The organism is Microvirga lotononidis (genome assembly GCF_034627025.1).
Lineage (GTDB): Bacteria > Pseudomonadota > Alphaproteobacteria > Rhizobiales > Beijerinckiaceae > Microvirga > Microvirga lotononidis.
Genome location: NZ_CP141050.1, coordinates 449,030 through 564,372, shown reverse-complemented (window position 1 = coordinate 564,372; position 115,343 = coordinate 449,030). Strand labels below are relative to the sequence as shown.

Sequence of the window (115,343 nt, the reverse complement as noted above, 5' to 3'; positions counted from 1 at the left end):
CCACCGCCGTTTCGAGCAGCGACTGAGCTCGTGTTGATGATGCTGCCCCGCCCAGCATCCCGCATGTGGCGCACCGCAGCCTGAGATGCGAATACGACCGAGCGAACGTTCAGGTCCATGATGGCGTCATACGTCGCGTCATTGACCTCAGCAAGCGGAGCACGCTTGAGCAACGCGCCGGCATTGTTGACGAGAACGTCAAGCCCCCCCATTGCAGAGGCGGCCTCGTCGACGATCCGGATTGCTTCAGTCGATTGGCTCACATCCCCCCCAACAAGGTGCCCCGTTCCACCCGCGGCGCGGATGGAGGCGACAACCGCCTCCGCCTGAGCACGACTTTGATTATAATGGACGGTGACCTCTGCGCCGGCTTGCGCATAGGCTTGAGCGACAGCCGCTCCGATGCCGGTGCTGGAGCCTGTCACGAGGATGCGGCGACCTTTCAGATCATGAGTCACTTTTTCTTTCTCCTGATGTGAGGTTTCTCGTGCGCCCAGCTCAGGCGGCCACGCTGGGATATTGCGAGGGGAAGTCCTGGCCGGCGTTCTTGAGGGTGATACCGCCAGAAAAAGCCGGCGCTTCGCCCCATGGGCGAGCCATCGAGTCGGTCATTGCATTGATCTCGGCTAGATAATTGGCGCCTTCGTTTGCGAGAAGAGCCTCCATCGCAGCAACATCAGGATAGGCCTTCAGGAAGGATTGCCACCAAATTGCACGTCCAGCAAGGAAGCCGTTGGCTCCTGCCTTAAAGGCGTAATGAAGAACGCGGCGGAACTCCTCCATACCGGCACCAGCGCTCAGCATCACCCATGGCTTGTCGATGAGCACGCCCATGTCGTCAAACCATTTCTGGGCTGCATCAACTTCAGGGCCCGAACCACGCGGGTCAGGCAGATCTCCCGCAGCAAGCGGGCTTTCGAGCTTGTAGATGTCGACACCGTACTCGCTGCCCGCAAAGTCGCGTACACTCTGGAGCACAAGTTCGGGGCGCTTGTCGCGGTGTTCGATGTAGTCGGTGGTATGATCCGCCGCACCCGCGAACGGGTAGACGAGGAGCTCGAGCAAGAAAGCGAGGTCGTGCGCCTTACAGGCGGCTCCGACCTCCCGCACCAGCCGGTGCTGGTGTTCACGAACGTCCAGCGCCACATCGGGGCGGTACCACAACAGCAACTTGACGCCGTCGGCCCCTGCCCGCCTGATCTTCTCGACGCTCCAACCTTTCATCAGATGGGTCTTCCGCCCTCCTGCGCTCTCCTCGAAAGCGAAATCTTCGAGCGTCAGCAGGAGACCCGCCGAGGACGGAACGATATCGTAGGACTGGCTGTATCCATAATCAGGATCGATCAGCACGGCACTGCTGGCTGGCGCAAGGCTCTTCACCAGAGCGCGCTTAACTGAGCCGACCCGGTCATAGGACGCAGAACCGGCACCCAGCTTCTGATCGATGGCTTTGATGATCGGGGGGCGCTGATCGGCTGCCATCATCTTGAAGCGCCCATTGGCGTCGGCGAGGCGACGCAGGGAGCGAAACTTTCCGGCTGAGAGCGAATAGGTCATCAGATATCCTGCGGTCTAGAGTTATATTCACGGGCAAAGGTTTCGACTTCGTCGGTCGTAGGTATAGTGGAGCCGCCGCCCCATTGAGTACATTTGACGGCAGCCACGAGATTGGCGAAGCGGACGGACTCAGCTTCAGGGAGCGCCCGCGCCGTAGCGAGCGCATAGGCCCCGTGGAACACATCTCCTGCGGCAAGGGTATCGATGGCCACGATCTGAACCCCTGGCTCCTCGTGATATCCGGAGCGGTCGAGCCAAGCGCATCCCTTTTCGCCGAGAGTGACCCCCACAACGGCATGAGCGCCTTTCGCATAGACGAACCCAAGTCTATCGCGGATGGAGCCATCAGAGCCCGCAACCTGCTCCAACGCCGGCTCGGAAAAAAGGACATGGGTTGCCAGTGGAATCAGCTCAGAGAGCGCGGTTTTATCGGACGTCAGGTCCGCGTCGAGAACGACCGGCTTTCCGAGTTCGCGAGCCTTCGCCATGACCAGGCGCGCCGCTGCGGGCCAGCGAACATCTGCGAGCACGGCATCGAAGCGCGCTACCTCGTCAAGGGGCAGCCATGAAGGATCGGCGTCGAGTGTCGGGTCGGCAAAAACGAGCAGCATTCGCTCACCGTCATTGCTGACCGCAACAGCAGAAGTTCCGGACCGGGCACCCTCTACTCTCCGAACGCAACTGACATCGACCCCGTTCGATGCGAGATCTGCAACAATGCGGTCCCCCTGCATATCGGCTCCGATGCGGGCCCAAAGGGTCGCCTGGCCACCCTGGCGCGAGACAGTGATCGCAGCATTTGCTGCTGGACCGCCCACTGTCGCGGCAAAATTGGATGCGAAGATCTTGGTAGGCCGCTGTGGGATCTCGTCCAACGCGAAGATCTGATCATAAACGGCAACACCGATACAAAGGACGGACTTTACCCTTTGGTCGGGCGCGGCGCTCGTTGACGGGTTGCTCGGAGCAACCATCGAGGCGGCTCGCACCTGGCTTGGCAATGACGCTTCTCCCATTGCGTCTTCCTCTTTATGGATTGCTGTTCCGCATATCGGTACAGATGGCTTAGCAATTCCGTATAGCGGATGTCAATTCCTGTTTGCAGTTTGTCTGATGGCTGTGGATTTGTTAGGGATGACGATCTTGAACCCAAGGAGACAGGTATTCATGGATGCACCCAAACGGCCTTCCGGCAGGGCGCTCGAACCCCGGTCGGAGCGGAACTCGCTCAAATCCATGCACAAGGCCATGGCCGTCCTGGACTGCTTCTCACGCTATGATCGCGCACTGAGCCTGAGCGAGATCTCCGAGCGATGCAAAATGCCGAAGACGACCGTGCATCGCCTGGTCACGAGCTTGCGCGAAGTGAAGCTCCTCGAGCAGGACAAGGAACGAGATCGGTACCGCATGGGGATCCGCCTGTTCGAACTCGGAAGCATCGTGCTCGCGAACCTAGACCTGCATCGGGAGGCTCGTGCCCTTGTGGATCGTCTCAGCAGCATCAGCGGTGAAGCCGCTCATCTCTGCATTTTCGACGGGTCAAACATGGTCATTGTCGAGCATCGTGAGCCTGGCGGTCACAGCGTTAACTGGACGACGACTCTGTCGATCTCGCCATCCTATTGCACAGGTGTCGGTAAAGCCGCGTTGGCGTTTCAGGACAATGTCACGATCGAGAGAGTGATACGCCAGGGCCTCGTACCCTACACGCCGAACACCATCACTGATCCGAATGTGCTTCGGAAGGAGCTGAAGCTCACAAGGGAACGGGGTTATTCGATCGATGAGGCGGAGCATCAGCCTGATGTACGTTGCGTTGCAGCTCCGATCTACAATGCTGCCGGTCGGGTCTTCGCGGCTCTGAGCGTAACAGGTCCCGCCGATCGGGTAACTAAAGATAGAGTTCCCGGCCTCGCCGAGCTCGTTGTCGCAACGGCGAACCAGCTGTCGCGCCAACTTGGCTTCGATGCATCAGAGTGAACCCATGTCACGTAAAGTCTTGTTACCAAGCTCGTATGGATTGAGCGGCGTCATCGTCCCCCTAACAACCCCTTTCGACCAGGCCGGCGAGATCGACTACGATGCTTTCCTGCAGCAGATCGAATGGGTGCTCGGAACAGGCGTTCACGGTATTGTAGTCGGCGGCAGCACCGGTGAGGGTTATACCCTCACCGAAGACGAACTTTTCGAGCTGACCCGGAAGGCGCTCGATACGGTCAACGGCCGTGTCCCGGTCATGGCAAGCATCATCTCTGACAGTACGCGTGGCGCCTGCAAGCGGGCTGAGATGCTGGCCAGCCTCCCGATCACGGCGCTGCAGGTCGCTCCACCACATTATATTTTCTCACCCTCAGCGGAGGGGCTGTGCGACTTTTATGCAGATGTCGGCAAGACGGGAGATCGGCCCGTCATCATCTATAACGTCATCTCATGGGCGAACGTCTCCCCGACGGTCGCCGCCGCGATCATGGACCGCTCTCATTACGTTATCGGCGTGAAGCAAAGCGATCGGGACCTTGGGTCATTTATTGATTTGACCCGCACCATCGGGCCTGAGCGGGTGTTCGGGGCAATCGATGGATCACTCATGAGTTGTTACGACCTGGGCATTGCGGGCTCGATTGCTGCAATCGCAACTGCTGTACCGGCGCCAAGTGTTGCTCTGTGGAACAATTGTATTGCGCGGGAGAGCGTAGCTCGTGACATCAACGGCTGGCTCGCGGACTTCTGGATGACGCTCTCGACGTCCAATCTGCCCGCTCAGGTCAAAGCCGCTCAATCGCTTCAAGGGCTGAAGTCAGGGTTTCCTCGCTCTCCCATGCAGATGGCCACAGGAAATGAGGTCTCCCGCATAGAAACTGCTCTCCAGAGGAAGCTTCCGACTTGAGCATGCTGCTGAGTACCTACTGCTGAATCTGTAGTGTCTGAACAATGACGATGCTATGTGTGTCGCCCATCCAAAACGCGCTATGATCCGGTAAGGGTCAATATTTCACCGTCCCTCCGCTCAACGAACGTCGGCTCCTAGGTGCTTAAGTGAACCAACCGCTCACGTCTCAGGAGTGCCAATATGGGACATTCTTGATTGCGACTTGAGTTTCGCTGAAGGTTGCTCGTGGAACTCGTGCCCTATCACCAACTCCGGGGATTGTTCTAAACTATAGTGTGGTTGTACCTCTGACACCCTTTTCAGGTATCGCATCGGGATGGATGGAGTTGGCAGATGGACAAACCCCTGCTCGACCGGGAGCACTGGACACGTGTCGCAGCGGAATGGACTGTCTGGGGGTTCCGTTGGAACCCCTGACATAGGTCACGCACGAGCCGGAATGGACCTCAGGTCAAGCAGCCGTGCCGAAGAGCGCGGCAATGAAGTCGCGCTGAGCGCCCATGTCACCCGCTGGTGCACAGACAACCTGTTCCTTGCGGATCATCGCCATGGCCTCATAGCCCGCAATCGTCCGTGAAGCCGTCGCAAAGCTCTTGAATCCCAGCTCAGGGCGAACCAACCGCTTGATACGTCGGTGATCCTGCTCGACGATGTTGTTCAGGAATTTCACCTGTCGCAGTTTGGCGAAACGCCAGAGTTCTCCAGCCCGTTTCATGTTTCTCGCTGCCGTCGGGTAGGCGGCGTTCTTATCGACCGTGATGGTCCGCGGATTTACGGTATGCGGCTGTCCCAAGGCCTTGCGGAAGAACCGCCGGGCGGCAGCCGCATGGCGCCTGCAGGAGAGCAGAAAGTCGATGGATTGCCCTGCTGCATCAACGGCGCGGTACAGATAGACCCATTTGCCCTCTACTCGAATGTATGTTTCGTCCACGCGCCAGGAGCTGTTCGTCATACGGAGATGCGGACGGATGCGCTTCTCGATCTCAGGTGCGTAAGCCTGGACCCAACGAAACAGGGTGGTGTGATCCACCTGAACACCACGGTCGGCGAGCATGCATTCGAGATCACGATAGCTGATCGGGAATTGCAGGTACCAGTGGACCGCCCATAGGATGATCTCCGCCGTGAACTGCCGACCCTTGAACAGGTTCTTCTTGGTCCCTCGCTTCACTGTCAGCCCCTCTCACCCCCTCCTGTCTTGGCTCAGGCCGAGCAAGCTTCAAAGCTGCAACAGAACCCCCCTCTTTGTCGCTCACCTGGGCAATCACGGCTGAGCCGATCTTGCTCTCAAGCATTGCTACGGCCGAAGTTGCTCTTCACCGGTGGATTGCCCAGCCATTCGCACAGTGCGTCCAAATTGGGAAAGCTGTGTTCGATCTCCCTGAATGGCGCTGGCCACTTGCCTTGGGGTCTGTCCTCGAGCAACTCAGCAGTCCAGAAGGTGTTCTTATTACCCGTGCCGGTTCGGACGACGCTCCCCATGATCTCTCCCTCAAGGAGAAGATCATAGGCGCCCGGCGCCAATTGGATCAGGCTGTAGGTCATTCTGTGGCCTTGGAGCGATCATAACGGCGGCGATGCTCAGCATTGAGGAATATTGTGTTAGATGCACCTGGTTCTAAAGAGAACACTCCGAACGAAGAGGCATCTGAGCCCTCGGCTGGGACGTGAAGCACGGCACTGCCATCAGGTCGTGCTCCAGCCATAATCAAAAAGCACCCGCCATTCGGCAGTGTCACTCGCAGACAATCTCCTACGGCGACTTCAGTCACGTGACTGTCGCCGATTGAATGGAAGGTCAGGCGGTGGGGAGGCTTGGATGACGACTTCAAAACGAAAGTTCTCGTCCTTGGCGATGGTTGGAGTATCGGTCACTCGTAAGATATTGCTATAGCGATCTCAGGATCCAGGTCTATTGGATCAGCGTTCTACTCCTAAAGCTTCGTCGAGCTTGGCGACAAGGTCTTGACGGCTGAACGGCTTCCTCAACATCAAGGTATCTTGGAAGCGCGAGGGCAGGATATTGCTGTCGTGGCCAGAGTAGAAGACAAAGGGGATATTACGAGATCGCAGCATGTCTGCGACAGGATAGATGGATGAGCCGCCAACGTTGATGTCGAGCAAAGCCACGTCGATTGCGGATTGAGTTGCCAACAGAAGAGCCTGATCAAGACTGGTTACAGGACCAACAATACCGCAGCCCTGCTCGTGAAGCATGTCGTGGATGAGCATCGAAATCATCACCTCATCTTCGACGATGAGCACGTTGCACGGCAAGCTGCTTCCCAAGCCCATCTCCTCCACGGTCTGTAATGCGAAGGCCTATAACAGTGGACTTCCAGACGCAATCCTGTGGGGGCGAAGGCTGCTCACGACCCGGTGAGTGACACGGCTGGTGCCTCTGCTACCGATCATTCGTTGAAGTCAGCTGAGCCGCAATCCACTCCTTTGCCTTGGCGGTGACGGCCTCACGGTCGGGCGCCATGATCAGGGTCGGGCGCTGCTTGGGCCGCGCCACGAAAGCCATCCATTCCGACCCGCTCTGAATTAGGCGAATCTGGTAGCCGCAGTGTTCCAGGGCTTCGCTTTGTTGCGTAAGTTTGGCATCAGACATCTAGCAGCTTCCTGCCTCTACCTGGGATCACGACAAGGTTGGGGCGTCTGTTCGTGCTCTTGTTGTCCAGCGGGGAGACAACGCGGTTACGGCCCTTGCTTTTTGCCTCGTAGAGGTTCTGATCAGCCTCGCGCAGAATGTCCGTGAGCTTTATCTCCGGCCGCACAGGAGCGGCCCCAATGCTGACAGTGAGCTGATGCCGATCTCGACCAATCGGCCTGAAGTCTACCTGTTCGATCCGCTTTCGATAATGCTCGGCAATTTCAACGCCGCTCTCCATTGAGGTCCTAGGCAAGTAGACCGCGAACGCTTCGCCGCCGATGCGGCCGAGCAGGCTGTCAGGGACAATTTCAGCTCTCAGCTGCTGCGAGATCGTCGCTAACGCAAGGTCGCCGGCGGCATGGCCATAGCGATCGTTAATCCCTTTGAAATGATCGGCATCAACCAGAAGTAAGACACCCTCGGGCGCCTTCTTCCGGATCTCCCACAGGTGCTCCATGAACGTGTCTCTGTTGAGCACGCCTGTCATACCATCTATGGCTGCTCGCCTGCTCAACTCGGCATGAAGGGCCTTCAGTTCATTGAGAGCCCGGCGCAATTTGGCATTCTGGCTGAAGATGTAGAAGCTCGTCGGGAATGCAGTGAGAACCGGCAGGATCGAGTTCATCACGAACACAAAGAACGTAAAAGGCTGGCCGGCAGAATAATGGATCGAGAAAGACACAATCTGGCTGATACTGATGACTAACAAAGTCATAGCACCCGATTTCCAGATGATGCCCAACATCGCTCCGCCTTTCTATGGTGGGTGTTGTACTGCGCTGGGGTCTAGGAATCTATGGCTTTGCGGCAACACTACCAGCATATGAAGCTGTTCTACTGATCCTGAGATCGCCGTTCCTTCTGGTTCTGTTGCAGCTTTGAAGCTTCCCACCACCCAGGCTATGACGGGATGGGGTGAGAGGGGCTCATAGTGACGGCAGGTAAGAAGAACCCGTTTAAGGGTCGGCAGTCCACGGCGGAGATCATCCTATGGGCGGTGCGCTGGTATCTGCAGTTCCCCATCAGCTATCGTGATCTCGAGCGCATGTTTGCGGACCGCGGCATTCAGGTGGACCACACGACCCTGTTTCGGCGAATCCAGGCCTATGCACCCGAACTGGACAAGCGCGTCCGTCCGCATCTGCGCATGACCAACGGCTCCTGGCGTGTGGATGAGACATATATTCGGGTGAAGGGTAAATGGGTGTATCTCTATCGAGCCGTCGATGCGACCGGGCAGACCATTGACTTTCTGCTCTCACCCAAGCGGGATGCTGCCGCCGCCCGACGCTTCTTCCGGAAGGCCTTAGGGCAGCCCCACACGGTCAATCCACGGACCATCACGGTCGACAAGAACGCCGCCTATCCTATCGCGGCGAAAGCTATGAAACGTGCCGGCGAGTTCTGGCGGTTTGCCAAACTCCGGCAGGTGAAATTTCTCAACAATATCGTCGAGCAGGATCACCGGCGCATCAAACGGCTCGTCAGGCCGGGGCTGGGCTTCAAGAGCTTCACGACGGCCTCACGGACGATTTCGGGCTACGAGGTCATGGCGATGATCCGCAAAGGACAGGTTGTCAGCGCACCAGCGAATGATATGGGCGCTCAGAACGACTTAATTGCTGCTCTGTTCAGCGCCGCTGCCTAACCTGAGCCCTCGTCCGGCGTTCGATTGTCCTACGTTCGGGTTTGCAACGGAACCTCGAGAAGTGCCGCAGGGCGCTGGCCGCTTCCACTGGGCCGCGAGGCGTTGCGCAGGCCGCCTTCTGGGCGATGCTTGGGGCCGCCGACGCCCTGTCCCATGCCGCCGTAACCGGCGAGATTACGGCTCGAGAGGCACAGGACGAGCTTTTCGAGACGATCATATCGATCGTCAGCCGAAGCGTCGGACGTTGAGGTTAGGGTCCGATCACCGAATGCCGGCCTCTGGTTAAATAGATCTTTGCCAAAGCACTTGGTGCTCTTCGCAACCGAATGCCGGTCATTTCAGTCCCACAATCCACTCCTCCAACGCCCGTCTGATTGCCTGGTCGGGAGGCTCCTCACGCGTGAAGGCCCACCATGTATGGGCACCCTGCCAGAGGCTGGCCATCTGCCAACCGAGACGCTTGCCCTGCGCCGAATCCTGCGAGAGGCGGCGGCCGAGAGCCTCGGCCAAGCGATGGCCCCAGACGGCACCGCGCCTGCGCAGGACGGGATCGCGGAGATCCTCCCGCAGGAGCAGAAGGCCATTGGTGGCATCGCGTTCCGCGGTCTCGTGCGGCATCAGGCGCATCAGCAGGTTGATCGCGCCGACGGGGGTCGGGGCTTCCTCCGCGTCGGCAGCGCCAGTTTCCGCGTCGAGCCGGTCCCATGCACGCATGAGAACGGCCTGAACCAATTTCTCACGGGTGCCGTAGCGCTGGACCAGCGTCGCTGGCGAGAGACCGCAGGCCTTCGCGGCGCGGGCGAAGGTGAGCCCGTCGGGCCCGCACTCCATGATCGCGTTGAGGAGGGTGTCGAGTACCTGCTCGTCGGGAATCGTCTTGGGTCTTGCCATGAAAGTATATAAACGTTTATTCGTTTATTAATCAACGGGGACCACCATGGCTAGGATTCTGGGTTATATCGCCGTCAGCCTCGACGGGCTGATCGCCACCGAGGACGACAATCTCGACTGGCTGTTCAAGTACGACGACATGGACTTGGGCGAGCACGATTACCGCATCTTTCTCAGCCGCGTCCGTACCGTGGTGATGGGGCGCGGTACGTACGACTTCATCGCAAGGGATCCTTCCCCGTGGGCCTATAGCGACAAGCGTGTTATCGTCGTCACGTCGCGGCCGATCGACGACTCGAAGGGTCCGCTGGAGGTCCGCGGCGATATCGATGCGCTGATCGGCGAACTTCGCGGGCTGGACGACGGCGACGTCTGGATGCTGGGCGGCGGTCAGTTGCAGATGGCCTTCCTCGAGCGCGGCGCACTGGATGAGATCGAGATCTACGTCGTCCCGGAAATGCTAGGCGGCGGTCGGCCGCTCTTTCCACCAACCAGCCTTCGCACGAGCCCGACGCTCATCAGCGCCCAGGCGATCGACAAGGGCTGCGTGCGGCTGCACTACCAGTTCCGGCGGAATCCAGCCGGCACGCCGGAAGGGATTTGAGATCCCTCGTGAAGCGGGAGCACGTCCTATGGTTCACAGCGAATGTCGGATGGGACTGCAGTCAAACTGCAGTCATTTGTGCCAATGCTGTGCGGAACGCATGAGCGGCAGGTCCAAGCGGCTCATCCAGCCGGTGGGCGATATACGCCTCGGCTGACACCTGCCCCTTCCGGCCGAGCGCCGTTGTGGCCACGCGCACTAAGCTCCCTTCACTCAGATCACGTTCCACCTGCCAGATCGGAAGGCGGCCCCAGCCCAAGCCCGCCAGGATCATGGCATGTTTGGCATCCTGGCTGCTGACACGACAGGTCTGGGGTGACAGAGCACCGAAACTACGCCCTTCCGACAGGGGCGTGGGATCGCCCAGAACAATCTGAAGATGGTCGGCAAGATCGGGCAAGCTGACATCCCCGCTCCTGGGACGCAGGGCTAGCGGGTGCTTCGGCGAGACCACAGCCACCTGTTCTATGGAGGCGATGGCCTCCAGTGCAATCCGAGGATCGCGGAAGTCCTCGCCAACCAGGATGGCAAGCGAACTGCGTTTCTCGATCAGTGCCGTAATCGGGCCGCCCAGCGGCTCGACGGCCAGCCGGATCGACACTGCGGGATAGGTCACGCGCATCTCCGCCAGCGCCGCTCCGACGGTTGCGATCGGGAACAGGGTATCGACCGTGAGCGCGAGTTCGAGTTCGACCCCCTCACCGAGGTCCCGGGCTCGGGCCCGCATGGCATCGACCCTGAGAAGAATGTCACGGGCGTTGGCCAGCAGCGCCTGCCCCTCAGGCGTCAGAGCCGGCCTATGCCCGCTCCGGTCGAACAAAGTGACCCTGAGTTCAGCCTCCGCAAGACCCGGACGGCGCGGGCGGATTGGGCCCGGAGTCTCCTGGCCAAGAAGCCGTTCAAGGTGGTCGCCGTCGCCTTGGCCAACAAGATCGCCCGGATCGCCTGGGCGGTGATGGCCAGGAGCACGGCTTATGAGCCGGGAGCAAGGGAGTTGCCGTGTTGGCGGCCTCATAGACGACCAGCTCGCAACCATTCGCCCCTCAGGGCAACTCAGTTGGCACGGTGATGATGAGATGATGTGAAGCCACAGCGGACATGGACCGCCGAAACTGGGAAACCCGTGGTGTTGTCTTGCGCCAGTCGAGCGCGATAACGTGAGAGGGACCAGCTTCCAGCGTAAAACATCAGGGCCAGCGGTCATGTAGCACCGCGCTTACAGGCCGGTGACATGCCTGCACCCGCCCCGCGAGGCCGAAACGTCAACAACAATCACATTGCCAAACGGGCGCCATCCAGACATGACGGTGCCTATTAGAGCCCAACCACTCGGCCTAGTGCGCCAACGCCGGATCTCACCGGTGATCCTGACCCGTAAGGATTAGCGCTTTCAGCCGAACTTTGATCGTGAGGCGTATCGGGAGCGCAACAAAGTTGAGCGCCTGATCAACCGCCTCAAGCAGTTCTGCCGTATCACCGCACGCTAAGAGAAGCGCGACGCCAACTATCTCAGGGTGGTCAATCTCGACATGATCATGCTCTGGCTATAGCCCTTTGCAGACACACCCTAGCTGATCGTAGGATCCCCCCAGCCGGACACGGATTTCACGATCATGAACTCCTCTAAGCCCCAAGCCCCACCCTCACGGCCGCCGCCGGAGTGGCGAACACCGCCAAAAGGAGCTCCTGCTCCACGTGGCTGCCCATTCATTTCGACCATGCCCGAGTGCAAGCGCCGCGCGACGCGATTGCGCTTCTCAGGATCCTGGCTTTGCACATAGTTCGTCAGGCCATAGAGGGTCGAGTTCGCGATCTCGACAGCTTCATCCTCACTGTCAAATGGGATGATCGACAGGACGGGTCCAAAAATCTCTTCCTGGGCGATGGTCATACTATTCGCAACGTCCGCGAATACAGTTGGTCTGACAAAATAACCTTTGTTGAACTCAGACGGCCGACCTAATCCGCCCGTTACGAGCCGAGCGCCTTCACGAATACCAGTCTCGATTAAAGACTGGACGCGCTCGAATTGCCGAGCCGACACTACGGGCCCGAGATGGGGACCAGACATGTCAGATGCCCCAACAAGTGTGGCTTCCGCCACTTGCCGAGCTGTTTCAATGGCGTGTTCGTAGATCGATCGCTCAACAAGCATTCGTGTTGGTGCGTTACAGCTCTGGCCGCTGTTGGAGAAGCACTGCTTTACTCCGCGCTCAATTGCTTGACCGTCTGCATCAGCAAACACTACGTTTGCACCCTTGCCACCGAGTTCCAGAGAAACGCGCTTAAAGGTATCCGCAGCACCCTTGAGCACCTTTCTCCCTGCTCCAGTGGATCCTGTAAAGCTGATCATCGCGATATCGGGATGCGAGACCAAGACACTCCCAGCTCCTTCACCATCACCATGAACGAGGTTGAACACTCCGGCCGGAGCCCCGGCATCGTGGATGATCTCGGCCAGCAGCGAAGACGATAAGGGGGCGAACTCTGACGGTTTCAGAACCATCGTGCATCCGGTCAGCAGCGCTGGAATAACCTTCAGCGCAACCTGATGCATCGGCCAATTCCAGGGGGTAATCAGCCCAACAACCCCGACCGGCTCCATGAGAATCCGGTCATGAGGTGCATGATCGCCGAGGGGACGAATGAACCGAAATCTCTTCACCGCCTCAAGAAAGTTCGCCATATGTCTTTGGGCTGCGGGCGCTTGCCGGGTTCGGGCGAAATCTATCGGGGCACCCATCTCTGTGGATATTGCTTGAGCGATTTCCTCAATACGCGCCGAGTAGATTGAATGAATCCGTTCAATGAGCCTTACGCGTTCCTGTAGCTCGGCAGTTGCCCAAGCAGGAAATGCAGCCTTGGCCGCGGCAACGGCTGCATTGACATCGTCTGAGTTGCCTAAGGAGACAATGCCGACAGTCTCTTCTGTGGATGGGCTGACCAGCACGTGTTCGGCGGCCGACTGTGTCGACACCCAGTGACCGCCAATGTAAAACCGTCTTAGTTCATGCATATCGTTCAACTCCCCGGGTGCTGGCGTGAATGCGGGGCGCCCCATTGTCATCGAAGATGTGGATGAGATCAGAGGGCACGGTGAGATGGATCACCTCACCAGGCCGCACGAAGGTCCGGCCCCGTACCAGAATTCGAACGATCTGGCCGCTCATGCGCGCTGTGATTTGGGTTTCGGATCCAGTCGGCTCGACGACTGAGACCGTGGCCGGCCAACCTGCGTTCGAAAGCTCAAAATGCTCGGGTCGAACGCCGATCGTCACTCGCGCTTGCCCCCCGAGGTCCGTCATCGGCACGTTAAGCGTTGTCCCATCATCCAGACGGACATTCGATGCATCAACAACGGTCCCCTCAATGAAGTTCATTGGGGGCGAACCGATAAACGCAGCGACAAAGCGACTGGCTGGACGATCATAGAGCTCAAGCGGGGACCCTTGCTGCTCAATAATTCCTCCATTCAAGACGACGACCCGGTCTGCAAGAGTCATGGCCTCGATCTGATCGTGCGTGACGTAGACAGTCGTGGTCTTCAAGCGCTGGTGAAGCTCTTTGATCTCAGAGCGCATCTGAACACGCAGCTTTGCGTCCAAATTCGACAGGGGCTCATCAAACAAGAACACGTTCGGCTCGCGTACGATGGCTCGGCCCATGGCAACTCTCTGGCGCTGGCCGCCAGAAAGCGCTCGTGGCTTGCGATCCAGCAGGTGCTCGAGGCCTAGGATCCGGGCTGCATTATCAACCCGGCTTTCGATCTCCGGCTTAGGCATGCGACGTTGGCGCAGAGCAAATCCCATGTTCTCCCGCACATTCATATGCGGATAGAGGGCATAGTTCTGAAACACCATTGCAATATTGCGATCCTTCGGTGCGACATGGTTTACAACCCGGTCACTGATCACAATGTCGCCCTCAGTGACATCCTCAAGGCCCGCGATCATTCGCAATAAGGTTGACTTGCCGCAGCCGGATGGCCCGACCAGGGCAACAAACTCGCCGTCTTTGATGTGGAGCGCCACGCCATGTAAGACCTCGACGTTGCCATACGATTTTCGGACATTCCGAATATCGACCGTCCCCATTGCAGATTTCTCCTGTTATAGTTACGACCGCTCGCCCGAATCCGACGCACTTGTCAGACGCTTTCTGAGGCTCAGTCATCAAACTTCTGGATCGGGTGCCCTTGTTGCCGACGCATCCTTCATCGCCCGGATAAGGAAATCGCCGGTAATCCTCTCGTGCTCTCGAGCCATTTCGGCTGCAGCCTTAAACTCTCCGGACCGGAGAAGATCCCGGATCCGACGGTGCTCCTTCTGAGCCTCCTCCAACCGTGCGCGTTGTGGAGGAAGACCATGGCGCTGGCTCGACATCAGCCCGAGCATGTTATTCAAGAGCCTGTAGCACAGAGGTGATTGAGGGTTGTCGCAAAGGAGTTCGTGGAACTCATAGTTCTTGGACGCAAAGTACTGAAAGTCATCTTTGTTCAGTGCTTCGTCCAATGCGTCGATGACGTCGTCAATCTTCTGCAAGCGAGCTTCGGTGAAGTTGGGCGCTCCTAGTTCAATTGCGAGCTCGCAGATCCGCCCGCGCAATGCGCTGATCTCACGGATCTGATCCGGGTGGAGACCCTTTACAACAGCTCCGACATGGCTTTGGACTTCCAGCCAGCCTTCGGACTCCAGGCTTCGGATCGCCTCGCGAATTGGCGTCTCGCTTATTCCCAACGCGGTCGAGACCTCGCGCGTCGTAATCCGATCTCCGGGCCGGACTGTGCCGGACAACACCATCTCCTTGATGTGCCGCCGGGCTATTTCGGTCTTGGTGACGTAGATGTTTGGGTGTTCCATGAATATTCCAGTCTTGGCCAGTGTGGTTGATGGCCTAACCCTTCGTGGCGCCGTCCGCTAAGCCTCGGATCAGCCACTTTTGCACCAGAAGGGCGAAGATGACGACGGGAACCACGGTGATGGTTCCAACAGCAGTCAAGGCTCCCCAGTTTGCGCCGTTGATGGTGTCTCCAGCAATGCCGGCGATGGCTACAGGGATTGTTGAGGCCACCCGGTTCGTCAGAACCAGAGCGAAGAGGAGCTCTTCCCAGGCCAAGATCATGCTGAAGATCAGTGTTGAGATAAGGCCAGGTAAGGAAATCGGCATGATAATCTTAAAGAACGCTCCATACCGCGAACAGCCATCGATCATCGCGGATTCCTCAAGCTCCCGTGGCAGGGAAAGAAAGAAGCTACGCATCAACCACATGACATATGGAACAAGGAAGGTGCTATAGGCCAGGATAAGCGTGATGTGCTTATCCGTCAGGCCAAGCTGCCGTGCCACCAGAAACATGGGTACGGCGAGGGCTATGGGCGGAACACCCCGGGACAGGAGAATGAGGACTCCAAAGGTTGCTGCTCCACGAAGCCGGATGCGGGCGAGTGCGTAGCCCGCCATCGTCCCGACCACGATCGACAGAAGGCCTGACCCTGCGGCTACGATGACGGTATTAATCAGGCGCCGCTCAATGTCGGCTCGCCGGAAGTACTCCACATAAGTGGAGACGGTTGGCGTGAAGAAGAACTTCGGCGGACTGGTAAAGATATCAACCTGCTGCTTGAAGGAGGTCAGAACCATCCAAAAGACCGGGAACAGGAAGAGCAGGGTTACTGCAACCCCAGAGACGATCCGGATCCGGTGACCGAGTTGTCCAGAAGGACGCGATGGAGCGGACGTGGCGACAGTGGTCAAAATCGTTCCTCCAGCTTCCGGCTGCCATAAAGAAAGATTGCGGTCAGAACCATCGTGAGCACGAGCACGATGACGGCCATGGCGGAGGATTCTGCGAACCGCAGGGATCGGAAGGCTTCTTCGTAGATAAACAGGTTGAGGACGTTCGTCGCCTTGCCTGGACCGCCGTAGGTTGCGGCCAGGACAATATCGAACATTTTCACAGCCCCAAGCCAGCGGATTACGAAGGTAGCGGTGATGATCGGGATGAGCAAGGGCAGCGCAATTGACCAAAGTGTCGACCACCAATTGGCTCCGTCGATCTTGGCTGCTTCAAAGACGTCCTTTGGCAGCGCCAGCAGCGCAGCCGTAGCGATGAGAACGATAAACGGAGTCCACCGCCAGGTGTCGATGATGATGACTGCAGCCATCGCCAGGTTTGGATCGCCAAACCAGTCCAAAGGCCCGACCCCGATACCCTGCAGCGCATAGTTCATCAGGCCCCAGAGCGGGTCGAGGATCATGCGCCAGATTCCACCGGCGACAACCGGAGCAACCACCATCGGGATAATGAACAACGCACGGATCAGTCCGCGCCCGCCCCACTCGGCGTTGATCAGAAACGCGATCGCAAAGCCGAGCGCGACCTGGAGCGGCAGCGCGATCACGAGGTACACCAAGGTCACTTTCAGAGCGTCCCAAAACCGATAGTCGTTCAGGACCTCTTCGTAGTTAGCCAAGCCGACCCATTCGCCCGCGCCAAACGTCGAGAGGTCGAATGTCGAAAAGCTGATGTCGATTGTATAGAAGATCGGGTACGCGAGAGTGACCAGCAGGAGAACGATCGAGGGCATCATGAATGACCACCTGGTCAGCAGATCGCCTGCTCTTCCCCGCATTTCCGTGCGTGTGCTGTGGGGTCTATGGTTCGCAGTCACGTCGTGCCTTCCGATCTAATACACGTCACGATAGATCTTGCCTCGCAGACGAACCGGCTCCAGCAATGACCAATCGCCCTGAGGAACGTCAAATCCAAGCGGGAATGGCGGTCGTCTTTCCATTCCCAAGGATGCCATCACTCGGTCGTCGCGGTAGTAGCATCGCACCGTCACAGCCCCTAGGACCGCCGCCAAGTCAGGATGAGTTGAGCGATAGCTGGTCACGAGCGTCGCCTGATGAGCAGGCGCGAGTGCATCCAGCCGCTGCCCAGCCATCTCATTGAGGACGTAAAGGGCGCGCCGGAGGGCAGGCAGGTCGCGACCGATAGACCGCAGAATGTCCGCGAAGATTTTCGCGTCGCTGGCTCCTGGTAGCCTCAGTTCTTCGCTCGGAGGAATCATATGGCTGACAACGCAGAGGAGGGTTTCCTGTTCGAGACCAGAGAGCTCACTGATGACGCCTGACTGAGAGAGCACATTCACCTCCGTTTAGTCGAATAGGTCATAGATGCGCGTTTTGATCTGGTCGGCGATGTACAAGGCAACGGCCTGGATCGTCGCGGTCGGATTGACGCCCCCCGACGTGACAAAAATACTGCCATCTACAATGAAGAGATTCTTTACATCGTGGGCGCGCCCCCACTCATTCACGACCGCTCGCTTAGGGTCCTTCCCCATGCGGGCCGTTCCCATCAGATGCCAACCGGCATAGGGCAAGGGCGACCTATGGGTGATGTCCCGTGCTCCGGCGGCCTTCAGGATCTCGATGCCGCGGGCGACGGAGTGATCCAGCATCCGTTGTGTATTTTCGCCGATCCTGTACGTGATCTTTGGCGCTGGAATCCCGTTGCTATCCTTCAGATTAGGATCAAGAGTGACCCTGTTGATCTCCTCTGGCAGGTCTTCACACACAGAGACCATCCCAGCGCTGCGGCAGAAAAGCCGGCGGAAGGCCGCGTGATGCTCTTCTCCCCACGGCACGAGACCATCAACCATCCCATTGATGGCCGTCCGGACAGGTCCCAGCCCGCGCGAGAATTGGTAGGAATAGCCCCGTTTGAAGCCTCGTTGCTCATCTGTTTCGTAAAACTCCATGCTCCAGATGCAGATCGGAGGTCCACGATAGCCGTCGAGGGGCTCATCGAAGTGACCACGAATCTGGGCGTAGGGATGAAACATCAGGTTTTTCCCGACCAGGCCGCTGGAGTTCGCGAGGCCATTGGGGAAACGTTCGGAGGCTGAGTTCAGGAGAATCCTGGGCGTTCCGATGCCGTTGCACGCCATGATGACGATCTCAGCGGGCTGAAATCGCTCCTGGCCGTCGGGGTCATAGTAGTAGGCGCCGGTTGCCATGCCATTATCATTGGTTTCGATCCGGCTTACGCGACACTGCGTACGCAGCTCGATCCGCGCCCGCATAGCCTCCGGCCAGTACGTGACATCCGTGCTCGCTTTTGCACCTTGCGCACAGCCCGCGCCGCATAGGCCGAGGTTGATGCATGGCGCACGCCCTTGATACTCCTGTGTTGCGATCGCGCTGTCGGATGGCCACCAGTGCCAGCCGAGATCGTTCATCGCCTTACCGAGCTTCTCACCGGTCCGCCCGAGGGGGATAGGAGGCATCACGGCCTCCTTCGACGGATAGGCCGGGTCGCCTTCCAGGCTTGCGACACCCATCATTCGGTCATTCAGGGCGTAGAATGGCTCGAGCGTCTGGTAGTCGATCGGCCAGTCGTCGGCGACGCCATCGAGAGAGCGGACCCGAAAGTCGGAGGGGTGTAGACGGGGAAAGTGGGCAGCGTAGAACACTGTTCCACCGCCGACGCCATTGTAGTTGGCGATCTTGATCGGCGAGTCGTCTTCGTTGATCGGATAGTCTGCCGCCAATCCCCTTCGGTTCGGACTGATGGAGTAGTCCTCCGACTGCTGGGCTTCCCAATCCCGACTTGCGCTCGGGAAGTCCGAGGACCGAGGCCAGTCGCCCTGTTCCAGGCACAGGATGCGCATCTTGGTATCGGCCAGGCTCCAGGCAACAGCTGCTCCAGAAGCACCTGCTCCGATAATTAGGACGTCTACGGGTTCGTTTCTCATGAGACTCGGCATCGGTTACTTCGATACAGCGTTAAGGCTGGATCAAATTGAAAGCCTCGGAACCGGTGTTTTTTTGGCTGGCCCAACCGTTTCCAAGGGCGGATAGGCGTGCAGCGCTGCCTCGTTGGGCTCGGTGCCCCACCCCGGCCGGTCCGGGATGATCAGATACCCATCCTTGTAGACTGGCACGTGGGTGAAGAGCTCAGCATCCCACGCGATGCGGTCGATATCTGTTTCCATGATCCGCAGGTTGGGAACGACAGCACTGAAGTGCGCATTCATCATCGTGCACAAGTGCCCATAAAAGTTATGGGGCGCTACGTTCGTCTCGTACGCTTCTGCGGCTGCGGCGATCTTGAGCGATTGCCAGACGCCGTTCCAAGGGGTGTCGATGATCGCGACGTCGACGGCTTGCTCTCGGAAAAAGGGCAGGAACTGCTGCAGTCCGATGAGTGTCTCGCATGATGAGATCGGATGCTTGGTGTGCGATCGAATGTATGCCAGAGCTTTTGGATCAAGAGTGTCGATTTCGACCCAAAAGAGATCCAGATCTTCGATTTCTCGCAGCAACTTCAAATAGCCTTCGGTTTTGCCATTGAAGTTGAGGTCGAGCAGAAGATCGATATCGGGCCCTGCAGCCTCTCGCATGACCTCGAGATGCTTACGTAAGTCCTTTACAGTCTTCCGCTCAACGTTACGGGCGGGATCATGGGGCCGTCCAAAACCAGGCGACCAACCACTGATCCGGTTTTGATCATCATAGTGAAAAATGTTCGTCTTGAGCGCGGTGAAGCCCTTCTCGCCAACTTCGCGACCAATCTGTCGGACCCCCTCGATATCCGTGATGCCTGGAGAGAAATGATCCGTCCGTGCGCGGTAGGACACGCAGTGCGACCAATATACCCTGACCTTATCACGGACTTTTCCTCCGAGAAGAGCATAACAAGGAACATCAAGAGTTTTCGCCTTTACGTCGAGGAGGGCGTTCTCGATCGCCCCAAGCGCTTGCCCGACCACGCCACCGGATCCAGGCCGTGTGCAATCACGGAGGTCTTCCCGAATGTGCTCATGATTCATGGCACTTTGACCAATCAGGCGGTGGCTGATTTGACTAATGACGTTAGTAACCCCCGGGGAGCCGAAGTTCTCATCGAACTCACTCCAGCCGACCGTTCCATCTTCGGTGACGATCCTGAGGAAATTGTAGTTTCGCCACGAGTTGCTGCAGGACAGCGTCTTGACCTCGCTTATGATTGCGTTCTTCGGCATTGTCTTCCTCAATTGATCACGGCGCGATGGAACTGATCCATTCGTGCACTTCCGATGACGTCAAACAGCCTCACCAGACGACGCGGCGTAGGCGTGTCAGTTCTTTCCAGATAATATGTGCGACCGGCTTCAGGGTTGGGATCCGCCTGGGTATCCTGAGTTCTGACCCGTCGCCGTCATAAGTGAAGCCGCAGGCGCGGTGGATGCCGACGGCTCCAGAACCCGATCACTTGAGCGTGGATTTGATCTTCGTTGCGGCCGCCTGGAGGGCTTCTTTCGAGCTGACTTGGCCAGCGATGGCGCGGGCGACCTCGTCGGCTAGCACCTGCTGTGCAGCATTAGACTTCGGGCTGCGGATGCGCCACATTTCGCCTTCAGCGGCAAGTTCGTAGGACTGCTGAAGCGTGCGATAGACGGGCTCGAGCCACTTCTCGTCAGGCTTGCTGCCGAGTGTGGATTTGCGTGCGGGGAAGGAACCTAGCAATGAGGCGCTGACCTTCTCGCCTTCTTTGGACGACAGCCACTGGAGGAAAGTCCACGACGCTTGCAGGTTCTTGCTTTTGCTGCTGATGCCAGCATTCCAGATTCCGCGATGAGTTCCCGCCCTTGCGGATCCGACCGGCATCACCTGAATCCCGACTTCATCCTCTTTCAACGTCGTTGTATTGGCGTCGATGGCAGTCGCCTTGTAGACGCTCCCCCAGTTGAACATGACGGCGACCTTCCCCTGCCGGAAGGCCTGAAGTGCTTCTGAGTACCCATGCCCCAGAGCGCCGGGTGGACCATACTTTGCGAGGTCCTTGTGCATATCGAGAGACTTCGTCCCGACCTCATTGTTGAAGGCCGGAAACCCTGACTCGTCGAGCAGCTTGCCGCCGTTCGCGTTGAGGATGGCTTGCCAGATGGTTGGGGTGAGGGCATCACGTACGAAGTAGGTGTCGATGGCCCAGGCGTCTTCCTTGCCATCGCCATTGGTATCCTGCACCAGGGCTTTGGCCTGTGCGAAAAACTCGTCCCAGGTGAGTTTCGGCGTTGGTTCAGGAACGCCGGCCTTCTTGTATAGCGTTCGATTATAGAACATGAGCAGCATATTGGAGCGGACGGGAACTGCATACTGCTTCCCCTTCCACTCGCCCGCCGCAAGCGGCGCCGCGTTGAAGTCATCCCAATGATAGTCAGGGCTGGTTATCGCCGCGACGTCCTTGCTTTTGAGATCAGCAAGGGCTCCGACTGTGGCAAGCTGCGGCACCCATGGATCGTCGATAACGAGAACGTCGTACTCTGGATCGGCATTCACCGCATCCAGCATCATCTTCGGCAGCAGTTCTGCGTAAGGAACGCCGTCGACGACAACCTTCACATTCGGGAACCGCTTGTTGAACTCAGGCACAAGCTGGGTTTGCCAGCTGTTGGCGAATGCTTCATTCGCCATGACCTTGATCTCGACTGGTGAGCTCGGACCACCGGCTCCTTGGGCATGCGCAGTACTGAGTGACGCGGCCATCACCACGACCGCGGTTGTGAGGTAGGCCAGCATGGACTGCTGGCCTTTCAGCTTACCAATTGGCGGCTTCACATTGTCCTCCCTTGAGCGCGCTCGGAATGGGCCAAGCGCTTTATATATTCTATAGAATATGGAATCGCATAGGAAAGCTTGTCAAGTCGCTCTTCCACGAGCGTTAACGACATGGTATAATATTGATATCCTGGAGAGGAGCAGCCCGATCACTTTCCGCGGCTAGGCTTATTGCTACGCTCTGAGGCTAAACGCCTAAGTGGTGTATCCGGTGGGTCGAGGGGAATAATGGCAGCCCATCTGACCTGCTGACGGATGCGACCTATGGCATCGATCTGCTTGCGGGGAATTGACGGCTGCTGGGCATGCGATAGCCCAAACGTTGGCCACCCCCACACGGTTCTGACCCCACGCGTTCTGCGTGCGCAAATCATCTGGCGCGCCAGTTTCGGCGAGGGCGCCGTGGCGATCGCAACTCGCGTTGGCAGGGCGAGACTGTGCGCAAGCGCATCTACCGTTTCAATGCGGAGGGATTGACACACTCAAGGACGGACACCGCTCAGGGCCGCCCGCCGACGCATTTGGCCGAATAGACTGGCACCGTGAATGCCATAGCCCTCCCCGATGTGCAGCTTGCGCCAAGACCGTGCTTCTCGGTCAGCCATCCGCCGGGGCCCGCACAGACGCAGGCCCGCGCTGTCGACCAGCAGGTGAACGGGTCCTCGCGAGTTTGGGCAGGATTCTGGCACCTGCAAGGTTTCGGCGCGGCGGCTCAGGGTCGAGTGATCGGGCCCTACCAGGTCCAAGCCCAGGAGTTGGAGGAGTGAGCCGAACTATCCTTCGGTTTGGCGCAGCGCCAACCGGAACACGGCTCGCAGCGGCAACGCCGTCTGGATCGCCAAAGCCGAATAGTGGGACTGACCACCGCGTGTCGTGCGGGGCTCGGCCTGCCAGGCGGCAATCGCCTCGTCAGAGAGCGAGACCGTCAGACTGCCTCGCTGGTGCAGACTGGCGTCGTACTCGGACCAGTTCATCACCCGGTATCGCTGCTTGGGGATGCGGCGCCGGCGAGCGGCATTGGCTTTGAACGGCACAGCAGATGTCCGATAGAGGGGCGTAGTTCCCCTATGTCACCCGGTTCCGGTTACCAACTCGCCTATTCGTGCAATAACGCACTTTCAGGCACCCGGTTTTCCGACCAGATCTGCAGTGATGCGCGGAAGGTAGGTGAGAAGAACTTCGCCGTAGTGGGTTATCGTGGCCGGGTCAAAGCGCGCGGCTGGGCCTGCAATACTTACGGCGGCGACAGCTTCGCTCGACGCTCCGAAAATCGGCGCGGCGATACAGGCACTACCGAGCTCGTTCTCCTCCATTTCCACTGTCCAGCCGTCGTTACGGCAGCGCTCTAGCACCTCCTCGAGCTTCTCCGGATCGGTGATAGTATGCCGCGTCGAGGGCGTCAGGGTGCTGTTGCCGTAGATGAACTGCCGAAAGCGCCTGGGTTGCCACGCCAGCAGGGCCCGCCCGCACGCGGTCGAGTGGTAGGGAGCGCGGGTTCCTGAATAGGAGGAGACGCGCAGCGTATGGCTGCCCTCGAGGCTGTCGACGATCACGGCGTCGGCCGGCCCCGGCAGTGCGAGGTTTACGGTCTCCCGCGTGAGCGTGCACACGGCGATGAGATGTGGGCGAGCCACTGCGCTGACGTCGAGCCGGCGCTCGACGGCGCGACCATAGACCAGATGCTGCAGACTGAGTCGATAGGCGCCGGCCTGCATGTTTCGCTCAGCAAGGCCAGTGTCGACTAGGGCCTTAACCAAGTTGAAGGCAGTTGTCTTCGCGAGCCCGGTGCGGGCCGCGAGATCGCGCAGCGAGACCCACCCTCCGTCCGCCATCACGTCGAGCAGGGCCTTCGCCCGTGCGATCGATTGGATGCGTGCTTCGCCGACAGCGCCCAGCCCGTCCGTAGAAGCGCTGTCGTTACCCGGAACCGCCTGCATGTGGTCCTCCTTCGTCTGTAGGCACATACCATATCGTTGAACGATGATCGACCCATCCGTTGGTGTGGAGATCAGAACGTGCCATCTTCCTCAAGAGTGTATTGACGCCTTCGCGCGTTTGAACCTAATCTTTCCGCAACGAGAACAACCTAACTTCGTTCTATAATATAGGACGAGCTGAGCAGAGGGTTCCGCGCATTAGTCGCGTCAGCCGGTGCGCGGAAAGACGACCACGACGGGGACGGGTTCTTCATGGATGCTCGGCCCGGCCACGAGCCGTGTGTCGTCATGTATCCGCGGCAGGGCTGTCGCCAAGCAGGAAGGGGAACTCGCGTGACGAAGGATGAGGATTTCTCGACGGTGCCGGGCACTGCGTTCGCGCTCGACCGCCGGCACTTCTTCCGCCTCTGGCTGGCCGGGGGCATGATGGCCGCCTGCCCGGCCGCGTTCGCGACAACTCCCGGAACCGAGGCGCCGAAACGCGGCGGCACGCTGCGCATCGGGGCCGACGCGGATCCGATCGGCCTCGACCCGACGACCGTCACGGCGTTCTCCTCCAACGACTTCACCGCCCTGCTCTATTCCGGGCTTTTGCGTTGGAACGCAAACATGCAGGTCGAACCGGACCTCGCCACCGGGTACGAGATGCCAGACGAGCGGACCTATGTGTTCAAGCTTCGCCAGGGCGTGAAATTCCACAATGGCAAGGACTTCACGGCCGAAGACGTCAAATATACCTTTGATCGCATCCTCGATCCGGCGACGGCAAGCCGCCTGCGGGCCCAGTATGCTGGGATCGAAAGCGTCACGATTGTCGATCCGTTCACGGTGCGCTTCGCCCTGAAGACGCGGGACGCCGCCTTCCTGAGCTATCTGGCGAGCAATCCGGACGGCGCCATCGTGCCGAAGGGCGTCGAGGACCTGGTCACCAAACCGGTGGGCACCGGCCCGTTCATCTTCGAATCCTACCAGCCCAACCAGCAGTTCATCCTGGCGCGCAATCCGCAGTATTTCGAGGAGGGACAGCCCTATCTCGATAATGTCGTGTTCAAGTTCTACAAAGACCAAGCGACGCTCTCGTCGGCGCTGCGGTCCAAGACCATCGACATGACGTGGCTGAAGGATCCCAAGGTGGCGTCCCTGATGGGGCGCGCCTCAAAGGATTTCGTCTCGACCCCGGGACAGACCTCCCGCACCTTCCCTGTCTGGCTTAACATGAAGGCGCCCCCGCTCAACGACGTCAGGGTGCGGCGGGCCCTGAGCCTCGCGACGGACAGGCAGGCCTGCCTTCAGACGGTTCTAGGCGGCTCCGGCAAGGTCGGTGCGATGATCCCCGAAAGCCAGGTGGGCGGCTATGACGGCGTCGGCGAGATGCCGTACTACAAGCCGGATCCCGCGGCCGCCAAGGCGTTGCTGGCGGAAGCGGGCTTTCCCGACGGCCTCGATCTCGGCGACTATATCGTCGTGGCCGCGAACCCGCTCGATGTGTCATGCGCGCAGATCCTCCAGCAGCAATGGCAGGCGGCTGGGATCAAGGTGAAGATCGTGCCGATGGAGACGGCACCGCTGCTCAACCACTGGAGCGCCGGAACCTGGCCGACGCTGCTGTCCGTGGCACTTTCTTGGACACCCGATTCCGACGCGATTCTCCAGTATGTCAACTCGCAGAGCAAGTTTGGCAAGGCGATGGGCATCGCCGACGAATCCCTCGACCAGATGATGGCCGAGGCCCGTGCCGAGACCGATCGCGCCAAGCGTGCTGAGAAGAATCTTGCTATTCAGAAGCACATCGCCAACCAAGCATATGTCCTGCAGATCTATCAATATCCGCTGCGCTGGGAGATTTGGTGGAACTACGTCGAGGGCTATGTCCCGCTGGCGGCGAACATCCGCTCCTACGTTCGCACCACCTGGCTGAAGAGCTGACTCTTGACCGGGGCAATCCTGCACGCTGGAGCGGCGCAATGAAGCGCGTCATCGTCATGCGATCGATGTGGATGGGGGCGATCCTTCTGGGCGTCTCCTTCGTGGCCTTCGTGCTCATGAGGGCTCTGCCGGGAGATTTCGTTCTCGCGGCGGCGGGTGCCCAGATGCTTCAGCCCGATGTGCTGGACGCGATGCGCCGGGAGCTCGGCCTCGATCGTCCGCTGATCGAGCAGTATCTCTCCTGGCTCAGCGAGGTACTGCACGGAGATTTCGGCACCTCCTTCGTCACACGGCAACCGGTTCTGCATGAATTGTGGCCGCGCTTCCTCGTGACCGTCGAACTGACGTTCATCGCGGCTGCCATCGCCCTCGTTATGGGTGTCGGCACCGGCCTTGCTTCGGCGCGGTTCCGAGGAGCGGCCGACTGGATCGTGAGGCTCTATAACGGATTTATTCTCGCTGTGCCGAACTTCGTCGTGGGCACGCTCATCGTCCTTCTCGTCGGGCTCTATTTTCCCGAACTCGCTGTGCTCAGCTACGTCCCCTTCCGCGACGATCCCCTCGGCAACGTCTTCGGTCTGTTCCTCCCAGCCTTCGCGCTCGCCCTCGCGATTTCGGTCACCATATCCGAGAACACTAGGGCGGCAGTGCTCGAGGTATCGAACCAGGACTTCGTGATGGTGGCGCGCGCTAAGGGCCTTCTGCCGCGAACGATCCTTTGGAACTACCTGATGCGAAACGCCTTGACGCCCATTATTACCGTTACGGGACTGCAGGTCGCGACACTCCTCGGAGGCAGCATCCTCGTCGAAACGATCTTCGCCATACCCGGGATGGGCCAGTACCTTTTCGATTCCATCACCAGCCGCGACTACCCGGCGATTCAGGCCATCGTGCTCGTCGCCGCCACCTGCGTCGTCTTCGTCAACACTCTGGCCGACATCGCCTATGTCCATGCGGATGCGAGGGTGGAGGCATGAGCGAGGCCGCAACGACGAACGAACCCGCTATTGCCGGCACCAGGTCCGCGGTTGCGCGCCGGGTAAGACCGAGCGGCGGACGTCTGCTGCTGGGTTTCGGGCTCGCGATGCTGGCGATCCTGGTGCTGGTGACGCTTCTCGCCCCCCTGATCTCGCCTTACGATCCCTCCGCCACGTCGCCGAATTCGCTCGAAGGATCGAGCCCGCAGCACTTGCTCGGGACCGACGCCATCGGCCGCGACGTGTTGAGCCGCATTCTCGTCGGCGGACGCACGACCCTCTTCGTCACCTTCACCTCCGTCGCGTTCGCTCTCGTCGCGGGGCTCGTGCTCGGCCTCGTCAGCGGCTATGTCGGGGGCTGGGTGGACGAGGCGATCATGCGCGTGCTCGACGTGGTCTTCGCCTTTCCGGTCTTCCTCCTCGCCATTGCCGTCGTCGCCGCTCTCGGCCCCACGGTCCCGAACCTCATCCTGACGATCGCCATCGTCTACACGCCGGCCATGTCACGCGTGGTGCGTGCGCCGGTGCTCAGCGTAAAGAAATGGGACCACGTGGAGGCGGCCCGAAGCGTCGGCATGAGCGAGTTTCGGATCGTCATCCGCCATGTCCTGCCGATGGTCGTCTCACCCATCGTGGTAGCAACGAGCCTCACCCTGGCGCAGACGATCTTCACCGTCACGGCCCTGTCCTTTCTCGGGCTTGGACCACCACCGCCAGATCCCAATTGGGGTGGCATGCTGGCCGATGCGCGTCAATTCATGGAACTTGCCCCGCTTACCGTCGTCGGCCCCGCCGTCGCCATCGTCTTCGCAACGCTCACCTTCATCGTCCTTGCGAATGGGCTGCGGGAAGTTCTCGATGTAGGAAGCGACCGATGAAAGCGGACGGACAGATCCTGAGTGTGCACGATTTGAAAGCGCACATTGTCTCGCGCCGTCAGACGGTCGAGGCCGTCAAGGGCGTCACCTTCGACATTAAGCGCGGCGAGGCCGTAGGTTTCGTGGGCGAATCCGGCTGCGGCAAGAGTATAACGGCCCGCGCTATCATGCGTCTCGCGCCGGAAGGAATGCGGGTCGATTTGGGTGGTTCTGTTCATTTTGGCGGCCGGAACCTTCTCACCGTGAGTGAGGCGGAGATGCGGGACATCCGCGGGCGACGCATCGCCATGGTATTTCAGGACCCGCTGACATCTCTCAACCCGGTGCTCACGGTCGGCGCGCAGATCGAGGACATCCTGCGCCGCCACGCCGGCCTGTCGGGACACGCCGCTCGGGAGCGGGCGATCGAGTTGCTTGATCAGGTCGGAATCCCCTTCCCCGCCCGGCGGATCGACGATTACCCCCATCAGTTCTCGGGCGGCATGCGCCAGCGGGCGCTCATTGCCATCGCAATCTCCTGCGATCCGGACCTTCTGATCGCGGATGAGCCGACCACTGCGCTCGACGTCACCGTTCAGGCGCAGATCCTGCGCCTGCTGCTGCGTCTGAGGGAAGAAAGAGGCATGTCGCTGATGCTGATTACGCATGATTTCGGCGTCGTCGCCGGGATGGTAGAAAGGGTAAACGTCATGTACGGCGGCAGAATCGTCGAAGCGGCTGGCATCGACGAAATTTTCCGGGCTCCCTCTCATGAGTACACCCGGGCTCTGTTCGATGCCGTTCCGCGCCTGCATCGCGAGGGAGCCGAGTCATGACCGTCGTGTCACCACTGGTTTCCGTACAGGATTTGTCGGTCTCGTTTCCCTCTCGGGGCCGACATCCGGCCTTCATAGCCGTCAACGGCGTATCGTTCGACATCGCGCAGGGCGAGACTCTCGGCCTCGTCGGTCAATCGGGTTCCGGAAAGACAACAACGGGGCGAGCAGTCCTCCAGCTCCAGAAGATTTCCTCTGGATCGGTCAAGCTACGCGGACGCGAGCTCACCACGATGCCGGCAGGAGAATTGCGGCGCACGCGTCGCCACATGCAGTTCGTCCAGCAGAACCCCTATTCGAGCCTGCATCCGCGCATGACGATTGCGCAGACGCTCATGGAGCCCCTGATTGTCCACCAAGCGGTGCCCAAAGCACGCTATCGGGAGCGCGTGGCGGAACTGTTGGAACTCGTCAGCATGGATCCGGCCGTGATGGACCGCTATCCACACGCATTCTCCGGCGGTCAGCGCCAGCGCATCGTCATCGCCAGGGCTCTTGCGGTCAATCCCAAGTTCGTGGTCTGTGACGAGCCCGTCTCGGCTCTCGACGTCCGCACACAGGCGCAGATCGTCGCCTTGCTGCACTCCCTCCAAGAGAGGCTCAAGCTGTCCTACCTCTTCATCGCGCATGACCTCGCCATTGTGCGCGAGGTCTGCCACAAGGTCGCCGTGATGTATCGGGGAGAAATCGTAGAGAAGGGGGATGTTTCGCAGGTCTACGACAACCCTTCCCATCCTTATACGCAGATATTGTTCGACTCCGCGCCGGTGCTCGATCCCGCCCTGCAGCGTCGGCAACTCCAGATGACACCGCCCGATCCGTCGGTCTTGGTGGCGGGCCGTCAGGACGAGGCATGCGCCTTCGGCGAGATCCATGCCGAAACCGGTACGGTCCCGTGGCATGAGATTTCGCCAGGCCACGGTGTCTCGTGTCGCTACCGGCCAGCCTGAGCATTACATATACTCGATGCGTGGATCGATATAGGCGTAGAACACGTCAACCGAGAGGTTGATGAGGATGTAGATCAGCATGATCACGATGATGCAACCCTGGATCAGAGGATAATCCCGTGTGCTGATGGCCTGGATGAGCAGCCGTCCGAGCCCTGGATAAGTGAACACGGCCTCGGTGACGACGGCGCCACCAATGAAGTTCGCCATCATCAGGCCAACGATGGTGACGAACGGCAGAAGCGCGTTGCGGAGGATATGAACGCTGACCACTTGCCATTCTGGCAGCCCCTTCGACCGCGCCGTGCGGATATAATCCGACCGCATCTCGGTGACGAGCGAGGCACGCAGGAACCGGGCCAACACGCCCGAAACATAAACGCCGAGGGTTACGGCCGGCAGGATGAGGTTACGCAAAGCCGCAAAAGGATCCTCCCACAACGGAACATAGGCGGAAGCGGACGGGAGCCAGCGCATCTTCACGGAGAACCACAGGATGAGCAGGATGCCGAGCCAGAAGGTCGGTACCCCTAGCGTCATCGCGTTCCAGAGGGACAGGATGCGGTCAACCCAGGATCCGGGCTTAAGGGCACTGATGATCGCGACCGGAATGCCGAGCACAAGGGAGACGAGAGTCGCCATAAAGGCGAGCTGGAATGTCGCCGGTAGGCGCTCTGCGACCAGTGCGAGCACCGGTGCGCTGGCGTGGATGGACGTGCCGAGATCGCCGCGAAGAGCGCGCCAGAGCCAATCCGCGTATTGCACGAGGATGGGCCGGTCGAGCCCGTATTGCGCAGTCGCGGCGGCGATCTGTTCCGGCGTCGCATTCTCGCCGACAAGCACCGAGACTGGATCACCAGGCACCGCATAGATGATCGCCCACACGGCGGCAGAGCCAAGAAGGAGGACGGGAACGAGTTGGAACAGCCGTCTGAGGACATATCCGATCATAGGATCACGCTGCTCCTTCTGAACCGGCTTTGCGCAGTTCGTAACGCTCGCCAAGCAGGTCTGCCATTGCGCGTCCGATGGCATCGAACGACAGGATGGTGAGGGTCAAGATCAGGCCCGGCAGGACTGCATAGTACGGGGCCTCGTGCAGATAGGATTTGCCGGATCGCAACATCTCTCCCCAACTCGGAGTGGGCGGCGCGACGCCGACCCCAAGGAAGGCCAACGCCGCCTCGAGGAGAATGGCAACCGAACACAGTACCACGACCTGCACCAGAATCGGGCTCCAGGAATTTGGCAGGATTGTCCGGAACATATTGTACCGGGCGCTGCCGCCGAAGGCCTCCACGGCCACAACGAAGTCTCGGCTCCGCAATGTCAGTGTCTGTGCGCGCGTGATGCGGGCAAAGCTCGGGATACCAGTAATCCCAACCGCGATGATCGCCGCAACCTGGCTGCGACCAAGGATTGCGATGAGCGCCATGGCGAAGAGAATGGCTGGTAGCGTCATCATCACGTCGACGAGGCGCATAAGAGTCGCATCGCGCCAGCCACCGAAGAACCCGCTGACCAACCCCATGGGCACACCAACGGTGGCCGCAATAACGACAGCGCCTGCGGCCGTGGTCAGGGAGGTTCGTGCGCCATAGACCACACGGGCGAAAATGTCCCGGCCGAGCTCATCGGTGCCGAACCAATTGGTGCTGGATGGACCTTTCAGGGCATCGACCAAGCGCTGGCGGAACGGATCGAAGGGCAGCAGATCAGCGAAAACTGCCATGAGCGAGACGAAAAGCAGGAAGGCAAGCGCCGCCGCTGCCCCCTTATGGCGCCACAGCGCGCGAATGAAAGTGCCGATACGGCTAGACGCAGCGCTCATTCTCCAAACTCCATCGAAGCCTTGCGGATTGTGGGACCCGCTTGAGCGACATCGGGATAGTGGCAGGCGACGAGGGTCGAGGCGCCCGGCAAGTGCAGCGCACCCGGCACTTCCCGACGGCAGCGGTCGTTTGTCCGGAAGCACCGGGGATGAAAGGTGCAGCCTGGCGGGGGAGCTGCGGGATTGGGAATCTCGCCCTCGAGAACGATGCGCCTTCGCGTCCGGCCAAAGGATGGATCGGCAACCGGCGCCGCTGACAGCAAGCTCTGCGTATAGGGATGGCTCGGCGCGTCGTATAGCTCATCCCGGGTCGCCTGCTCGATGATGCGGCCGAGATACATAACGGCGACACGATCCGAAATGTGCTGCACGACCGACAGGTTGTGGGAGATGAAGAGATAGGCGAGACGCAACTCCTTCTGCAAATCCTGAAGAAGGTTGAGAACCTGCGCCTGAATGGAGACATCGAGCGCGGAGACGGGCTCGTCGAGGATGAGCAGGCGTGGGTTGAGGGCAAGCGCCCGGGCGATTCCGATACGCTGGCGCTGCCCGCCCGAGAACTCGCTCGGATAGCGACCGAACATGGTCCGCGACAGGCCGACCATTTCGAACAGCTCGGCGATACGCCTTGCTCCCCCCGCTTCCTCATAAAGGCCGTGCAGGCGCAGGGGCTCAGCCACGATCTCCTCTACCGGCAGAACCGGATTAAGGGCCGCATAGGGATCCTGGAAGACATATTGCATCCACCGGCGTGCCTCGCGCATTCGTCCGGCGGACAGGTTGACAATCGAGCGCCCCGCGAAGCGTACGTCGCCCGCGGAGGCCCGGACCAGCCCCATGATCGTGCGGGCTGTGGTCGTCTTCCCGCAGCCGGACTCACCGACAAGGCTCACCGTCTCGCCCGCCCGCACCGTGAGACTGACCCCATCCACGGCGCGCACCCATCCGACGACGCGCTTGAGAATGCCCGCCCGCACCGGAAAGTGAACCTTCAGGGCATCAATTTCGAGAAGAGGCTGCCCGATTGAGCTGCTTGTGGGAGCGAGAAACTCTTCGCGGCGCAGGCTAACAGGCGCCCGTGTCTCATCGACGAAATGGCATGCCGCCTTGTGCCCGCTTCCGACGGTTCGCAGTGGAGGCTCCTCCGTCCGGCACGTGGCCCGGCCGCTGCCGAGGGCACAACGCGGATGGAAGGGGCAACCGCCTGGGAGTGTCTCCGCCGTGGCCGGCTGGCCCGGGATGGCATCAAGCCTCGCACCAACCGCCTCGCCCCGCGGAATGCTGCGGAGCAGAGCCCGGGTATAAGGATGGCGTGGCGAGGAGAAAATCTCGTCGACCGTGCCGGTTTCGACGATGCGCCCGGCATACATGACCGCAACGCGGTGAGCGACCTCGGCGACCACACCGAGATCATGGGTGATCAGGATGACGGCGGCGGACGTGTCCGCTTGTCGGCGCTGGAGGAGCGACAGAACCTGCGCCTGGACGGTCACGTCTAGGGCCGTGGTCGGCTCGTCCGCGATGATGAGCCTCGGCCGGCCCGCCATAGCCATGGCGATCACGGCCCGCTGGCGCATACCGCCCGAAAACTGGTGCGGATATTGCTGGACCCGGTTGACCGGATCGGCGATGTCCACCTCTCGCAGCAGCTCGGCAGCGCGCTCATTCGCGTCGGAGGGTTTGAGGCGGCCGTGAGTAACCTCGCCCTCCACAATCTGGCGCCCGACGCGCAGGACAGGGTTCAACGTTGTGGCCGGGTCCTGGAAGATGAACCCAAGGTCCCGGCCCCGAACCTGCCGTAGGGTTTCGGGGGCCGCGCCCACGATCTCCGTTCCCCCGAGGCGGATCGAGCCCGAGATCTTTGCGCCACCCGGCAGCAGTCCGGCGACTGCGAGCGAGGTAACACTCTTGCCGGAACCGGATTCGCCAACGATGCAGAACACCTCGTTCGCGAACACGTCGAAACTGATGCCGCGTACGACGGACACCGATTGCTCGGCGCCGAACGCGACGGTCAGATCACGCACGGACAGAATTGGCGTCGTCAACGGCGCGCCCTGTACTTGCGCGAGAACGTCACTGGCGACCACCTCATTTCTTCAATCCGATCGTGCGGGCCACGAACAGGTTGTCGATGTCCGGCGTAAACCCGTCGAGCTTGGGCGAGGATACGATGAGGCCCACATCATAGGAGTTGGTCGGGATAGCGAATGCGCTCTTCACCAGCACGCGGTTGAGATTGTCGTACGCTGCCTTGACCTCCTCCTGAGAGCCATAGGTGGTGTTGACCCGCTCGATCGCCGCCAGGTAATCCGGGAATGGATGCGGCTCCTTCAGGACCGGGTTGTCCTTGGTGCGATAAATGCTGTTGGTGGCGACGCGGGACGGAAACTTCTGCACGTTGCCCACGCCACCGAAGGTGGCCTGGTACTCACCGGCGAGCTGCGCCTTCACGTATTCGGAACCTTCCAGCACATCGAGCTTTACGTCGATCCCAACTTCGGCCAGCGTACTCTGCACGATTTGGCTGATCACCACCGTCGGCTGGTCAGTCCCATAGACGAGAAGTTTCCAGTTGCTCATCTGCTCCTTCGAGAGCCCCGATTCCGCGAGGAGCGCCTTGGCCTTCTCGGGGTTGTAGGCAAACTCCTTGAGGTAGGCCGCATCGAAGGCCGGGCTCGCGGGCGCCCAAGGAAGCGCGACCGGCTCGCCGAGACCGGCGTAGCCGACCCGCAGAATACCTTCGCGATCCATCAGGTAGTTGAAGGCTTGGCGGAATTTCTCGTTGTTGAACGGCGGGCGGGTAGTGTTGATGCGGAACACCTGCACCAAGGGTCCCGGTCCACGCGTGACGGTGAACCCGGAATCGCGCAGACGTACGGCGCTCCGGGCGCCACCACCATAGATGATATCGGCCGCGCCCGATTCCAGCGCGGCGCTCGCAGCTGCGTCGTCGCTGAAGACCGTGAAGCGGATCTCTTGGCTGATGGGCTCACCCTCGCGCCAATACTTGGGATTGGCCTTGAGCGTCACACTCTGGCCGACGGCACGTCCGGCCAGCATGTAGGCACCGGTGCCGGCTGGCTTGGTCTCCACCGTATCGATGCCGGCCGCCTCGATGGGCATCGTGAACTGGAGCAGATCGAGGATCTGGCGCTCCGGCACGGGAGCTTTGAAGTTGATGACGATGGTCTGCTCATCCGGCGTCGTCCAATCCTGGACGATCCCCATGGTTGCATAGACGTTTTTGCCCTTCGCCGGATCGGACGCCTTTTTCAGCGTTGCGGCCACATCCGCCGAGGTCAGCGGCGCCCCGCTATGGAAGAGAACCCCTTTCCGCAATGTGACGCGCACCGACTTGTTGTTCTCGCCGATGGACCATTCCGTCGCGAGGCTCGGCACGGCTTTTCCATCGGGCGTGTATTCGATGAGGCTGTCGTAGAGGTTCTTGATGAGATGGAAATTGACGAGCGAGAACTGCATCGGGTCGAAGTTGGTCATGTCGGCGACGACCGCGACCCGAAGCGTGGTTCCCTTGAGCTTCTGCGCATGAGCATGGTCCGGAGCAGCAATGGCCGCCATCGCGGTAAAAGCGAACGCTCCTAGAACTTTGGTGAATGGGATACGCCTGTTTCTCATGGCAACGCTCCTGATCCTCTGGTTTATGAACTTTTTCACGTCTTGGGCCTGCCAAGGTTCAACCCCGGCAAAGTCGAAATCCGGGTGCTCGGCGGCAGCCTTGCCCAACGTTTTGCTCCGCCTCCCCACGTCACGCCGGGTTTTTCTGGTCATGACGTCACGGAGTTGCATCGTTTAGGATGCACCACGGGCCGTGCGACTACGCTAGAAGCCGGTTGGCGCTAAGGTCAACGCCACCCGGTTTCGCCTTGAGAAACAACCTCAGGCAAGCGCAACCGCGTCGAAGCGCCTGTTTCCGTAGATCTTCTCAACGATCCGATCGGCGGACGCCCTCAAGGCAGCGGCGGCTTCAAGGCGTCGTGTTGGCGCAAGGCGCGGCTCCGGAGCAGACAGACTGATGGCAGCGACCGGCCGCCCGCAATCATCGAGAATGGGCACGCCGATGCACATGTGCCCGTCTTCATTCTCGCCCATGTCCAGCGCATATCCCTGTTGACGAATATGATCGACCTGCCGGCGCAGGAAGCGGCCGTCCGTCACGGTGTGGATTGTCCGTGCCGGGAGGAGCGGCATACAAAGTGCTTCAAACTCCTCGTCAGGCAGATGCGCCGCAATGGCTTTTCCCAGCGAGGTGGAGTGGACCGGGTGACGCTGCCCCACCCGCGCCTCCGTTCGCGGCGCGCGGCCTCGGTCGACGATATCGATGTAGACAATGGCCTTCTGCGCCAGAATGGCGAGATTAATCGTTTCACCGAACCGTTCGGAGAGATCGTGCATTTCCGGCTGCACAGCCGTACGGAGCCGTTGCAGGCTGCGGTCGACGTCGGCAAGGTGACGAAAGCGCGGCCCCGCGCGATAGCGGTCGCGATGCAGGTCGTATTCCAGGAAGGAGGCGGCGGAAAGCGTCTGGAGATAGCGGAAGACGGTGGTCTTAGGCAGCTTGAGCCGATTGACTGTCTCCGTCAGGGTCACGTCCCGCCCCTGTTTCGCCACGTAGTCGAGCACCTCCAGCGCCTTCATCACCGGCTGAACGATGTAGTCCTGGCCGTCCTTACGCATCGGTCTCCTCCACATCGGGCCGGAAGCGGCGCCGGCCCTCGCCATCTCCCCCGTCGGGGCTTCAGAAGAACGTCTTCACCGCCTTGAGAACGTTGTAGTCCTCGTCGACGGCCAGCAGCAGTGACCAACGATCGAAGGTCGTGCACGGGTGGCCGATGCCGAACCCCACGAGGTCACCGACCTGGAGTTCGCTGCCTTGCGGCAATTCCAGATGACAATGCTGGTCATTGAGAGCGGCGGTCTTGTACCCGGGCGGTATCGGCTGAGGCTCCTCCATCGCGCTGCCTGGACGGTACCAGTATTGAGGAATCGGCAGGCCCGCATCGAAACCGACATCGCGCTTGCCCATGGACAGGAGAGCCCGCCTCGCCTCAGGCACGGATTGAACCTGTGCCCAGACCTCAAGAGCCGGAACGAGGCCGCCCGGTGGCAGGGTAAGTCGGGTCTGCTGACAGATCCGCTCGAAGGCAGCCGCGTAACCCATGCAGTCATGCGTCAGATAGCAGCCGGACCGCAACACCCGTAGGACCGGCGCCGGGAAGTCGTGTGCATTGAAGCGTTCGCCGACCCGATCGAAGAAGGCTGATCCGCCGGCGCTGATGATGACCGGTCCGCTGCTTGGCAGCAGGCCCTCGGCAATGGCCTGACGTGTAAGGTCAGCGACCACGTCCAGAAGCTCGTCCACGGCCTCCGGGGCCGGCAACAGGCCCTCGAAGCACTCGAATCCTGCGAGTGCGAGCCCTTCCGTCGCGGCGATCTTTCGGGCGAGTGCCAGCGCCGTCTCCGGGGTGCGGGCACCGGTGCGTCCACCCGGGAACCCAACCTCTACGAGCACGCGCAGCGGATTGCCTGCGGGCGGCTGAGCACGGCCCGCCCCTTCGGCGAGCTGTCTCAGCCCCTCTTCCCCATCCACGAGACAATAGAGCTCGAATTCTCTGTCCGCGAGGGCGGCGAAGCAGGCGTTCACAGCTTGCTGACCGATTGGTTGATTGGCCATCAGGACACGGCATACGCCGAAGTGTCGGCATACCTGCATTTGCTGCACCGTAGCGACCGTGATCGCCCAGGCGCCGTCGGCAATCTGCAGGTCGAACAGGTAAGGCGCCATGGTGGTCTTGCCATGGGGAGCGATCACAAGACCGTTCCCCTGCGTGAACGCAGCCATCCAGGCGCTGTTGGCCTCCACGCGGGCCTGGCGGATCACCGCCACCGGCATCGGCACGTCGCCTTCCAGAACATTCCAACCTTGGGCACCGATATCTCCGAGCCGCAACGCGGGCGCGTTGAAGGGAAGACCCTTAGTGAGTGGGTCAACCAGTTGCGCATCAAGCGCCGCGATATCGAGACGGGGAATCAAAGCCATGGGTGGGGATCCAGAGGAGCTAGCGGGCGCCGCGCCTTACGATACTCGACCTTTGTCGCATCGTAAGGATAAGGGCCACCGGTATTGAGATAATGGACTTTCGCGGCAATCGGCGCGAAGGCCGCATAGAAGTGGTTGGACGACTTAACGACGACGATCTTCTTCCGCGCGAGATCGATGCCTAGCTTTGTAAAGGCAGGCGGGCTGAAAGTCTGGGCTCGCCCGCTCACGAGCACGACGTCAAGCTCGCCGATGGAGATGGCCGCAGCCGGTCCAAGCGAGACGATGCTCTCCTCAAACGGGATCGTGAGTTCGTCGCTCACTCCCTTCACGACGACTTCCGCGTCGATGGGCGAGCCCGATTGTGGGGTCGCCTTGCCGCAGAAGCGCAAGGGGATGCGGGCGCCGACCCCGGCAGCACGACAGAGGGATACGGCTACCGGGTCCCACAGCGCGCCGATAGCGGCCGGAATATCCGGATGTTTTAAGAGGGCCTCGATCATCACGGTCGAGTCCCCGGCAACCCCGCCGCCCGGATTGTCCCACCGGTCGGCGAAGACGATCGGCTGTCCCGGCTCAGCGAGCGCCTTCTCGATCGCTTCCTCAGGGGTATAATGATACGGTCCGGGCGCCGTGCGCTGCCATCCGAAGATCTCCCGTCCGAGCGACGCGGCCAGCGCGTCTGCCTTTGCGCGGTTCTCCTCACCATCGGCTATAACGAGAACCTTGGTGCCAACGTCGTAGACATCCGCGGCCTGAAAGCCATGCGCGACGGAAATGCTGAGAATACCGTCCCTACCCTCCATGGCCATGATACGGTCCACAAAACTGCGGCCAGGCTCGCTGCTCGTCATGAATCCCGACAGGGAGCGGCAATCGAAGACGGCGGGAACAGGCTTCACCTCCCGGCGGGCGGCCCGCAGGCAGAGGTCGACGAGATCCTCCGCCCTATCGAGAAAGTCGATGTGCGGGAATTCCTTGAAGGTCAGAAGTACATCGGCCGCCTCGACACGCTTCGGCGTGAGGTGGCAATGCATGTCGAGTTCAGCACCCATTACGCAATCGGGCCCGACGATCTCGCGAACCCTTGCCAGAAGGTCTCCCTCGCAATCGTCATAATCGCGCGCGACCATGGCGCCGTGCAGACCGAACAGAGCAACATCGACAGGCATGGCCGCCTTGAGCTGACCGAGGATCTCGTCACGCAGGGATTCATACGCCTCCCGTGAGACCAGGCCGGCCGGTTCCGCCCACGTGGCTGTGCCTTCGATCAGCGTGAAACCATCCGTTTCAGCCCGCCGTCGCGCAGCGACCATCGGCGCGGAGCAGAGCGTCGCAGTCGGCGGGTGCTCTCCCGGTGGGCAATAAAAAGCCTCTTCAAAGGCGCGGCGATCGACGAACAGCGGCGAGAAGGTGTTCGTCTCGGTGGCGAGCGAAGCAACGAAGATACGCAAATCTGATCCTCCGAAACGACGTTCCACATTGTAGTATGCTGCTCTCGAACGTCGCCACAAGATTAACCGCTAGGATTTTCGCCGTGTCAACTACTCTCATGTTGTCGCCACTGTTCTTATTGAAATGATGACTTGCGTGACGCCGAACGTTCGTGTTCACTTCTCCGGCCACCTAACTCGTTGTGGTTCTATAATGTAGGATGACCTGAACAGACATCGCCTGTGAAGGCCTTCCGGACGGAGGTGCGTCCGTCAGAGGACAAGATCAGCCGGCGGCTGATGGGGAACGTCGATTTCAGCCTGGATACATCAAATGGCAAAGCGCAGGATTCTGTTTGCAGGGCTCTTCCATGAGACCCACACATTCGTCGATGAGATCACGGGGCTCGGCGATTTCACGGTCTATCGCGGCGAGGAGATTCTCCGCCGACGTGGCGACGGCTCGACCACGGATGGATTTCTCGAGGTCGCCGAAGCTCGTGGCTGGGAGGTCGTGCCAATCTGCGAGTATGCGGCCCTGCCGTCCGGAACCGTGGACCATGCGGTGTTCGAGACATACTGCGCTGAAGTCGAGAGCGGGTTGCGCCAAGCCCTCGCGGGCACCGGGCTTGATGGAATCTGGCTCGGGCTGCACGGGGCCATGGTGACGACAGCGTGCGAGGATCCCGAAGGGGAACTGCTCGCACGCCTGCGCTCTGTCCCAGGCGCAGAGAACCTTCCGGTCTTCGGCGTATTCGACCTGCACGCCACCTTCACGGCCAAAATGGCGCATCACGCCAACGGCCTTGTCGCCTATCGGGAAAATCCGCACTCAGACGCTCGCGAATCCGCGGTCCGCTCGGCCTACCTCCTCGCGCGGGCTCTCGATGAAGGAAGCTCGCCCCGGATGTTCGCCCGCATCGCTCCGATCATGTGGCCTCCGCCGGGGACCGGGACGGCGGACAGTCCGATGCGCGACCTTGCGGCGCTCGCACGGCAGATCGAGGCAGAAAACCCCGACATCTGGGTCGCAAACGTTGTCGCTGGCTACGCCTTCTCGGACGTTCCCGATGCGGGCGTCGCCTTCTCGGTCGCGACAACTGGCGACGAGGCAGGCGCGACAGACGCTCTCGACCGGCTTGAAGCTCTCGCGATCTCCATGCGTGGTCTCGGCCTTCCCCAGGAATGGGACCTCGACCAGGCATTGGCCGAAATCAGTACACGCGACGGTGGACCGTGGATCGTTGTCGAACCGGCCGACAATATCGGCGGTGGCGCGCCCGGAGACGACACGGCGGTCCTGCGCGGCTTTCTGCGCCATGGTCTACGCAACTGCGCCGTGGCGATCGCTGATGCCGCAGCCGTGCAAAGCCTCGCAGATGCCAGACAGGGCGAGAAGCGACGCCTGTCCATCGGCGGCAAGGGCAGCCGTCTCGGGGCCGCACCTCTCGAGGTAGAGGCGGAGTTCATCAGTCGCAGTGACGGCCGCTTCACCCTGGAAGACCGCCATAGCCACCTTGCAGCCTCCCGTGGCATCCATTTCTCGATGGGCCCCTCGGCCGTTATTCGCGTCGAAGGCGTCACCGTGCTGTTGACCAGCCGCAAGACTCCGCCTTTCGATCTGGCCCAATTTCGCTCCCAGGGGATCATCCCCGAGGACCTCTTCGCTATTGGCGTGAAAGCGGCGGTCGCTCATCGCAAGGCTTATAATCCCATTATGGCCGGAAGCTACACCGTCAGCACGCCCGGGCCCTGCACCAGCGCCATTGCGACTCTGAATTATCGCCGCTTGCGCAAACCCGTCTTCCCCATCAGCGATCGGAGCACCCAATGAGCATCGAATATCCCGGCAAATCGGACACGCCGCGCTCGCACCTCCCCTTCAGCCCCGCGACCCAGGTCGGCGATCTCCTCTTCGTTTCCGGACAAGCCTCAGTCGATGTCACTGGCAAAATCATCTCTGACACTTTCGAGGGCGAGATGCGACGCTCCATCGAGAACTTGCGGAAGGTTCTGGAGGATGCCGACAGCGACCTTGCTCATGTGGTGCAGACCCGCAACTACGTCCGCGATCCCGAGGACGTAGCGGAGTTCAACCAAATCTACGGTGAGTACTTCTCTGCTCCCTTTCCGGCTCGCACGACCATCACGAATTGCCTCGGACCGAACCTGCGCTATGAGATCGATTGCGTAGCGGTCGTAAGGAAGAAGCGTAGCTGAATATTCCGTTCCGCGCGGGTTTCCGCCCCACGGAACGGGCAAGCATTTACTTCGCGGGTCGGCTCGGGCCTGTTGTTGCAAAGTCCCCTGAGGAGCGGTCAAGCCACATGTCTTCCCTTGCTGAATCGGCACGCGCACGCGGTAACAATCCCCTCTCGTTCGACAAGTCTGCGGAGCTGATCGAACGTAACGCCCAATGGATGGCGGGCGGCGTCAACAGCAACTTTCGCCTGAACATCTCGCCGACTCCCCTTGTCTTCGAGCGCGGCGAGGGTCCGTGGCTCTACGATGCGGACGGCAACAAGCTGATCGACTACTACCTGGGCATGGGACCAATGATCCTCGGCCACAAGCCGCAGGCTCTGGTTGATGCAGTGAAGCAGGAGATTGAGAAGGGCTTCCTCTTCGCGGGCCAGACGACGGTGGAGGCCGAGGCAGCGCGGCTCGTGTGCGAGCTCGTTCCCTCGGCCGAGCGCATGCGGTTCGGCTGCTCGGGCTCCGAAGTCGATCAAGCGGCCATCCGTCTTGCCCGTGCCGCGACAGGCCGCAAGAAAATCATCAAGTTCGAAGGCCATTATCATGGCTGGTTTGACAATGTGCTGTGGTCGACCGCCCCGGCCCTCAATGCGGCGGGCCCGGAGAATGCGCCGGTCCCGGTTGCCGGCAGCAAGGGCCAGCTTACGGAAACGGCAGACGCCCTTGTGGTTCTGCCGTGGAACAACCTGGACCTAGTAGTCGAGCGGCTTGCACAGGGGGACATCGCCGGCGTCATCATGGAAGCGGCGATGTGCAATGCCGGCGCCGTGCACCCCGCGCCGGGCTATCTCGAAGGCGTACGCGAGGCCTGCACGCGATACGGCACCATCCTCATTTTCGACGAGGTGATCACGGGCTTTCGCCTTGCACCTGGCGGCGCGCAGGAGCGCTTCGGCGTGACGCCCGACCTCTCCACTTTCGGCAAGGCCATCGCCAACGGGTTCCCTGTCGCGGCCATCGTCGGGCGGGCGGATCTTATGGAGATGTTCGCCACCGGCGGCGTCGTGCATGGCGGCACCTACAATGCTCAGCCCATCGCCATGGCGGCCACGGTTGCGACTCTCATGTCGCTGAAACCTTCGCTCTATGCGACCTTGGAGGAACGCGGCGGACGGCTCATGAGAGGCATGGGCGAGATTTTCGCCCGCGCCGGGGTGCTTGCGCAGGTCGCCGGCTTTCCGCAGGTCTTCCACGTGGCCCTCGGCCTCGATGTGCCGGCGCGGAACTACCGCGATCTCGCCCGAATGGACCGGCCGGCCTATGTCGCGCTCACGACGGCTCTGCTGCACCGTGGTGTGCGTGCCCTGGAGCGCGGCGCCTGGTTCCTCTCCATCGAGCACAGCGACGCGGTGATCGACGATACCCTCCTGGCCGTCGAGGACTCCGTGCGCGAACTCAAAGCCAAGGGAGTCCTCCCGACCGGAGACTTCCGCAAGTAACCTGCCATCGCGCGCCGGGACAGACAGCATGCGCCTTTTCGTCGCCACACTCGGGACCGAGACGAACACCTTCTCGTTCTTTCCGACCGGAATCGAGGACTTCAAGGATACGCTCTGGTGCGAGGGGGACATCGCGTCGATCCCCTCCTCGCCCTGGTCGGCACCGGCGCAAATCTGGGTCGAGCGTGCGCGCGAAGAAGGCTGGGAGGTGATCCAGAGCCTCTTCGCCTTCGCGTCGCCAGCTGGACCGACGACGCAAGCGGCCTATGAGTCGATGCGCGACCGCATCCTTGACGACCTGAAGGCCGCGGGCCCTGTCGATGCGATCCTTCTTTTCCTGCACGGAGCGATGGTGGCTGACGGCTACGACGATTGCGAGGGCGACCTCGTCGCGCGCATGCGCGCGCTCGTCGGCACCTCTACGAAGATTGGGATCGAGCTCGATCTCCACGCCCACATTGACCACACTCTTCTCGATGCCACCGACATCATCGTAATCTACAAAACCTATCCGCATATCGACCATTCGGAGCGGGCCAATGATCTTTTCGATCTTACGCGGCGGACCCTCGCGGGGGAAATCGAACCGAGGATGGCCCTGTTCGACTGCCGGACCATGGGACTGTTTCCGACGACCATGGAAGGGCCGATGATCGCCTTCACGCAGGCGATGTTCGATGCGGAGGGCAAGGACGGTATCCTGTCCTTGTCCCTGAACCACGGCTTTCCCTGGGCGGACGTTCCCCTGGCAGGCGCAAAGATGCTGGCCATCGCCGACGGCGATTTGGCGCTGGCCGAACGCGCCGCGCGCGACTTCGGCGAGCGCTTCTACCGCATCCGTGCAGCCGCGATGCTGCCATTTACTCCTTTCGAGGAGGCCATCGCGGAGGCCCGGATCAAGGGCGATAAGCCGCTCCTCATCGCCGATACCGCCGATCAGATCGGCAGCGGCGCCCCGGGAGACACGACTTATGTCCTGCGGGCCTTCGTCGAAGCCGGCATTCGCAATGCGGCAGTCGCGCCCCTGTGGGACCCGCTCGCTGTCCGAATCTGCTTCCAGGTGGGGGTCGGCGCGCGGATCAGGCTACGCATCGGCGGCAAGTTCGATCCGAATTCCGGCCCGCCCTTCGATGCGGACACCGAGGTCCGCTTCCTGAAGAAGGACGCCTATCAGGACCATATCAACGACGAGCGCATCGACATCGGTGACGTCGCCGTCGTACGGGTGGAAGGCATCGACATCCTGTTGACGACGCAGCGCACTAATCTCTATTCGCTCAGCCTTCTCACGCTGCACGGCATCACCTTCGATGACAAGCAGGTAGTCTCGATTAAGAACCTCTACAAGCACAAGGATCTCTTCGTCGACAACACGCGCAAGCAGCTTTTCGTCGCGACACCTGGGACGAGTAATCCAGATTGGTCTGCCCTGCCGTTCAAGCGCCTGCCCCGGCCCATCTGGCCGCTGGATCCTGATCCGCTAGGGCTCGACTGACATTATCCCCTGGCGCGCCGGCAAAGCACCTCGCCTCAGGTGCGTGTGTTGCGCAAGAACTCCGCGAGCCGTGCGCTCCGCGGATTGCCGAAAATCTCGGCGGGGGGGGCATCCTCGACGACCTGTCCTTGATCCATAAAGACGACGCGGTCCGAGACGTCGCGGGCGAACCGCATCTCGTGGGTCACGATCAGGAGTGTCGCCCCTTCATCCGCGATAGCCTTGACCGTGTTCAGCACTTCCTGGACGAGTTCTGGATCAAGGGCGGAGGTTATCTCGTCGAGAAGGACGAGCTTGGGATCCATGGCGAGCGCACGGGCAATGGCGACCCGCTGCTGCTGCCCGCCTGAAAGCTGGCTTGGATAATGGTCGGCGCGGGCGGCAAGCCCTACGCGACCAAGCCAACGCTCAGCCAGTGCACGCGCCTCCGCCTTTCCCATACGACGAACCTTGCGCAGGCCCAGCATCACATTGCCGGCGGCTGTAAGGTGGGGGAAGAGATTGAAACTCTGGAACACCATTCCGGTCATCGACCGCTGGCGCGACAGCTCACGATCGCTCAAACGGTGGCGGCGTCCATTTTTCGTGCTGTAGCCGATGGTTTCACTATCGAGCACGATATTGCCGCTTTGGAACTCCTCAAGAAGGTTGACGCATCGCAGCAGCGTGGTCTTGCCCGATCCGCTCGATCCGATGATCGATACGACTTCCCCCTTATGAAGGGCCAGGTCGACCCCTTTGAGAACCTCTACGGCGCCGAAGCGCTTGTGCAATCCGCGGATCTCGAGCAACGGGCCTGTGGTTTCCATGGTCAGCGCCCCTGTACGCGTCGCTCGATGGCTTTGCCGAGCTGATCCAGAAAAATATTGGCAAGGAGATAGAGTGCTCCCGCGAAGACGTAGAACTCTATGGTCAAAAAGGTGCGCCCAATAACTTCCTGGGTTTTAAGGAGAAGTTCGCCCACTCCGATGATCGACAGGAGGCTGGACCCTTTGATGAGCTCGACCCCCGTGTTGATCCATGGAGGCAGAGCACTCCGCAGGGCCTGCGGCAGGAGGACGTATGCAAGGGTCTGCGGGAAGGTAAGTCCGATGCTACGGGCCGCCTCGGCCTGGCCTGGCGGAATCGCCTGCAGGGCACCGCGCATCAATTCACCGATATGGGCACCTGCGAAGAGCGAGAGGGCGAGGATGCCAGCCTGCGTCGCGCTCAGGTTGACCCCGGCGACCGACGGGATGTAGAAAGCGGCGAGGATCAGGACCAGGACGGGCGTGCCCCGCATCACGTCTACATAAACCCGGAAGGGAATGCGGATGATGGCCGGGCCATAGACAAGCTGAATCCCGCAGATGCATCCGAGGACGGTGCCGAAAAGGATGGCGGCGGACGCGACCTCGATCGTGAGCAGGAAGCCTTCCCACAACGGCCAACGGGCGATCCAGATCTGGTTCAGGAACGGCTGCATGGGCTCAGAACTTCGGAAATAGCCGTTCGAGACGGCGCAGGAGCGCCGCGATGGCGAAACAGGTCGCGATGTAGAGACCGCTTGCCACGAGCCACGTCTCCACGACACGGAAGGTGTCGACGTTGATCTTGCGCGCCTGGAATGTCAGCTCCGGAACCGCGATGGCAGCCGCAATCGAGCTGTCCTTGAACATGCCGATAAAGGTGTTGCCCATCGACGGAAGAGCATTACGCATCATGATCGGCGCGACAACCCACACGTTGGTCTGCACCCACGTGAGGCCGATGGCCCGGGATGCCTCCACCACGCCTTTCGGCACGGCGACGAGGCCGGCGCGGAAGACCTCAGTGAGGTAAGCTCCTGCGTAGAGCGCGAGCGCTCCGATGAAGCTCTCGTACTTGTCAAAGCGGATCCCGAGTTGTGGAAGCGCGAAATACACGAGCAGGACCAGCACGAGGAGCGGCAGGTTCCGGATCAGCATCACGTAACCGCCTACCAGAACGCGTGCGATGCGGGACGAACTGACACTGGCAAAGGCCGCGACGAGCCCGATCAAGGTGCCGCATGCCACCGCTGCAACGGCCAAGCCGAGACCGAGGGCAAGCCCCGACAACAAGTTGCCGAAGCTCGCCCAGACTGCTCCGAACTGAAGCGAGTATCCCATAAGCCGGGTATCGAGGACTACCGGAACTCGGACGGGAAGCCGATCTTCGGCTCCGGCGGCGTCTCGCCGAACCAACGCTCGAAGGCGGCCTTATATAGCGGGAACGTGGTGCCCGTCATGGACTCACGGATGGCGACATTGACGAAGTTCAGCCAGTCCTGATCACCCTGCTTGACGATGCAGGAATAGGTCTGCGGGTTCCAGCTGAAGCCGGAATCCACGTAACGGCCGGCATTCTGCTTCATGTAGTAGCGTAGAGACGAAGAATCCGTTGCTGCAGCGTCGGCTCGCCCGGAATTGAGGGCCTGGTACATGAGGTCGACACTCTCAAATTGGTCGACCTTCGCCTCAGGAAGTGCATCGTGGACCATCTTTTCCGCGAAGACGTTCTGAAGCACCGAGACCGTCACCTTGTTCCCGGCAGCCTTAAGCGCAGCGTAGTCGGCATAGCGGCCTCCCGAAACGAGCATGAGGCTGACACCCTCACGATAATACGGGATCGTGAAGGCCACCTGCTGCGCCCGTGCCGCCGTCACGGTCACGAACTGGCACGCAATATCGACCTTGCCGGTTACAATATTTGGAATGCGGGCATCAGATGCTTGATTAACGAACTCGATCTTGGAAGGATCGTCGAACAAGCCTTGAGCGATGATCTTCGCGATCTCGATGTCAAAGCCGACGAGTTCCCCTTTTTCATCGCGGAAATGCCACGGGGGATTCGTACTTCCGGTCCCGACTATGAGCTTCCCACGGCTGAGAACTTCCTTCAGCTTTCCCTGGGCGGCGGCGGTCTGGGCCGGCAACATCGCCAGCGCGCATAATCCAATACCGGCAGCAAACTTGATGATCGACTTCAACACACTAGTCCCCCTTTTGGTTATCGCGCCCCGCGCTACGTCCCTCACTCGCGACGACGATGATCACACGGAATAGCGAAGCATTCGGCAATTTCGGCACTACTACAAGCGCAGCTCGTTCCACAGGACGAAACATGTGGGGCGGGCTTGCCGTCGCGAATTGACTTGGCATCATGCAACGAACATGGGAGATGTCACATTAACTGAGTATAGTCCTTGGGCTTACCGACAAGGACAGTTGTTGCACAGCCCAAGTCGTTGATTTTTCTCACTGCGGGATTTTTCCTTGACGAGTACAGGGTAGTATTCGCCGTTAATGTGATATCCCCCAAATTGGGCTATCTTGGAAGTGAGCCATTTGTAACCTCCAGAAGGCTCGACGGGGCAATAGTTGCGCCCCAGACAAGCCATTCTCGATTGTCTTCACCGCCATCTGGCTGCCCGCGTCCCCGTCAACGACGCTCCTTGACCAACCTCAAGCAGGCGAAGTAAAGTCAGAACGAATCAGGAACAATCAACCTGTCAGAGAGCCCGATGCTTGGCGAGGTGAACTTCCACAGTAAGCCTCAGTGGTCCGATTGGACGGGCCCTGCGATTATCCTCGGGACCATCATGTTCGCGACGACTCTCCTGATAGCCGTGTAATCCCGTGCTGAGTCTTCTCGTCATCGATGCCACTTAGCGATAAAGTCGGAGGGATTGGGATGGTGTTGTTACGTTAACCCGCACCGGGCACATTGAGGCAAATTCAGCCGCATGACAGTTTCAAGCGGCGACATTCGCCGCGACTTTCCACGCTGCCATGGCGTTGACGCGGTGAAGGTGGGTCGCGCGGGCAGAGCGGCGGGAGCGAGGCGGAACAAAAAGGTTGCGGACGGCAGAGAACACGTTGACGAACCTCTGCAGCCCTCCGACACATCGAAAGCCCTGCCCGCCCGTTCTCGCCGGCGGAACGGCAGATGCGAATTATCCGCTCTGTTATTCAGACCCTTATGTGCGCGGTGCTCGACTTCTGGCATGATCTGACGGTGGGCAGAAGTTTAGGAGCCGAGCTTGTCGGTAATCATGCGCCGGGATGGGCAGCCTTGTTTCTTCACCAGCCGCTTCAGCAAGCGCTTGGCCGCCTTGGTGTCGCGCCGGCTCTGAACGATTTCATCAAGCACATAGCCATCCTGATCAACCGCCCGCCAGAGCCAATGCTTCTTGCCTGAGATCGTGCCCACAACCTCATCGAGGTGCCAGATGTCGCGACGGTTTGGTTTCTTGCGCCTGAGGCGGTGAGCGTACGCCGGCCCAAACTTCAGCGCCCACCGGCGGACCGTCTCATACGAGACGACCATGCCGCGCTCGAGGAGCATCTCCTCGACCAGTCTCAGGCTCAAGGGGAACCGGTAGTACAACCAAACCGCATGGGCAATGATCTACGGCGGAAAGCGGTGACGCTTGTAGCTGACAGGCTTGGTCATGCCAGCCCGTCTACCCGGTCGCAGTCAAACCCGAGTTAACGTGATGTCGTGGATGGCGCCCTCCACCAGCGTCAGCCATGCCAGAATAGGCATGTTGGAGAACCGGAGAGGAACCACTCATCATGCCAGAGATTGCCACGATCGGCCTTGATATCGCGAAGAACGTCTTCCAGGTCCACGGCATCGACCGGAATGGCAAGATCGTCCTGCGCAAGGCACTGCGGCGCAGCCAGGTGCCAGGTTTCTTCAGCACCCTTCCACCTTGCCTGATCGGGTTGGAGGCGTGCGCGACGGCTCACCACTGGGCCCGCACGCTCATGGCTTTCGGACATGACGTTCGGCTGATCCCTCCGGCCTATGTCAAACCCTATCTGCGCCGGCAGAAGAACGATGCCGCCGACGCCGCTGCCATCTGCGAGGCGGTCACGCGGCCGTCCATGCGCTTCGTCCCGGTCAAGAGCCCGCAGCAGCAGAGCACCCTCATGCTGCACCGAGCCCGCGATCTCCTGATCGGGCAGCGGACAGCCCTGATCAACGCCCTGCGCGGTCACTTTGCCGAGCTGGGCATCGTGGTAGCACAAGGCGCTCGCAACACGCGCCAGCTGATCGCCCTTATCCATGATAACGCCAGTCCCGATCTCCCCGCCACCGCCCGGATGGCGCTCCAGCCTCTGGCAGCGATGCTGATCGGGATCGAGGCGCAGATTGCCAGGCTCGACAAAGCCATTCTGGCCGCCCACCGCAGCGATCCGGTCAGCACAAGGCTCGCCGGCATTCCGGGCATCGGCCCGATTGTGGCCTCCTGTCTCTCGGCCAGTGTCTCCGATGCCAGGCTGTTCCAGGGCAGTCGGGAGTTTGCCGCCTATCTCGGTCTCGTGCCGCGGCAGCATTCAACCGGCGGCAAGCCACGGCTGGGCTCCATCTCCAAGATGGGCAACCGGCACCTGCGCAAGCTGCTGGTCGTCGGAGCACACGCGGCGCTCTACAGCCTGAAGTCTGGCAAGACCCGAACGCCCCTTCCCGAACGCCCCTGGCGGACTGGGCCCGGAGCCTCCTGGTCAAGAAGCCGTTCAAGGGGGTGGCCGTGGCCCTGGCCAACAAGATCGCCCGGAGCGCCTGGGCGGTGATGGCCAGGAGCACGGCTTACCAGCCGGGGAGCACGGGAGCCGCCGCGCCGGCGGCCTCATAGACAGCGAGCTCAGACTATTCGCCCTCAGGGCAACTCAGTTGGCACGGTGATGATGAGATGATGTGAAGCCACAGCGGACATGGACCGCCGAAACTGGGAAACCCGTGGCATCGTCTTGCGCCAGTCGAGCGCGATAACGTGAGAGGGACCAGTTCCAGCGTAAAACATCAGGGCCAGCGGTCATGCAGCACCGCGTTCAAAGGCCGGAGACATGACTGCACCCGCCCCGCTAGGCCGAAACGTCAACAACAATCACATTGCCAAACGGGCGCCATCCAGACATGACAACGCCCGCACAAGGGACGTATCCGACGCTGCCCGGCTCGGACTGAACGGGGATCAGCCGAAGATCCGGCCACTGGCTGGCCTCGTCATCCGGTCAACATGAGGCATGGCCACCTCCCAAACTGCCCCGATTACGCTAGCGAGTGGTTGCCGGTGTCATTGCAGCGAACCAAGCCTCCGCAATCCTTCGCTCGCCGGATGCATTAGGATGAATTCCATCATACAAGTCGCTTGCCGGATCGATCGCCCTGTTGAGGTCGACTATGTCGACTCGCGCAACTTCCGATAGAACACCTTGCAAGTTTTGGTTGAGGGCGTTTACAGCTGTATCCAACCCTCGTTTGCCAGGGCAATAGGCGTCATCAAATCCGAGACTCTGTGCGCTTCCCAGCGGTAGCACTGTCGATATCAGTATCGTTGAGGAGGGAGTGATGGAGTGAATGATAGCAACCATTTGCTTTATTCTTGCAACGATGCCGTTGGTATCTTCGCACTTGAGGATGTCGTTCGTGCCGATTTGAAGTAGTATAAAGGCGGGAGCGTGTGTGGAAAGCCAATCGCCGAGTTGCCCCCGTCCTTCACCCGAACCCGATAGTTCGGACAGGACGTCCCGGGTCGTCCATCCGCTATGCCCCTCGTGATCCATATCGAAGTCGGGATTCGGGGGCTGCTCGTTATAGTAGCCGTTCAGGTGCCTCGATCCGAGAAAATCTACCTTGTATTCTGCGTTCCGAAGGAGGTGCCAGAGATGTCGACGATAGGAATCATGCCTACCGTCCCCATCGGTAATTGAATCCCCAATAGGCAAAATCCCAATTGGTTGATGATGCTCAGCTGCTGGAGAGATACCTATGAGAGCGGCCAACAACCAAGCGAGTGTTATGGACCGCGATGGATGCAAAGCCATAGGTGCGTGCCTTCTAATACAGGGGTGAGCCTTACGCCTCAGCTTTAACGGAAGCGTCATGCCGTCGAGTTGGCGGAAAGATGCTGCGGGAGCGTCTTCACACTACTCCCAACCGGACTGGGCCCGAGCATTGTTTGGCTAGAGATTGCTCCGATTCTGCTTGGTCTTCAATTCTCTCTTTTGCCTTCGCTTTTCGACGGTTTCGAAGAAAAAAAGCGTTAGTAATATGATTGTCTGCTGATTATGAGTTAAGCATCCTGTGATTGCTGATGAGGCAGCATCTGCCTCCATAGTGCATGTCTTGTCCAAAGTTCAATCAGAATGCACAGAACGCAATGGACGGCTGGCTTCGCATATGTATTCCAGTACGCCCTTGTAAGTACTCCCGAGTTAGATCTCATTCAAAGAGTGCGTATTGATCTTCAGCGCGATGGCGAGGCAATATCGATCGAACAAAAAAGTCCGTACGCGAAATTGCCACCGCAGTCACGGGCAGGGGAATCCTTCCAAAAATAAAACGCCAGAATCTTCTTCCCGCTTGGAATCTCGTGCGAGGAGATATGGTCATGTATGCTGAAATGTTCCGAGGGCTCTATCGGTCTTCTCTACTTGGTTGCACAACCCTTGCAAGATCAATTATAGTCGGCGGTCGTGCTGCATTGCGCCATGCCGCCACTTTCCAGAATGAGCGCGGCGTCACAGCAATCCCTGCGGTTATCACACACCAGCCGGCACGACGAGGTCCGTACGGCTGCACATAGCGTACTCTCGCTACAGCTTCATGTAGCGGACTCGTCTCCCGTGTGCCGGCAGGACCACTGAGACTTTCGATTACAACACAGCATTCCAACAAAGACATTTCAATTCTTGCCGACGAGCACGTTGGCAAGGAGCGGTCACTCATGCCCACGACGAACCTGGAGACCACAATGCTCACAAAAACTGAACCGATGAACGCGCTGAGGATTCTGCCTGGAATTCCGATCCCGTCGGCCGCTTCTCACCGGAGAATCCTTGTCACTGGAGGCGCGGGCTTTCTCGGCTCGCATCTATGTGAGCGCCTGCTCAATGAGGGCCACGAGGTGACTTGCCTCGACGACTTCTCCACGGGTCAGGAACGCAACATCCGCAAGTTACGCGACAGCAGCCGGTTTCATGTCGTCTCGCACGACGTTGCAACTCCCTTCGTCGCGGACGTGGACGAGATCTACAACCTGGCCTGTCCCGCGTCCCCGCCGCACTATCAGGCAGATCCCGTCAGGACGATGCGCACGAGTGTGCTGGGTGCGTTGAACATCCTTGACCTGGCCCGCAGCCGGGGCATCAAAGTCTTCCAAGCCTCGACCTCCGAGATCTACGGCGATCCCGACATCCACCCGCAGCCGGAAGCATATTGGGGCAACGTCAATCCCATTGGACCACGCTCCTGTTATGACGAGGGCAAGCGCTGCGCCGAGACGCTCTTCTTCGATTATGCGCGCAACCACGACGTCCGCATCAAGGTGGTCCGGATCTTCAACACTTATGGCCCCCGCATGCACCCGGAGGACGGGCGGGTTGTTTCCAATTTCATTGTTCAAGCCCTGAAGGGTGAGGACATCACGGTCTACGGCGACGGAGCCCAGACACGGTCCTTCTGCTACGTCGACGATCTGATCGAAGGATTCGTGCGCCTCATGAACGCGCCCAACGACGTGACGGGGCCAATTAACATCGGCAACCCCGGCGAGTTCACGATGCTCGAACTCGCCGAGATCGTCATTGACCTCGTTAACTCACCATCCCGCATTGTTCACCTGCCGCTACCCGTTGACGACCCACGCCAGCGGCGGCCGGACATTGAGGTTGCCAAGCGCGAACTCGGATGGACGCCTCGAATCAAGCTCATGGACGGGCTGCGTCTGACCATCAGCTACTTCGACGAACTCCTGCGCGCGCCTTCGGCCACAGGCGCCTATCAGCGCGAATACCGGGAGGTCGTCGCATGAGCAGGACCCGCATTCTCGTCACCGGCGGCGCCGGCTACATCGGAAGCCATACCTGCAAGGCCCTTGCACAGAACGGCTTTGAGCCGGTTGCCTATGACAATCTCGTTGCGGGGCACCGAGACGCGGTGCGCTGGGGTCCTCTCGTCATCGGCGATGTCCTCGACCGACAAGCTCTTGTCGAAACCATGAGGCGATACGATCCCGCCGCCGTCATCCATTTCGCGGCTCATGCCTATGTTGGCGAGTCAGTCATCGAGCCTGCCAAGTACTATCGCAACAATGTCCATGGCACGCAAACACTCCTCGATGCCTGCCGAGGTGCGGGATTGCTGAATGTCATCTTCTCCAGTTCTTGCGCCACGTACGGCGTTCCCGAGGCATTGCCGATCCGCGAAGACTCACCTCAGGATCCGATCAATCCCTACGGGCGCAGCAAGCTCATCGGCGAGCAGATGCTCGCCGACTATGCAACGGCCTATGGGATGCGCTACGTCGCCTTGCGCTACTTCAACGCCTGCGGCGCAGACCCGGGTGGCGAGATTGGGGAGCGACACGATCCGGAAACGCACCTCATCCCGCGGGCCCTGATGGCTGCGGCGGGGAAGTTGCCCCACCTGTCCGTGTTCGGAGATGACTATCCGACACCAGATGGAACCTGTATCCGCGACTACATCCACGTATCAGATCTGGCCAGAGCCCACCTGGCCGCAGTGCTCCATCTCCTCAAGGGGGGCGAGAACCTCGCGGCCAATCTCGGCACAGGGCGCGGAATCTCCATCAAGGAGATCCTGACGGCCGTCGAGCAGGTGACCGGACGGCGGGTTCCGGTGCGGTTCGAGCAGCGCCGAGCTGGCGATCCGCCAATCCTCTTCGCGAACCCGGCGCTGGCCCGGGAGCGGCTCGGCTTCTGGCCGGAGCTCTCGGACGTCGATACCATCGTCCGATCGGCGGCCCCGTTCTTCGAACTCGAGGCCCGCCCATGACCCTGGTCCTCGAACACGAACCCCGAAGCGAAGGGCTTTCACCCCTTCCTCCGGTTGGGCCTGGCAAGGCAGCAGCGACCGAGGAGCAGCCCCTGCTCGTGCCGCTGTTCACCGGGTACCGGAAGGCCGGGTATTGGATGCTCGCTGCGATCTGGTTGGCCACGTTGGTCTACTTCTGGGAGTGGTGGCTGCGGCCTGAGCACAACATCGGCACAATCCGCTACACCGTCACCACGTTGACGCTCGCTTGGCTGACACTCCTGCCCCTGTACTTTGTCTTCATCTTTCTCAACGGACGCATGCCAAACGCTGCACGGCCGGCACCCAGGGACCACCGCGTCGCCATGGTGGTGACCAAGGCTCCGTCCGAGCCGTTCCCGATTGTAAAGGAGACTTTGGAGGCCATGCTCCGGCAGACTTATCCGCATGACGCATGGCTTGCCGACGAGGATCCCACACCCGAAACGATCGCCTGGTGCGCGGCGCACGGGGTCCGAATTTCAACCCGCAAAGGGCGCAATGATTACCATCGCGTGACCTGGCCCCGGCGCACCCGCTGCAAGGAGGGCAATCTCGCCTTCTTCTACGATCACTTCGGCTACGAGAACTACGACTTCGTCGCACAGCTCGATGCTGATCACGTACCTGACGAGACTTACCTGGAGGAGATGCTCCGGCCGTTCGGAGATCCACACGTCGGCTATGTATCGGCGCCGAGCATCTGCGATCGGAACGCTTCAGGGAGCTGGTCGGCGCGCGGTCGCCTGTACGTGGAGGCGATGCTGCATGGAGCGCTTCAGGCGGGCTACAATGGCGGCCTCGCGCCCCTGTGTATCGGTTCGCACTATGCGGTGCGGACCAAGGCCCTGAAGGAAATTGGCGGCCTTGGCCCCGAACTCGCCGAAGATCACTCAACGACGCTGTTCATGAATGCGTATGGCTGGCGCGGCGTGCACGCCGTCAACGCCATCGCGCACGGCGATGGCCCGCAGACCTTCGCCGACATGGTCACGCAAGAATTCCAGTGGTCACGCAGCCTGATGATGATCCTGCTTGAGTACACACCCGGCCTCCTGCACGGCATGCCGTGGCGGCTGAAGCTCCAGTTCCTGTTCTGCCAGCTCTGGTATCCGCTGTTCTCTCTCGTCATGCCGCTGATGTTTGTCATGCCGATCGTCGCGCTGGTGCTCGATGCTAATATCGTGGGGGTCACCTATCCCGAATTCATGCTCCACTTCGGAGTCGGAACGCTCGCGCTGGTGCTCATCGTCGCCACCCTTGCCCGTAGCGGATGGGGACGCCCAGCTGACGGAAAGGTCCTGAGCTGGGAAGGCACGCTCTTCCTGTTTGCGCGCTGGCCCTGGTCGTTGCTCGGCACGGCAGCCGCTGTGCGCGACTGGTGGACCGGCACGATCGTTGAGTTCCGCGTCACTCCAAAGGGCACAGCCGAAACCCCACCCCTGCCGACCCGGGTGGTCCTTCCCTACGCACTTCTATCGCTCGCGTCGGGGTTGCCCGCGCTCCTGCTCGACCATCGCGAGAGCTCGGCCGGGTTCTACGTCTTCACCATCGTCAACTGCGTTCTCTACGCGATTCTGACAGTCACGATCCTCGTCCGGCATTGCACCGAAAACGGCATCCTGCGGCCGGGGGACTCCATCGCGATCGGCCGGGCCAACTGCGTTCCGGCCATGGTGATCGCGGCGATGATCCTGGTCCCATGCCTCGCGATGCCGCGTCGTATCCCACAGGGGCTGGCCGGTATCACCTTCGGCATCGAGAAGGCGCTCGAGCAGATCCCTGGCCGAACCTGGCTGGCAACCGACACTCCCCGCGCCCAACACTTGGCACTCAAGGAGATCCGATCATGACGAACCCGGCTATCATGCCGTTGGCCACGGCAACCCTGTGCACGTTCCTCGCCCTTGCTCCCACCGCCGAGGCAGCCACGCCGAAGCGCCAGCCAGGCAGGGTCATGTCGGCTGAGCAAGTGGAGCTCCTGTTCCGGAACAAGACATGGCTGTGGACGAACGGCGCAGGATACTTCGCGGCAGACGGGAGCTTTCTCGCGTGGAGTGGATCCAGCATCGCCAAGTCCAGCTACGCGAAGGGCCGATGGTATGCCACAGGCGACGGAAGCATGTGCTTCGAGGCTACTTGGCACGTCCTTAGCGGAGCCAAGGGATCCACCACGTGCTTTACGCACCGAAGCCTGGGGCAAACCATCTACCAGAGGAAGAACCCTTCGGGACCATGGTACGAGTTCAGGCATACTCCCGTCGCCGCGAAAGACGAGTTCAGGAAGCTGGTGCGTGGCGACAGGGTCACCACCAAGATTGCGAGACTTGAGGCAGCCTTTGCACGGCTGGCGCCACCCCAGCCGTCGAGCAAGCCTCTTGATGTCGCTCCAGTGACAGCCACAGATCCGGCGGCCGCACCGACTGAGCCAGGAGAGACTGGCCCGGTCCCTGCAGGTCCGACGGAGATGCCTGTTATCACGCCCGAGGCGCAAACCTTAAGATCGTCCGCTGCAGGCCCGGTCGAAGATAGGCCGGCTCCGATGAACGGGAGCCCGCCCCCGTCGCCGGTCTCATCCATGGAAGGACATCCGGCAGCGGAAGCCCCCGCGTCAGAATCAATCGCTCGGGAGGCGACCGCTCTGCCAGCCCCCGAGGTCCCCCAGCCGCCGACAGAGGCAGCGCCATCGCAGTGAACCATTCAAGGACGTTTGAACAACCTGGCAGGAGAGAGACTTATGACAGACAAGGAAACAAGGCAGACGATCATCGGCCGAGTGCTCACTGCTGCAACACTCGCGGCTGCAGCCATGGCCGTCCCGTCGCTTGGCGTAGCACAAACATACCAATTGCCGCGGATGATGAACTCGGGCGAATTGCTCGAGCTCTACGGCGGCAAATCCTGGAGGTGGGATGAAGGCGGTGGATACCTGCATAAGGACGGAAGGTTCACCGCTTTCGTACCAGGCAAGTCCATCGCCAACTCGACCTACGCCGAAGGGCAATGGTCCGTCAATGACAACGGCGTCATGTGCTTCGAGGCCACGTGGCACGTCGGCAAGAAAACCAAGTCGGATGGCAAGTGCTTCCAGCACAAGGTGCTTGGCGAGGCCATCTTCCAGCGCGTCCTGCCGGATGGCGACTGGTACACCTTCAGAGCCGCCAAGGTGCCCCTTCCCCAAAACGAGTATGCCAAGTTCAGCTCCGGCGACATGGTCACGCCACAGGCAAAACGCCTGAAGGCGGCCTTCGATCGCTAGGCCCTGCATTGCCCCATCCCAGCCAACGGATATCCAGAAAGGAGATTGACATCATGAGAGTCGCAATCATCGGAACCGGCTACGTAGGACTTGTCTCAGGCACGTGCTTCGCCGAGATCGGCCATAGCGTCACCTGCGTCGACAAGGACGAGGGCAAGATCGCAGGCCTGCACAAGGGCAAGCTGCCGATCTACGAACCCGGCCTTGACGAGATGGTGCGGACCAACGCCGAGGCCGGACGCCTCTCCTTCACCACCGATCTCACGGCTGCGGTGTCCACCGCCGAGGTCGTCTTCATCGCAGTCGGGACGCCGGCCCGCGCGGCGGATGGCCAAGCGGATCTGTCGTATGTGTTCGCCGCCACCCGCGAGATTGCCCGCGCCATGCAGGGTTACACGGTCGTCGTCACCAAATCGACCGTCCCGGTCGGAACGGGAGACGCTATCGAGCGGATCATCCGCCGCGAGAACCCCACGGCTACGGTCTCGGTGGTGTCGAACCCCGAGTTCCTGCGCGAAGGCGCGGCCGTCGACGACTTCATGAAGCCGGACCGGGTGGTGGTCGGCAGCAACAGTCAACAGGCCCGCGCCATGATGGCGGAACTTTATCGTCCCCTAACGGGAAACGCGTCCCCGATCCTGTTTGCCGGACGGCGCACGGCGGAACTCATCAAGTACACGGCGAACGCCTTCCTCGCGACGAAGATCACGTTCATCAACGAGATCGCGAACCTCTGCGAGGCCGTCGGGGCCGACGTGCGCGAGGTGGCGAACGGCATCGGCCTCGACAATCGCATTGGCGGCAAGTTCCTCCAGCCCGGACCAGGCTATGGAGGCTCGTGCTTCCCGAAGGACACGCTCGCATTGCTCCGCACGGCGCAAGACCACGGGATCACGCTCCGTCTCGTCGAGGATACGGTCGCCGTCAACGATGCACGCAAGCGGGCCATGGCGCGCAAGGTCATGGAGGCCATGGGCGGATCGGTCGAGGGCCTGACCGTCGCCGTGCTCGGGCTCACGTTCAAGCCCGATACCGATGACATGCGCGAGTCGCCATCGCTGTCGCTCATCGACGCCCTCCAGCGAGGCGGTGCGACCGTCCGTGCCCACGACCCAGTGGGGACCGAGCAGGCACGGCGCTATCTCGATGACGTCGAGTTCCTCGGCGATCCCTATGATTGCGTAGAGGGTGCCGATGTCATTGTCCTGATGACCGAATGGGACAGTCTGCGCCGGCTCGACCTTAGACGGATTCGCGGTCTCGTCCGCCAGCCCGTCTTCGTCGACCTGCGTAACGCGTATCGATCGGACGTGGTGGAGAGATTCGGGTTCCGCTTCACGGGTATCGGACTCGGAGCGGAGCAGACCACGCCCAATGGTCACGAACTGCCCGCGCGATTGGAGGAGCCCTCTATGCTGCCGGTCTTCAATGGCCTTGCCGGGCAGAGCGAGCCCCACCCGTCGCCGATCGTCGCATGAGCAAGCTGGTCGCCATACCCCATTCCGCCTCCATGGGGTGGCCGCGCCGCATATTGCATGCGGCGCGGCGATGGTTGCTCGGCGCCAGCTTCTGGCAAATGCTCGGGCGGGGTCGCGCCAGGCGCTATCCTCACCGCGGTCTCGTGCTGGCAGCCGCTGGGCTGGGATTGACCGCGATCGGCGGTGCGTCGCTGCTCCCAAGGCCGAAGCCGATACGGTTCGGCGTGTATGACCCGGGTCGGGCGTTCGCGAATGCGGGCAACATCTCGATCGAGCACGTCTTCGTGCACTGGCAGGTCTTCAGACCAGACGAATTCCGCGCTCTCGCACGCTATGTCCGTGAGCAGCACCGGCAGCTCATGGTAACGGTCGAGCCTTGGACCAGGGCAGAGAACTGGACGGATGGGGGCGACGCTCTCGCCTACGAGATCATCGCGGGCAAGTTCGATCGCGAGATCACGACAATCTGTCAGGAGTTCGGGGCTGACGGGACGCCCGTGCTGGTCCGTTGGGGGCATGAAATGGACGACCAGAGCGGGCGCTATCCGTGGGCTGACAGGCGTCCCGAGGAGTATATCGCGGCATACCGCTACTTCGTCGACCGGTGCCGCGCCGCTGCGCCGACTGCGCGGTTCATCTGGTCACCTAAGGGCATGCCGCATCTCGCCCGGTACTACCCCGGAGACGCCTTCGTCGACTACGTCGGGCTCGGTCTTTACGGCTATCGGGCATGGGACATCCATCAATACGGTGCTCCCCAGACTTACCAACAAGCGTTGGAGACGCTCCACGAGCGGGTCGAGCGGTTTGGAAAGCCGATCATCGTCGCGGAGGTCGGCGTCTCCGGCAACACCGCATACCGTCGGCAATGGCTCGATAGCCTCACCAAAAGGGATGGCAATTTCCTGGACGTGGAGGCCGTCGTCTACTTCAACGCTCTCGAACCACACCGCTGGCCTGCGCCCTTCGGCTCTCCCGACTGGCGCATCTCTCCCCGCGACCTCAACGGAAATCCCTCATGACCCGCTATAGGAACTTCGACACCCTGAGGCTGATTGCGGCCTCCAGCGTCATCTTCTCCCACTCGTTCCTCATTGCCGAGGGCCATGAGCGCAACGAACCCTTTGCAGGGCCGTTCGGGCACATTCTCGCCATCTATGGCGTGTTCATCTTCTTCATCCTCAGCGGACTCCTCGTCACGCAGAGCATGATGGACGCCCGGTCGCTTCCGACCTTTTCTCTGAAGCGGTTTGGCCGCATCGTCCCAGGCCTTCTTGTGTGCAATGTGCTCACTATCCTGATTGCAGTAGAGTGGTTCTACGAGGGCACGTGGGCGCAGTTCTTGGCGGAGCATGGCCGGATGGTGCTCACCTCCCTCAGTCTCATCGGCGATGGCCCTTACTTCAACGGACTCGAGTTGTATCCCTCTCCGATCTATCTTGGCACCATTCTCAATGGATCCCTTTGGACGATCCAACAGGAAGTGCTCTCGTACGGTCTTGTTGCACTGCTGTTCTGCATCGGTGGATTGAACCTTACCGTGGTCGCCCTTCTGTTCTACGCGGTCCTGTGCATGCAGTACTTCGGCTTCTGGGGCTTCAGCAAGTTCATGGGAAACTTCATCCTGGTGGCGCCATGCTTCTTCGCCGGGATGATAATGTACTTCGTACTGCGGTATCATCGCCCGGCCGGTAGCTTGGCGCTCCTCTGCCTACTGCTTCTGGCTGGGGCCGCGTATTTCCGCGTCTTGGACTATACCTTCCCGCTTCTGGGCGCCTATCTCATCGCCTATCTCGGCACGGCTGCGCCGATTAATCTCGGCAACTCGGCGCGGTTCGGCGACCTGTCGTATGGAACCTACCTGTACGGCTGGCCTGTGCAGCAATTGGTGCGGGCGTGGCTCGGCGAGGGGGCGCAGTGGTGGCAGATCTTCGCGGTCGCGCTACCCGTGGCCCTCGTCTTGGGATTTGTGTCGTGGCACCTTGTCGAAAAGCCCGGGCTGAAGCTGTTCGTGCCACGATCGGGGAAGAAGCGGCCCGTGCCTCATGCACCGACGGACGGGCAGCTTTCCGTTCCGGCGGAACCGAATAGTTCGCTGGCGTGATCGGGTCATCGGTGCGATCCCTGGTTAAGTTCGGGACCGCACCAAGCGCTGGCATAAGACGACGATGAAATCAGAGGCCGTCAGCTTCAGACCTGGCGACGGGATCGCGAACTTGACCGCTGCCGCTGTGCCTGAGCCATCCGTATCGTACCAGAGAATGCCCGTTGCGCGATCATAGGTCACGTGGTCATCGGCATCGTGGTCCGACGATCCGTTTCAGAACGCTCCTTCGGCGAGGCGCCCGACCTTAAGAGCTGTGAAAAAGGAGTTGTGCAAGCGGATCATATCATCGGCTACATTGAAGTCGGTTATGAAATCGACGTTCCTGCTCGCGAGGTGAGCCTCGAGCACGAAGGAGCCCTAGCTCTGTGCAGCTTTGGAGCTCGCTGCGGCTGAACTACGATGGGCGATGCTAAGAGGGGCTAATGGTGAAGGAAAATAGCAAGAACTTGGTCTAGGTTCGTCAGTTCACGGCGGAGATCATCCTGTGGGCGGTCAGCTGGTATCTCCAGTGTCCGATCAGCGATCGCAATCTCGAGCGCATGCTCGCCGATAGCGGCGTCATGGTCGAACATACGACCCTCTTTCGCAGGATCCAGGCTTATGCGCCCGAACTGGAAGCGTATCCGTCCGCATCTCCGGATGACGAATGGCTCCTGGCGCGTGGACGAAACGTTGTATTTGATGAGCGTTGCGGGCCATTCCCGCAGCATGAGGCCAGGATAGCCCGAACGAGACGTAAGACAGAAGTCTGCGATGTAGATAGTGCACCTGGCCTCTCCCACGCGCCCCAGCCGAGATCGGACGGTATCAAAGGTCATCCCACGACGGGTAAGCCTGCATTCACAAGGTTGATCAGCGCAAGGGGCCCTTCAGCAAGAGAAGGCTCTATGACAGTGTTCTTCGGCATTGATGTCGCAAAAGAAAGACTCGACTGCGCGGCGGTCGTGCAAGGCCGCGAGCGCCCTATTGGTCAGAAGTCATTTCCCAATACACCAGATGGTATCGAGAGAGCTGTCGCTTGGGTGATGAAGACCTCCAAGGCGGCCAAGCGTTTGCTGACCCGGCTGATGAGGAAGCAAGGGATGGCCCCCAGGCATATCGTCACCGACAAACTGTCCTCATACGGAGCGGCCAGACGCCAAGTCATGCCAAGTGTTGAGCACCGATCTCACAAGGGCCTCAACAACAGGGCTGAGAATTCGCATCTCCCGCTGGCGAAACGGGAGAGGATGATGCAGGGCTTTCAGTCTGTAGGAGGCCTGCAGCGGTTCACCTCGGTCATTTCTGCCGTCAGTAACCTGTTCGTCCCGCCTCATTCCCGCCGCGCGGCCCTCGCCACCCACCTCCACCGCCTACAAGCCATAGCGGCATGGAAGCCGCGGCGGGCGTGCTCGCCTGAATTCAACAAAGCAGGGCTGATTGCGACCTCCTCAGGTTACCGTGACATCACCGGCCCGACAGGGTCGTCATCAGCCCGGCCGTCGTCGGCTCCTCGGCCATGACGTCCGGCGCGAGGCCAATGCCGCGCAGGACCTTCGCGGGCTTGGGCCCGCGGGCGACCTTGCACGTCCGCCCCAGCGCGGCGATCACGTCCGCTTCGACGCCTCTGCGGCGCGCGAAGCCGAGAAGCCGCGACAAGCCCTCGCCGGTGTAGAGGAGCACGACATCGTGTCGGCCCTGGACGAGCCGGTCGATCCAGGCGTCCACCGGGGCCGGAACCTCCGCGTCGTGAATCGACACTAGCGGGCAGCGCACCGCGATGGCGCCATGTCGTTCGAGCATCCGCGTGACAACCTCCGTTTCCTGACGATCCGGATCCCAGCCCCATACTATAGGGGATCCTTCCTTCCGGCATTAACCGGGTGACGAAACTGATGAGGTCAGACCACGATCTGAGAAGCAACGCCACAGACAACACCGATGACTAGGAGGAACAGTGGGAACCACCTCGGACATGAGTGATGCTCTGGGTCAAAATCCACTGCAGCCTCCGTAAATGCTCTTGTTAGATAATCCTTGTCCCCAGTCCGCCGCAGAGACTCGTCGGCTCAAGATGGGGGCCGTTCGCCCATGCGTTTGAACATAGAGACCTAGCACCTCACCCTCTAAGACAGGTCCGAGCCAACGCTGAACGGTTTACAGTACTTGAGAACAGCCAGCTTCCGACCGACTTGTCCCATCGTTACGACCGACGCTTCACTGGCAGCCTGCACACGGAAGGCTGAGAGAAAGATAACCGTCACGATAGCAGTGACGACAATCAACAGAGCTTTTGTGTTCATTCCGGCCTCAGGACCGATCTCTGGTAAGTTTTTCGCGCGCGGCCCGGCTCGCATCTGCGATTGAAGGAAAGATCGTTAGATCGAGCGACTTGAATTTCAAACCAGCTGCGAAGAAGCGGAAACCACCTTCGGTGGCAACAACTATGCCGGCTGTAACATCACCGACTTCGATGACATGCGTGGTATGTGACATGACGAGATCTCCTGGCACCAGCGTGGAACTGGCAATAATGCAGGGTCTAATGCAGGCAGTATCGGGAAGATCTATGAGAGACGGCACCAGTCGCGGCTGCGACGAACCCGACGCGCCAAGCGCAATAGTGTGAGATGCAGCAACGGAACGATCATGATCGCGACCCTTTAATATGGATCACAAGGCGCACTGCACGCATCGTGACGCTTTAGCGTTTGTTCTCGCAGCGCAAGCTGTGCGCTTCAAATCACCGCGGCTGCCCGAGCGATATGTCTGTTCAGACAGCGCAGTTATGCTGCTTTCACCCGCCCAAGCTGTCAACGAGAATGTTCGTTTAAAAGATCGAGAGTCAGGAACGCCTCTTACTTACAGATGCCCACGTAGGCGAAAAATTATCTCTGTTCAGGGCATTTTCGTGTCTAATGTGCAGCAATGACGGTTAAATCTTCTACTAGCAGATGAATATAAGAAATAATTGTCTCGGTATGTGTGATGAATAATTGGACGGGCAGCCTCAATAACAATGCGTCTTTGAAGACTTATGCTGAAAACGTCCTTTTTGCTCTTGTTGGGGCCGAATTTCTCCGGATTGTGCATCACCAAGCATATATATTCTCCTGCAGCGCTGATCTTTAGAACAACAATTTATTGCCTTCCTGTCCGTTTTGGCGAACGATCATGGCATGCTTGGCGCTGCGTCGGACTACGTTCTGCGCCAAGCCCCGATTTTCCGCTTGGGAGCGAAACCATGCCGACAGATCGACAATTAAAGATGGGGTTCATGCTTCACGGGGTCGGCACCGGATGGGGCGACTGGAGGCATCCGGATGCCCAGCCCAACGCAAGCACCAACTTCTCCTACTATAAACAGCAGGCCACCATCGCTGAAAAAGCGAAGTTCGACTTTCTGTTCGTTGCGGACAGCGTGTTCATCACCGCTAAATCAAGTCCCCATTACCTCAACCGCTTTGAGCCCCTAACGATTCTGTCAGCGCTGGCCGGTGCGACGAGCCATATCGGCCTCGTTGCCACCGTGACCGTCAGCTATAGTGAACCGTTCAATATCGCCCGCCAGTTCGCGTCCCTCGACCATATCAGCGGCGGCAGAGCCGGCTGGAATGTCGTGACCTCCTGGCTCGAAGGCAGTGCAGCTAACTTCAGCAAATCCTCCCACTTGGCGCATGATACTCGGTACCGCCTCGCTGCGGAGTATCTCGATGTGGTGCAAGGACTGTGGGACTCCTGGGAAGACGACGCGCTTGTCCATGACAAAGCCAGCGGTGTGTTCCTCGACCCGGCCAAACTCCACGAACTCAACCATCACGGGGAGTTCTTCCAGGTCAAGGGACCGTTGAACATCGCCCGCTCGCGCCAAGGTCAGCCTGTGATCTTTCAAGCCGGGGCGTCGGAGGACGGCAAGAACTTCGCCGCAAGTCGTGCCGACGCGATCTTCGCTGGGCAAGAAACGTTCGAAGAGGCACAGGCCTATTACCACGACGTCAAGCAGCGTGCCTCCGGATTCGGACGCAATCCGGACCAACTCCTCGTCCTTCCAGGCATAAGACCCGTCATCGGGTCGACGGACGAGGAGGCTGAACGCAAATTTCAGGAGTTTACTGACCTTACCTCAATCGAAAATGCGCTTTCATTGCTCGGGCGCCCCTTCAACGACTATGATTTTTCGCAACACGATCTCGATGCCGCATTCCCCGACATTGCGGAACATGGCGCGAATAGCAACCAGAGCCAATCCCACCGGATCCTGGCTCTCGCGCGGCGAGACAACCTCACTCTCCGCGAGGTTGCTCGACGGTTTGCAACACCAAGAACCGACTTCATCGGGGCGCCGGAGAAGGTCGCCGACGCCTTTGAGACGTGGTTCATCAACCGAGCCGCTGACGGCTTTGTCTTCAACGTATCCCTGCCGAAGGAGTTGGAGGTCTTCGCCGACAACGTCGTGCCGATCCTCCAAAAGCGCGGCCTCTACCGGTCAGAATATGAGGCCGAAACATTCCGCGGCAACCTGGGCATACCGGTCCCGCCAAACCGTTATGCCGCTCCACTCACCCGCGTTGCGGCAGAGTAACTTACTCACTTTTGAGCCTATGCCCCTAGGAGGTTAGACCCCATGAAACTGTTCTCTCGTCGTGCCTTTGGGTTGGCCATAGGCGGGTTTGCCGCGGCGTCGATGCTCGGCTCTGCCTCAAGCTCCTGGGCCACTGACGATCTCAGCAAAGTTGTGTTGCGGGTCGGTGATCAAACCGGCGCAACCCGCGCCAAGCTGGAGGCCGCAGGCCTTCTGAAGGATGTTCCGTACCAGATCCAGTGGTCGGTGTACCCGGCAGCAGTTAACCTCCACGAAGCTCTGAAGGCTGACGCCGTCGATATTGGTTCCGCCGCCGATTCGCCGACCGTGAGCGCGATTGCCGGCGGATCGAAAATCAAGGTCGTGGCCAATTTCTCGAATGGTGGCCTGGGAACATCACTGATTGTGCCAGCCGGAAGCGCAATCAAGTCGATCGCCGACCTGAAGGGAAAGACAATTTCGCCTACGACCAGGGGAAGCGTCGCGCATTACCTCGTGCTTGGCGTCCTCAAGAAGGCTGGGCTTACTCCGGCTGATGTGAAACTCGCGTTCCTAACCCCGACTGATGCAAGTGCTGCGTTCCAGGCCGGTAGCATTGATGCATGGGGGACTTGGGGTGTTTACCTAGCCAGAACGATTGGGACCCTGAAAGCGACGGAGTTGACCGACGGGGTCGGCATCAACACCGGGAACGGCGTTCTCAGTGCAACCGACAGCGCTCTTGCCGATCAGCGCAAGGTCGCGGCGATTGCGGATTTCGCAGACCGGATTGAGCGGGGCTACACGTGGTCTCGTGAGAACAAGAGTGCCTACATCGATTTCTATGCCAAGTTCACCAAGCAGGACAAGGATACGGTCGAAAGCCTCTACCCGTCCGAGGCTGCCTTTCGCCGTACGCCGATCGACCAGGCCTTTGCCGCATCCCTCCAGGGTGTTTTTGAGACCTGGAAAGAGGCCGGCGTCCTGAGTGGCTCACTGAACCTGAGCGACTACGTTTACCGCGGTCTTCGGACCGATTGATCCCCCCAAGGAAGGCAACTTTCTTATGTCACAAGGCGAGATTGCCACAACAATTCCGGTGCGCCAGATCGGAGCATCGACGCCGCGATCGATTGGTGCCGTTGTCGGGCGCCATGACCTTCCGCGACAGCGTATTGAGCCTGTGTCGGCATCCACCAGAGGTGTGCCGCGATGGCTGCGGCGCGCCTCCGGACCCGTTCTTGTCGTTCTCCTGTGGCAGTTCGCTTCCCTCACTGGCCTCCTTCCAGAGGAGGTTCTCGCTGGTCCGGCCACGGTGATCTCCAGTGCAACCAACCTCCTCACAACCGGTGAGTTGCAACAGGCGATGTGGATCTCGCTCATGCGGGCCCTCGTCGGTCTTGCGATCGGTGGATCGGTCGGCGTGACACTGGCTCTCTGCGCGGGGTTGTTTCGGCTCGGCGAGGATTTGGTCGACGCGACCATGCAGATGCTGCGGACCGTGCCGAACGTTGCGCTGATTCCTCTGCTGATCATCTGGTTTGGGATTGGCGAGGCGCCCAAGATCGCCCTGATTGCACTTGGGACTGCGTTCCCGCTCTATCTCAATGTTTACGCAGGCATCCGGAATGTCGATTCCACGCTGATCGAGGCGGGGCGCACCCTCGGACTGTCCCGCGCGGGTCTGATCCGGCATGTCATCCTCCCTGGAGCCTTGCCCAATGCCCTGGTGGGGTTGCGCTACTCCTTGGGCATCGCGTGGCTAGCCTTGGTCTTCGGCGAGCAGATCAATGCGACGGCTGGCATCGGCTATCTGATGGCCAACGCACGCGAATTCTTTCAGACAGACGTCATCGTGGTTTGCCTTGTCGTCTACGCGTTTCTTGGCCTTGCCGTCGATTTTACAGTCAGAACACTTGAAAAGGTTCTTCTCTCATGGCGACCGGCGTTCAGCGGAACTTAACCAAGCCCAACCAACCGGCCGAGAACCGGAGCCAGCAACGCCAAGTCCGAGGCGGGCACGCGGCCCGAGTCCGGGGTCTCACCCGACGCTTCGGCGAACGCGAGGTCCTGAACAATCTCGACCTCGACATTGCACCGGGAGAGTTCGTCGCCCTTCTCGGGGCGAGCGGGTGCGGCAAGAGCACGTTGCTTCGCGTTCTGGCGGATCTTGATCGCGAAATCGCCGGTACCGTTGAGGTTGCAGCTCAGCGAGCGGTCGCTTTCCAGGCGCCGCGCCTGATGCCGTGGAAAACAGTATGGCGCAACGTCGTCCTTGGCCTTCCGGGGCGGCCAGACCGATCGAAGGCCGTTGCCGCCCTTGACGAAGTGGGGATCAGCCACCGTGCCGATGTCTGGCCGAAGGTGCTGTCGGGCGGCGAAGCACAGCGCGCCTCGCTTGCGCGCGCCTTGGTCCGGGAACCGGACCTGCTCCTGCTCGATGAGCCCTTTGCCGCCTTGGATGCGCTGACGCGCATCAAGGCGCAGTCGCTTGTCGCGGAACTCTGGCAGCGTCATCGCTGCGCGGTCTTGCTTGTGACGCACGACGTCGAGGAAGCGGTTTTGCTGGCCGACCGCGTTCTCGTGATGAAGGATGGCATTATCGCCCACGAAGAGACAATCGCGATGCCCCGCCCACGCAACGTGGCTGCTCCACAGTTCGGCCGCATCCGGACCAATCTGCTCGGATGGCTCGGCGTGCATGAACCCCATTGATGTTGGGAGTCGACCCCTGCAGCAGCCGCCTCCATTTCGACACCGCAGTTGGATCTCGACCATGGCCCACAACAAACAGCAGATGCTTGCTCTGACGGCTGATGTGCTGGTGATCGGGGGCGGGTTGGCTGGAACCTGGGCCGCCTCTGCGGCACGGCGTGCTGGGGCCTCCGTCATTCTTGTCGACAAAGGTTACTGCGGCACCAGCGGCGTGACCGCGACCGCTGGTCCCGGTCACTGGTGGATCCCTCCCGATCCTGCCGAACTTCGCGAGACCGCGATCCGAAACAGACTGAAAACCGGGTTCGGCCTGAACGACCCGCGTTGGATGGCACGGATACTGGATAAGACGTGGACGACGCTTCCGACCCTCGAGGGCTTCTATGACTTCTCTCGGGATCCAAACGGGGTTGTTCAGTATCGGGCACTGCGCGGTCCCGAGTACATGCGCGCGCTTCGCCACCTCATCGATAGCTTGGGTGTCACTGTCCTTGACCATAGCCCGGCGCTGGAACTGATCCAGCGGCCAGACGGATCCGTGAGTGGGGCTCGAGGCGTCAGACGCCAGACGGGGGAGGATTGGCAGGTAGAGGCCGGAGCCGTCGTGCTTGCGACCGGCGGCACGTCTTTCCTGTCACGCTTGTTGGGTTCACACACGAACACCGGTGATGGGTACCTCATGGCCGCGGAAGCGGGTGCGGAACTCTCGGGCATGGAATTCACGAGCTACTATACGGTTGCTCCGGCCCGATCGACCATGACGCGGTCGATGTCCTATGCATTTGCAACCTACTACGATGAGAGTGGGTCAGTGATCCCGATACCTGCAGGACCGGAAACGACGCGGCCGCTCGCGCGAGCCCTGTTGCGCGGGCGCGTCTTCTGCGATCTTCATCGCACCCCGGACGATATCCGGGCGCGGGTGCCGACGATCTCCCCCAATTTTCTGTTGCCGTTCCGGCGCTGGGGCATCGATCCTTATCGTGACCGCTTCGAGGTTACCTTGCACGGTGAGGGGACGATTCGTGGGATCGGAGGGCTCAGGATCACCACCGAAGACTGCCAGACTTCTGTCCCGGGTCTCTATGCGGCTGGCGATGCGGCAACCCGCGAGCTGGTCGCTGGCGCGATCTCCGGCGGCGGAAACATCAACTCGGCGTGGGCCGTCTCGTCCGGGCAGTGGGCTGGCGCGGGTGCTGCGCGGTTTGCCAAGGCCAATGGCCCGGCAAGCCCTGGACATGCGCTCGGTCAGGCGGGTCTGCGCCCTGCCGGATCTGTAGCCAATGTGGATCTGCGGGAATGCCTGAACCTGGTCCAAGATGAAATGCTTTCATATAACAAGAACATCTTTCGCGACGGTGGGCGCCTTCGGCATTCCGTTGACGTCCTGGAGCGCGCGTGGCGCGATGTTTCCGCCAAGGCCCTTGGTGTGGGCGAGCATCGGCTCCGGACCCGAGAAGTCGCCGCCATGCTGGCGACGGCCCGCTGGTGTGCCGCTTCGGCATTGGCGCGCGATGAAAGCCGCGGCATGCACCAACGGGAGGACCGGCCAACAACCGAAGCACAGTTCAACCATCGCATTCTGGTTGGCGGCTTGGGTACGGTCTGGACCAGAGGCGATCAAAGGCAAGCCTTGGAGCTCGCATCATGATCGAACTCATTGTTGCGGATCGATGCACAAGTTGCAACACCTGTGTCAGCGTCTGTCCGACCAACGTTCTTGAAGCTGTACCTGGCGGGCCTCCGCTCATTGCGCGGAAGGATGACTGCCAGACTTGCTTCATGTGTGAACTCTATTGCGAGCCGGATGCGATCTATGTTGCTCCGGATTGCGAGGGGTCAACTCCGACTGATGAGGCTGCGATCGTCGCCTCGGGCCTTCTCGGCGAGTTCCGACGCCATCACGGCTGGCATGAATGGGCTGGCGATCCTCGTTACCCCAACGAACATTGGCGGATGGAGAGTGTCTTCCTGCGCGCCAGAGATATGGCCGCTGCTGGAGGAGCGACTCGAGACGATCGTTAGCCATTCATCTTCCGTCAGATCTCGATTCACGGGTGACCAAAACCCTCCCATCCCGCAGAGGACAATACGATGCCTTCTTCAATCTCCGAATCGTTGAACGGACGCCTTGCGGCTCTTCACACCGAGCGCGTCGCGACCTGGGCGCCCGAGGACCTCGCCGTCAATGTCAATCAACGCCAGCTCCTCACCGAAACCATCGACCGAGCCAGCATCGTCAAGCCCGGCGATGTGGTGGAAACATTCAGTTTGCTTGATGTCGAAGGTGGAACGCTCTCGCTCGAGGAGCTTGTCGCCTCAGGTCCCGTCGTGCTGGTCTTCTTCCGCTTCGCCGGCTGCCCTGCCTGCAACATCGCTCTACCCTACTACGAGCAGCACCTTGCTCGCCCCCTGTCTGAGTTGGGCGTTCGGCTCGTTGCCGTCAGCCCGCAGATCCCTGAGCGTCTTGTCGACATCAAGAGAGTGCGCGGATTGAGTTTTGATGTGGCCTCGGACCAGGATGCGAACCTCGCGCGCCGCTTCAACATTCTCTACACCTTTGATGAAGCCTCTCAAACGGCGGCACTCGCTAAAGGAAAGCCCATCGGGGACATCACAGGGACCGGGACATGGGAACTGCCCATGCCTGCCGTGGTCGTGATCGACGAAGACCGCATCGTTCGTTTTGCGGATGTGAGCCCGGACTGGCTCGAACGCACCGAAGCCGAGGCCATTGTTGATGTCGTTGCCCGTTTGGTTGCCGACAGAAAGCTTGCGGCACAGGGCTAAGGCGCAGGGCTCCCCACCGTCAATTTCTGAGTTGAAAAGGAATACCATGAGCACGATTCATATTGTTGGGTTCTCGGGGAACCTGCACCGTCCGTCAAAGACCAGGTCTCTTGTCGAGACCGTCGGTGCGGCGGTTGTGGCTGACCGCCCTTACCGATTCGACCTGTTCGACGTCGTGGATGCCGCACCAGGCCTTGGCTCAGCCACGAGTAGGCAGGAGCTATCGCTCCCCTCAAAGCGGGTTATTGATGCCATTGAACAGGCCGACGCCTTGATCATCGGTTCGCCCGTTTACAAAGGCGCCTATACAGGGCTCTTCAAGCATGTCTTCGACCTCGTGGACCCCTTGGCTCTTACGGGAAAGCCGGTCTTGATCACTGCAACCGGCGGCGGCCCCCGTCATGCTCTCGTGGTTGAACACGTCCTGAGGCCTCTCTTCGGCTTCTTCGCAGCCCTGACCGTCCCGACGGCTGTTTATGCGAGCGATGCGGACTTCAAGGATGGGAAGCTGAACGATAGTGGGATTCAAGGGCGAGCGAACGAGGCTGCGGCACAACTCGTCAGGCTGATCGGGGATAGTTCAGAGGGTACCCGCGCTGATTGGGCGCCGTCCCTCGACACGCGTAGGTCTGTCCGAGCGGCTGTTTGATAAATCATCACGGATATCGAAAGAAGGACCCATGACGGATCATCATCACGACCACGGCGACCCATCCCATTCTCATGAAGCCGAGGAGCGATGGAAGCACGACGGCGTTCGTGTCATCAAAGGCGACAGACTCGACTCCAATACGGCCCAAACGCCAGGCATGTTCCGCCAGGCTGCAATCAATCACGCCCGAGTCGGCGCCCAGAAGATTTGGGCCGGTACGGTCTCGATCCAAGCCAATGCCAAAACCGGGGTGCATCATCATGGTGAACTCGAGAGCGTCATTTTCGTGGTACGCGGCCGCGCGCGCATGCGGTGGGGAGACCATCTGGAGTATGTGGCGGAGGCGGGACCGGGTGACTTTATCTACGTGCCACCGTATGTCCCGCACCAAGAGATCAACGCCAGCCCAGACGAGCCACTCGAGTGTGTTCTCGTGCGATCGGATAATGAAGCGGTTGTCGTCAATATCACAGATATCGACCCGGTCGAAACGCCCGAGGAGATCTACTGGGTCGACCCGATTCACAAGCAGCCCTGAACGATGGGCATAACAGCCTGGCCATTCCCGAAATCATCAGCGCCGGATCTCCTCATGAACTCTATCCGCGTCACATCGATCCTTGTCGCCCTGCTGGCGACCTTTCCTGCACTTGCTCATACCGGTGTCGGAAGCAGCGCCAGCTTCTTCGGAGGTCTGGCGCATCCTCTCACAGGCGCCGATCACTTAATGGCAATGGTCGCCGTGGGACTGTGGGCCCGTCTACTCGGGCAGCGTGCGCTTGCCCTTCTCCCCATCTCCTTCCTGGTCGCGATGCTTGCAGGTGCTTTGGCGGCTATGACTAGGCTGGCGCTCCCGATGGTGGAGGCGGGGATTCTCATGTCAATTCCTGTGCTTTGGGCAGCTATCGCTTTCCGGGTCAAACCGCCGATGGTGATCGCAGCTGCGCTTTGCGCTGTGTTCGCATTCGCTCATGGCTTCGCCCATGGGGCGGAACTGACGGAGGGGGCCAGTCCGACTCTGTACTCCGTTGGCTTCCTGTCAGCGACATGCGTTCTCATTTTCTCCGGTGCCCGCATCGCGCGCTGGGTGCTCGCTCGTACTGAAGCAGCGAAGCACTAGGGAGGGTCCGCGTCGGTGACAGGGCAGACAAAGAACTTGATCACCAGCGCATTCGGAAGCGTACAATACAGAACCTTATCGTCATGGACCGGTTTTCGACTGACCTGTCCATGACGAGGCATCACCATCGATCAGACCGCAAGGCGATCGCCCTGGCCATTCGTCGGAAATGCTTTGGGATGGTGCCATCAAAGTTGAAGATGCGCATACGACACGCGGTGAAAAGAAAAAAACGCTCAGTTTCTTCGTTCTTTTAGAAGAACATTTCGTTTGACAAAGCGTATTATTCTCGACACTCTCGATCCTAAGCTTATGGCTGTAAGCACAGTATAAGTAAAGCGATACGGGTTCAAGAATAGGCGCGTGGCAGGCAACCTCGTTGGTAGAAAGTCTAGCCGCTCGGTGCTTGTTGAGCGTGTCAATTCCAGAAGGAATGCATCGATGACGGCGACTTCACTCCGCCCCCGCGTTGCGGCGTCCGAAAATCACGTTGATGCGGCAATCCGGCTGGCATCCATCTTCGCGGAGAGTGCGGCTGATCTCGATCTCACTGGAGCATTCCCAACCGGAAACTTCCGTCTGCTGCATCAATCTGGTCTGGTTGCATTGACCGCGCCTGTTGAACTGGGCGGCTCTGGTGCGGGACTCACCGAAGCCGCTGAGGTGATCCGGGAGATTGCCCGGGGTGAGCCCTCGACGGCGTTGATCCTGATCATGCAGTACATCAATCTGGCACAGTTGCTCAAAGGGCGGTGGCCGGAGCATCTGGTCCGCGCCGTTGCCCGCGATGCGACAGAGCGTGGTGCATTGATCAATGCACTTCGTGTTGAGCCTGCCCTTGGCACCCCGCTCCGCGGCGGGCTTCCGGACACGACAGCACGACGCGTTGGCGAGGCATGGCTGATCAGCGGAAGGAAGATCTACTCAACCGGCGCGGAAGGTCTCACGTGGGCCATCGTTTGGGCGAAAACAGACGAGGATGAGCCCCGTGTGGGAGGCTTTCTGGTCCCAGTCCAAGCCCCAGGTGTCCGGATCGAGAGGACTTGGAACCCAATAGGTATGCGTGCCACGGGAAGCCACGATGTCGTCTTTGACGAGGTGCGGGTTCCCCTCGACCATGCCGTTGATATTCGGGCGCCCTCTGAGTGGGCCACCCGGGAGGGACAAGCGTCCTGGTTCGGAATCCTGCCCGGAGCCCTCTATACTGGTATCGCTGAAGCGGCGCGTGATTGGCTCGTGCGGTTCTTAAAGGACCGTGTTCCCAGCAACCTTGGTCGATCCCTTGCGACGGTACCCCGCATCCAACAGGCCGTTGGAGAAATCGAGGAGCTGCTTGCTGTCAGTCGACGCCTGATCAGATCCGCAGCAAGGGATGTCGATGAGGGGCGTCCTTTAAGCCAGTCGGAGGCCGGTCTCATTAAAGTGGTCACCACCGAAAACGCCATTGCCGCGGTCGAAAAAGCACTGAAGCTCTCGGGCAATCACGGCGTTTCGCGCGCCAACCCCCTCGAACGTCATTATCGCGATGTTCTCTGTGGTCGCATTCACAGCCCCCAGGAAGACACGGCCCGGACCAGTGCCGGTCTGCTCGCCTTAGGTCTCTAGTCCACTCTCTCGGAGGATCTTATGCCAATTGAATTCATCGGGTACATCGGGAACTTCAATGCGTCGGAGGCCATTGCCCGCTCAGGCCCCGTCATCAACCGCCAACACATCGCCGCGGCAGCTGCCATTCACGAGAATGGAGGATTCGACCGGGCGCTGCTGGCATTCCACTCCACCTCGCCGGAAAGCATTCTGGTGGGGCAGTATGTGACATCCATCACACGCCACCTCAAGCTGATGATCGCCCACCGGCCCGGGTTCACGGCACCGACGGTTGCGGCCCGGCAATTGGCGACCCTTGACCATTTGAGCGACGGCCGGATCGCCGTCCATATCATCACCGGCGGGAACGATCAGGAGCTGGCGCAGGATGGCGATCATCTGACGAAGGACGAACGATACGCCCGCACCAGTGAGTATCTCGACATTGTCCGGCAGGAATGGACGAGCCAGCAGCCGTTCGATTATCACGGGAAATACTATAAGGTCGTGCGTGGCTTCTCCGAGGTGAAGCCGCAAGGCCCGGACGGAATCCCCGTCTACTTTGGCGGCTCGTCCGAAGCGGCGCTCGCAGTGGCAGGCAAGCACGCCGATGTTTATGCGCTTTGGGGTGAGACCTACGCACAGGTCGCAGAGACCATTGAGCGCGTACGTGCGGCCGCGGCTCCCTTTGGGCGGGCTCCTCGCTTCAGTCTCTCCCTCCGCCCCATTCTCGCGGAAACCGAAGAGGCGGCATGGGCAAAAGCTGATCGGATCCTCCAGCGTGCCAAAGCGCTTCGTGCTGCTGGCGGCGAACGCTTGATCAGGAACGGTTCCGAGGCGCCGCCGAACGAGGGATCGCGTCGCCTGTTGGCCGCTGCGGCACAGGGAACTCGGCTGGACAAGCGCCTTTGGACCGAGATCGCCGCTCTGACTGGGGCCAGCGGCAACTCGACATCGCTGGTTGGGACGCCGGATCAAGTCGCCGACGCTATGCTTGACTATTACGACCTGGGCATCACGACCTTCCTCATTCGTGGCTTCGATCCACTCGAGGATGCCTTCCAATACGGCCGTGATCTCATCCCGCGTGTCCGTGCACTTGTTGCTCAGCGTGACAAGGCAGCGCCTCGCGAAGCGGCGGCGTGAGAAAAGCGACAGACAGAGCCGTTCCGACCCACATTGACTGTGAAATCACCCATCAGGCCGATGATTGGAGACTGACGATGAGCTGGATTCAGAAGACTGCGACCCGAGCGGAGAATGATACTGCGATCAACCGAACCGATCGCCGGGCATTTCTCAAGGCAGCGGGAGCACTCGGACTTGCGGCCCCACTGGGCGCGCTGTCGATCGGCAACCTTGCGGCACAATCGGTCCCTGCTGGAGGGCCGCTGAAGAAGATCAGGTTTGCGACGAATGCCACCGCAATCTGCCTCGCGCCGGTGTTTGTGGCGCTCGAGCATGGTATTTTCAAGAAGTATGGGCTCGACGTCGAACTCGTGAACTTCGGTGCCTCGACGGAGGCGTTGCTTGAGGCGATTGCGACCGGGAAGGCCGACGGCGGCGTCGGTATGGCGCTGCGCTGGCTAAAAGCCCTTGAGCAGGGCTTCGATGTCAAGATCACAGCTGGCACTCACGGCGGCTGCTCACGGCTTGTCGCGTTGAAGTCAGCGGGGATCACCGATCTCAGCCAATTGAAGGGCAAGAAGATCGGTATTTCCGATCTTGCCAGCCCCGGAAAGAACTTCTTCTCAATTCTGCTGCACAAGGAAGGACTCGATCCCGTCGCCGACGTGGAGTGGCGGCAGTACCCGGGTGAGTTGCTGCAGCTCGCCGCGGAGAAGGGAGAGATCGATGCTATCGCAGACGGCGATCCAAAAGCTTACTTCTGGCTCAGAGACCCGAAATACCTCCAGATTGCGTCCAATCTCGATCATGGTTTCGAAAACCGCGTCTGCTGCATCGTTGGTCTCACAGGGCGTTTGGTGCGTGAGGACAAGCCGACAGCGGCTGCGCTCACTCGTGCCCTTCTGGAGGCGCAGGATTGGACCGTTGCAAGGCCTGAGGATGCCGCTCGGGTCTTCCTGCCCAATGCTCCCAAAGACAAGAGCATCGAGGATCTCGTCGGCGTCCTGCTTGATCAAACGCATGGCCATAATCCCACGGGCGCGGATCTTCGTCAGGAGATCGCACTGTATGCCCAAGAGCTCCGCGATGTCAGCGTCTTCAAGAAATCGACGGATCCGGAAAAATTCGCGGAGCGCGTCTTCGCCGATGTCCTGACGGCATGAGGAGCGGACGATGAGTTTGATCGAACCGGCGTTCTCCAAAGGCGCTGTCGAGCAGGGCGCGTCAATTAGAACCCGCCCTGCCCTTTGGGGCCTCGGATTGGTGGCGGCCGCGTCTTGGATTGCCGCCGCCGCCGTCATCGAGCTTTGGCCCGAAACGGTTCCGCAACCCTACGGCCGCGAGCTTGCGTTGATCGCAGTTGCGATCTCTCTTGTCCTGATCATCGTTACCCTCACAGGGCGGGCACTGGGTGCTGTTGCGACGACAGTCCGCTATTACGGCGCTTGGGCAATCGCTGCCGCTTTGGGTCTCATCGCCTGGGAAGTTGTAACCGCGAAAACGGGTCTGTTGCCGGTCCCATTTTTCTCGTCTCCCCAGAGCATTCTCGAAGTTTTCCTGGACGATTGGAGCCGATTGGGCATCAGCGTCTCGTACTCGTTGGTTTTGCTGGCCAAGGGCTACTTCTTTGGGTCGCTCACCGGGTTCGTCCTTGGCGTGACGATCGGGTGGTCGCAGGCAGCGAGCTACTGGGTGCATCCAGTCCTTAGGATCATAGGCCCGCTGCCAGCGACCGCGTGGCTCCCGCTTGCCTTCTTCATCTTCCCCACAAGCGGATCAGCAAGCGTGTTCCTCATCGCGCTGGCCACCGCGTTTCCGGTGACGATCCTGACGTGGTCAGGAATCGCCAGTGTCAATCGCGACTATTATGACATCGCTCGGACTTTGGGCGCCAAGCCTGGCTTCCTGATTCTCAAGGTCGCAATTCCTGCCGCCTTGCCACATGTGTTCGTCGGGCTGTTCATGGGCCTCGGGACGTCATTTGCAGTTCTCGTCGTGGCAGAAATGCTGGGCGTCAAGGCTGGTCTCGGATGGTACCTGCAGTGGGCCCAAGGGTGGGCCGCTTACAACAACATGTATGCAGCCCTTCTAGTGATGGCGCTGATGTGCTCGACGCTGATTACCGTGTTGTTTCGGGTGCGTGACTGGACGCTCTCATGGCAGAAAGGGCTCGTCAGATGGTAGCGACGGCTTTGAACCGGACGATCCCGCCTGCGGTGGGCCAGCGGGTCGATATCTCAGGCCTTTCCCATCAGTTCGAGCTGGAAGGAGACCCACTGCCGGTCCTTGATGATGTGGACTTCTCGATCGAGCCGGGGTCGTTCGTGGCGCTGCTCGGTCCCTCGGGGTGCGGAAAGTCAACGCTTCTTCGTCTGCTGGCTGGCCTCGATCATCCCACCAAGGGTCAGCTTCGGGTTGATGGGTCACCAGTCGGAGACCCAGATCCTTCCCGGATTCTCGTCTTTCAAGATCCGACCCTCTTCCCGTGGCGGACTGTCTGGGACAATGTAGCGTTGGGGCTGGAGGCCCAAGGCATACTGAGGACGTCGAAATCCCGTATCGACGAAGCCATTCGGCTCGTGGGGCTTGAAGGCTTCGACAAAGCTTATCCGCATCAACTGTCCGGCGGAATGGCGCAGCGTGTGGCACTTGCCCGCGCGCTGGTGAACGATCCACGCCTTTTGCTGCTCGACGAACCGCTTGGAAAGCTGGACTCCCTCACGCGGCTGACGATGCAGACAGAACTCGTCAACCTCTGGCAGCGAGCTGGCCTGACTGCAGTCCTTGTGACCCATGATGTCGAGGAAGCAGTCTTCCTGGCTCAACGCGTGCTGATCTTTGGGCCGAGGCCCGCGCGCATTGTTGCCGATTTGACGGTTGATCTTCCCTATCCGCGCCATCGCGGCGACCCACGTCTCAGCGAGCTTCGGCGGGAGGCATTGGTCCACCTCGGTCTGGCCTCGACTTGGTAGTCTTAAGCTCAATGGAGTTTAGTATGAGAAACCTCAAATTTGGCGTGCAAACGTTCCTTGGAGCCGCTGCACTGATCGTCCCTCTCTGTGCTCAGGCTCACGTCAGCCTTGACAATAAAGAGGTGAGGGCTGGCAGCACCGTCAAGTTCGTGCTTGTGGTTCCTCACGGGTGTGCTGGTTCTCCCACTATAGCTTTGAAGGTCGCGCTTCCACCGGAATTGGCGGAGATCAAGCCGCAGCCAAAGCCAGGCTGGTTGTTGACCAGCAAGGTCGAGGAAAAGCGGGTGGCCGCAGCTGACGCGGAGATCGATGCCCACGGTGGCCACGGGGCAGAGATTCGGGAGATCACGTGGTCCGAGGGCAAGCTTGACGACGCGCACTATGACGAGTTCGTGTTTCGTGCAAAGGTTCGTGACAGCATTCCAGCATCGGAGATCTTCGTTCCCGTTGTTCAGCAATGCGAATCCGGAACGCAGCGTTGGATTGAGGTCCCGCAATCCGATCGGACCGCCAGCGAACTCAAGTATCCTGCGCCATCGGTTAAAATTCGTCCTGGCCCGTGAGTGTTCGTGTTCCAAAGCTATTAGGGCTTCTGGCAGTCATCTGCTTCGCTGCCCTTGGGCTTATGCTGTCGGCAGGCACTGCGTATGCGCACGCCCAACTAATCCGCTCTGATCCAGCTGATGGAATCCTTGTCGCAACGGCACCAGGAACGGTCACACTGACGTTTTCCGAGCCGGTTAGACCATTGGTTGCGCGCCTTGTGCAGCCGAGTGGCCAGATGGTAGTTTTGAAGGAGATCGGTGAGAAGAGCTCTGACATACGACTTACGCTTCCGGATAGTCTTGAGCACGGAACCTATACCTTATCATGGAGAGTAGCCTCAGGAGACGGGCATCCGATTGGAGGCGGCTTGGTGTTCTCAGTCGGGACTTCCAGTGGAGCCGCGCCGATGAGTGTCGGGCAATCCGATCCGATCATTCGTGTCGGACTCTGGTCGGCCCGGTTTATCTTGATGCTTAGTCTGATTATTGGTGTTGGCGGGGTCGGATACTTTACGCTGATTGGGCGCTACGACCCCAAGGCGGGAGACACGATTATTTCGGTCGCACTCTGCGCCGGCCTGGTTTCCACTCTTCCCCTACTCGCGCTCCAAGGCCTCGATTCATTGGGCGCGCCGCTCCCTGATCTGCTGACGGCAGCGGTTTGGAAGGCTGGACTGTATGCAACGAGTTACGGCGGGTCAATTTTGATTGCAGCGACTGCACTGACAGTGGCCTATGCGGCCCGATTGTTCAAATACACATCCAGCGCGGGCGTCCTGTTGTCATTGACAGCACTGCTCCTAACCGGAGTGGCGAGCGCGAGTGCGGGTCATGCTGCGACGGCGCCGCCGAGGGGGCTCACGACACTCGCAGTATTCCTGCATGTCGTTGCAGTCCTGCTCTGGATGGGCTCCCTCATCCCACTTGTCGTGACATTGACCCGAGAACGATCAGATGCGTCATGGATCCTGCGACAGTTCTCATCCTCAGTTCCGGGGATTGTCGCCATCCTCGGGGCTTCAGGATTGGTGTTGGCGGTTGTTCAGGTTCGGACCGTATCGGCGCTCTGGACGACGGACTATGGCGTCGTGCTTCTGGTCAAACTTGCCCTGGTCATCTCAATTCTGTTCTTAGCTCTAGTCAACCGGTATTGGTTGACGGAAGCTGTGATTGCGGACGACCGGCGTGCAACACGGTGGCTCATCCGCAGTGCGAGCACTGAGATCGTACTCGGCAGCCTCGTGATCGCGGTGCTCGGATTATGGCGCTTTACACCCCCTCCGCGTGCGCTGCTCTTAGCTCCATCTGACGTTGCCGTGCAATACACCAAGATCAGTAAAGATGGAGTCAGTGCAACACTGACAGCCAAGCCGCCGGTAGTCGGTCCGCTCAGGATCGAAGTCAGTGAAATTCGGATTGGCGGCGAACGAGTAAAGCCGCTTAGCGTCAAGATTGAACTCGACAAGCCGTCTTACGGGATTGGTCCCTTTGTTCGCGAGGCACGCCAGCAAGGGGACGTCTATCTCGGTGATGGGTTCGTGCTGCCTCTCGACGGGTTTTGGATTATTCGCGTGACGCTGCTGATCACGGAGTTCCGGTCAGTCACCCTGACTGACGTCTTCGACATCGCTAAGGGGACCTCTTAACGTTTGGTGGACAGTGGCTGGGTTTGGCGTGCTGACGCCCGGCAGCCTCCAAGGCACATCTCACTGCTATGCAAACCTGCTGGTTCCTTCGCAACGGCTTGTTTGAAGCAGCAGGTGGTGCCTCTTCCAATCTAACTTGGGCCACGATCGTGGTGGCGGATGCTGTTGGATCAAGTTGGAGACGTGTCAGCGAACCTGTAACTGAGCACTGAAGGGCATAACAATGAGGCAGATCATACCAACGCTCGACCATGTGGTTATCAACGTGCTCGATCAGCTCGATTTCGCGGCTGATCTATACCGACGTCTGGGGTTTCAGCTGACCGAGCGGGGGCACCACACGTTAGGATCGAGCAATCATCTCGCAATCTTCGGCGAGAACTACCTCGAACTGCTCGGGTATGAACCTGGACGACAAACCGAACGGGCGGATCTGTGGAAGCATCCATTGGGCCTGACAGGGCTGGTATTCAAGACAACAGATTCCCTGGCTCTTCACACCGCCCTTGCCGACAAAGGCGTGCCTGTCGAGAATCCGGCCGAGTTCTCGCGTCCCGTCTCCCTCCCGGGCGGCACCCGGGATGCGGCGTTTCGGGTTGTGAGGCTTGGGTCACAGCTGATCCCGAACGGCCGTGTTTTCTTCTGCCATCATTTCACACCAGAACTCGTCTGGCGTGACGAGTGGCGCCAGCATCCCAACGGCGTCGTTGATATCATTGAGTTCATAATCGTGGCCGACGACCCATCGAAGACAGCTGACCTCTATCGGACGATCTTTGAGTCTGAAGCGGTGACCGAGGTTTCTGGCGGTCATGCATTGCAGGCGGGCCGGGCGACGATTAAGTTTCTCAGCCCTGCTGAGGTCGACAGGCGCTTTGCCGGCGCGGCAGCGACCAGCACAAGTCAGGGTGATCGTATGATAGCGTTGACGCTCCGAACACGCTCCCTTGATTTGGTTTTCGAAAGTCTCAGGTCCGGGCAAATTGCTGGTGCGCATGCAACGTCGGATCGCGTTGTCGTACCTGCCAGCGAGGCTGGCGGCGTGGCCCTTGCGTTCGTCGAGTGAGGCAGCGGTTTAGCGCACGAAGGATGGTGGCCCTTCGAGTTTTGGCTCATTGAATTCCTCCAGACTTAAGCGAGTAACCTACGGGTCTTTGTGGAACAGGGTTGCGACGATGGCCGTTGCAAGCCGCTCTGCAGCAATATTGGTACCTGGAAAATCGCTGACGATGGCTCTGTGACTGAGTGCGGAATCAACCTTGGATTGGTATAGAGGCGAGCCTTTGGGATAGAGGCGCGTGTTTCAACAGCTTATAGTTGCAATGGATAGGAAACTCGTTTTCGGGGGAAAAGCGACTGGGCCAGCTGGCTCGCACGCTGCTGGGTCCACGACCAAAAGTCGAGATTCGGCACAGCCAGATTTTCGCTAGACACATCAAGGACTTGAATTGGTAGACAAGAAAAAGGCGGGCGCAGAGCCCGGCGAAGTTAAACCGCTTCGACTACGCCGACGGCCTCTGTACCGAGGCCGCTCGGAAGGAATGCGGGATACAGGCCAGACCGCACATAGGTCTCGACATGGTTCAGGCAGATCGCCGTGTGCCGAATACAGGCTTCACCTGGTCCTGGCTGACCAACCTTGACCTCCTCCCAGGGGAGAACCTCAGGCCCTCCGGTTTCATAGAAGCGAACAGCGTGAGCCATGATGCCGTCTCCTAAGTGCTAAATCGTAGTTTCATCTCAGGGAACATTGAAGGTCTGCAGGAAAACGAAGTGCGATCTGAGGTCCTACACCGGAGCAGAGAAGTTGCTTGTGTATCGTGCGAGACGATCCTGTTTCAAAAAATCTCGCGCGCAGCGTCAAATCCCCTCACGAGGTCGGTCTTTAGGTCGGCGACGTCCTCAAGCCCGATCTGGAGCCGGATGACGGGCCCGTCGTCTGGCGCGCGCAGGATCCGGCGCTCGTCCAAACCGACTTGGAGTGCCAAACTCTGAAATCCTCCCCATGAATAGCCGAGCCCGAACAGCGACAGGCCATCCAAGAAGGCTTGTGCCTTGGCTCTGAAGTTCTGCCCCCTTGAAACAGCCAAGACAAAGGAGAAGACACCGCTTGCACCATTGAAGTCGCGCTTCCAGATATGGTGCCCCGGGAAGCTCGGCAGAGCCGGGTGGAGAACGCGCGCGACATCGTCCCGTGACTCCAACCATTCTGCAATGGCGAGAGCACTCGCCTGATGGCGCTCAAGGCGCACCCCCATTGTCCGAAGACCGCGGAGAACCTGATAAGCATCGTCCGCAGCGCCGCAGATACCAAGTTCTCCATGGGCCTGCTGCAACGGGTGCCAGTGCTTGGCATTGGCTGAGGCGGTTCCCATCAAGATGTCAGCGTGACCTGCAGGATATTTCGTTGACGCTTGAATGGATACATCCACGCCAAAATCGAGTGGCCGGAAGTTGATCGGGGTGGCCCAGGTGTTGTCCATCGTCACGACGGCGCCGTGCCTGTGAGCGACAGCCGCGATTGCAGGAATATCCTGCATCTCGAACGTATTCGATCCCGGTGCTTCGGTATGCACGAGTTTGGTGTTCGACTTGAACAAGGTCTCAATCGCAGCGCCGAGGGATGGGTCGTAGTACTCGACCTCGATGCCGAACCGGGTCAGCATCGAATCGCAAAAGTGGCGGACGTTGCCATAGACGGTATCAACGACCAGGGCGTGATCGCCGGCCGAGAGATACGCCAGAAAAGTTACCGTGACGGCAGCAAGGCCGGAAGGAAGAATGATCGTGCCCGCCGCTCCTTCGAGCTCATTGATGGCCTCGCAGAGAGCATCGGTTGTTGGGGTGCCGCGTGTCCCGTATGTGTATTTCTGTCCATGGGTTTCCATCGTGCGGGCATCGGGGAACAGGACCGTTGAGGCACGCACCGTCGGCGGGTTGATGAAACCGTGATAATCAAAGGGACTGTACCCGGCCCGAATGAGCTGCGTGTTTGGACCGACCCTAATGGAATGGTCGTCCGTCACCTTCATCTGTTTTGCCATGTTGTGTTTCTCTGGAAGAATGAACGAGCCGAAGCCCCACTACAGCGGGTTCCCAGAAAGATGGCGCTCCAGGACGGGAAGGTTGTCCGTTGCGCCGCCAGCGCTCGTGAGCCGCAGGAGTGATTTGCTTCAAGCTGCGGAAGCGGCGCCCGTCGAGAGCATCGAAGGAAGGCTGTGAAGATAAGAAGCGATAGCCACCCTGCTCCGGAACAGCGATACCGGCGGTCATGTTGCCGATCTCGATGACGCGTGCTGTAACAGGTGCTCATGCGCCAACGACAGGAGAGAAGGTGGTTTCGGGCGGACGGAGCATGCACGACCAGTTATCCTTGCATTAGGCCTAGGACCACGGGGCAGCACAGGCTCCGTGGCGCTCCAGTGTTTGATTACGCGGCGCAAGCTGCTCACCATCAGATCACCGCGGCTGTTCAAGCGGCGAACCCTCCTGATCAGCACGGTTATGTTGGTTTCACCATTCCGGTCTGTCAACCAGGATGTTCTTTCTAACGAACGTTATGTTAGAGTGGTCTCGTCTCGAAAATACGAGCTGCTCTGAATGGTTCTTCGTCAATAGAAGATCTTCATGGTTTGAAGGCTCAAAGAGGAACAATTGTTCTTCTCTAAGAACCTCTGTCGAATTCTTCTTCAACAGAGGCGTTACTCCGATCCCGTGAGACTTTAGCATGGACCATGACGTCCGAGACTGGCTCTGTCTCAGTTCCGTGAAGGTTGTCCAATGAGTGCCGCAGCTGTCTCAGAGACTGGGGATATGGGCCAGTCCAAGTCGAATCTACCCTAAACCCCAGACTGCTGTCCGTGTCAAAAATTCCCGTATTGTCGAAATGACGATCTCGGGCGCCTCGACATGCACAGCGTGGTTAGCGTTCGGAACTTCGAGAAGTTCGCCCCTCGGTACGCGCTCAGCGATCAGTCGGGAGTGGTTCGGCGGGCAGATCCAATCCTCAGCGCCGCAGATCACCAGTGTCGGTACTAAAATATCCTTCAGCTTGTCGCGCAGATCGTACCGCCGCTCCTTGAACAGCGCGTTGTGGGTTTCGGCGTGCAGATGCATCGTGCGCGTCCGTTCGAGCGCTGCATCGGGATCAAAATTCTCGTAGTAGAGAGGCTGCAACGCCAGCCAGATCAGCCTCAGCTCGGTATCGTCCTTCACCCTATCCGAGAACATCTTGTCGAGCATATCGAGAGACGCGCTTGAGGCCTTGTGGATGCGCTGCTTGAAGACAACCATGGCGTCATCTTCATGGTGATAACTCGCCGCCGTGCCACGCAGGATCAGCCGGGAAAGGTTGTGGCCGTATTTGACGGCATAGGTCAATGCAATCATGCCGCCGAATGAACCACCCTCAAGGATGATCTTGCGTCCGCCGCATAGATTGATGCGAAATGCCTCGACGTCATCGGCCAGCTGCTCGAACGTATAGGGAGGCGTGAGGCTCGTCTCTCCGCAGCCGCGCTGGTCGTAGGCAATGACGCGGTACCTGTCCGAGAGAGCCTTATAGGCGTTGAACTCGCCGCGCCGGTCTCCGATGCCACGGCCGCCGTGCAGCGCGATTATGGTCTCGGCATCGGGATCGCCCGCATCATCATAGACAAAGGTCGCGTCGTTTAGAGTAATTGTCGGCATTGATGTCGTCCCCAATAGATTACTAAGCGAGGTGAATTTGCAGGGATTGCTTTTCTCGGATCCAAAGGTCAATCGTCGTCTCGACCACGGACATTGGCACTGGGCCCAGAGCCAGAATGCGATCGTGAAACTCGCGGATATCGAAGTCCTCGCCGAGTACCTGCTCCGCGGTGTCACGAGCGCGCTCAATCGCGATCATGCCGAGATAGTATCCCAGCGCCTGGCCCGGCCAGCTAATGTAGCGATTGAGTTCGGCTCCTACCACCTGCGCAGGGAGGCCTGTATTCTCAGCCATGTACCGGCTGGCGCGCTCATATTCCCAGCTCTTTGCATGAATTCCGACGTCGACGACCATCCGTACCGCTCTGAGCATAAGAAAACTCCACATGCCGAACAGCTCGTAAGGAGTCTCGTAGATTTCCATTGCAACTCCGAGCCGCTTTTCGCAATACAGCGCCCAGGCGTTGCCGTAGGCGATTCCGTAGGTCTCAGACCGAAAGGCCGGGCGGCTCTTGTTCTCCGCGGCAAGGGACATCTGGAAGCAATGTCCCGGTACCGCCTCGTGCAGCGTCAGGACCGGCAGGATGTAGAGCGGCCGTGCCGTAAGATTGTAGGTGTTCACGAGATAAAGGCCGGGGCCGCCGGTACCCATTGGATACGCTGGTGCGATAGCGTCGGGTACTCTCTCAATCGCAAAGCGGCGTCGTGGCAGAAGGCCGAAGAACCTGTCGAGCTTGCCTTCTACCTTTTTTGTGATCCAAGCAGCTCGCATGAGCAACTCTTCGGCCGACTTTGCATAGAACTGGGGATCAGACTTCAGGAACGAAAGAAAGTCAGCGAAGCTTCCTGAAAACCCGGTGGCGCGCATGGCCGCCATCATGTTCTCGCGACAGGTCTCCACTTCCCGCAGACCCGTATCGTAAACTTCCTCTGCACCGATCTCCAGCGTCGTGAACTCGCGCACCTTCACCTCGTAGTAACGGGGGCCATCAGGAAGCTGGGCCGCAGAGATCCGCTGCGTTGCGGCGGGCGAGTAGACCGCGCGCATAAAATCAAGAAGGTCGGCGAAGGCCGGAAGGACGGCGTCATTGATAGCGGATAATGCCTCGTTTCTCAGCTCGTCTCGTGTCCCAGGGGGTATCTGGGGCGGAAAGGCAAGAAACGGCTTGAAGTAGTCTGTGTCGACGGGATGCTGCGCCAGCACAGCCTCAATTGTTTTGATAACGGCCGGAAGGACAACCGACGGCTGGCTGAAGCCGCGCATCAATCCAAGTCTCATGTTCTCGATGTTTTCCCGGAAATATCGGGGGATGTCGCGCATCAGGGTGATGGCATGCCGATATTTCTGTTCTTGGTCGAAGGTCTCCTCGCGTATCGAGGCCGCCGTATCGTCCCAGAAGCTGGTAAATCCATTGAAGGGTCGCTCATAGTCCCGAAACTGCTGCGACCTGAGTAGCGCCTCGACCTGATGACGGAGTACAAGCAGGTCTTCCTGCCCGGCATCGGACAGAGCAGTACCATCGATTTCAGCCAGGTCCTGCAGGATCGCCGTCCAAAATCGACTTTTTTCGGTCTGCGTCGGCACATCAGCCTTCGGAAGTTCGCCGCGCAGGGGCACATAGGCGCCGAGTTCGCGCACCACATGGCGGCGGCGAAAACTCCATTCGCGCGCCGCAATGTCGGCCAGTGTCTTGTCTGCGGCACAAGCATCGTTCGGCATCGCATTCCCAGATCGGAAGAGGAGGGCCGCCCGATGGAGGCGACCTCAGGGCCCCGCCCTCCTCCGGTGCGGGGCCCTTCAAGGATCAGTTTGCGGGCTTCATGTCGAAAGCGCGAACCCAGTCGTCGCCACGCGCTGCCCAGGTGATGCGCCTCGAGAGACCATAGGTCGTCGGCTGCGTGTAGAGGAACAGCACTGGCGCCTCGTCGCACATCACTTCTGTCGCCTTCTTGTAGGTCGCGAGCCGCTTGGCCTGGTCCATGGTGGAGCGGCCTTCCTTGAGCAGGCGGCCAAATTCGGCGTTGTCCCAGTAGGCATACATGTTGCCGGGCTCAAACAGGGTCAGCAGTCCATCTGCGTCAATCGTCGGCCATGCCTGGCTGAGCAGGCTAAGGCGGCCGAGATCCTTCGTCTTCAGGTACTTGTCCATCCAGTTACTGAACTGCATTTCGACGATCCTTGTCTTGACGCCGATCTCCTCCAACTGGCTGGCGACGGCCTGCACCACTTCCTCGCCATTGAGATAGGTGCCGGACGGAACCTCGAGCTCGATCGGCTGCGATGGCGCGCCTCCGGCCTTTTCCAACAACTCGGCCGCCTTGTCTGGGTCATAGGGATAAGGTTTTAGATCTGGGTTGAAGCCGAAGTAGGCCTTCGACATGACTTCACACCGGGCGATTTCAGCCTGGTCGTTGAAGATCGCCTTGACGATGCCTTCCTTGTCGACCGCGTAGTTCAAAGCCTGTCGAAACAGCTTGTTGTCCAGCGGTGCTTTCTGCGTGTTGAACTTGATGAACACGGTGCGAGTGCTCGGCACAGCTCCCGCCTGTGCATTGCCAGTAGCCTTAATGCGCTCGATCTCAGTCGTCGGAATCGAGTTGATGAAATCTACCTCACCAGCGAGTAATGCCGCGACGCGGCTTGCAGCGTCCGGGATGACGCGGATCGTGTACTTGGCAAAGTCAGGCTTCTGGCCCCAGTACTTCTCGTTGACCTCAAGTGTAATGCTTTCCCCTGGTTTGACGGAAGTGATCTTATACGGTCCTCCGGACGTGGTCTCGTTTCCTGGCTTGTGCTCGCCCGCCCATTTTGGAGGCAGCAGGAAGAACATCGATAGTTGCTCGATGAGCGCGGGGTAAGGCGCGCTCGTCTTGATCTCCAATTCGGTAGGGCTGACGACTTTAACGTCCGAGATGAGCGTGAACCATGCTTTGATGCGGGCGTTAACCGCCGGGTCCCGGACGCGGTCGAAGTTCCATTTGACCAGTTCCGCGTCGATCTTTTCGCCATCGGCAAACGAAGCGTCCGAGCGCAGCTTGATCCGCCAGGTCAGGTCGTCCACGTTTCTCCATTCTGTGGCCACAGCCGGCTGGATCTTCATGTCAGGCCCACGCAGTACGAGCGAGGGATAGATATGGCTGAGCAGGCTAAGGTCGGTACCGACCGACGCGGTCATGTGCGGGTCGAACGTGTTCACTGTGTTCGCGACCGCAACCGTTAGCGTCTTTTCCTGTGCGAGGGCCGTGGAGGCCATAAGAGCGCCCAGCGCCAAGCTGGTTGTTACCGAAATGATCTTCTGTTTCATATTCCGTCTCCATTCGCTTCAAGGATTGGTTTTCTTCATTCAGCTGCCGAACTACGACAGGAACAAACGTTCGTATCCCAGGCGCTATTGAGAATAGCGGGGTGCCTTACTTTCCTTCGACCGGGGTCGAGTGGCCGAGTGTATGCATCAGTCGGTTCGCCCAGCCGAAAATCGCTGCCGAATGAATGAGGTCCACGATCTCCGCTTTAGAAAGACCGTTGTCGCGCAGCGCCTGTACCTGTTCCTTCGTCACATGCGATGGTGTCTCAGACAGCGTTCTGCAGAAATCGACAATCGCCTGAACCTTGGGTTCGAACGGCCCTTCAAGCCCGCGGAGGTAAATCTGTTCGACCACGTCATCACGCTCGGCGAGTTCAACGTAGCGGCGGGCATGGACCGAGGCGCAGTAGATGCAGCGGTTGACCGTGGATGCTACCAGGGCACCGAGTTCCCGCTCGGCGCGGTCGAGACCGCCCTTAGCATACATGATCGCATTGAATAGTCTCGTTCGCGCCACATACGATTCCGGGTCGTGCGCCAGCGTTCTCACATAAGGTGAGACTTTTGTGTTAGACGGGGTCACCTGCATGGCCGCAAGTTGCTCGTCCGTCGCAGACGCAACCTCGACAGGCTCGATATACGGCGCCCAAGAGAGGGGTTTTACCTTGAAACGCGACGTGCTCATGCAACCTGCTCCAGCATTTCTAGTGCAACGATGACACGCGCCTCAAAATTCACGAAAGCAATCAATTCGGAAAGAGCGATAATCTGCGGGTTGCTAAGCCCGGCAGCCTTGAGACGCTCGATGTCGTCCCTTGTGCTGTCGCGCGGGGTTTTTGTCACCAGATCGACATGGCGGACAATTGCCAGGAGAAAATCATCTGTATCAACTGGAAGTTCCGCTCCCGAAGCGACTGCAGATAGTGCTTGGCTGTTTGACTGTTCGTTGAGGCTTCGGGTGTAGCTATGCGCCAAGTCCGCGCGGCCGATAAAGCGCGCCATGCGGGCCGCCAGCGCCGCACGAAGGACATGGCTAAGGTCAAAGCCATGGTTGGGAGATAATACGGTTTCCCGGCAGGCCTCGGTGCCTTCAACGTACTCCGGTCGTTCGCGGCGGATGTGGTAAAGTTCAGATTCGGGTGTCAGCCCGGATAGTACATCGATCTGATCCATATCTTCAGTCCTCGTCTTGTTTGTCTGTCGGTGCGCACCAGGGGCGGATCGATATCAGACAGGAATTCGGCGCGGTCGCCTGCGAAAGATGCGATGCCGGTGTGATTGCAGTTAGGGTGTTGGGGTTGCCACCATGATCGACGCCCTGGTCATCGGGGCGGAACCAGCCACCGGCCGGCAGCACCGCGACACCTGAGATCAGCCCGGCGTTGAGCGTTAGGGCTGCGATTGTCCGGCCACGATCGTTGTAGAGTTCGCAGAGCTGGCCATCCCGCAGTCCTAGTAGCGCGGCATCGGCCGGGTTTAGCGTGAACCGCTCATAGCCATTCAGTTTCGCGTTCTGGCTGGCTACGCTGTGTTCCAGCTGCCCATGCAGCCGGTGTGCCGGCTGCGGGGATAGGAGGTGAATGGGATGCTGCCGCGCGAGGGGTGCTCCAAGCCATTCTTCCGGCGGCATCCAGACAGGATGGCGGCCGATATCCGGGTAACCGAAGTTGCCTATCTCGGAAGAAATCTCGATCCTGCCGCTCGACGTCCTCAAAGGCGAAGACTGTGGATCCGCAACGAAGCGGCCAAAATGATCGGCTGGCGCAGGTGCTTCTTCGCCCTCGTCGAGTGCCGCAAAGCCGCACATCTTGAAGGTTTGGAAGTCCGGCAACTCGGGATACCGGTCACGATACCCTTCGTAAACTCGCGCCAGCCATTCGTTCGTACCGAGCCCTCCATTGAAGGCCTCCAGGCAACCGAGCTTTGCGGCAATCAAGCAATAGGCTTCGTGATCGGTGAGGACGCCTGCCGGCGGATCCATGACGCGTCTGCTGTAGACCAGCCAGTTGTCGCGGGACGACGCTGCCACATCGTCTCGCTCGAACGGAAAGGCTGATGGCAGGACGATGTCCGCCATCCTGGCCGTACCCGTCCACATATTCTCGGTGACGATGACGGTCTCGGGTCGGCGGAAGGCTTCCGCCAAACGGTTCAGATCCTGATGGTGGTGGAACGGATTGCCGCCCGCCCACCAGACAAGGCGGATGTCCGGCAGTTCGAGGCTGCGGCCATTATATGCGAGGCGGCTACCGGGGCTTTCAAGAAGCTCGGTGATACGTGCCACGGGGATGTAATGTCGGACCGGGTTCTCACCCTGCTCGAAGACTGGACCTTTAAGCCGACGGACCGGTTGTCCGACGGAGTTGACGGCCGTCAGCCCGAAGGCAAATCCGCATCCTCGCGTGCCCACATGGCCTGCCACTGAGGCAAGAGCAATCGCCGCCCAGAAAGGCTGCTCGCCGAAGCGCGCCCGCTGCAATGACCAAGCGACATTGACGAGGCTTCGGTTGCAGTGCAGGTCGTCGGCCACCTCCGCGATGACATCCGCCGGTACACCAGAGATGTTCGAAGCCCAGGCCGCATCCTTGGCAATGCCGTCTGCATCTCCTTTCAGATAGCGTTCGAACTCCGCATAGCCGACCGTGCAGCGCTTCAGGAACTCCCGATCGACGCGGCCTTTTGCCAGCAGGGTATGGCACATGCCAAGCATGACGGCTGTATCGGTGTTCGGGCGCAACGGGATATGCCGCACGTTCGGTCCCGCCGGAGCATCGCTGGCTGCCGGGCTGAAAACGACGATACGAACGCCGCTCTGCTGACAGCGCCGTAACCACTCGACCGCGCGATGGCTGCCGGTCCCGCCCGCTTCGACCTGCGCATTTGTCAGCCGGAAGCCACCGAAGCCGACGAGCAACTCGCAATTCTCGGCAATATCGCTCCATGACGGCGAGGTATCGCAGGCATCCTTGTAATCCGGCCCGAGGATGTAAGGTAAAAGCACGCCTGCCGCACCATAGGAATAGGTGTTGACCGAGGACGTGAATCCCCCAGCCAGGTTGAGCAATCGCTTCAGCTGACTTTGGGCGTGGTGAAACCGTCCGGCACTGGCCCAGCCATAGGAGCCGCCAAAGACCGCCTGGCCACCATGGGTGGAATGCACCCGGCGAAGCTCGTCGGCGACGAGCGTCGAAACCTTGTCCCAGGAGACCTCGACAAAATCCTCCCTGCCCCGCTCCGAGCTCGTCCCGGCAAGCGGTCCTTTGTCCAGCCAGGAACGCCGCACCATAGGGACACGGATACGTTCCGGATGATCGGCCAGGTCCAGGTAGCCGAGCCCCATCTCGGCCGGATCAGGATCGTGCCGGAACGGCTTGAGACATGGCTTTCCGACCGCGTTCGCGGCTACTTCGTAGGTACCGAAGTGTGTTGCGAACAGGTGCATCTCGCTTCAGGCCTCCAGCACGAAATGGCCCTCGTCGACGGACCGCAAAATTGCCGCTTCCGGCGGGAGATTGGCGTTGACGTCAAAGGAAATCGGATGGCGATCTCGTTCGATATCCGGATCCGGAACTGGGATCGCCGAGAGGAGCGCCCTGGTATAGGGGTGCTGCGGGTTCTCAAAGATCGCTTCGCAAGGGCCGATCTCAACGATCCGGCCCCGCAGCATCACCGCGACACGATGGCAGAGATAACGGATCATCGACAAGTCGTGGGCGATGAACAGATAGGTGAGGCCCAACTCGTCCTGGAGGTCCTGGAACAGATTGACGATCTGCGCCTGGATCGAAACGTCGAGTGCGGTAATCGGCTCGTCGGCAACGATGAAGGCGGGATTGAGTGCGATTGCCCTTGCGATGTTCACACGCTGGCGCTGCCCACCCGAGAATTCATGCGGGAACCGTTTCATGAACGCCGGATCGAGACCAACCTTCCGGAAGAGCGCGGCGACCCGGCCTTCCCGTTCCGAGCGGGACCCGGCCAAGCCATGCACGTCAAGCGGCTCGCCGACAAACTCACCCACGGCCATGCGCGGATTGAGCGAGGCATACGGATCCTGGAAGATGATCTGCATGTCGCGGCGGTAGGGTTTCAGCATCGGCTTGGAGAGACCTGTGATGTTGTTGCCCTTAAACGATATCTCCCCGCTCGTCGGCTGTTCGAGCTGCAGCAGAACCCGCCCGGTCGTGCTCTTCCCCGAGCCGGACTCGCCGACAAGGCCGAGCGTTTCGCCAGGTGCGATATCGAAGCTCACATTGTTGACGGCCTTCAAGGGCGGCGTGGTGGCGCCAAAGAACCTCTTCACACCACCGTAGGTTTTGCACAGCCGGTTGACGGAAACGAGCGACTGGCAATTGGCTGAAAGGCTTTCGTTCATGGCCGCGCCTCCTGAGTTGCGAGCTCGGCGCGCAGGTCGTACCAGGCGGCTACCTGATGACCGGGCACGCTGTCGGCGGCCTCGACAAGCGGCGGCGTCTCAACCTTGCATCGAGCGGTGGCAAAAGGGTTGCGGGGGGCGAACGGGTCGCCGATCGGCTCGCGGGTTAGGTCGGGCGGATTGCCCGGGATCTGGTAGAGGCGTGTAATTCCGCGCCTGCCACCATGAGGCAGGGATTTGAGCAGCCCCCAGGTATAGGCGCTACGCGGATCATGGAAAACAGAACGAACCGGTCCCCGCTCCATGATGCGGCCGCCATACATCACCTGTATGGTATCGGCCAGACCCGCCACGACGCCCATGTCATGGGTGATCCAGATGACGGTCGTGCCGATCTTGCGCTTCAGGTCGCGAACGAGATCAAGGATTTGTGCCTGTACGGTGACATCGAGCGCCGTTGTCGCCTCGTCAGCGATGAGGAGTTTCGGATTGCAGGAAATGCCTATGGCGATCATCACGCGCTGGCGCATGCCGCCGGAGAACTCATGCGGATATTGCCTGGCGCGGCGGGCTGCATCCGGGATGCCGACGAGTTCCAAAAGTTCGATGACGCGGGCCTGCGCCTGCGCCGCCGACATGCCGAAATGGCGCCGCAACGGCTCGGCAATCTGCCTCCCGATGGTCAGAACCGGATTGAGCGAGGTCATCGGGTCCTGGAAAACGAAACCGATTTCTTTGCCCCGCAGGTCGAAGAGTTTGCGCTGGGATAGCTTCAAGAGGTCGCGGCCGTTGAAGATCACCTCACCCCTGACGATGCGGCCCGGCGGCGTCGCGATCAGCCCCACCATGGACAGCGCATGCACGCTCTTGCCCGAACCGGATTCGCCGACGATGCCGAGCGTTTCGCCCTCTTCAAGACTGTAGGAGACGTCGTTGACGGCATGCACCGTGCCAGACGGCGTGTCGAAGGCGACGGTCAGGTTGCGAACTTCGAGCAGCGGGGCCATCGGCGATCAGACCTCCAGATAGCCGCCGGTGGAGCGGGTGAGATAGTCCCGACCGGTCTCGGTGACGAGGACCGTGTCGGAAATCTGTGTCGCGCAAACGCCGGGAACACGGATGTTCGGCTCGAACGTGAAAATCATGCCTGGCTCCAAAACAAGCGGCGAATTGGCGTCGAGAGATGAATGTTCGTGCGCGCCGAGGCCGATGCCATGTCCAATGCGACCAGGAATATTAGCGCCGTACCCGCGCGCCTTGAGACCTTTGCGGGTGTGCTCGAAGAGTTCCTTGTAGGGTGTTCCGGGCTTGATATAGGCATCCACCTCGGAGCGGATCTCATGGATCGCGTCGAGCGCCCGCTTGTTGGCATCCGGGAGCGGACCCATTGCGATGGTTCTCTCGTTCTCCGCATGAATGCCGTTGGCGATCGTCCAGATCAGCACCGAAACAGCCTCGCCGCGTTGCGGCTTGCGGGTCGTCGGGTTGTCGCAATTATAGAACATGCGTGGGCCGGAAAGCGCCCAGGTTGCCATGCCGTTCTGAACGCCGCCTTCCAGCGAGCCGAAGTCCGCAACCTCGACATCCGGGTATTCAGCCGTCCAGAGCTTGTTCATCTCGTGCATCGAGGCGATGCAGACCTCGCGTTCGTTGCCGCCGGCAGCAAGCCCCGCGATTGCCGTCTCCATGCCCCGATCGGCGATGCGCGCGGCAATCCGGGCATGGGCGATCTCGTCCGGATCCTTGATCAGGCGGCAATGGTCAATGAGGTGGCTGACATCCGCAAATTTTGCGTCCGGCAGCGCCTTGCGAAGCTGGCCGAGGCGGCTGATCGAGATGAAATCCTCTTCGATGCCGACGGTTTTTCCGATCACGCCAAGGTCACCCAGGATCGAAGCGAGCGCATCCTGCCAGTTCGGACCCATTGTAACCTTCGTGGACCAGGAACCGTAGAGGCGGATATCCGGCACCCAGGCGCTGGCGCGGCCATGATCATCGCGCAACGCGTGCACGAGCATAATCGGGTCGCGATCCGGAGTGAGGATGGCAATGACCGGATGCGAATAGATGATCGGGTTGAAGCCGGTAAAATAGAAGCTGTTTTCCGGCTTGAAGGACACAATGACATCGACGCCGTGCTTGACCATGCCAGCCTTGAGGCGGCCGACGCGAGGCGGCAAAGTGGAAGCGGAAATCTGGTTCATCGCATGGTCCTCAGTTTCGGATCGAAATAATCGCGTAGCCAGTCACCCATGAGGTTGACGCTGAGTACGGTGAGAAGAATGGCAATCCCGGGAAAGGTCACGATCCACCAGGCCGTCGAGATATAGACCCGGCCGTCGGCGAGCATTCGGCCCCAACTCGGGTTCGGCGGCTGAACGCCGAGGCCCAAGAAGGAGAGAGCCGCATCCATGATGATGATGCGGGCAAGCTCCAGTGTCGCGATGACAAGAGCCGGCGTCATGACATTCGGGAGAAGATGCTTGATCATGATCCGCCAGGTACCAGCGCCGATCGCATGGGCTGAGAGAACAAACTCCCGCTCACGGAGCGCCAGAACCTGCCCGCGAATGATGCGGGCGTAGCGCAGCCAGCTCGTGAGGGACAACACGATGATCAGGTTCGTGGTGGACGGTCCGAGCGCGGCAATGACCAGCAGTGCCAGCAGCATCAGCGGCAAAGCAAGCTGAATATCGACGATGCGCATCAGAACCCGATCGACAATGCCGCGATAATAGCCTGCGACGATGCCGAGCAGTGTGCCAACGATTCCGCCGAGCACCACAGCGGCTGCGGCGATCGCCAGCGTCACACGGCTTCCATGGACGATACGCGACAGGATATCACGACCGAGCTCGTCCGTTCCGAGTGGGTGCGCACCCGGCGAGAACAGTCCGGTCCAAGTTGGCGCCACCATGCGGGCCAACAGGTTGGACCGAGTCGGAACCGGCAATCCGAGATAGGGCGCGAGCAGCGCGGCCAGCACGAAAACCAGCACCAGCACGAAACCGAACAGTCCGGCTCGGCTTTTAAGAAGGGCGAGGAAGAAGGACTTCATGGGATGTCGCTCCTATCACCGCCGGATCCGCGGATCGAGCACGCCGTAGAGCAGGTCGACCACGAGGTTGATGATAATGAAGATGGCTGCAACCAGCGCGACACCCGCTTGAATAACCGGGAAATCCTGGTTCTGGATGGCCTGCATGATGATGCGACCGACGCCGGGCCAAGCAAAGACAGTCTCGATTACCACAGATCCGCCAAGCAGTTCGCCGGCAATGATGCCGATCATCGTGACGACGGGAATCAGCGCATTGCGGGCGATATGCCAGAAGAAGACCGTTTGCGGCATCAGGCCTTTGGCGCGCGCCGTGCGCACATAGTCTTCCCGCATGATGTCGAGCAGTGATGATCTCAGGAGACGCGCGATCGAGGCGGAAACGAAGACGGCGAGCGTAAAGCCCGGCAGGACGAGATGCGCCCACGTGCCGGAACCGCCTGTGGGAAACCAGCCCAAATCGACCGAGAACACTAGGATCAGCATGATTCCGAGCCAAAATACCGGCGTCGCTTGGCCTAGGAGCGCTCCGACCATCACAATGAATTCCGAGATCGTGCCGCGCTTCAGGGCGGCCACTCCGCCTGCGGCAGCCCCGATCATCGTCCCGAACAGGAGAGCAGTGCCCGCGAGCAGAGCCGTGGCTGGCATACGCTCAAGCACCACCTCCATCGCTGGGCGGGTATGCTGAAAGGAAACACCGAAATCGCCGCGCAGCATGGCAAGCATAGCAATGCCGTATTGTTCAAGAATGGGCCGATCGAGGCCGAGCGATGCCCGCAGGGTGTCTAATGCGTGCTGGTCGGCTCCCACAGGAAGTAACAGCAGTGCTGGATCGCCAAGAACACGGCTCACGAAGAAGACGATCGTGACCACACCCCAGATCGCAAGGGCGGCTTCCGCTAGTTTGGTGAGAAGATAACGAGTCACGACCCGTACACTCCGCTTGTCGCGAAACGCGTCATCACTCGGCCGCGCCTCTCTGCAGATCCGCGATAGCGGCTGCTGCGTCGGTCCACTCGTCCCCGAGCAACTCTGGCGTCTCGAAGGCGACCAGATTGGCGAAGTGAGTCTCCCTGTCTGCCACGAAGAGGCTGCGGGCGATGCCGCGGGCGAGCCTGCGACCACCATCGCTGACCGCCGGAATATCGCCAGACAGCTTTCCATGGCTCAACGTGGCTTGATAGTTGAAGCAGTGCACGAGGCGAAGCGATGGGCAACTGCCTGGGACCCGTTCAAGAAACTCAAAATCCGCGCCAAGGTAGGGCGAGCTTGCCAACTCGCCATTTTCCATGCCCGGCTCAGGAGTAAAAACGTCCTTCCAGAAGCGGATGAAGGGCGCAAACTTTACCAGCTCTGGTCGACGGTCAAGATCGACGCGGAATCCTGTTGCAAAGATCACAAAGTCATACTCAAGGTCACCGCAGCTTGTCTTAAGGACAACGCTCTCGGGTTCCTCATGCATTCCGCGGACGGCAGTTCCAAGCAGAAAGCGGCTGTTCGGGTGGCGGGAGACCCGCAGGGTCGAGTCGCGCGGCGGAGGCGTCTGGGCACCAAGCGTATGCTCTAGGAACTTCCATTTCCATTCATCGCTGAGCCCGGCGAAACCCTGCACAACGCCCTGGCTTGCAATCCCAGTGAATTTATTGATCCGCGGCAAATCCTTGCGGCGGATGATCATGTCAACTTTGGCTGCCCCGGCCTCAAGTGCAGTCGCGGCGTTGTCCATAGCCGATGCCCCGGCGCCGACAACGGCAACCCGCTTTTCCCTCAAGGCATCAAAGTCAATGTCGTCGGCAGAGTGCGCCCAGAACTTGCGGGGCACACTCTCGACAAACTCCGGCACATAGCTCCCGCCGAGGCCGTCGCGACCGGTCGCGAGCACCACATGGCGTGCGTAGAGCGTCTCGGCTTTGCCGCTCCCGCTATCGATCACGTTCAGGGCGAGCAGATCATCATGGACGGGCTCGATGTTCATGACGGAAACGAGATTGCGAACGGGAAGTGCGAACACCTTCCGGTACCAGATCAGATAGTCCATCCACTGGTTCTTCGGAATTTTCCCGAGCTGCTCCCAAGCGTTGGTGCCGAATTGCGCGACATACCACGCCCGGAACGTGAGGGCGGGCAGACCGAGAGCAGGGCCCGTAAGTTGCTTAGGCGAGCGGAGGGTTTCCATGCGAGCGAACGTGACCCAAGGCCCTTCCAAGCCCTTCGGTGCGCGATCAACACAGACGATGTTATGGATACCAAGCATCTTCAGGGCGGCAGCTGCCACAAGCCCACACATGCCGGCGCCGATGATGACAACATCGAGGATCCGGGCGCCTTCATACTCGCTCGCAGGCACCCACTCTTTGGGAGGAATCTCAAGGAGAGACAGATCCTCGGCAAGCCTGTGCTCAAGAGCCTCAAGGTTACTCACGGACTGCAGAAATTCCGGTTTCAAATCAAACATCCTGTCTATGCGGATCAGCACCGAACGTGGCATCGGCAACACGATCAATGTGTCTTGGATCGTGGGCGACAATTCTTGGTATCCGAGTTGCGGAAACCCGGATGATCAGCTGAATGAGTTCGCGAGCTGTCTCGGAAAGAGGCTTGGAGGCGGCAGAGAAAATCCCCCAAAGGAAGGGGATATCCATATCGAGCGGCCGGATCTCTACGTTCTTCACCTGTGTGCCGTGAGCCGTGGCCGGCTCCACAATGGCAATGCCAAAGCCAGTGGACGCAAGCTGCAGCGCAGTCAGGGCGACGTTTGTGTCGGTTATCCTCAAAGGGCGCACGTTCGCAGCCTCTAAAGCTTGGTTCACCCGGCGGCGAAGCCGGAAGGGGTTAGCCATCGTGATGAGGCAGCGACCCGCGAGATCACCCATGGAAATGACCTCGTTGGCCGCTAAAGGATCGTTCGCTGCGACTGCTGCAACACAGGGTGATTGGAAGAGGCCATGCACCTCAAGGCCAGGATGTTCAACAGGGAGGGAGGCAATGCAAAAATCCGCAGTCCGCCCCAGAACTGATTGAACAGCGGCCTCCGCAGAGATGCTTCGAAGATGGATGTCACGCGGCAGACGATCTTCCTGCAAAACGGACAGTGCAAGCGGCACGAGACCGCTGGCGAATGCTGGGATCGCAGCAATTTCAATTGGAGCTGGATCCTCGGCCAAGATCCTCTTAGCGCGCTCCTTCAGTTGTCCGATCCCTGTTAGAAACCGTTCCGCTTCAGAGTGGAAGGCGATAGCCTTGGGCGTCGGGGTAATTCTCGGCCCGTTACGATCAAACAGGGAGAAAGCAAGCGAGGCTTCAAGTTCTTGGATCAGGCGCGTGACCTGAGATTGTGAACGGTCAAGCAGCCGGGATGCCCCGGTAATACTCCCCGCCGACATCACGGCCAGGAACGCTTCTAACTGCTTGATTTCCACACTAGACCTATGATGCAAGTTACAGGAGTTAGTCGACCGATAATGCACAATTCGCATGATGGAGGCAATAGAATGTTCTTTTAAAAGAACGGAACATTATAGGGGTTTGGTCTACCTGAGCCCTAGAATGTAGACAGTCGTCACCATCGAGAGAGGCTTGAGGCGCGGCACCGTCGTATCGAACAAGAGCGGGAGAATGTTCTTTAGTGCGAACGAGATCACCCCTATGTGCGGGCTGGCTCTGGCCTTAAGCTGTGGATCTGCGCCGCCCCTTAGCTGGTCCGCGGGGAAGTGCAATTCCTTGGCTTAGTGACACAAAATGGAATTTCGGTGAGCTCAGGAGTAGCACCGATGATGACCCCGCTGACCCTCTGAGCTCGCCAGCGGAGGCGGGTGCTCAATGGCAGCCGGCTCATCTGGCAGCATCCGATGCCGGTTCACGCCCTGCAGCAGCGCCAGATTGATTGCGCCATGATCGCTAAGATCTGGCGATGCGGTAAGCGGCACCGAGGATGTCGAATACGTCCATGAGACGGGCGACGTATGGATCATGCGCCTTGAACTCAGCGTCCTCGTGCTCCCGGTTCCACTGCTTCTCCAAGGCATCGATCAGTCGCGTGAGGCGGCGGTGATGAAGGCCGAGACCCTTCTGGACCGGGTCAGTTATGATTCCGGCGAAGGCGGCGGCGACGGAGGTGATCGCCAGAAGTCCTCCGGTCACACCCCCGACCAAGACCGGGGATACCGCCGCCGGGAACAGACCATACCATAGGCCTCCGGCACTAGCCCCCAGCGGAAACGAGGCAACGGCTGCATTCTGCGCCAGAGCGGCGGCCAAGGCTGGCCCCAGGGACATGACCCCGGGCGTCACCTTCTGCAGGGCAACGGCCCCTGCTCCGACAGTCATCAGCGAGGCGGCGATCTCGGCGGCTGCCGCCCGCGTCCCCGCATAGATCTCCATCGATGCCTCAAGACGCGCCCTGAATTCGAGATCGTCTCCCTTTCGTCCGATCACCTCGAGTGACTGCTGAAGCCGCTCCTGGAGTTCCGGCGCTGCCAGGATCGTCTCCGCAAGGGCATCGCGCTGGGACACGCGGCCGCCCTGCTGGAACGGCAGCTCGAGGAGCTCGGTGATGATCAGCCATTCGATCTCCTGCCCGAGATCGGTGTCGAACATCAGGTTCCTCGATCCCAGGTACTCCGAGGCTTTGTCCGCACCGATCGCCTTAGCCCCGGCGGCGGCCAGTTTCGTCGCGAGCTGGGGAACGGCCAAGGCGATGTTGACGGGACCCTTGAGCATGTCCCATCCAACCGCCTTTCGGTGCATGGACAGCGATCCTGAGAACGAGAAGTGTCGCTGCACGAACTCGTTCACCCTTGCCCGACGGCTCTCGAAGTAGCGGCGCGCACCCTCGGCGACGATGCGCTCGGCCTCGCCCCGCGTGAGCAGGGGTTCGGGACCCGACGTCATGCCCCCGCGTCCTGCATCGTTCTTTTCACGAAGCCATCGAAAAGAGGCACTGTGAACGCGGTGTCACCATGGGAGGGGCTGTAGATCATGCCCTTCGAGATGAGCGAGTTGCGGATGGGAGCAACGGAGGTGACCTTCATGCCGAGTGTGTCGGCGATGTCCCCGGACCGGTGCGGCCCCTCGCCAAGTTCCGCCATGGCGCGCAGGTAGCGCTTCTCGGATGGGGTCAGCCTGTCAAAACGAACCCGGAAGAAACTCGCGTCGAGCTCGCCGAGGGCCGCGACGGTCGCCCGCCGGGCATCGTCGCCGTCAATGGGGGATGCCTCCGCAAGATCCCAACTGTGCTTTCCCCACTCTTGCAGAAAGTAGGGATACCCTTGTGTCTGTTTGGCGATCTCGGCGATGGCCGCGTCGGCGAAGGTCACGCCTTCCTTCTCCGCGGGCACGCAAAGCGCCTTGCGGGCCGCATCGGGGTCCAGCTTGTCGATCGGGACGTACTCGAAAAGCCGCTCCGCGTAAGACTTGGCGCGCCCCATCTGCCCGAGGAGTTGCGGCAGCCCCGCGGCCACCATGGTGACCGGAAGCTGCCTCTGCGATGCACGATGCAGAGCCGTAATGAGGGCCGCCAATTGAGCCTCGGGCACGTATTGGAGCTCGTCGATGTAAATCACGACGATGGTGTCGCGCTCTGCGGCCGCCTCACCAATCGCACCCAGGAGGTCGGACAGGTCGTTCTCGAGATCGCCGCTGTCGGCGACACCGGGCTCAGGGTCGAGATCAATCCCCACCTCAATGTCGGAGTACGTGACCTTCAGGGCCTTGGCGAAGCCAGCAAGCGCCCGCATGGCCCTCTTGGCCCCGTCCCTCAGTGCCTCACCGCGGCTCAGCTTGAGCAGCGTCGCCCTCAGGGCTGGGGCCAGAAGGGCCGGCAGTGACCGCTCCTCAGGCGCCTCGATCCACACGCTTACATACTGCTTGGCTTCAGCGTCGAGGCGGATACGGTTAAGCAGAACAGTCTTACCGACCCCCCGGAGGCCGTAAAGGATGAAGCTGCGGCTGGCCCGGCCTGCCTTGATGCGGTCGAGCGCGATTTGGGCGCGCTCAAGAATGCTGTCGCGGCCGGCAAGCTCGGGCGGTGGGTTGCCGGCTCCCGGCGCGTAGGGGTTCAGTCGAGGATCCATTTATAGCGAGTTTAACCGAGTTTATGATATTTCCATAAACCTAGGTAAGTTCCCGATAAATGCAAGGCCGCGCCTATTTGCTGTGGTTGCACCCTTCTCGCTTCTGTGCGTCTCAGAGCTCCTCATCTGCTACTGCCGTTTCGTAGCCGCCCACCGCCCACCCGCTTAAACACCCTTGCCAAGTACCTCGCGAATGGTGGCCAGCGACAGGCCGAAGTGCTTGGCCACTTGGTTGGGAGCCACCCCGGCCTGGAGAGCAGCCTGCACCGCTTTGCGCTGCCCCTCCTGCAGAGGGGATGCAGCCTTGCGAGATCGCAGGTGGTTGACCTGCTTGGCAGGCCTTGAAATCAGCCGATCCAGGGATGATTGCGCCTCGTTCACTGCCTTCAGCAGTTCCAGCCGTCTGCCCCGACCCTTCTGCAATCGGCGCTGAACTTCCTCGACGACCTGGCCCAGCTGCTCAGCCAGCTGAGCGTCGGGCAGGCTGGCAAGCGCCGGCGGCTTAGCGGTCGCGGGAGCCGGTTCGGACGCAGGTGTCGGGATGGTGAGCGTGACCTCGAACAGGTCGAGCGTGCGTGGTGAAGATCCTTTGGTCGACATAGTCCTCATATGGGCATTGTGCCGTCCTGTCCCAAGCTTGGGGATCTCGTTCCATCGCCGCGTCAGATCGATGACAGGGCGCCGGTCATGGTGGGCAAAGCCGGTAATTGCGCCCCGGTGCCACGACACCAGTTTCATCCTCATCGGTCCTAGGGAGCTTGCGTTGGCGTGGCAGCCCTGCCAGAGGCCCGGTCTGGCAACTGGGCCTCGACAGCCGCAAGGAAGTCTTCCACCGCGGCCATTCCGCCCTGCTCCAGGTTCCGGCTGTGGGTCCCACCCGCAATGCGGATGAACCGCTTCGGCTCGGGAGCAGCCGCAAACAGCCGCTCGCCGAACGCAAACGGGACGGTGCGATCATCCGTGCCGTGCAGGATCAGGATCGGCGCTTTCACCTGGCAGATGATGTCGAGCGAGCGGAACTGGTCGAGCATCAGCCAGGAGACGGGCACATACCAGTAGGTGAGGCTGGCCACATCGGCCGTGGAGGTGTAGGGCGCATCCAGGATCAGGCCGGCCAGCGGCTGCTCGCTGCCCAGGCGTACGGCCAACCCGGTGCCGAGGGACTCGCCATAGGCGACCACCCGAGAGGCCTCATAAGATTGCCTTACCCAGTCATAGGCCGTGCGGGCATCGGTGTGCAGACCCATCTCCGTAGGCGAGCCGGTCGAGCCGGAGTAGCCCCGATAGCTGATCGTCAGCAGCCCACGCCCGGAGGCGGTCAGGGCCTGAGCGCGCAAGCGCCCGCTCCAGAGGCTGCCGCCGTTGCCATGGAAGTACAGGATCAGCGCCTTGCCAGGCTGCGGCGGCTTCCACCACGCCACCAGCCGTTCGCCATCGGGCGTCGTCAAGACCAAGTCTTGAAAGCCGGACAGCCCAGCCTCGGCGGCGGTGCTGCGCCAGTCCGGGGCTGGATACAGCAGGCTGCGCTGGTTCACGAACAACACCGCGAGGGCGCAGGCGTACAGAGCGAGCACAGCGGAGGCGAGGATGAACAGACGGCGGACTATGGAACGAGCGCGGTGTCCTGCCACGGGTCAGCCTCAGAGCTTCGGCACTGCCATACCGCGTTGGACCGCAGGGCGCTCTCCGACCTCCTTGAGCCAGCGGTGGAGGGATGGTTTGGTGGCAAGACTGTCGGTCAGGACATCCTTCAGGAACGTGGTGGCCGCCACTGTCCACGGGTAGGCCGCAATATCGGCAATCGTGTACGTGTCACCGGCCAAGTACGGTACCTCAGCCAGACGCCGCTCCATCACGGTGAGCAGGCGATCGGCCTCATCCGTAAAGCGCTTGATCGCCAGCGGCGCCTTCTCGTCCGAGCGTTTGGCAAAGAAGCCGAGCTGACCGAGCATTGGCCCCTGGCCGCCGACCTGCCAGTAGGTCCATTCCAGCGCCTTGTACCGAGCCGGCCCTGGCGGGGCAAGAAAGCGGCCGGTTTTCTCAGCGAGGTAGGTCAGGATGGCGCCGCTCTCAAAAAGGGTGAGCGGGCTACCCTCCGCCTCGTCATCGACAATGGCTGGGATCTTGTTGTTGGGCGAGATCGCCAGGAAGTCGGACGAGAACTGCTCGTTGTTCCCGAGATTGACCGGCCGCACCTCGTAAGCAAGGCCCGTCTCTTCCAGCATGATGGGCACCTTGCGGCCGTTCGGCGTGGTCCAAGTGTAAAGCGTGATCATGGCGGCTCCTAAGCACGAGTAGCGGGTGATGCTCTGAGACCTAAGAGATAGCAGCCGACCCGGGTTAGACGAGGCCTCATGCGCGGTAGCGGGTGCGGCCAGTCACGGAGCTTGTCACAAGTGACCCCGAATGTCGGCTTGGGTCATCCTCTGCCCATCCCCTGCCCTTCAGGAGCGTCCGCTTCGGCGGGGAAAGCTGTCCTCAGGTTTAGGTCTCGGATGTGCCAGAACCGGTCCTTCCATCGGAGGGCATCATCCTCGTGAAGTTATCCTGCGGCGGCCGGAGCATGCGACCGCGCCGAGGTCGCCGGCGAATGCACAGTCAATCCATCCAGCGGTGAGGCACGTCTAAGGGTGATGCGGGTCAGCTCGGGCGGTCGCCCGAGCCGTAGCGCGAAGCCAGGCCAGAGCGCGGTGCCGTTATTGAAATAGAGTGTCATCCCGCCGACCTGGTACCGGCCCGAGACGAAGCCGTTGTTGGCGCGCGCGACGAGCCGGTCGAGCCCGAGGACCATGCCGCCATGGGTATGCCCGGACAGTTGCAGTGCCACGCCCTGTGCGGCCGCCTGCGGGGCGTTCCTCGGCTGGTGATCGAGGAGCACGATCGGTGCGTCTGACGGCGCGCCATCGAGAGCCGCGGCCAAATCCGGTGCTGGGAGGCGGGTCCGGGTCGCCGACAGGTCAGTGACGCCGGCCAGCACGAGCGACGCGCCATCGCGCGACAGGACCGTATGATCGTTCGCGAGCACCTGCATTCCCAGGCTGGCGTAGTGATGCATCCATGCCTCGTAGTCGAAGAAGTACTCGTGATTGCCGGGGATGACCCAGACACCATCCTTTGCCCGCAGACCGCGCAGCAGCTCTACGTCGGCGCGTCGTGCGTCAAACGAGCCGTCGATCAGGTCACCGGTTACCACGATCAGGTCCACGCCAAGCGTATTGGATTTGTCGATCAGCGCTTGGGTTCACTCCTTGGAAAACAGGCGGCTGATGTGCAGGTCGGTCAATTGCAGAAGCCTGTAGCCGTCGAACTGGTGCGGCAGCCCGGGGATGGCAATCTCGACATCCTTGAGCGGCGGCACGCGTGTTGCCAGATAAACGCCCAGCGCCGACAGCAGCATGGCGGCGATCGCGGCAGCGTAGCGCACCCCGTCCGGTGTCGCCCAGCCGACGGGTCGAACTAGCCTCGCCACCAGGGCCGTCCCATCAAGCGCGAGCTGCATCACCGCCAGGAGCACGATGGCCCCGAACGCCCAGTTGAACAAGAGCACGAGGGCACGCGGGAACCCGGGTGAGAAGACGGAGCCGGACGAAAGCCGACTCTAGAGATGATACTGCGATGCCATGAGCAGCACGATGGCAAGGATGACCTTCCCGCCGGGTGCCCAAGGAAGCGGCCACAGGAATCGCGCTAGGACATAGAGGCTCGGCAGTGCGAATGTCAGATGGAACATGGACGTCCTTGGAGCGAGCTGGCGCAGGACCGGAACGGCTGACCGTCTTGAGGAGGGTTGAACCGAGGGACTGCGACAGGGGGTGCGAAGGCCCTCTTTATCCCAGCGGCTCGAAAATATGGGTCATATCGCCCTCGCTGGAAAGCACTCTTGGCATGGGCCGTCACGCCAGGGCGAATGCCATCAATCGGTGAGGTTGGCAGCGATTGCTTCCATCTCATCAAAGAGATCTTCGATTTGCGAAGGTTCAGGACAGGGCAACCGCGCAAGACTGGAGAGGATCAATCCCAAGGCGGCCAGCAGGAGGAGCGGCGGTTTGCTGTCTCCAGACTTGCTGCTCCTTCGAGACAGACATGTCATCAGGGATTGCAGCTCTTGGCATGGGGCTGGCTGCTCCCGGGCCAGCAGCAGTGCCGCAAATCGCTGTCCGCCGGTTTCATAGTCATGACGTAGCTGGCGGACAAATGCCTGAAGAATCGGTTCGGATCGCTTTTCAGCCTCTTGCAACGTGTCCACGAGGCGTGAAGCCATGCGACGCTGGAGGCCGGAGATCAGACTGTCCTTGGAGCTGAAGTGATACAGGAGCCCGCCTTTGCTGACTCCCGCCGCTTGGGCGACTGCATCAAGGGTAAAGGCGGAGATGCCTCGAGTCGTGATCAAATCCTCAGCGGCATCCAGAATACGATCGTGGGACGAGACCGCTGTCGTGTCGTGCTGCGCTGTCATGTTCTCTCAGCTATCAAGTCGTTCCTTAGGCCGGCCGTCGTCCTCTAGCGAACACGGCCGGCCCACTCTCATCATTGCGCTGGGGTCTCCTGAGCCGGCGCCAGCAGGACGTCGTCATCCTCTTCGCGAGCCTTTGGCTGCTTCCAGGCGATCAGACGGTAGAACATCGGGATCAGGAAGGTTGCGATGAAGGTCGCCGCCAGCATGCCGCCGATCACACCCGTGCCGATCGAGTGGCGGCTGGCAGAACCTGCACCTGTCGAGATCGCGAGTGGCACCACGCCCAGAATGAAGGCCAGCGATGTCATCACGATCGGTCGGAAGCGCAGGCGGGCGGCATCGATCGCAGCCTCGACTGCGCTCGCGCCCTCCTGACGCCTGAGCACCGCGAACTCCACGATCAGGATCGCGTTCTTGGCGGCGAGGCCGATGAGCGTCACCAAACCGATCTGGAAATAGACGTCGTTGGTCAGCCCTCGCAGCCAGATCGCCACAAGGGCACCGAAGAGCGCGAAGGGAACCGCCGTGATAACCGCCAGCGGCAGGCTCCACTTCTCGTACTGCGCCGCGAGGATCAGGAACACCATGATCAGGCCGAAGATCATGGCCTGAGATCCGGTGCCGCCGGTTTCCAGTTCCTGGTAGGCCGAGCCCGTCCAGGCCACCTGGAACCCCTCCGGCAGCGCCTCCCGGGCAACCTCCTGCATGGCCGCAATCGCCTGACCGGAGGTGTAGCCCGGAGCCGGGTTTCCCGTGACCTTGGCGGCATTGAAGGCGTTGAAGCGCTCCAACTGGTCAGGGCCAATGACGCGCTCGACAGTGACGAGCGTGCTGAGCGGGATCATGCTCCCCGCAGCCGTCTTGACGAAGACGTGCCTGAGATCGTCCGGTGTCTGGCGGAAGTTCGACTCGGACTGGAGCATGACGCGGTAATTGCGTCCGAACAGCGTGAAGTCGTTCACGTACATGCTGCCGAAGGTGCTCTGCATCGCCTCGAACACCGAGTTGATCGGCACGTTCAGAGCCTTGGCCTTGTCGCGGTCGAGATTGATCTTGTACTGCGGCACGTTGGTGCTGAACGTTGTCCGCACACCTGTCAGTTCAGGCCGCTTCGAGGCAGCCTCAACCAGCTTTGTCGTGGCTGCGTTGAGGTTGGCAGCGCCACCTCCGGTTCGATCCTGCAAGTAGAGTTCGAACCCACCAGTCGTGCTCAAACCCATAATGGGGGGCGGATTAAAGGCCAGAACCATACCGTCCTTGATACCATCGTTCATGCCCATGAACGGGCCCGGCAGCTTGCGCGCATCGAGCTCCGGTGCCTCGCGCTCGGCCCAGTCCTTCAACGACACGAAGGAGGTACCGGCGCTGGTCTTCATACCGCCCGAGAGCAGGTCGAAGCCCGACACCGCGAAGACATTCTCGACCGCCGGATGGCTCTGGAAGTTCTGGCTTGCCGCGTCCACCACGGCCTCGGTCCGGCTCAAGGAAGCGGCGGGCGGTAGCATGGCGACGCTGAACAGAACGCCCTGGTCCTCATCCGGCACCAGGGAGCCTGGGATCGTCATGAAGAGGTAGGCCGTCGCACCCGCCACGCCCGCCGAGATCAGCAGGCCCACTGCCACCCGCCGGACCAGGAAGCGGACACCGGCCGTATAGCCCGCCGTCAGCTTGTCGAAGGCACGGTTGAACAGGCGGAACGGCAGCGCCGGCTCGTGGTGCCCGGGCTTCAGGATCAGGGCGCACAGAGCCGGTGTGAGCGTCAGGGCCACGATCCCTGAGATCGTCACCGAGATGGCGATGGTCACAGCGAACTGCTTGTACATTTCGCCGGCGAGACCGCCCATGAAGGTCACGGGCACGAACACGGCGCAGAGCACCAGCACGATGGCAATGACGGGTCCCGTGACCTCACTCATCGCCTTGATGGCGGCCTTGCGCGGGGACAGGTGCTCCGTCGACATGATGCGCTCGACGTTCTCCAGCACCACAATGGCGTCGTCGACCACGATGCCGATGGCCAGCACCAGGCCGAACAGCGTCAGCAGGTTGATCGAGAAGCCGAACAGGTACATGCCGGCAAACGTGCCGATGATCGAGATCGGCACCGCAATCACCGGGATCAGGGTCGCGCGCCAGTTCTGCAGGAACAGGAACACGACGCCGACCACCAGCACGATGGCCTCGATGAAGGTGTGAATGACCTCCTCGACCGAGACCTGGATGAACTTCGTCGTGTCGAACGGGATCGCGTAATCGACCCCTTCCGGGAAGGCTCCCTTTAGCTCCTCCAGGCGGGTCGTGAGCGCCTCCATGGTCGCCAGGGCATTGGCGCCCGGCTGGAGATAAATCGCGATCGGCACCGCCGGGGTGCCATTGAGCTGTGCCGTGACCGTATAGCTCTGGGCCCCGAGTTCCACGCGAGCCACATCCTTGAGGCGCAGGGCGGCCGCATTCTCGTTCGAACGCAGGATGATGTCCTCGAAGGCCGCCTTGTCCGGCAGGCGGCCCTGTGTTGTGGCCGAGTAGGTGAAGGCGACCGACTTGTCGGTTGGCTCATCACCAAAGCGGCCCGCGGCGAACTGAGCGTTCTGCTCACGGATGGCGGCCGCAACATCGGTCGGCGTCAGGTTGAACTCGGCGAGCTTATCCGGCCGCAGCCAGATGCGCATGGAATACTCCACCGATCCGAGGACAGACGCATCACCGACGCCCGGGATACGCTTGAGTTCATCGACCACATTCAGAAGCGCGTAGTTGCCGACATAGGTCCGGTCATACCGCGGATCCTTCGAGAACATGGCGACCATGCCGAGGATCGAGGTCGAGCGCTTGGCCACGGTGACACCCTGCCGCGTCACCTCCTCGGGTAGGGTCGAGGTTGCCCGCTGAACCCGATTATTGACATCGATGGTCGCCTGATCCGGATCGGTGCCGAGCGCAAAGGTGACGCTCAGCTGCATCGAACCGCTGCTCGAGTTCGTGGATTGCATGTAGAGCATGCCTTCCACGCCGTTGATCTGCTGCTCCAGCGGAGCCGCCACGGTCTGGGCGACCGTCTCGGCGCTGGCGCCGGGATATGCGGCGCTTACTACCACCTGCGGCGGCGTCAGTTCAGGATACTGAGCGATCGGCAGAGCCCGGATGGCCAGGGCGCCCGCTAGGACAATCACAATGGAGATGACGGCGGCGAAGACCGGCCGGTCGATAAAAAAGCGAGGGTTCATTGCGTCACCGCGACATTCGTGTTGGTCAATGAAGCCATAACAGGTGCTCCCGGACGGACCTTGATGACGCCCTCGGTGACGAGCTTGTCACCGGCCCTCAGGCCCGAGGAGACGATCCAGCCGCTTTCGATTTGGCGGCTCAGTTCGACCGGGCGGATCTCGGCGTTTCCGGTGCTGTTGATGGTATAGACGAACTGTCCCTGGGGTCCCTGCATCACGGCCGCCTCGGGAACGACGATGGCATCATCCAGGGTAAGGCCGGTGACGGTCGCCCGCACGAACTGCCCGGGCACCAGACGCTGGTCGGGATTCTTGACGATGGCACGAGCCTGCAGGGTGCCGGTCTGGGTATCGATGCTGCTAGAGGTGAAGTCGATCGTGCCTTCCTGATCGTAGACCTCACCATCGCCGAAGGTGATCTTCACCTTGAGGTCTTTGGCCGGAGATCCCTTCGGTTGCTGGGAAGCCAGGAGGCGACGGATCTCGGCACCCTCGCGATCGGCAAAGGCGAAGTTCACGTAGACGGGGTCGAGTTGGGTGATGGAGGTGAGCAGGCCGCTGTCGCCGCTGGTGCCGATCAGGCTGCCCTCGGGCACCTGCTCCAGGCTGGTAATGCCGCTGATGGGAGCCCTCACCTTCGTATAGTCCAGGTTGAGCTGGGCGGTGCGAACCTGAGCCTCGGCCGCGGCGACAGAGGCGGCACCGAGTTCCTTGGCCGCAATGGCATCGTCACGGGATTTCTCGCTGCCCGCGCCTCGCGCGAAGAGCTGTAACGCCCGCTCGGCATCCCGCACTGCCTGGTTGTACTGCGCCTGGGCCTGCTGAAGCTGCGCCTTCGTACGTGCCAATTCCGCATCAAAGGGGGCGGGATCGATCTCAAACAGCACTTGGCCCGCCTTCACCGGCGTACCTTCGGTGAAGTTCCGCTTCAGGAGGATGCCGCCCACGCGCGCCCTCACCTGCACCTCACGATAGGCCGAAACACGGGCGGCATACTCGTAGGTGACGGGCACAACCCGTGCCTGAACCTCCGTGATCGTGACCTGCGGGGGTGGGGTGGAGCCTCGAGGCTGCTGAGCATGAACTGGCAGAAGCGAGGCCAAGAGGAGGGTTGCAGACAAAAGGTACCCGGCTATCGGCTTCATAGGGCGGATCATTATCGGCCTCGATCGATTGATTGTGCGCTGCATATAGTCGTTGACTTACGAGTCAGTCAACCGTAATTGACTCACGAGTTAGTCAATGGATCGGTTGGCCCGGTGGAGCGCTGGAAGCGGGAAGGGCCAATCGTGTTGTCCCAGCGCCCTCCCTGGTAGACGGTCGTGCTCGAGAAGCCGTAGAGAGCCAGTGGGGAGATGTGAGGAGTATCGGATGGCTGGAGGTGTGAGGGCCCGCCGCAAGGCGGAGCGTCCCGGGGAGATCCTGGAGGCTGCCTTCGAAGAGTTCGTGCAGAACGGCTACGCGGCCACGCGTCTCGAGGACGTGGCGGCGCGGGTCGGCGTCACGAAGGGCACGATCTACTTCTACTTCGAGAACAAGGAACAGCTCTTTGTCGCCATGGTGCGCGAACTCTCGCGCCCGGTCCATCTACAGGCCGAGGAATTCGCCGCATCGAACTCATCCACGGCTCCCGAATTCCTGCGGTCCTATCTCTGCTTCCTGTACAGAATTATCGCGACGGATCCGCGAGGCCGGGAGATCCTTCGCCTGCTGATTGCTGAAGCGAGCCGCTTCCCTGCATTGATCGACGAGCACCACCAGAACTTCATGGGACCGGTAGTCAGACGGCTGCGTCAGGTCCTGGACGATGGAAATGCCAAAGGCGAGATCCGTCAGTCTTCCGTCCTGGAGTTCCCGGAACTCCTGCTCGCACCGGCCCTGTCTCTCAACATCTGGATGCTTCTGTTCTCGGATCGTCGGCCGATCGACATGGAACGGCACTTCGAGATCGCGGTCGATCTTCTTCTGAATGGCCTCCTGCCCCGAACCACATCGGAGAGCAACAAACCATAGCGGATCCCGATTGGATCTGCTGCAATCTTGTGCCCCCGTGGCAGCAGGTCCCAGCCCCGCATCAAGCACCTCGTCTCGTGTCAGCGGCCATTCCCCTCAAAGGCGCTGACCTCTTTCGGCAGGAAACGAGCCGATCCTTGATGCGGGGCCTACTTTTTGCGAGCTATCCGCGAGAGGCATGGCACATTCCAATGTGATTCAGCATCGAATATGTACCCTTGAGCCGACCGCCGTTACGCGCATGACGTTGATGGAGAATTCGTCGCTTCAGCGGGGTCATCATCGGCGCCGCTCGTGACCCCACCAAATTTTCATTTTGCGTCGCTGAACTCAGGCGTCGCGCTCCCTTGAGAGGGGTCAGTTCTTCGGTGCCGATTAACAGTCATGCCCCTCTCCCGTGAAACGGAACTTACCCGCAGAACAGCATGACACCTCGACCCGCTCGGGACGGATGCCTGAATTTGTAATGGGACATCACCTGATGCTGATCGAGCTTAGTGGGGCAGGTTCTATCGGCCGAATTGCAGCGGTCTATTCCATGTGAGGGGATTAGGCCAGACAATCGTTTGGAACTGGCAAGCACGTTCGGTGAATGAGTGGCTTCTGGACGCCCGCAATGACCGATAATCCCTACATACTCATCGGACATTGGTAGGACGTTGACTTTCAAATCCTTTGACTAGAGCCGCCCGTGGCGGCCTGTATAGGCGGATGCAGGTAAAGGCAATCGAAGACCCGCTCGACTGCGTGTCCCAGATTTTGCTCTGCTTCCGTGGTACAAGCCGGCTTACACCTATAAGCAGTATTGTCCTGTCCTGTGAGGCGGTGGTTGCAAGACTGCGTCACACTATCCTCCCACCTCACGACATGTGGCGAACGAAAACGCCGACGGCTGCGTGCCGCCGGCGAAAGCAGTCCGGTTCATTAGAACGGATGCTTGGTGTTTGCATAGAATGCGCGGTTGAAGGGTGTCTTGAACGTGTAGCTCACGAAGCGAGGGGCTTCGAGGTTCAGTGTGCTCGCCGCCGCATTGAGGGCAGCAGAGTTCGTATCACTCCACTTCCCTGTGCTGAGACGGGTGACCATCGCCTCGATCGCTGCTGTGGCCTCTGAGACCGATGTCTCGCAGTGACCGGCGGCATCGACGAAGGCTGTCCGGTAGAGATCGCTCTTACCCTGCTTCTCGACAGCCACGGCGTAGCCAGCTAGCAGATGAGGCGGCAGCAGGGCGTCCCCCAGTCCATGAGCGTGGAAGAGCGGCACAGCGATCTTGCCCTCGAGGAGCCGACCAGGCTCAAGCCAGTAATGGACGCCTTCCGGCGTGCCTTCGATGCGCGGCTGGGCGTTGATCTTGGCAAGGTCGGCGGCAATCCCCTCTTCGCCAAGTCCGGCTTCCTGATAGAGCTTGGAGATGATCGCCTTGTGCTCCGGATCGGCGCCGACCTCATAGAATCTTGCATAGTCGATGCCGGTGTTCCACGAGGCAAGGCCCGCCGGATTGTCGTAAAGCTGCCGGCGGTTGACCGCATTTGCCAAGCCATCGCTAGCCGATTTGAACATCGCTGCCTGCAAGGAGGCGAGATCACTCTTAGGCTTCTCCTTCGGCGGATTGCTGATCGCCCCCCAGGTCGGCCACTGCGATACTGCAACCGCCAGCGCAATCCGAGCGCGCCCTTCAGGAGTCTGTTGAGCCTTCTCCATCACTGGCTTCCACGCATCGTATGCGGCCGGCAACGCATCTTGGGGGACCGGCGCCACTAGGAGATTGGAGCCGGGAGCCAGCAGGGCCTTCAGGGTATAGGGCAGATCGAGCCAGGTGTTGGCAACCGCCATACCGCCCGTGCCCCGCGCGTTGAACGCGACGGCGCCATCGATCACGTCGGCATGCTTCTCGGCCATAGCCAGAGTCACGAAGCCACCGCCTGAGCAGCCATACTGGATCGTGTATTTGGGTTGCCCGAACTTCGCCTTGACCATCTTGATCACGGCGACCTGCGCATCGAGTTCGGTCAGAGGATCGTGGCGCGTCATGCGCTCAGGATGACGTCCAGTTCCCGTGTAGGCATAGCCATGGTCCAACAGATACGCGGCGAGCTTTCCACCCTTGTTGGCCACCGCATCGAGATCGTTAATCACGATCCCGTTCCAGTTCGCAGGAACGTTGATCATGTAGGGGAATTGAGACGGAAGGGTCCCTTCCTCTTTCTTGATCTCGACACCAAGGGTCGGCGAGGCCAGCAACAGGCTGGTCAAGCCGATCGCCGCAAGTGTCATATATCGTGATGTCTGCATCTTGGGTTTCCTCCTCGGATCTCTGAAGCTCTGGGCTTCCAGGTTGAGCGAAGCGCTACCGGAGGCAGCACTTCGCAGCGGTTGAACGATGGGAGCCTGGTGGCTCATTCCTTCGGTGCTGTGGTGATTTCCCAATAATCAGGGCTCGAGGTGACCAGCTCTTTCAGATTGGCGGGATGCAACCCGCCCGCGACCTGCTTCCGCCCAAGAACCGCGGCCCTGGCAAAGGCCGCCATGCGTTCACCTGCAAGCTTCATGTTTTCGGGGGCTTGGGTGTTCAACTGATGCGGTCCGCGGAATACGAAGAGGTCCTTCGGCTCGCTGGCCCGGTTGAATGCGTCCAGGGATCCCTCCAGACCCTCAACGTAATCCCAGATTCCTTTGACAATCAGGACGCCGGGCCATTTGCCGATGTTCGCCAGAACGTTGCCGTCTGGGTAGTAGGTGGTGTTGTAATCGCTGCGCAGGGCCGCCTCGATCAGGTCGTGCCCGGCCATGCGATAGCCCAGCCCGGCCGAGTTCGGCCCGTAGAGGATGGCCCCCTTGATGTTGCTCCAGGCCCGGGCTGGCTTGCAGCCGCCGTCCGGCACGTCGTAGTTACAGTCCTCCACGAAGTTCTTGTGCATGGTCCAGGCGGCGGTGTACGAGCCGCGGGAATAGCCCCCGACAACGACCGGGATCTGCGTCGCCTTCTGCCCTGCCAGGAGACGGCCCCTGGCCTGTGCTCCGGACAGCACCTCGCCTGCAGGCGTCAGCAGTCGTAACCCGTCGCCGGTCTCGAGTGCGGTGAGTTCCCGGAAGATGTCGTTCGCCTGCTCACCGGTGTTGTAGCCGCTTACTCCGCCTGAGACACCATTGCCCCGCCGATCCGTGACCAGCACGTCGAAGCCGGCCTGATTGAGGGCATAGATGAACCCTCGCCAGTGGCGATGGCCAGGTTCCTCCGTCTGGCCATCCGGGAATTTGCCGGCGAGCCATTTCTTGGTGGTGGGATCGAACACAGCCCCTTCCGATTTGGGATTGTCGATCGTGGTGATTTCTCCGCCGCCGCCATTGTTCATGACTACGAGTGCGCGGACCTTCTGTCCGGCATCGTTGTCGCTCCCCTGCCCTTCCAGGTACCAGCCTCGCAGCCTGATCGGATCGTCTTTCTTGAGGTGCAAGCGTTCGTAGCTGTCCCGTGGCACGGTGAACTCCACCGTGTAAGTCCGGGCCTCTGCCTCGGCAATCGGCTCCTGATATTGGGTCTTGCCGAAGTAGGCCGGCCGGCGGATATCCCTCAGGTCGATCTCGCCTTCTGGATCGACCTTGCCGACGGGGTCAACCGTGCCGGTATCCCGCTTCTCGTATGCAACGAACCCTTTTGCTCCGGCGATCACAGGATCCGCGCAAGCAGACGTTTTCTTGCACTCGGCCCACCGCGCCCGGATTTTCGCATCCGTGAACTCTTCGGTGTAGAAGTCTTTGCCCTTGTAATCCGACGGGATGAGCTGGTTGGTGGGCATGAACGGCAAGCACTGCTGGCGCCCATTCCTGTCCAGGACATAGCCCGGCATGTCGGCGTTCCGGTCGTAGTTGACGTGGAACGTGCATTCAGGCTCCGGCGTGCCGGCGTTCACGATCTGCTTCGTCTGCTGAG

General features: G+C 60.3%; 99 protein-coding genes and 11 pseudogenes (2 of these 110 running past the window's edge). 48 read left to right on the top strand and 62 right to left on the bottom strand.

Going from position 1 to position 115,343, the window contains the following annotated elements; translation table 11 throughout:
- The 3 genes in view from U0023_RS32290 to U0023_RS32280 are tightly spaced (at most 40 nt apart) and all read right to left on the bottom strand, a layout consistent with a single transcriptional unit that may run on beyond the window.
- Window positions 1-458 carry the 5' portion of an SDR family NAD(P)-dependent oxidoreductase gene (locus tag U0023_RS32290; RefSeq protein ID WP_009490005.1) on the bottom strand. It extends 307 nt beyond the left edge of the window, so 458 of the gene's 765 nt are visible here — the first part of the coding sequence; the start codon lies at window positions 456-458; its stop codon lies off the left edge, out of view.
- A gap of 40 nt (window positions 459-498) precedes the next feature.
- The gene (locus U0023_RS32285; RefSeq protein ID WP_009490007.1) at window positions 499-1,557 is read right to left on the bottom strand and encodes a tagatose 1,6-diphosphate aldolase; all 1,059 of its coding nucleotides are present in this window, start codon (window positions 1,555-1,557) and stop codon (window positions 499-501) included.
- A complete protein-coding gene (locus U0023_RS32280) occupies window positions 1,557-2,531 on the bottom strand; it encodes a PfkB family carbohydrate kinase (RefSeq protein WP_040638153.1) in 975 nt (324 codons plus the stop codon). The genes U0023_RS32285 and U0023_RS32280 overlap by 1 nt, the downstream gene beginning before the upstream one ends.
- Window positions 2,532-2,670: 139 nt before the next feature.
- Here U0023_RS32280 and U0023_RS32275 point away from each other — a divergent pair, with 139 nt between their 5' ends.
- Complete coding sequence (locus tag U0023_RS32275) at window positions 2,671-3,537, top strand: IclR family transcriptional regulator (protein ID WP_322883910.1); 867 nt, start codon at window positions 2,671-2,673, stop codon at window positions 3,535-3,537.
- A gap of 4 nt (window positions 3,538-3,541) precedes the next feature.
- The gene (locus U0023_RS32270; RefSeq protein ID WP_009490013.1) at window positions 3,542-4,444 is read left to right on the top strand and encodes a dihydrodipicolinate synthase family protein; all 903 of its coding nucleotides are present in this window, start codon (window positions 3,542-3,544) and stop codon (window positions 4,442-4,444) included.
- Between the two features lie 454 nt (window positions 4,445-4,898).
- Here U0023_RS32270 and U0023_RS32265 read toward each other — a convergent pair whose 3' ends face one another.
- From U0023_RS32265 to U0023_RS32245, 5 genes are all read right to left on the bottom strand, one after another.
- Entirely contained in the window at window positions 4,899-5,618 is a 720-nt protein-coding gene (locus tag U0023_RS32265; RefSeq protein ID WP_009490015.1) for an IS6 family transposase, read from the bottom strand.
- Window positions 5,619-5,734: 116 nt separating this feature from the next.
- Complete coding sequence (locus U0023_RS32260; RefSeq protein ID WP_009490017.1) at window positions 5,735-5,992, bottom strand: hypothetical protein; 258 nt, start codon at window positions 5,990-5,992, stop codon at window positions 5,735-5,737.
- Between the two features lie 375 nt (window positions 5,993-6,367).
- Complete coding sequence (locus U0023_RS32255) at window positions 6,368-6,742, bottom strand: response regulator (RefSeq protein WP_040638156.1); 375 nt, start codon at window positions 6,740-6,742, stop codon at window positions 6,368-6,370.
- A 109-nt stretch (window positions 6,743-6,851) separates the two neighbouring features.
- Window positions 6,852-7,061 carry a hypothetical protein gene (locus U0023_RS32250; RefSeq protein WP_009490021.1) on the bottom strand — a complete coding sequence of 70 codons (210 nt, stop codon included), beginning with the start codon at window positions 7,059-7,061 and terminating at the stop codon, window positions 6,852-6,854.
- Entirely contained in the window at window positions 7,054-7,848 is a 795-nt protein-coding gene (locus U0023_RS32245) for a GGDEF domain-containing protein (protein WP_009490023.1), read from the bottom strand. Before U0023_RS32245 ends, U0023_RS32250 begins: the two co-directional genes overlap by 8 nt.
- Window positions 7,849-8,034: 186 nt before the next feature.
- Here U0023_RS32245 and U0023_RS32240 point away from each other — a divergent pair, with 186 nt between their 5' ends.
- The gene (locus tag U0023_RS32240; protein ID WP_009490025.1) at window positions 8,035-8,751 is read left to right on the top strand and encodes an IS6 family transposase; all 717 of its coding nucleotides are present in this window, start codon (window positions 8,035-8,037) and stop codon (window positions 8,749-8,751) included.
- A gap of 53 nt (window positions 8,752-8,804) precedes the next feature.
- Window positions 8,805-8,999, top strand: a pseudogene (locus U0023_RS32235) (TetR/AcrR family transcriptional regulator); the annotation flags it as partial.
- Window positions 9,000-9,084: 85 nt separating this feature from the next.
- Here the strand turns inward: U0023_RS32235 and U0023_RS32230 are convergent.
- On the bottom strand, window positions 9,085-9,642 hold the full coding sequence (locus U0023_RS32230) for a TetR/AcrR family transcriptional regulator (protein ID WP_009490027.1): 558 nt from the start codon (window positions 9,640-9,642) through the stop codon (window positions 9,085-9,087).
- 46 nt (window positions 9,643-9,688) lie between these two features.
- On the opposite strand from U0023_RS32230, the gene U0023_RS32225 reads away from it, so the two are divergent.
- Complete coding sequence (locus U0023_RS32225; protein ID WP_009490029.1) at window positions 9,689-10,246, top strand: dihydrofolate reductase family protein; 558 nt, start codon at window positions 9,689-9,691, stop codon at window positions 10,244-10,246.
- A 61-nt stretch (window positions 10,247-10,307) separates the two neighbouring features.
- Here U0023_RS32225 and U0023_RS32220 read toward each other — a convergent pair whose 3' ends face one another.
- Window positions 10,308-11,066: a LysR family transcriptional regulator gene (locus U0023_RS32220; protein ID WP_210160988.1), complete on the bottom strand. Its 759-nt coding sequence runs from the start codon at window positions 11,064-11,066 to the stop codon at window positions 10,308-10,310.
- Between the two features lie 33 nt (window positions 11,067-11,099).
- On the opposite strand from U0023_RS32220, the pseudogene U0023_RS32215 reads away from it, so the two are divergent.
- Window positions 11,100-11,315, top strand: a pseudogene (locus U0023_RS32215) (hypothetical protein); the annotation flags it as partial.
- 268 nt (window positions 11,316-11,583) lie between these two features.
- Window positions 11,584-11,796 (top strand): annotated as a pseudogene (locus U0023_RS32210) (IS5-like element ISMra2 family transposase); the annotation flags it as partial.
- Window positions 11,797-11,813: 17 nt separating this feature from the next.
- Here U0023_RS32210 and U0023_RS32205 read toward each other — a convergent pair.
- The 11 genes and pseudogenes from U0023_RS32205 to U0023_RS32155 form a co-directional block, all read right to left on the bottom strand.
- Window positions 11,814-13,262, bottom strand: a complete 1,449-nt coding sequence (locus U0023_RS32205; RefSeq protein ID WP_009490033.1) for an aldehyde dehydrogenase family protein — start codon at window positions 13,260-13,262, stop codon at window positions 11,814-11,816.
- Window positions 13,255-14,340, bottom strand: coding sequence for an ABC transporter ATP-binding protein (locus tag U0023_RS32200; protein ID WP_009490034.1), 1,086 nt, complete (start codon window positions 14,338-14,340; stop codon window positions 13,255-13,257). The genes U0023_RS32205 and U0023_RS32200 overlap by 8 nt, the downstream gene beginning before the upstream one ends.
- Window positions 14,341-14,418: 78 nt before the next feature.
- Window positions 14,419-15,105, bottom strand: coding sequence for a GntR family transcriptional regulator (locus U0023_RS32195; protein ID WP_009490036.1), 687 nt, complete (start codon window positions 15,103-15,105; stop codon window positions 14,419-14,421).
- 34 nt (window positions 15,106-15,139) lie between these two features.
- The gene (locus tag U0023_RS32190) at window positions 15,140-16,000 is read right to left on the bottom strand and encodes a carbohydrate ABC transporter permease (RefSeq protein ID WP_009490038.1); all 861 of its coding nucleotides are present in this window, start codon (window positions 15,998-16,000) and stop codon (window positions 15,140-15,142) included.
- A complete protein-coding gene (locus tag U0023_RS32185; protein ID WP_009490040.1) occupies window positions 15,997-16,836 on the bottom strand; it encodes a carbohydrate ABC transporter permease in 840 nt (279 codons plus the stop codon). Before U0023_RS32185 ends, U0023_RS32190 begins: the two co-directional genes overlap by 4 nt.
- A gap of 96 nt (window positions 16,837-16,932) precedes the next feature.
- Window positions 16,933-17,394, bottom strand: coding sequence for a hypothetical protein (locus tag U0023_RS32180; RefSeq protein WP_009490042.1), 462 nt, complete (start codon window positions 17,392-17,394; stop codon window positions 16,933-16,935).
- 12 nt (window positions 17,395-17,406) lie between these two features.
- Entirely contained in the window at window positions 17,407-19,008 is a 1,602-nt protein-coding gene (locus U0023_RS32175) for a GMC family oxidoreductase (protein ID WP_009490044.1), read from the bottom strand.
- A gap of 42 nt (window positions 19,009-19,050) precedes the next feature.
- A complete protein-coding gene (locus U0023_RS32170; RefSeq protein ID WP_009490046.1) occupies window positions 19,051-20,277 on the bottom strand; it encodes a mandelate racemase/muconate lactonizing enzyme family protein in 1,227 nt (408 codons plus the stop codon).
- Window positions 20,278-20,503: 226 nt separating this feature from the next.
- A complete protein-coding gene (locus tag U0023_RS32165) occupies window positions 20,504-21,853 on the bottom strand; it encodes an ABC transporter substrate-binding protein (RefSeq protein WP_009490048.1) in 1,350 nt (449 codons plus the stop codon).
- Window positions 21,854-22,335: 482 nt separating this feature from the next.
- A pseudogene (locus U0023_RS32160) lies at window positions 22,336-22,827 on the bottom strand (transposase).
- Between the two features lie 144 nt (window positions 22,828-22,971).
- Window positions 22,972-23,790, bottom strand: coding sequence for an IclR family transcriptional regulator (locus U0023_RS32155; protein WP_009490052.1), 819 nt, complete (start codon window positions 23,788-23,790; stop codon window positions 22,972-22,974).
- A gap of 333 nt (window positions 23,791-24,123) precedes the next feature.
- Here U0023_RS32155 and U0023_RS32150 point away from each other — a divergent pair, with 333 nt between their 5' ends.
- Genes U0023_RS32150 through U0023_RS32130 form a run of 5 tightly spaced genes read left to right on the top strand, consistent with a single transcriptional unit; the run spans window position 24,124 to window position 29,339 of the window.
- Window positions 24,124-25,716 (top strand): ABC transporter substrate-binding protein, encoded by a 1,593-nt coding sequence (locus U0023_RS32150; RefSeq protein WP_245272882.1) that lies wholly within the window; start codon window positions 24,124-24,126, stop codon window positions 25,714-25,716.
- Between the two features lie 38 nt (window positions 25,717-25,754).
- Window positions 25,755-26,696 carry an ABC transporter permease gene (locus tag U0023_RS32145; RefSeq protein WP_009490056.1) on the top strand — a complete coding sequence of 314 codons (942 nt, stop codon included), beginning with the start codon at window positions 25,755-25,757 and terminating at the stop codon, window positions 26,694-26,696.
- The gene (locus tag U0023_RS32140; RefSeq protein WP_009490058.1) at window positions 26,693-27,574 is read left to right on the top strand and encodes an ABC transporter permease; all 882 of its coding nucleotides are present in this window, start codon (window positions 26,693-26,695) and stop codon (window positions 27,572-27,574) included. The genes U0023_RS32145 and U0023_RS32140 overlap by 4 nt, the downstream gene beginning before the upstream one ends.
- Entirely contained in the window at window positions 27,571-28,389 is an 819-nt protein-coding gene (locus tag U0023_RS32135) for an ABC transporter ATP-binding protein (protein WP_009490060.1), read from the top strand. Before U0023_RS32140 ends, U0023_RS32135 begins: the two co-directional genes overlap by 4 nt.
- Window positions 28,386-29,339 (top strand): oligopeptide/dipeptide ABC transporter ATP-binding protein, encoded by a 954-nt coding sequence (locus tag U0023_RS32130; RefSeq protein WP_009490062.1) that lies wholly within the window; start codon window positions 28,386-28,388, stop codon window positions 29,337-29,339. Before U0023_RS32135 ends, U0023_RS32130 begins: the two co-directional genes overlap by 4 nt.
- Before the next feature lie 3 nt (window positions 29,340-29,342).
- Here U0023_RS32130 and U0023_RS32125 read toward each other — a convergent pair whose 3' ends face one another.
- The 7 genes from U0023_RS32125 to U0023_RS32095 form a co-directional block, all read right to left on the bottom strand.
- Window positions 29,343-30,290 carry an ABC transporter permease gene (locus U0023_RS32125; RefSeq protein WP_009490064.1) on the bottom strand — a complete coding sequence of 316 codons (948 nt, stop codon included), beginning with the start codon at window positions 30,288-30,290 and terminating at the stop codon, window positions 29,343-29,345.
- 4 nt (window positions 30,291-30,294) lie between these two features.
- Window positions 30,295-31,170: an ABC transporter permease gene (locus U0023_RS32120; protein ID WP_009490066.1), complete on the bottom strand. Its 876-nt coding sequence runs from the start codon at window positions 31,168-31,170 to the stop codon at window positions 30,295-30,297.
- Window positions 31,167-33,260 carry an ABC transporter ATP-binding protein gene (locus U0023_RS32115; protein WP_245272883.1) on the bottom strand — a complete coding sequence of 698 codons (2,094 nt, stop codon included), beginning with the start codon at window positions 33,258-33,260 and terminating at the stop codon, window positions 31,167-31,169. The genes U0023_RS32120 and U0023_RS32115 overlap by 4 nt, the downstream gene beginning before the upstream one ends.
- A 1-nt stretch (window position 33,261) precedes the next feature.
- A complete protein-coding gene (locus tag U0023_RS32110) occupies window positions 33,262-34,809 on the bottom strand; it encodes an ABC transporter substrate-binding protein (protein ID WP_009490070.1) in 1,548 nt (515 codons plus the stop codon).
- A gap of 261 nt (window positions 34,810-35,070) precedes the next feature.
- Entirely contained in the window at window positions 35,071-35,913 is an 843-nt protein-coding gene (locus U0023_RS32105) for an IclR family transcriptional regulator (protein ID WP_322883909.1), read from the bottom strand.
- A gap of 16 nt (window positions 35,914-35,929) precedes the next feature.
- Window positions 35,930-37,231: an alanine racemase gene (locus U0023_RS32100; RefSeq protein ID WP_009490079.1), complete on the bottom strand. Its 1,302-nt coding sequence runs from the start codon at window positions 37,229-37,231 to the stop codon at window positions 35,930-35,932.
- Complete coding sequence (locus U0023_RS32095; protein ID WP_009490081.1) at window positions 37,222-38,685, bottom strand: M81 family metallopeptidase; 1,464 nt, start codon at window positions 38,683-38,685, stop codon at window positions 37,222-37,224. The genes U0023_RS32100 and U0023_RS32095 overlap by 10 nt, the downstream gene beginning before the upstream one ends.
- A 313-nt stretch (window positions 38,686-38,998) precedes the next feature.
- Between U0023_RS32095 and U0023_RS32090 the strand changes: the two genes are divergently transcribed.
- From U0023_RS32090 to U0023_RS32075, 4 genes are all read left to right on the top strand, one after another.
- A complete protein-coding gene (locus U0023_RS32090; RefSeq protein WP_009490083.1) occupies window positions 38,999-40,498 on the top strand; it encodes a M81 family metallopeptidase in 1,500 nt (499 codons plus the stop codon).
- Window positions 40,495-40,884 carry a RidA family protein gene (locus tag U0023_RS32085; protein ID WP_009490085.1) on the top strand — a complete coding sequence of 130 codons (390 nt, stop codon included), beginning with the start codon at window positions 40,495-40,497 and terminating at the stop codon, window positions 40,882-40,884. Before U0023_RS32090 ends, U0023_RS32085 begins: the two co-directional genes overlap by 4 nt.
- A gap of 107 nt (window positions 40,885-40,991) precedes the next feature.
- Window positions 40,992-42,359 carry an aspartate aminotransferase family protein gene (locus U0023_RS32080; protein ID WP_009490087.1) on the top strand — a complete coding sequence of 456 codons (1,368 nt, stop codon included), beginning with the start codon at window positions 40,992-40,994 and terminating at the stop codon, window positions 42,357-42,359.
- 28 nt (window positions 42,360-42,387) lie between these two features.
- Entirely contained in the window at window positions 42,388-43,854 is a 1,467-nt protein-coding gene (locus tag U0023_RS32075; protein ID WP_009490089.1) for a M81 family metallopeptidase, read from the top strand.
- Between the two features lie 35 nt (window positions 43,855-43,889).
- Here U0023_RS32075 and U0023_RS32070 read toward each other — a convergent pair whose 3' ends face one another.
- The 5 genes and pseudogenes from U0023_RS32070 to U0023_RS32050 form a co-directional block, all read right to left on the bottom strand.
- Window positions 43,890-44,663 (bottom strand): amino acid ABC transporter ATP-binding protein, encoded by a 774-nt coding sequence (locus U0023_RS32070; RefSeq protein ID WP_009490091.1) that lies wholly within the window; start codon window positions 44,661-44,663, stop codon window positions 43,890-43,892.
- A 2-nt stretch (window positions 44,664-44,665) separates the two neighbouring features.
- Window positions 44,666-45,319 carry an amino acid ABC transporter permease gene (locus tag U0023_RS32065; protein ID WP_009490093.1) on the bottom strand — a complete coding sequence of 218 codons (654 nt, stop codon included), beginning with the start codon at window positions 45,317-45,319 and terminating at the stop codon, window positions 44,666-44,668.
- 4 nt (window positions 45,320-45,323) lie between these two features.
- Entirely contained in the window at window positions 45,324-45,983 is a 660-nt protein-coding gene (locus U0023_RS32060; protein WP_009490095.1) for an amino acid ABC transporter permease, read from the bottom strand.
- A 17-nt stretch (window positions 45,984-46,000) separates the two neighbouring features.
- A complete protein-coding gene (locus U0023_RS32055) occupies window positions 46,001-46,792 on the bottom strand; it encodes a transporter substrate-binding domain-containing protein (protein WP_052600461.1) in 792 nt (263 codons plus the stop codon).
- Between the two features lie 816 nt (window positions 46,793-47,608).
- Window positions 47,609-48,264: pseudogene (locus tag U0023_RS32050) on the bottom strand (IS6 family transposase).
- A 167-nt stretch (window positions 48,265-48,431) separates the two neighbouring features.
- Here U0023_RS32050 and U0023_RS32045 point away from each other — a divergent pair.
- Window positions 48,432-49,498 (top strand): annotated as a pseudogene (locus U0023_RS32045) (IS110 family RNA-guided transposase).
- Between the two features lie 421 nt (window positions 49,499-49,919).
- On the opposite strand, the gene U0023_RS35840 reads toward U0023_RS32045, so the two are convergent.
- Window positions 49,920-50,690, bottom strand: a complete 771-nt coding sequence (locus U0023_RS35840; RefSeq protein WP_009490105.1) for a GDSL-type esterase/lipase family protein — start codon at window positions 50,688-50,690, stop codon at window positions 49,920-49,922.
- 950 nt (window positions 50,691-51,640) lie between these two features.
- Here U0023_RS35840 and U0023_RS32040 point away from each other — a divergent pair.
- The 11 genes and pseudogenes from U0023_RS32040 to U0023_RS32000 form a co-directional block, all read left to right on the top strand.
- Window positions 51,641-52,678 carry a UDP-glucuronic acid decarboxylase family protein gene (locus U0023_RS32040; protein ID WP_052600472.1) on the top strand — a complete coding sequence of 346 codons (1,038 nt, stop codon included), beginning with the start codon at window positions 51,641-51,643 and terminating at the stop codon, window positions 52,676-52,678.
- Window positions 52,675-53,661, top strand: a complete 987-nt coding sequence (galE, locus tag U0023_RS32035) for a UDP-glucose 4-epimerase GalE (RefSeq protein ID WP_009490109.1) — start codon at window positions 52,675-52,677, stop codon at window positions 53,659-53,661. Before U0023_RS32040 ends, galE begins: the two co-directional genes overlap by 4 nt.
- Window positions 53,658-55,532: a glycosyltransferase family 2 protein gene (locus tag U0023_RS32030; RefSeq protein ID WP_009490111.1), complete on the top strand. Its 1,875-nt coding sequence runs from the start codon at window positions 53,658-53,660 to the stop codon at window positions 55,530-55,532. Before galE ends, U0023_RS32030 begins: the two co-directional genes overlap by 4 nt.
- Window positions 55,529-56,374, top strand: coding sequence for a DUF995 domain-containing protein (locus U0023_RS35835; RefSeq protein WP_009490113.1), 846 nt, complete (start codon window positions 55,529-55,531; stop codon window positions 56,372-56,374). The genes U0023_RS32030 and U0023_RS35835 overlap by 4 nt, the downstream gene beginning before the upstream one ends.
- A 15-nt stretch (window positions 56,375-56,389) precedes the next feature.
- Window positions 56,390-56,938 (top strand): DUF995 domain-containing protein, encoded by a 549-nt coding sequence (locus tag U0023_RS32025; protein WP_322883908.1) that lies wholly within the window; start codon window positions 56,390-56,392, stop codon window positions 56,936-56,938.
- Between the two features lie 53 nt (window positions 56,939-56,991).
- Window positions 56,992-58,416, top strand: a complete 1,425-nt coding sequence (locus U0023_RS32020) for a UDP-glucose dehydrogenase family protein (RefSeq protein ID WP_009490117.1) — start codon at window positions 56,992-56,994, stop codon at window positions 58,414-58,416.
- A complete protein-coding gene (locus U0023_RS32015) occupies window positions 58,413-59,438 on the top strand; it encodes a glycoside hydrolase family 26 protein (RefSeq protein ID WP_009490119.1) in 1,026 nt (341 codons plus the stop codon). The genes U0023_RS32020 and U0023_RS32015 overlap by 4 nt, the downstream gene beginning before the upstream one ends.
- Window positions 59,435-60,520 carry an acyltransferase family protein gene (locus U0023_RS32010; RefSeq protein ID WP_009490121.1) on the top strand — a complete coding sequence of 362 codons (1,086 nt, stop codon included), beginning with the start codon at window positions 59,435-59,437 and terminating at the stop codon, window positions 60,518-60,520. Before U0023_RS32015 ends, U0023_RS32010 begins: the two co-directional genes overlap by 4 nt.
- 183 nt (window positions 60,521-60,703) lie before the next feature.
- Complete coding sequence (locus U0023_RS32005; RefSeq protein ID WP_154660957.1) at window positions 60,704-60,916, top strand: hypothetical protein; 213 nt, start codon at window positions 60,704-60,706, stop codon at window positions 60,914-60,916.
- An 83-nt stretch (window positions 60,917-60,999) separates the two neighbouring features.
- A pseudogene (locus U0023_RS35965) lies at window positions 61,000-61,195 on the top strand (IS6 family transposase); the annotation flags it as partial.
- Window positions 61,196-61,551: 356 nt separating this feature from the next.
- Window positions 61,552-61,922, top strand: a pseudogene (locus U0023_RS32000) (DDE-type integrase/transposase/recombinase); the annotation flags it as partial.
- A gap of 47 nt (window positions 61,923-61,969) precedes the next feature.
- Here U0023_RS32000 and U0023_RS31995 read toward each other — a convergent pair.
- Together U0023_RS31995 and U0023_RS31990 are read right to left on the bottom strand one after the other, a co-directional pair.
- Entirely contained in the window at window positions 61,970-62,305 is a 336-nt protein-coding gene (locus tag U0023_RS31995) for a uroporphyrinogen-III synthase (RefSeq protein WP_009490125.1), read from the bottom strand.
- Between the two features lie 507 nt (window positions 62,306-62,812).
- Window positions 62,813-62,998, bottom strand: coding sequence for a hypothetical protein (locus U0023_RS31990; RefSeq protein WP_009490130.1), 186 nt, complete (start codon window positions 62,996-62,998; stop codon window positions 62,813-62,815).
- Window positions 62,999-63,746: 748 nt separating this feature from the next.
- Between U0023_RS31990 and U0023_RS31985 the strand changes: the two genes are divergently transcribed.
- From U0023_RS31985 to U0023_RS31900, 19 genes and pseudogenes are all read left to right on the top strand, one after another.
- On the top strand, window positions 63,747-65,084 hold the full coding sequence (locus tag U0023_RS31985) for an LLM class flavin-dependent oxidoreductase (RefSeq protein ID WP_009490132.1): 1,338 nt from the start codon (window positions 63,747-63,749) through the stop codon (window positions 65,082-65,084).
- 42 nt (window positions 65,085-65,126) lie between these two features.
- Window positions 65,127-66,104, top strand: a complete 978-nt coding sequence (locus tag U0023_RS31980) for an ABC transporter substrate-binding protein (RefSeq protein ID WP_009490134.1) — start codon at window positions 65,127-65,129, stop codon at window positions 66,102-66,104.
- A gap of 25 nt (window positions 66,105-66,129) precedes the next feature.
- Entirely contained in the window at window positions 66,130-67,026 is an 897-nt protein-coding gene (locus U0023_RS31975) for an ABC transporter permease subunit (RefSeq protein ID WP_009490136.1), read from the top strand.
- The gene (locus U0023_RS31970) at window positions 66,999-67,778 is read left to right on the top strand and encodes an ABC transporter ATP-binding protein (RefSeq protein ID WP_009490138.1); all 780 of its coding nucleotides are present in this window, start codon (window positions 66,999-67,001) and stop codon (window positions 67,776-67,778) included. Before U0023_RS31975 ends, U0023_RS31970 begins: the two co-directional genes overlap by 28 nt.
- A 61-nt stretch (window positions 67,779-67,839) precedes the next feature.
- Entirely contained in the window at window positions 67,840-69,429 is a 1,590-nt protein-coding gene (locus tag U0023_RS31965) for an FAD-binding protein (protein WP_009490140.1), read from the top strand.
- Window positions 69,426-69,803, top strand: a complete 378-nt coding sequence (locus tag U0023_RS31960; protein WP_009490142.1) for a 4Fe-4S binding protein — start codon at window positions 69,426-69,428, stop codon at window positions 69,801-69,803. The genes U0023_RS31965 and U0023_RS31960 overlap by 4 nt, the downstream gene beginning before the upstream one ends.
- A gap of 69 nt (window positions 69,804-69,872) precedes the next feature.
- Entirely contained in the window at window positions 69,873-70,568 is a 696-nt protein-coding gene (locus tag U0023_RS31955) for a peroxiredoxin-like family protein (RefSeq protein WP_009490144.1), read from the top strand.
- Between the two features lie 46 nt (window positions 70,569-70,614).
- Entirely contained in the window at window positions 70,615-71,217 is a 603-nt protein-coding gene (gene msuE / locus U0023_RS31950) for an FMN reductase (RefSeq protein ID WP_009490146.1), read from the top strand.
- A 31-nt stretch (window positions 71,218-71,248) separates the two neighbouring features.
- Window positions 71,249-71,758: a cupin domain-containing protein gene (locus tag U0023_RS31945; RefSeq protein WP_009490148.1), complete on the top strand. Its 510-nt coding sequence runs from the start codon at window positions 71,249-71,251 to the stop codon at window positions 71,756-71,758.
- 54 nt (window positions 71,759-71,812) lie between these two features.
- Window positions 71,813-72,340, top strand: a complete 528-nt coding sequence (locus U0023_RS31940; protein ID WP_009490150.1) for a HupE/UreJ family protein — start codon at window positions 71,813-71,815, stop codon at window positions 72,338-72,340.
- Window positions 72,341-72,781: 441 nt separating this feature from the next.
- Window positions 72,782-73,945: an acyl-CoA dehydrogenase family protein gene (locus U0023_RS31935; RefSeq protein ID WP_009490152.1), complete on the top strand. Its 1,164-nt coding sequence runs from the start codon at window positions 72,782-72,784 to the stop codon at window positions 73,943-73,945.
- 21 nt (window positions 73,946-73,966) lie between these two features.
- Window positions 73,967-75,073, top strand: coding sequence for an LLM class flavin-dependent oxidoreductase (locus U0023_RS31930; protein WP_009490154.1), 1,107 nt, complete (start codon window positions 73,967-73,969; stop codon window positions 75,071-75,073).
- A 77-nt stretch (window positions 75,074-75,150) separates the two neighbouring features.
- Complete coding sequence (locus U0023_RS31925; RefSeq protein ID WP_009490156.1) at window positions 75,151-76,218, top strand: ABC transporter substrate-binding protein; 1,068 nt, start codon at window positions 75,151-75,153, stop codon at window positions 76,216-76,218.
- A 10-nt stretch (window positions 76,219-76,228) separates the two neighbouring features.
- Entirely contained in the window at window positions 76,229-77,239 is a 1,011-nt protein-coding gene (locus U0023_RS31920) for an ABC transporter permease (RefSeq protein WP_009490158.1), read from the top strand.
- On the top strand, window positions 77,233-78,027 hold the full coding sequence (locus U0023_RS31915) for an ABC transporter ATP-binding protein (RefSeq protein ID WP_009490160.1): 795 nt from the start codon (window positions 77,233-77,235) through the stop codon (window positions 78,025-78,027). The genes U0023_RS31920 and U0023_RS31915 overlap by 7 nt, the downstream gene beginning before the upstream one ends.
- Before the next feature lie 23 nt (window positions 78,028-78,050).
- Window positions 78,051-78,590, top strand: coding sequence for a YcnI family copper-binding membrane protein (locus tag U0023_RS31910; RefSeq protein ID WP_009490162.1), 540 nt, complete (start codon window positions 78,051-78,053; stop codon window positions 78,588-78,590).
- A 62-nt stretch (window positions 78,591-78,652) separates the two neighbouring features.
- Window positions 78,653-78,943: pseudogene (locus tag U0023_RS35830) on the top strand (copper resistance CopC family protein); the annotation flags it as partial.
- 36 nt (window positions 78,944-78,979) lie between these two features.
- Complete coding sequence (locus tag U0023_RS31905) at window positions 78,980-80,218, top strand: copper resistance D family protein (protein WP_009490164.1); 1,239 nt, start codon at window positions 78,980-78,982, stop codon at window positions 80,216-80,218.
- A 223-nt stretch (window positions 80,219-80,441) separates the two neighbouring features.
- On the top strand, window positions 80,442-81,284 hold the full coding sequence (locus U0023_RS31900; RefSeq protein WP_009490166.1) for a VOC family protein: 843 nt from the start codon (window positions 80,442-80,444) through the stop codon (window positions 81,282-81,284).
- Window positions 81,285-81,709: 425 nt separating this feature from the next.
- On the opposite strand, the pseudogene U0023_RS31895 reads toward U0023_RS31900, so the two are convergent.
- The 24 genes and pseudogenes from U0023_RS31895 to U0023_RS31780 form a co-directional block, all read right to left on the bottom strand.
- Window positions 81,710-81,922: pseudogene (locus U0023_RS31895) on the bottom strand (quinone oxidoreductase); the annotation flags it as partial.
- A gap of 134 nt (window positions 81,923-82,056) precedes the next feature.
- Window positions 82,057-83,250, bottom strand: coding sequence for a cystathionine beta-lyase (locus U0023_RS31890; RefSeq protein WP_040638178.1), 1,194 nt, complete (start codon window positions 83,248-83,250; stop codon window positions 82,057-82,059).
- 802 nt (window positions 83,251-84,052) lie between these two features.
- On the bottom strand, window positions 84,053-84,907 hold the full coding sequence (locus U0023_RS31885; protein ID WP_009490172.1) for an alpha/beta fold hydrolase: 855 nt from the start codon (window positions 84,905-84,907) through the stop codon (window positions 84,053-84,055).
- Between the two features lie 22 nt (window positions 84,908-84,929).
- The gene (locus U0023_RS31880; RefSeq protein WP_009490174.1) at window positions 84,930-86,627 is read right to left on the bottom strand and encodes a DUF885 domain-containing protein; all 1,698 of its coding nucleotides are present in this window, start codon (window positions 86,625-86,627) and stop codon (window positions 84,930-84,932) included.
- 85 nt (window positions 86,628-86,712) lie between these two features.
- Window positions 86,713-88,212, bottom strand: coding sequence for an ABC transporter substrate-binding protein (locus U0023_RS31875; protein WP_009490176.1), 1,500 nt, complete (start codon window positions 88,210-88,212; stop codon window positions 86,713-86,715).
- Between the two features lie 106 nt (window positions 88,213-88,318).
- Window positions 88,319-88,897, bottom strand: a complete 579-nt coding sequence (locus U0023_RS31870; protein ID WP_009490178.1) for a peroxidase-related enzyme — start codon at window positions 88,895-88,897, stop codon at window positions 88,319-88,321.
- Window positions 88,894-89,385 (bottom strand): CMD domain-containing protein, encoded by a 492-nt coding sequence (locus tag U0023_RS31865; RefSeq protein ID WP_009490180.1) that lies wholly within the window; start codon window positions 89,383-89,385, stop codon window positions 88,894-88,896. The genes U0023_RS31870 and U0023_RS31865 overlap by 4 nt, the downstream gene beginning before the upstream one ends.
- A gap of 4 nt (window positions 89,386-89,389) precedes the next feature.
- On the bottom strand, window positions 89,390-91,654 hold the full coding sequence (locus U0023_RS31860) for a molybdopterin-dependent oxidoreductase (RefSeq protein WP_009490182.1): 2,265 nt from the start codon (window positions 91,652-91,654) through the stop codon (window positions 89,390-89,392).
- A gap of 6 nt (window positions 91,655-91,660) precedes the next feature.
- Complete coding sequence (locus tag U0023_RS31855) at window positions 91,661-92,587, bottom strand: ABC transporter ATP-binding protein (protein ID WP_009490184.1); 927 nt, start codon at window positions 92,585-92,587, stop codon at window positions 91,661-91,663.
- Entirely contained in the window at window positions 92,584-93,594 is a 1,011-nt protein-coding gene (locus U0023_RS31850; RefSeq protein ID WP_009490186.1) for an ABC transporter ATP-binding protein, read from the bottom strand. The genes U0023_RS31855 and U0023_RS31850 overlap by 4 nt, the downstream gene beginning before the upstream one ends.
- Window positions 93,595-93,600: 6 nt before the next feature.
- Window positions 93,601-94,791, bottom strand: coding sequence for a M24 family metallopeptidase (locus U0023_RS31845; RefSeq protein WP_009490188.1), 1,191 nt, complete (start codon window positions 94,789-94,791; stop codon window positions 93,601-93,603).
- Entirely contained in the window at window positions 94,788-95,645 is an 858-nt protein-coding gene (locus tag U0023_RS31840) for an ABC transporter permease (protein ID WP_009490190.1), read from the bottom strand. Before U0023_RS31840 ends, U0023_RS31845 begins: the two co-directional genes overlap by 4 nt.
- Before the next feature lie 15 nt (window positions 95,646-95,660).
- Window positions 95,661-96,575: an ABC transporter permease gene (locus U0023_RS31835; protein ID WP_009490192.1), complete on the bottom strand. Its 915-nt coding sequence runs from the start codon at window positions 96,573-96,575 to the stop codon at window positions 95,661-95,663.
- A gap of 34 nt (window positions 96,576-96,609) precedes the next feature.
- A complete protein-coding gene (locus tag U0023_RS31830; RefSeq protein ID WP_052600462.1) occupies window positions 96,610-98,103 on the bottom strand; it encodes an NAD(P)-binding domain-containing protein in 1,494 nt (497 codons plus the stop codon).
- The gene (locus U0023_RS31825; protein WP_052600463.1) at window positions 98,096-99,124 is read right to left on the bottom strand and encodes a LysR family transcriptional regulator; all 1,029 of its coding nucleotides are present in this window, start codon (window positions 99,122-99,124) and stop codon (window positions 98,096-98,098) included. The genes U0023_RS31830 and U0023_RS31825 overlap by 8 nt, the downstream gene beginning before the upstream one ends.
- Before the next feature lie 421 nt (window positions 99,125-99,545).
- Window positions 99,546-100,538: a DUF6635 family protein gene (locus U0023_RS31820; protein ID WP_009490198.1), complete on the bottom strand. Its 993-nt coding sequence runs from the start codon at window positions 100,536-100,538 to the stop codon at window positions 99,546-99,548.
- Window positions 100,535-101,719, bottom strand: coding sequence for an AAA family ATPase (locus tag U0023_RS31815; protein ID WP_009490200.1), 1,185 nt, complete (start codon window positions 101,717-101,719; stop codon window positions 100,535-100,537). Before U0023_RS31815 ends, U0023_RS31820 begins: the two co-directional genes overlap by 4 nt.
- A gap of 165 nt (window positions 101,720-101,884) precedes the next feature.
- Complete coding sequence (locus U0023_RS31810) at window positions 101,885-102,457, bottom strand: hypothetical protein (RefSeq protein WP_009490202.1); 573 nt, start codon at window positions 102,455-102,457, stop codon at window positions 101,885-101,887.
- A gap of 11 nt (window positions 102,458-102,468) precedes the next feature.
- Complete coding sequence (locus U0023_RS31805) at window positions 102,469-103,350, bottom strand: alpha/beta hydrolase (RefSeq protein ID WP_009490204.1); 882 nt, start codon at window positions 103,348-103,350, stop codon at window positions 102,469-102,471.
- A 9-nt stretch (window positions 103,351-103,359) separates the two neighbouring features.
- The gene (locus U0023_RS31800; RefSeq protein WP_009490207.1) at window positions 103,360-103,995 is read right to left on the bottom strand and encodes a glutathione S-transferase N-terminal domain-containing protein; all 636 of its coding nucleotides are present in this window, start codon (window positions 103,993-103,995) and stop codon (window positions 103,360-103,362) included.
- A gap of 266 nt (window positions 103,996-104,261) precedes the next feature.
- A pseudogene (locus tag U0023_RS31795) lies at window positions 104,262-105,449 on the bottom strand (metallophosphoesterase).
- A 183-nt stretch (window positions 105,450-105,632) separates the two neighbouring features.
- Window positions 105,633-106,175, bottom strand: a complete 543-nt coding sequence (locus tag U0023_RS31790; protein WP_009490215.1) for a TetR/AcrR family transcriptional regulator — start codon at window positions 106,173-106,175, stop codon at window positions 105,633-105,635.
- A gap of 71 nt (window positions 106,176-106,246) precedes the next feature.
- Entirely contained in the window at window positions 106,247-109,399 is a 3,153-nt protein-coding gene (locus U0023_RS31785) for an efflux RND transporter permease subunit (RefSeq protein WP_009490217.1), read from the bottom strand.
- On the bottom strand, window positions 109,396-110,544 hold the full coding sequence (locus tag U0023_RS31780) for an efflux RND transporter periplasmic adaptor subunit (protein WP_154660960.1): 1,149 nt from the start codon (window positions 110,542-110,544) through the stop codon (window positions 109,396-109,398). The genes U0023_RS31785 and U0023_RS31780 overlap by 4 nt, the downstream gene beginning before the upstream one ends.
- 226 nt (window positions 110,545-110,770) lie before the next feature.
- Here U0023_RS31780 and U0023_RS31775 point away from each other — a divergent pair, with 226 nt between their 5' ends.
- Window positions 110,771-111,412, top strand: a complete 642-nt coding sequence (locus U0023_RS31775) for a TetR/AcrR family transcriptional regulator (RefSeq protein ID WP_009490221.1) — start codon at window positions 110,771-110,773, stop codon at window positions 111,410-111,412.
- Window positions 111,413-112,336: 924 nt separating this feature from the next.
- Here U0023_RS31775 and U0023_RS31770 read toward each other — a convergent pair.
- Window positions 112,337-113,704: an alpha/beta hydrolase family protein gene (locus tag U0023_RS31770; RefSeq protein ID WP_009490223.1), complete on the bottom strand. Its 1,368-nt coding sequence runs from the start codon at window positions 113,702-113,704 to the stop codon at window positions 112,337-112,339.
- Window positions 113,705-113,808: 104 nt separating this feature from the next.
- Window positions 113,809-115,343, bottom strand: partial view of a hypothetical protein gene (locus U0023_RS31765; RefSeq protein ID WP_009490225.1) — the 3' portion only. Its footprint extends 64 nt past the window's final position; only the last 1,535 of its 1,599 coding nucleotides appear in the window; its start codon lies beyond the right edge, outside the window; its stop codon occupies window positions 113,809-113,811.

Coding starts and splice junctions, on each gene's coding strand:
- U0023_RS31865 (WP_009490180.1), bottom strand. CDS start 89,385: ATGGATCAGATCGATGTACTATCCGGGCTGACACCCGAATCTGAACTT.
- U0023_RS31890 (WP_040638178.1), bottom strand. CDS start 83,250: ATGAAGGTGACGGACGACCATTCCATTAGGGTCGGTCCAAACACGCAG.
- U0023_RS32155 (WP_009490052.1), bottom strand. CDS start 23,790: ATGCAGGCGGTTCCGGGTAACGACAGCGCTTCTACGGACGGGCTGGGC.
- U0023_RS31785 (WP_009490217.1), bottom strand. CDS start 109,399: ATGAACCCTCGCTTTTTTATCGACCGGCCGGTCTTCGCCGCCGTCATC.
- U0023_RS31935 (WP_009490152.1), top strand. CDS start 72,782: ATGACGGCGACTTCACTCCGCCCCCGCGTTGCGGCGTCCGAAAATCAC.
- U0023_RS31870 (WP_009490178.1), bottom strand. CDS start 88,897: ATGAGCACGTCGCGTTTCAAGGTAAAACCCCTCTCTTGGGCGCCGTAT.
- U0023_RS32040 (WP_052600472.1), top strand. CDS start 51,641: ATGAACGCGCTGAGGATTCTGCCTGGAATTCCGATCCCGTCGGCCGCT.
- U0023_RS31990 (WP_009490130.1), bottom strand. CDS start 62,998: ATGTCACATACCACGCATGTCATCGAAGTCGGTGATGTTACAGCCGGC.
- U0023_RS31920 (WP_009490158.1), top strand. CDS start 76,229: ATGAGTTTGATCGAACCGGCGTTCTCCAAAGGCGCTGTCGAGCAGGGC.
- U0023_RS31820 (WP_009490198.1), bottom strand. CDS start 100,538: ATGACGTCGGGTCCCGAACCCCTGCTCACGCGGGGCGAGGCCGAGCGC.
- U0023_RS32060 (WP_009490095.1), bottom strand. CDS start 45,983: ATGGGATACTCGCTTCAGTTCGGAGCAGTCTGGGCGAGCTTCGGCAAC.
- U0023_RS32085 (WP_009490085.1), top strand. CDS start 40,495: ATGAGCATCGAATATCCCGGCAAATCGGACACGCCGCGCTCGCACCTC.
- U0023_RS32015 (WP_009490119.1), top strand. CDS start 58,413: ATGAGCAAGCTGGTCGCCATACCCCATTCCGCCTCCATGGGGTGGCCG.
- U0023_RS32230 (WP_009490027.1), bottom strand. CDS start 9,642: ATGGCAAGACCCAAGACGATTCCCGACGAGCAGGTACTCGACACCCTC.
- U0023_RS31905 (WP_009490164.1), top strand. CDS start 78,980: ATGAGTGTCGGGCAATCCGATCCGATCATTCGTGTCGGACTCTGGTCG.
- U0023_RS32020 (WP_009490117.1), top strand. CDS start 56,992: ATGAGAGTCGCAATCATCGGAACCGGCTACGTAGGACTTGTCTCAGGC.
- U0023_RS31810 (WP_009490202.1), bottom strand. CDS start 102,457: ATGAAACTGGTGTCGTGGCACCGGGGCGCAATTACCGGCTTTGCCCAC.
- msuE (WP_009490146.1), top strand. CDS start 70,615: ATGAGCACGATTCATATTGTTGGGTTCTCGGGGAACCTGCACCGTCCG.
- U0023_RS32225 (WP_009490029.1), top strand. CDS start 9,689: ATGGCTAGGATTCTGGGTTATATCGCCGTCAGCCTCGACGGGCTGATC.
- U0023_RS32065 (WP_009490093.1), bottom strand. CDS start 45,319: ATGCAGCCGTTCCTGAACCAGATCTGGATCGCCCGTTGGCCGTTGTGG.
- U0023_RS31940 (WP_009490150.1), top strand. CDS start 71,813: ATGAACTCTATCCGCGTCACATCGATCCTTGTCGCCCTGCTGGCGACC.
- U0023_RS31930 (WP_009490154.1), top strand. CDS start 73,967: ATGCCAATTGAATTCATCGGGTACATCGGGAACTTCAATGCGTCGGAG.
- U0023_RS31955 (WP_009490144.1), top strand. CDS start 69,873: ATGCCTTCTTCAATCTCCGAATCGTTGAACGGACGCCTTGCGGCTCTT.
- U0023_RS32205 (WP_009490033.1), bottom strand. CDS start 13,262: ATGCATGAACTAAGACGGTTTTACATTGGCGGTCACTGGGTGTCGACA.
- U0023_RS31825 (WP_052600463.1), bottom strand. CDS start 99,124: ATGCGAATTGTGCATTATCGGTCGACTAACTCCTGTAACTTGCATCAT.
- U0023_RS31860 (WP_009490182.1), bottom strand. CDS start 91,654: ATGCACCTGTTCGCAACACACTTCGGTACCTACGAAGTAGCCGCGAAC.
- U0023_RS31975 (WP_009490136.1), top strand. CDS start 66,130: ATGTCACAAGGCGAGATTGCCACAACAATTCCGGTGCGCCAGATCGGA.
- U0023_RS31880 (WP_009490174.1), bottom strand. CDS start 86,627: ATGCCGAACGATGCTTGTGCCGCAGACAAGACACTGGCCGACATTGCG.
- U0023_RS32125 (WP_009490064.1), bottom strand. CDS start 30,290: ATGATCGGATATGTCCTCAGACGGCTGTTCCAACTCGTTCCCGTCCTC.
- U0023_RS31965 (WP_009490140.1), top strand. CDS start 67,840: ATGGCCCACAACAAACAGCAGATGCTTGCTCTGACGGCTGATGTGCTG.
- U0023_RS32250 (WP_009490021.1), bottom strand. CDS start 7,061: ATGTCTGATGCCAAACTTACGCAACAAAGCGAAGCCCTGGAACACTGC.
- U0023_RS31980 (WP_009490134.1), top strand. CDS start 65,127: ATGAAACTGTTCTCTCGTCGTGCCTTTGGGTTGGCCATAGGCGGGTTT.
- U0023_RS32255 (WP_040638156.1), bottom strand. CDS start 6,742: ATGGGCTTGGGAAGCAGCTTGCCGTGCAACGTGCTCATCGTCGAAGAT.
- U0023_RS31900 (WP_009490166.1), top strand. CDS start 80,442: ATGAGGCAGATCATACCAACGCTCGACCATGTGGTTATCAACGTGCTC.
- U0023_RS31770 (WP_009490223.1), bottom strand. CDS start 113,704: ATGCAGACATCACGATATATGACACTTGCGGCGATCGGCTTGACCAGC.
- U0023_RS31840 (WP_009490190.1), bottom strand. CDS start 95,645: ATGAAGTCCTTCTTCCTCGCCCTTCTTAAAAGCCGAGCCGGACTGTTC.
- U0023_RS32270 (WP_009490013.1), top strand. CDS start 3,542: ATGTCACGTAAAGTCTTGTTACCAAGCTCGTATGGATTGAGCGGCGTC.
- U0023_RS32030 (WP_009490111.1), top strand. CDS start 53,658: ATGACCCTGGTCCTCGAACACGAACCCCGAAGCGAAGGGCTTTCACCC.
- U0023_RS31925 (WP_009490156.1), top strand. CDS start 75,151: ATGAGCTGGATTCAGAAGACTGCGACCCGAGCGGAGAATGATACTGCG.
- U0023_RS31970 (WP_009490138.1), top strand. CDS start 66,999: ATGGCGACCGGCGTTCAGCGGAACTTAACCAAGCCCAACCAACCGGCC.
- U0023_RS31960 (WP_009490142.1), top strand. CDS start 69,426: ATGATCGAACTCATTGTTGCGGATCGATGCACAAGTTGCAACACCTGT.
- U0023_RS32275 (WP_322883910.1), top strand. CDS start 2,671: ATGGCTGTGGATTTGTTAGGGATGACGATCTTGAACCCAAGGAGACAG.
- U0023_RS32145 (WP_009490056.1), top strand. CDS start 25,755: ATGAAGCGCGTCATCGTCATGCGATCGATGTGGATGGGGGCGATCCTT.
- U0023_RS32075 (WP_009490089.1), top strand. CDS start 42,388: ATGCGCCTTTTCGTCGCCACACTCGGGACCGAGACGAACACCTTCTCG.
- U0023_RS32110 (WP_009490070.1), bottom strand. CDS start 34,809: ATGAGAAACAGGCGTATCCCATTCACCAAAGTTCTAGGAGCGTTCGCT.
- U0023_RS32120 (WP_009490066.1), bottom strand. CDS start 31,170: ATGAGCGCTGCGTCTAGCCGTATCGGCACTTTCATTCGCGCGCTGTGG.
- U0023_RS32200 (WP_009490034.1), bottom strand. CDS start 14,340: ATGGGGACGGTCGATATTCGGAATGTCCGAAAATCGTATGGCAACGTC.
- U0023_RS31875 (WP_009490176.1), bottom strand. CDS start 88,212: ATGAAACAGAAGATCATTTCGGTAACAACCAGCTTGGCGCTGGGCGCT.
- U0023_RS32080 (WP_009490087.1), top strand. CDS start 40,992: ATGTCTTCCCTTGCTGAATCGGCACGCGCACGCGGTAACAATCCCCTC.
- U0023_RS32100 (WP_009490079.1), bottom strand. CDS start 37,231: ATGGCTTTGATTCCCCGTCTCGATATCGCGGCGCTTGATGCGCAACTG.
- U0023_RS32185 (WP_009490040.1), bottom strand. CDS start 16,836: ATGATGCCCTCGATCGTTCTCCTGCTGGTCACTCTCGCGTACCCGATC.
- U0023_RS35835 (WP_009490113.1), top strand. CDS start 55,529: ATGACGAACCCGGCTATCATGCCGTTGGCCACGGCAACCCTGTGCACG.
- U0023_RS32285 (WP_009490007.1), bottom strand. CDS start 1,557: ATGACCTATTCGCTCTCAGCCGGAAAGTTTCGCTCCCTGCGTCGCCTC.
- galE (WP_009490109.1), top strand. CDS start 52,675: ATGAGCAGGACCCGCATTCTCGTCACCGGCGGCGCCGGCTACATCGGA.
- U0023_RS31775 (WP_009490221.1), top strand. CDS start 110,771: ATGGCTGGAGGTGTGAGGGCCCGCCGCAAGGCGGAGCGTCCCGGGGAG.
- U0023_RS31830 (WP_052600462.1), bottom strand. CDS start 98,103: ATGTTTGATTTGAAACCGGAATTTCTGCAGTCCGTGAGTAACCTTGAG.
- U0023_RS32260 (WP_009490017.1), bottom strand. CDS start 5,992: ATGACCTACAGCCTGATCCAATTGGCGCCGGGCGCCTATGATCTTCTC.
- U0023_RS31885 (WP_009490172.1), bottom strand. CDS start 84,907: ATGCCGACAATTACTCTAAACGACGCGACCTTTGTCTATGATGATGCG.
- U0023_RS32280 (WP_040638153.1), bottom strand. CDS start 2,531: ATGGTTGCTCCGAGCAACCCGTCAACGAGCGCCGCGCCCGACCAAAGG.
- U0023_RS31995 (WP_009490125.1), bottom strand. CDS start 62,305: ATGCTCGAACGACATGGCGCCATCGCGGTGCGCTGCCCGCTAGTGTCG.
- U0023_RS32105 (WP_322883909.1), bottom strand. CDS start 35,913: ATGGCGAGGGCCGGCGCCGCTTCCGGCCCGATGTGGAGGAGACCGATG.
- U0023_RS32245 (WP_009490023.1), bottom strand. CDS start 7,848: ATGTTGGGCATCATCTGGAAATCGGGTGCTATGACTTTGTTAGTCATC.
- U0023_RS32135 (WP_009490060.1), top strand. CDS start 27,571: ATGAAAGCGGACGGACAGATCCTGAGTGTGCACGATTTGAAAGCGCAC.
- U0023_RS31780 (WP_154660960.1), bottom strand. CDS start 110,544: ATGAAGCCGATAGCCGGGTACCTTTTGTCTGCAACCCTCCTCTTGGCC.
- U0023_RS31985 (WP_009490132.1), top strand. CDS start 63,747: ATGCCGACAGATCGACAATTAAAGATGGGGTTCATGCTTCACGGGGTC.
- U0023_RS35840 (WP_009490105.1), bottom strand. CDS start 50,690: ATGGCTTTGCATCCATCGCGGTCCATAACACTCGCTTGGTTGTTGGCC.
- U0023_RS32140 (WP_009490058.1), top strand. CDS start 26,693: ATGAGCGAGGCCGCAACGACGAACGAACCCGCTATTGCCGGCACCAGG.
- U0023_RS32130 (WP_009490062.1), top strand. CDS start 28,386: ATGACCGTCGTGTCACCACTGGTTTCCGTACAGGATTTGTCGGTCTCG.
- U0023_RS32090 (WP_009490083.1), top strand. CDS start 38,999: ATGGCAAAGCGCAGGATTCTGTTTGCAGGGCTCTTCCATGAGACCCAC.
- U0023_RS31815 (WP_009490200.1), bottom strand. CDS start 101,719: ATGGATCCTCGACTGAACCCCTACGCGCCGGGAGCCGGCAACCCACCG.
- U0023_RS32195 (WP_009490036.1), bottom strand. CDS start 15,105: ATGGAACACCCAAACATCTACGTCACCAAGACCGAAATAGCCCGGCGG.
- U0023_RS31845 (WP_009490188.1), bottom strand. CDS start 94,791: ATGAACCAGATTTCCGCTTCCACTTTGCCGCCTCGCGTCGGCCGCCTC.
- U0023_RS32055 (WP_052600461.1), bottom strand. CDS start 46,792: ATGTTGCCGGCCCAGACCGCCGCCGCCCAGGGAAAGCTGAAGGAAGTT.
- U0023_RS31790 (WP_009490215.1), bottom strand. CDS start 106,175: ATGACAGCGCAGCACGACACGACAGCGGTCTCGTCCCACGATCGTATT.
- U0023_RS31910 (WP_009490162.1), top strand. CDS start 78,051: ATGAGAAACCTCAAATTTGGCGTGCAAACGTTCCTTGGAGCCGCTGCA.
- U0023_RS32175 (WP_009490044.1), bottom strand. CDS start 19,008: ATGAGAAACGAACCCGTAGACGTCCTAATTATCGGAGCAGGTGCTTCT.
- U0023_RS31850 (WP_009490186.1), bottom strand. CDS start 93,594: ATGGCCCCGCTGCTCGAAGTTCGCAACCTGACCGTCGCCTTCGACACG.
- U0023_RS32070 (WP_009490091.1), bottom strand. CDS start 44,663: ATGGAAACCACAGGCCCGTTGCTCGAGATCCGCGGATTGCACAAGCGC.
- U0023_RS32170 (WP_009490046.1), bottom strand. CDS start 20,277: ATGCCGAAGAACGCAATCATAAGCGAGGTCAAGACGCTGTCCTGCAGC.
- U0023_RS32010 (WP_009490121.1), top strand. CDS start 59,435: ATGACCCGCTATAGGAACTTCGACACCCTGAGGCTGATTGCGGCCTCC.
- U0023_RS31915 (WP_009490160.1), top strand. CDS start 77,233: ATGGTAGCGACGGCTTTGAACCGGACGATCCCGCCTGCGGTGGGCCAG.
- U0023_RS31855 (WP_009490184.1), bottom strand. CDS start 92,587: ATGAACGAAAGCCTTTCAGCCAATTGCCAGTCGCTCGTTTCCGTCAAC.
- U0023_RS31945 (WP_009490148.1), top strand. CDS start 71,249: ATGACGGATCATCATCACGACCACGGCGACCCATCCCATTCTCATGAA.
- U0023_RS31800 (WP_009490207.1), bottom strand. CDS start 103,995: ATGATCACGCTTTACACTTGGACCACGCCGAACGGCCGCAAGGTGCCC.